95 protein-coding genes and 6 pseudogenes (1 of these 101 running past the window's edge) are annotated in these 114044 nt (G+C 70.7%); 48 read left to right on the top strand and 53 right to left on the bottom strand.

The features are described from left to right. From asnB to AB0946_RS22535, 3 genes are all read left to right on the top strand, one after another. Positions 1-1371: the 3' portion of an asparagine synthase (glutamine-hydrolyzing) gene (gene asnB, locus AB0946_RS22545; RefSeq protein WP_366762419.1), read on the top strand. Its footprint begins 480 nt before the window's first position; only the last 1371 of its 1851 coding nucleotides appear in the window; the start codon falls outside the window, past its left edge; it ends in the stop codon at positions 1369-1371. 170 nt (positions 1372-1541) lie between these two features. Next, the gene (locus AB0946_RS22540) at positions 1542-1742 is read left to right on the top strand and encodes a hypothetical protein (protein ID WP_366762418.1); all 201 of its coding nucleotides are present in this window, start codon (positions 1542-1544) and stop codon (positions 1740-1742) included. Beyond that, complete coding sequence (locus AB0946_RS22535; RefSeq protein WP_366762417.1) at positions 1739-3202, top strand: amidase; 1464 nt, start codon at positions 1739-1741, stop codon at positions 3200-3202. The genes AB0946_RS22540 and AB0946_RS22535 overlap by 4 nt, the downstream gene beginning before the upstream one ends. A 286-nt stretch (positions 3203-3488) precedes the next feature. Here AB0946_RS22535 and AB0946_RS22530 read toward each other — a convergent pair whose 3' ends face one another. The 3 genes from AB0946_RS22530 to AB0946_RS22520 all read right to left on the bottom strand — a co-directional run bounded on the left by AB0946_RS22530 (position 3489) and on the right by AB0946_RS22520 (position 6005). Then, a complete protein-coding gene (locus tag AB0946_RS22530; protein ID WP_366762556.1) occupies positions 3489-4787 on the bottom strand; it encodes a phosphatase PAP2 family protein in 1299 nt (432 codons plus the stop codon). A 361-nt stretch (positions 4788-5148) separates the two neighbouring features. Next, positions 5149-5415, bottom strand: coding sequence for a twin-arginine translocase TatA/TatE family subunit (locus AB0946_RS22525; RefSeq protein ID WP_366762416.1), 267 nt, complete (start codon positions 5413-5415; stop codon positions 5149-5151). Between the two features lie 14 nt (positions 5416-5429). Next, positions 5430-6005 (bottom strand): TerD family protein, encoded by a 576-nt coding sequence (locus AB0946_RS22520; RefSeq protein WP_366762415.1) that lies wholly within the window; start codon positions 6003-6005, stop codon positions 5430-5432. A 367-nt stretch (positions 6006-6372) separates the two neighbouring features. Between AB0946_RS22520 and AB0946_RS22515 the strand changes: the two genes are divergently transcribed. The 4 genes from AB0946_RS22515 (at position 6373) to AB0946_RS22500 (ending at position 10949) form a co-directional block, all read left to right on the top strand. Continuing rightward, entirely contained in the window at positions 6373-7692 is a 1320-nt protein-coding gene (locus AB0946_RS22515) for a GAF domain-containing SpoIIE family protein phosphatase (RefSeq protein WP_366762414.1), read from the top strand. A 411-nt stretch (positions 7693-8103) separates the two neighbouring features. Further along, positions 8104-9018, top strand: a complete 915-nt coding sequence (locus AB0946_RS22510; protein WP_366762413.1) for a YceI family protein — start codon at positions 8104-8106, stop codon at positions 9016-9018. A gap of 227 nt (positions 9019-9245) precedes the next feature. Then, on the top strand, positions 9246-9899 hold the full coding sequence (locus AB0946_RS22505; protein ID WP_366762412.1) for a YceI family protein: 654 nt from the start codon (positions 9246-9248) through the stop codon (positions 9897-9899). 687 nt (positions 9900-10586) lie between these two features. Next, the gene (locus AB0946_RS22500; RefSeq protein ID WP_366762411.1) at positions 10587-10949 is read left to right on the top strand and encodes an STAS domain-containing protein; all 363 of its coding nucleotides are present in this window, start codon (positions 10587-10589) and stop codon (positions 10947-10949) included. A 136-nt stretch (positions 10950-11085) separates the two neighbouring features. Here AB0946_RS22500 and AB0946_RS22495 read toward each other — a convergent pair whose 3' ends face one another. The 3 genes from AB0946_RS22495 to AB0946_RS22485 all read right to left on the bottom strand — a co-directional run bounded on the left by AB0946_RS22495 (position 11086) and on the right by AB0946_RS22485 (position 14104). Further along, positions 11086-12297 carry an MFS transporter gene (locus AB0946_RS22495; RefSeq protein WP_366762410.1) on the bottom strand — a complete coding sequence of 404 codons (1212 nt, stop codon included), beginning with the start codon at positions 12295-12297 and terminating at the stop codon, positions 11086-11088. A gap of 569 nt (positions 12298-12866) precedes the next feature. Then, entirely contained in the window at positions 12867-13652 is a 786-nt protein-coding gene (locus tag AB0946_RS22490; protein WP_366762409.1) for a GNAT family N-acetyltransferase, read from the bottom strand. 74 nt (positions 13653-13726) lie between these two features. Continuing rightward, positions 13727-14104 carry an STAS domain-containing protein gene (locus AB0946_RS22485; RefSeq protein ID WP_366762408.1) on the bottom strand — a complete coding sequence of 126 codons (378 nt, stop codon included), beginning with the start codon at positions 14102-14104 and terminating at the stop codon, positions 13727-13729. A gap of 160 nt (positions 14105-14264) precedes the next feature. Here AB0946_RS22485 and AB0946_RS22480 point away from each other — a divergent pair, with 160 nt between their 5' ends. After that, a complete protein-coding gene (locus AB0946_RS22480; RefSeq protein WP_366762555.1) occupies positions 14265-14744 on the top strand; it encodes an ATP-binding protein in 480 nt (159 codons plus the stop codon). 132 nt (positions 14745-14876) lie between these two features. Here AB0946_RS22480 and AB0946_RS22475 read toward each other — a convergent pair whose 3' ends face one another. The 3 genes from AB0946_RS22475 to gvpJ all read right to left on the bottom strand — a co-directional run bounded on the left by AB0946_RS22475 (position 14877) and on the right by gvpJ (position 16957). Next, a complete protein-coding gene (locus AB0946_RS22475) occupies positions 14877-15125 on the bottom strand; it encodes an XRE family transcriptional regulator (protein WP_366762407.1) in 249 nt (82 codons plus the stop codon). A gap of 244 nt (positions 15126-15369) precedes the next feature. Then, positions 15370-16359, bottom strand: coding sequence for a magnesium and cobalt transport protein CorA (locus AB0946_RS22470; RefSeq protein ID WP_366762406.1), 990 nt, complete (start codon positions 16357-16359; stop codon positions 15370-15372). A 217-nt stretch (positions 16360-16576) separates the two neighbouring features. Next, entirely contained in the window at positions 16577-16957 is a 381-nt protein-coding gene (gene gvpJ, locus AB0946_RS22465; protein ID WP_366762405.1) for a gas vesicle protein GvpJ, read from the bottom strand. 335 nt (positions 16958-17292) lie between these two features. Between gvpJ and AB0946_RS22460 the strand changes: the two genes are divergently transcribed. The 4 genes and pseudogenes from AB0946_RS22460 to AB0946_RS22445 all read left to right on the top strand — a co-directional run bounded on the left by AB0946_RS22460 (position 17293) and on the right by AB0946_RS22445 (position 19196). Beyond that, positions 17293-17664 carry a phage holin family protein gene (locus AB0946_RS22460; RefSeq protein ID WP_366762554.1) on the top strand — a complete coding sequence of 124 codons (372 nt, stop codon included), beginning with the start codon at positions 17293-17295 and terminating at the stop codon, positions 17662-17664. Continuing rightward, a complete protein-coding gene (locus tag AB0946_RS22455; RefSeq protein WP_366762404.1) occupies positions 17661-18173 on the top strand; it encodes a DUF3618 domain-containing protein in 513 nt (170 codons plus the stop codon). Before AB0946_RS22460 ends, AB0946_RS22455 begins: the two co-directional genes overlap by 4 nt. Before the next feature lie 58 nt (positions 18174-18231). Then, positions 18232-18351 (top strand): annotated as a pseudogene (locus AB0946_RS22450) (DUF4235 domain-containing protein); the annotation flags it as partial. 221 nt (positions 18352-18572) lie between these two features. Beyond that, a complete protein-coding gene (locus tag AB0946_RS22445; protein WP_366762403.1) occupies positions 18573-19196 on the top strand; it encodes a LysE family translocator in 624 nt (207 codons plus the stop codon). Positions 19197-19514: 318 nt separating this feature from the next. Here AB0946_RS22445 and AB0946_RS22440 read toward each other — a convergent pair whose 3' ends face one another. Continuing rightward, the gene (locus AB0946_RS22440; RefSeq protein ID WP_366762402.1) at positions 19515-20453 is read right to left on the bottom strand and encodes an AraC family transcriptional regulator; all 939 of its coding nucleotides are present in this window, start codon (positions 20451-20453) and stop codon (positions 19515-19517) included. Positions 20454-20557: 104 nt separating this feature from the next. Here AB0946_RS22440 and AB0946_RS22435 point away from each other — a divergent pair, with 104 nt between their 5' ends. Beyond that, positions 20558-21496: an MBL fold metallo-hydrolase gene (locus tag AB0946_RS22435; protein ID WP_366762553.1), complete on the top strand. Its 939-nt coding sequence runs from the start codon at positions 20558-20560 to the stop codon at positions 21494-21496. A gap of 71 nt (positions 21497-21567) precedes the next feature. Here the strand turns inward: AB0946_RS22435 and AB0946_RS22430 are convergent. The 3 genes and pseudogenes from AB0946_RS22430 to AB0946_RS22420 form a co-directional block, all read right to left on the bottom strand. Further along, positions 21568-21690: pseudogene (locus AB0946_RS22430) on the bottom strand (leucine zipper domain-containing protein); the annotation flags it as partial. Next, the gene (locus AB0946_RS22425) at positions 21687-22865 is read right to left on the bottom strand and encodes a Cmx/CmrA family chloramphenicol efflux MFS transporter (protein WP_366762401.1); all 1179 of its coding nucleotides are present in this window, start codon (positions 22863-22865) and stop codon (positions 21687-21689) included. The pseudogene AB0946_RS22430 and the gene AB0946_RS22425, both read right to left, overlap by 4 nt. Positions 22866-23693: 828 nt before the next feature. Continuing rightward, positions 23694-24110, bottom strand: a complete 417-nt coding sequence (locus tag AB0946_RS22420; protein WP_028424957.1) for a helix-turn-helix domain-containing protein — start codon at positions 24108-24110, stop codon at positions 23694-23696. 57 nt (positions 24111-24167) lie between these two features. Between AB0946_RS22420 and AB0946_RS22415 the strand changes: the two genes are divergently transcribed. From AB0946_RS22415 to AB0946_RS22400, 4 genes are all read left to right on the top strand, one after another. After that, a complete protein-coding gene (locus tag AB0946_RS22415; RefSeq protein ID WP_366762400.1) occupies positions 24168-25037 on the top strand; it encodes an alpha/beta fold hydrolase in 870 nt (289 codons plus the stop codon). A 76-nt stretch (positions 25038-25113) separates the two neighbouring features. Further along, positions 25114-26034, top strand: a complete 921-nt coding sequence (locus AB0946_RS22410) for an alpha/beta hydrolase (RefSeq protein WP_366762399.1) — start codon at positions 25114-25116, stop codon at positions 26032-26034. Positions 26035-26199: 165 nt separating this feature from the next. Beyond that, positions 26200-26388: a hypothetical protein gene (locus AB0946_RS22405; RefSeq protein ID WP_366762568.1), complete on the top strand. Its 189-nt coding sequence runs from the start codon at positions 26200-26202 to the stop codon at positions 26386-26388. Positions 26389-26593: 205 nt separating this feature from the next. Further along, a complete protein-coding gene (locus tag AB0946_RS22400) occupies positions 26594-27682 on the top strand; it encodes a MerR family transcriptional regulator (protein WP_366762398.1) in 1089 nt (362 codons plus the stop codon). A 358-nt stretch (positions 27683-28040) separates the two neighbouring features. On the opposite strand, the gene AB0946_RS22395 is transcribed toward AB0946_RS22400, so the two are convergent. The 6 genes from AB0946_RS22395 to AB0946_RS22370 all read right to left on the bottom strand — a co-directional run bounded on the left by AB0946_RS22395 (position 28041) and on the right by AB0946_RS22370 (position 38115). Next, a complete protein-coding gene (locus tag AB0946_RS22395; protein ID WP_366762397.1) occupies positions 28041-30071 on the bottom strand; it encodes a PQQ-dependent sugar dehydrogenase in 2031 nt (676 codons plus the stop codon). 10 nt (positions 30072-30081) lie between these two features. Continuing rightward, positions 30082-31674 (bottom strand): alpha-galactosidase, encoded by a 1593-nt coding sequence (locus tag AB0946_RS22390; protein WP_366762396.1) that lies wholly within the window; start codon positions 31672-31674, stop codon positions 30082-30084. Then, positions 31671-34907, bottom strand: coding sequence for a glycosyl hydrolase family 28 protein (locus AB0946_RS22385; RefSeq protein ID WP_366762395.1), 3237 nt, complete (start codon positions 34905-34907; stop codon positions 31671-31673). Before AB0946_RS22385 ends, AB0946_RS22390 begins: the two co-directional genes overlap by 4 nt. 11 nt (positions 34908-34918) lie before the next feature. Continuing rightward, positions 34919-35701 (bottom strand): heparin lyase I family protein, encoded by a 783-nt coding sequence (locus AB0946_RS22380; RefSeq protein ID WP_366762394.1) that lies wholly within the window; start codon positions 35699-35701, stop codon positions 34919-34921. 4 nt (positions 35702-35705) lie between these two features. After that, positions 35706-36896: a glycoside hydrolase family 88 protein gene (locus tag AB0946_RS22375; RefSeq protein WP_366762393.1), complete on the bottom strand. Its 1191-nt coding sequence runs from the start codon at positions 36894-36896 to the stop codon at positions 35706-35708. Between the two features lie 613 nt (positions 36897-37509). Further along, entirely contained in the window at positions 37510-38115 is a 606-nt protein-coding gene (locus tag AB0946_RS22370; protein ID WP_366762392.1) for a dihydrofolate reductase family protein, read from the bottom strand. A 142-nt stretch (positions 38116-38257) separates the two neighbouring features. Between AB0946_RS22370 and AB0946_RS22365 the strand changes: the two genes are divergently transcribed. Further along, a complete protein-coding gene (locus tag AB0946_RS22365; RefSeq protein WP_366762391.1) occupies positions 38258-38488 on the top strand; it encodes a helix-turn-helix domain-containing protein in 231 nt (76 codons plus the stop codon). 65 nt (positions 38489-38553) lie between these two features. On the opposite strand, the gene AB0946_RS22360 is transcribed toward AB0946_RS22365, so the two are convergent. Beyond that, positions 38554-39057 (bottom strand): MarR family transcriptional regulator, encoded by a 504-nt coding sequence (locus AB0946_RS22360; protein WP_366762390.1) that lies wholly within the window; start codon positions 39055-39057, stop codon positions 38554-38556. Between the two features lie 333 nt (positions 39058-39390). On the opposite strand from AB0946_RS22360, the gene AB0946_RS22355 reads away from it, so the two are divergent. Both AB0946_RS22355 and AB0946_RS22350 read left to right on the top strand, forming a co-directional pair. Next, a complete protein-coding gene (locus tag AB0946_RS22355; RefSeq protein WP_366762389.1) occupies positions 39391-40326 on the top strand; it encodes an NADP-dependent oxidoreductase in 936 nt (311 codons plus the stop codon). 137 nt (positions 40327-40463) lie between these two features. Continuing rightward, entirely contained in the window at positions 40464-41513 is a 1050-nt protein-coding gene (locus AB0946_RS22350) for a hypothetical protein (protein ID WP_366762388.1), read from the top strand. Here the strand turns inward: AB0946_RS22350 and AB0946_RS22345 are convergent. From AB0946_RS22345 to AB0946_RS22315, 7 genes and pseudogenes are all read right to left on the bottom strand, one after another. After that, positions 41483-42160: a S26 family signal peptidase gene (locus tag AB0946_RS22345; protein WP_366762387.1), complete on the bottom strand. Its 678-nt coding sequence runs from the start codon at positions 42158-42160 to the stop codon at positions 41483-41485. The genes AB0946_RS22350 and AB0946_RS22345 overlap by 31 nt on opposite strands. Positions 42161-42203: 43 nt before the next feature. Next, a complete protein-coding gene (locus tag AB0946_RS22340; protein ID WP_366762552.1) occupies positions 42204-44024 on the bottom strand; it encodes an ABC transporter ATP-binding protein in 1821 nt (606 codons plus the stop codon). A gap of 143 nt (positions 44025-44167) precedes the next feature. After that, positions 44168-44722 (bottom strand): hypothetical protein, encoded by a 555-nt coding sequence (locus AB0946_RS22335; protein ID WP_366762386.1) that lies wholly within the window; start codon positions 44720-44722, stop codon positions 44168-44170. A 54-nt stretch (positions 44723-44776) separates the two neighbouring features. Next, positions 44777-45358 carry a MauE/DoxX family redox-associated membrane protein gene (locus tag AB0946_RS22330; protein WP_366762385.1) on the bottom strand — a complete coding sequence of 194 codons (582 nt, stop codon included), beginning with the start codon at positions 45356-45358 and terminating at the stop codon, positions 44777-44779. Positions 45359-45470: 112 nt separating this feature from the next. After that, positions 45471-45656 carry a hypothetical protein gene (locus tag AB0946_RS22325; RefSeq protein WP_366762384.1) on the bottom strand — a complete coding sequence of 62 codons (186 nt, stop codon included), beginning with the start codon at positions 45654-45656 and terminating at the stop codon, positions 45471-45473. 537 nt (positions 45657-46193) lie between these two features. Further along, positions 46194-46397, bottom strand: a pseudogene (locus AB0946_RS22320) (AraC family transcriptional regulator); the annotation flags it as partial. 51 nt (positions 46398-46448) lie between these two features. Further along, positions 46449-47345, bottom strand: a complete 897-nt coding sequence (locus tag AB0946_RS22315) for a LysR substrate-binding domain-containing protein (RefSeq protein WP_366762383.1) — start codon at positions 47343-47345, stop codon at positions 46449-46451. Between the two features lie 98 nt (positions 47346-47443). Here AB0946_RS22315 and AB0946_RS22310 point away from each other — a divergent pair, with 98 nt between their 5' ends. Next, entirely contained in the window at positions 47444-47809 is a 366-nt protein-coding gene (locus AB0946_RS22310; protein ID WP_366762382.1) for a nuclear transport factor 2 family protein, read from the top strand. Positions 47810-47888: 79 nt separating this feature from the next. On the opposite strand, the gene AB0946_RS22305 is transcribed toward AB0946_RS22310, so the two are convergent. The 3 genes from AB0946_RS22305 to AB0946_RS22295 form a co-directional block, all read right to left on the bottom strand. Then, a complete protein-coding gene (locus AB0946_RS22305) occupies positions 47889-48074 on the bottom strand; it encodes a hypothetical protein (protein ID WP_366762381.1) in 186 nt (61 codons plus the stop codon). A 169-nt stretch (positions 48075-48243) separates the two neighbouring features. Then, positions 48244-52497: a trypsin-like peptidase domain-containing protein gene (locus AB0946_RS22300; protein WP_366762380.1), complete on the bottom strand. Its 4254-nt coding sequence runs from the start codon at positions 52495-52497 to the stop codon at positions 48244-48246. 266 nt (positions 52498-52763) lie between these two features. Continuing rightward, positions 52764-54989, bottom strand: a complete 2226-nt coding sequence (locus AB0946_RS22295) for a peptidoglycan recognition protein (protein WP_366762379.1) — start codon at positions 54987-54989, stop codon at positions 52764-52766. 507 nt (positions 54990-55496) lie between these two features. Between AB0946_RS22295 and AB0946_RS22290 the strand changes: the two genes are divergently transcribed. Then, the gene (locus tag AB0946_RS22290; RefSeq protein ID WP_366762378.1) at positions 55497-59369 is read left to right on the top strand and encodes a hypothetical protein; all 3873 of its coding nucleotides are present in this window, start codon (positions 55497-55499) and stop codon (positions 59367-59369) included. Between the two features lie 116 nt (positions 59370-59485). Here the strand turns inward: AB0946_RS22290 and AB0946_RS22285 are convergent, their stop codons facing one another. From AB0946_RS22285 to AB0946_RS22265, 5 genes are all read right to left on the bottom strand, one after another. Then, positions 59486-60385, bottom strand: a complete 900-nt coding sequence (locus AB0946_RS22285; RefSeq protein ID WP_366762377.1) for a Gfo/Idh/MocA family oxidoreductase — start codon at positions 60383-60385, stop codon at positions 59486-59488. A gap of 85 nt (positions 60386-60470) precedes the next feature. Beyond that, complete coding sequence (locus AB0946_RS22280; RefSeq protein ID WP_366762376.1) at positions 60471-61685, bottom strand: ROK family transcriptional regulator; 1215 nt, start codon at positions 61683-61685, stop codon at positions 60471-60473. A gap of 4 nt (positions 61686-61689) precedes the next feature. Beyond that, complete coding sequence (locus tag AB0946_RS22275; RefSeq protein WP_225814415.1) at positions 61690-62556, bottom strand: carbohydrate ABC transporter permease; 867 nt, start codon at positions 62554-62556, stop codon at positions 61690-61692. Further along, on the bottom strand, positions 62556-63575 hold the full coding sequence (locus tag AB0946_RS22270) for a sugar ABC transporter permease (RefSeq protein WP_225814414.1): 1020 nt from the start codon (positions 63573-63575) through the stop codon (positions 62556-62558). The genes AB0946_RS22275 and AB0946_RS22270 overlap by 1 nt, the downstream gene beginning before the upstream one ends. A 30-nt stretch (positions 63576-63605) precedes the next feature. Next, positions 63606-65009 (bottom strand): extracellular solute-binding protein, encoded by a 1404-nt coding sequence (locus AB0946_RS22265; protein WP_366762375.1) that lies wholly within the window; start codon positions 65007-65009, stop codon positions 63606-63608. Between the two features lie 126 nt (positions 65010-65135). Between AB0946_RS22265 and AB0946_RS22260 the strand changes: the two genes are divergently transcribed. The 4 genes from AB0946_RS22260 to AB0946_RS22245 are packed head-to-tail and all read left to right on the top strand — an operon-like array spanning position 65136 to position 70255. Next, positions 65136-66182, top strand: coding sequence for a zinc-binding alcohol dehydrogenase (locus AB0946_RS22260; RefSeq protein WP_366762374.1), 1047 nt, complete (start codon positions 65136-65138; stop codon positions 66180-66182). A 19-nt stretch (positions 66183-66201) separates the two neighbouring features. After that, complete coding sequence (locus AB0946_RS22255) at positions 66202-67002, top strand: sugar phosphate isomerase/epimerase family protein (RefSeq protein WP_366762373.1); 801 nt, start codon at positions 66202-66204, stop codon at positions 67000-67002. Beyond that, positions 66999-68354: a trehalase family glycosidase gene (locus AB0946_RS22250; protein ID WP_366762372.1), complete on the top strand. Its 1356-nt coding sequence runs from the start codon at positions 66999-67001 to the stop codon at positions 68352-68354. The genes AB0946_RS22255 and AB0946_RS22250 overlap by 4 nt, the downstream gene beginning before the upstream one ends. Then, positions 68351-70255, top strand: coding sequence for a glycogen debranching N-terminal domain-containing protein (locus AB0946_RS22245; RefSeq protein ID WP_366762371.1), 1905 nt, complete (start codon positions 68351-68353; stop codon positions 70253-70255). The genes AB0946_RS22250 and AB0946_RS22245 overlap by 4 nt, the downstream gene beginning before the upstream one ends. Positions 70256-70355: 100 nt before the next feature. On the opposite strand, the gene AB0946_RS22240 is transcribed toward AB0946_RS22245, so the two are convergent. After that, positions 70356-72329 carry a lamin tail domain-containing protein gene (locus AB0946_RS22240; RefSeq protein ID WP_366762370.1) on the bottom strand — a complete coding sequence of 658 codons (1974 nt, stop codon included), beginning with the start codon at positions 72327-72329 and terminating at the stop codon, positions 70356-70358. Positions 72330-72594: 265 nt separating this feature from the next. Here AB0946_RS22240 and AB0946_RS22235 point away from each other — a divergent pair, with 265 nt between their 5' ends. Then, positions 72595-73083, top strand: a complete 489-nt coding sequence (locus AB0946_RS22235) for a hypothetical protein (RefSeq protein WP_366762369.1) — start codon at positions 72595-72597, stop codon at positions 73081-73083. 178 nt (positions 73084-73261) lie between these two features. Here the strand turns inward: AB0946_RS22235 and AB0946_RS22230 are convergent, their stop codons facing one another. After that, positions 73262-73672, bottom strand: a complete 411-nt coding sequence (locus tag AB0946_RS22230) for a cupin domain-containing protein (protein WP_366762368.1) — start codon at positions 73670-73672, stop codon at positions 73262-73264. A 178-nt stretch (positions 73673-73850) separates the two neighbouring features. On the opposite strand from AB0946_RS22230, the gene sigJ reads away from it, so the two are divergent. Continuing rightward, the gene (sigJ, locus tag AB0946_RS22225; RefSeq protein ID WP_366762366.1) at positions 73851-74774 is read left to right on the top strand and encodes an RNA polymerase sigma factor SigJ; all 924 of its coding nucleotides are present in this window, start codon (positions 73851-73853) and stop codon (positions 74772-74774) included. Between the two features lie 15 nt (positions 74775-74789). Here the strand turns inward: sigJ and AB0946_RS22220 are convergent, their stop codons facing one another. After that, positions 74790-75530, bottom strand: a complete 741-nt coding sequence (locus AB0946_RS22220; protein ID WP_366762365.1) for an NAD(P)H-binding protein — start codon at positions 75528-75530, stop codon at positions 74790-74792. Positions 75531-75687: 157 nt separating this feature from the next. Then, positions 75688-77010 carry an epoxide hydrolase gene (locus tag AB0946_RS22215; RefSeq protein ID WP_366762364.1) on the bottom strand — a complete coding sequence of 441 codons (1323 nt, stop codon included), beginning with the start codon at positions 77008-77010 and terminating at the stop codon, positions 75688-75690. Positions 77011-77433: 423 nt separating this feature from the next. Between AB0946_RS22215 and msrB the strand changes: the two genes are divergently transcribed. Both msrB and AB0946_RS22205 read left to right on the top strand, forming a co-directional pair. After that, positions 77434-77835 carry a peptide-methionine (R)-S-oxide reductase MsrB gene (msrB, locus tag AB0946_RS22210; RefSeq protein ID WP_366762363.1) on the top strand — a complete coding sequence of 134 codons (402 nt, stop codon included), beginning with the start codon at positions 77434-77436 and terminating at the stop codon, positions 77833-77835. Positions 77836-78232: 397 nt separating this feature from the next. Further along, positions 78233-78967 (top strand): methyltransferase domain-containing protein, encoded by a 735-nt coding sequence (locus AB0946_RS22205; protein WP_366762362.1) that lies wholly within the window; start codon positions 78233-78235, stop codon positions 78965-78967. Between the two features lie 375 nt (positions 78968-79342). Here the strand turns inward: AB0946_RS22205 and AB0946_RS22200 are convergent, their stop codons facing one another. Next, a complete protein-coding gene (locus tag AB0946_RS22200; RefSeq protein WP_366762361.1) occupies positions 79343-79687 on the bottom strand; it encodes a hypothetical protein in 345 nt (114 codons plus the stop codon). A gap of 370 nt (positions 79688-80057) precedes the next feature. On the opposite strand from AB0946_RS22200, the gene AB0946_RS22195 reads away from it, so the two are divergent. The 4 genes from AB0946_RS22195 to AB0946_RS22180 all read left to right on the top strand — a co-directional run bounded on the left by AB0946_RS22195 (position 80058) and on the right by AB0946_RS22180 (position 83477). Continuing rightward, positions 80058-80735, top strand: coding sequence for a TetR/AcrR family transcriptional regulator (locus AB0946_RS22195; RefSeq protein WP_366762360.1), 678 nt, complete (start codon positions 80058-80060; stop codon positions 80733-80735). Positions 80736-80973: 238 nt separating this feature from the next. Continuing rightward, on the top strand, positions 80974-81852 hold the full coding sequence (locus tag AB0946_RS22190; RefSeq protein WP_366762359.1) for an ABC transporter substrate-binding protein: 879 nt from the start codon (positions 80974-80976) through the stop codon (positions 81850-81852). A gap of 226 nt (positions 81853-82078) precedes the next feature. Beyond that, positions 82079-82372, top strand: a complete 294-nt coding sequence (locus AB0946_RS22185; RefSeq protein ID WP_366762358.1) for a muconolactone Delta-isomerase family protein — start codon at positions 82079-82081, stop codon at positions 82370-82372. 214 nt (positions 82373-82586) lie between these two features. Continuing rightward, positions 82587-83477, top strand: a complete 891-nt coding sequence (locus AB0946_RS22180; protein WP_366762357.1) for an NAD(P)H-binding protein — start codon at positions 82587-82589, stop codon at positions 83475-83477. Between the two features lie 100 nt (positions 83478-83577). Here the strand turns inward: AB0946_RS22180 and AB0946_RS22175 are convergent. Then, a pseudogene (locus AB0946_RS22175) lies at positions 83578-83739 on the bottom strand (IS5/IS1182 family transposase); the annotation flags it as partial. Positions 83740-83837: 98 nt separating this feature from the next. Then, the gene (locus AB0946_RS22170) at positions 83838-84194 is read right to left on the bottom strand and encodes a MerR family transcriptional regulator (RefSeq protein ID WP_366762356.1); all 357 of its coding nucleotides are present in this window, start codon (positions 84192-84194) and stop codon (positions 83838-83840) included. A gap of 90 nt (positions 84195-84284) precedes the next feature. Between AB0946_RS22170 and AB0946_RS22165 the strand changes: the two genes are divergently transcribed. The 3 genes from AB0946_RS22165 (at position 84285) to AB0946_RS22155 (ending at position 87133) form a co-directional block, all read left to right on the top strand. Further along, positions 84285-84752 carry a hypothetical protein gene (locus tag AB0946_RS22165; RefSeq protein ID WP_366762551.1) on the top strand — a complete coding sequence of 156 codons (468 nt, stop codon included), beginning with the start codon at positions 84285-84287 and terminating at the stop codon, positions 84750-84752. A 293-nt stretch (positions 84753-85045) separates the two neighbouring features. Beyond that, complete coding sequence (locus tag AB0946_RS22160) at positions 85046-85594, top strand: DUF1062 domain-containing protein (protein ID WP_366762355.1); 549 nt, start codon at positions 85046-85048, stop codon at positions 85592-85594. Positions 85595-85981: 387 nt separating this feature from the next. Continuing rightward, positions 85982-87133 (top strand): DUF3103 family protein, encoded by a 1152-nt coding sequence (locus tag AB0946_RS22155; RefSeq protein WP_366762354.1) that lies wholly within the window; start codon positions 85982-85984, stop codon positions 87131-87133. Between the two features lie 242 nt (positions 87134-87375). On the opposite strand, the gene AB0946_RS22150 is transcribed toward AB0946_RS22155, so the two are convergent. Continuing rightward, entirely contained in the window at positions 87376-87981 is a 606-nt protein-coding gene (locus AB0946_RS22150; RefSeq protein ID WP_366762550.1) for an NmrA family NAD(P)-binding protein, read from the bottom strand. Between the two features lie 436 nt (positions 87982-88417). Continuing rightward, on the bottom strand, positions 88418-89515 hold the full coding sequence (locus tag AB0946_RS22145) for an NADH:flavin oxidoreductase (protein WP_366762353.1): 1098 nt from the start codon (positions 89513-89515) through the stop codon (positions 88418-88420). Positions 89516-89876: 361 nt separating this feature from the next. Here AB0946_RS22145 and AB0946_RS22140 point away from each other — a divergent pair, with 361 nt between their 5' ends. After that, positions 89877-90443: a helix-turn-helix domain-containing protein gene (locus tag AB0946_RS22140; protein WP_366762352.1), complete on the top strand. Its 567-nt coding sequence runs from the start codon at positions 89877-89879 to the stop codon at positions 90441-90443. Between the two features lie 198 nt (positions 90444-90641). Here the strand turns inward: AB0946_RS22140 and AB0946_RS22135 are convergent, their stop codons facing one another. From AB0946_RS22135 to AB0946_RS22125, 3 genes are all read right to left on the bottom strand, one after another. Next, positions 90642-91910 carry a zinc-binding dehydrogenase gene (locus tag AB0946_RS22135; RefSeq protein ID WP_366762351.1) on the bottom strand — a complete coding sequence of 423 codons (1269 nt, stop codon included), beginning with the start codon at positions 91908-91910 and terminating at the stop codon, positions 90642-90644. A 172-nt stretch (positions 91911-92082) separates the two neighbouring features. After that, positions 92083-93246, bottom strand: coding sequence for an amidohydrolase family protein (locus AB0946_RS22130; protein ID WP_366762350.1), 1164 nt, complete (start codon positions 93244-93246; stop codon positions 92083-92085). Positions 93247-93882: 636 nt separating this feature from the next. After that, positions 93883-94026 (bottom strand): hypothetical protein, encoded by a 144-nt coding sequence (locus AB0946_RS22125; RefSeq protein WP_366762349.1) that lies wholly within the window; start codon positions 94024-94026, stop codon positions 93883-93885. Between the two features lie 213 nt (positions 94027-94239). On the opposite strand from AB0946_RS22125, the pseudogene AB0946_RS22120 reads away from it, so the two are divergent. Further along, positions 94240-94516 (top strand): annotated as a pseudogene (locus AB0946_RS22120) (transposase); the annotation flags it as partial. A 253-nt stretch (positions 94517-94769) separates the two neighbouring features. Here AB0946_RS22120 and AB0946_RS22115 read toward each other — a convergent pair. Continuing rightward, entirely contained in the window at positions 94770-95306 is a 537-nt protein-coding gene (locus AB0946_RS22115; protein WP_366762549.1) for a DoxX family protein, read from the bottom strand. Positions 95307-95742: 436 nt separating this feature from the next. On the opposite strand from AB0946_RS22115, the gene AB0946_RS22110 reads away from it, so the two are divergent. The 3 genes from AB0946_RS22110 (at position 95743) to AB0946_RS22100 (ending at position 98156) form a co-directional block, all read left to right on the top strand. Beyond that, on the top strand, positions 95743-96633 hold the full coding sequence (locus AB0946_RS22110) for an NmrA/HSCARG family protein (protein ID WP_366762348.1): 891 nt from the start codon (positions 95743-95745) through the stop codon (positions 96631-96633). Between the two features lie 81 nt (positions 96634-96714). After that, positions 96715-97490 (top strand): IS5 family transposase gene (locus tag AB0946_RS22105; RefSeq protein ID WP_366762347.1). Its coding sequence is split into 2 segments (ribosomal slippage): positions 96715-97029 and positions 97032-97490, totalling 774 coding nucleotides; the frame shifts between segments, so codons are not numbered across the junction. Positions 97491-97559: 69 nt separating this feature from the next. Continuing rightward, positions 97560-98156: a hypothetical protein gene (locus AB0946_RS22100; RefSeq protein ID WP_366762346.1), complete on the top strand. Its 597-nt coding sequence runs from the start codon at positions 97560-97562 to the stop codon at positions 98154-98156. A gap of 35 nt (positions 98157-98191) precedes the next feature. Here AB0946_RS22100 and AB0946_RS22095 read toward each other — a convergent pair. Further along, positions 98192-98446, bottom strand: a pseudogene (locus AB0946_RS22095) (DUF6233 domain-containing protein); the annotation flags it as partial. Here AB0946_RS22095 and AB0946_RS22090 point away from each other — a divergent pair. Continuing rightward, entirely contained in the window at positions 98430-98600 is a 171-nt protein-coding gene (locus AB0946_RS22090) for a hypothetical protein (protein WP_366762345.1), read from the top strand. The pseudogene AB0946_RS22095 and the gene AB0946_RS22090 sit on opposite strands and share 17 nt — an antisense overlap. A gap of 319 nt (positions 98601-98919) precedes the next feature. On the opposite strand, the gene AB0946_RS22085 is transcribed toward AB0946_RS22090, so the two are convergent. The 3 genes from AB0946_RS22085 to AB0946_RS22075 form a co-directional block, all read right to left on the bottom strand. After that, positions 98920-99810: an alpha/beta hydrolase gene (locus AB0946_RS22085; RefSeq protein WP_366762344.1), complete on the bottom strand. Its 891-nt coding sequence runs from the start codon at positions 99808-99810 to the stop codon at positions 98920-98922. Between the two features lie 15 nt (positions 99811-99825). Continuing rightward, positions 99826-100839 carry a GlxA family transcriptional regulator gene (locus tag AB0946_RS22080; protein ID WP_366762343.1) on the bottom strand — a complete coding sequence of 338 codons (1014 nt, stop codon included), beginning with the start codon at positions 100837-100839 and terminating at the stop codon, positions 99826-99828. Between the two features lie 97 nt (positions 100840-100936). Continuing rightward, a complete protein-coding gene (locus AB0946_RS22075; RefSeq protein WP_366762342.1) occupies positions 100937-101575 on the bottom strand; it encodes an HD domain-containing protein in 639 nt (212 codons plus the stop codon). 652 nt (positions 101576-102227) lie between these two features. On the opposite strand from AB0946_RS22075, the gene AB0946_RS22070 reads away from it, so the two are divergent. Further along, entirely contained in the window at positions 102228-105104 is a 2877-nt protein-coding gene (locus AB0946_RS22070; protein WP_366762341.1) for a BTAD domain-containing putative transcriptional regulator, read from the top strand. Positions 105105-105203: 99 nt separating this feature from the next. After that, positions 105204-105743, top strand: a complete 540-nt coding sequence (locus AB0946_RS22065) for a sigma-70 family RNA polymerase sigma factor (protein WP_366762340.1) — start codon at positions 105204-105206, stop codon at positions 105741-105743. Here AB0946_RS22065 and AB0946_RS22060 read toward each other — a convergent pair. After that, positions 105727-107130 (bottom strand): hypothetical protein, encoded by a 1404-nt coding sequence (locus AB0946_RS22060; RefSeq protein WP_366762339.1) that lies wholly within the window; start codon positions 107128-107130, stop codon positions 105727-105729. The genes AB0946_RS22065 and AB0946_RS22060 overlap by 17 nt on opposite strands. 154 nt (positions 107131-107284) lie before the next feature. Here AB0946_RS22060 and AB0946_RS22055 point away from each other — a divergent pair, with 154 nt between their 5' ends. From AB0946_RS22055 to AB0946_RS22045, 3 genes are all read left to right on the top strand, one after another. Then, a complete protein-coding gene (locus AB0946_RS22055) occupies positions 107285-109087 on the top strand; it encodes a putative T7SS-secreted protein (protein ID WP_366762338.1) in 1803 nt (600 codons plus the stop codon). A 79-nt stretch (positions 109088-109166) separates the two neighbouring features. Further along, positions 109167-109460, top strand: coding sequence for a WXG100 family type VII secretion target (locus tag AB0946_RS22050; RefSeq protein WP_366762337.1), 294 nt, complete (start codon positions 109167-109169; stop codon positions 109458-109460). Positions 109461-109530: 70 nt separating this feature from the next. Next, a complete protein-coding gene (locus tag AB0946_RS22045) occupies positions 109531-113922 on the top strand; it encodes an FtsK/SpoIIIE domain-containing protein (protein ID WP_366762336.1) in 4392 nt (1463 codons plus the stop codon). Positions 113923-114044 lie beyond the last annotated feature (122 nt).

Raw genomic sequence — 114044 nt, 5'->3', positions numbered from 1 at the left:
TTCGGCTCCGAGCCCAAGGCGATCCTGGCCAACCCCGACGTACCCCGCCGCGTCAACGCCGACGGCCTCAGCGAGATACTCGACATGGTCAAGACCCCCGAACACGCCATCTTCACCGGCATGTTCGAGGTCCGTCCCGGACACCTCGTCCGCGTGGGCCGGCAGGGACTGACCAAGCACCGCTACTGGGCGCTGGAAGCCAAGGAGCACACGGACTCCCTGGACCAGACCATCCGCACGGTGCGCGAACTGCTCGAGGACATCGTCTCCCGGCAGCTCATCTCCGACGTTCCGCTGTGCAGCCTGCTGTCCGGGGGCCTGGACTCCTCGGCGGTCACCGCCCTGGCCGCCAAGGCACTCAAGGACCAGGGGGCCGGACCCGTACGGTCCTTCTCCGTCGACTTCGTCGGCGCCGCGGAGAACTTCGTCCCCGACCCGCTGCGCAGCACCCCGGACGCCCCCTTCGTGCGCGACCTGGCCGAACTGGTCAAGGCCGACCACAAGGAGATCCTCCTCGACAGCGACGACCTCAGCGACCCCGCCGTGCGGGCCGCCGTCCTGGCCGCCACCGACCTGCCGCCCGTCTGGTACGGCGACCTGTGGCCCTCCCTCTACCTGCTCTTCCAGGCCGTGCGCCAGCGCTCCACCGTCGCGCTCTCGGGGGAATCGGCGGACGAGCTCTTCGGCGGCTACAGCTGGTTCCACGACCCCGAGGTCCTCACCGCCGAAACCTTCCCCTGGCTCACCAGCACACCCGGACCGTTCTACGACGGCACCCCCCTCTTCGACACCTCCCTCCTCACCCGGCTGGACATCCCGGGCCGCCGCAGCGACAGCTACCACACCGCCATCGCCGAAACCCCCGTACTGCCCGGGGAAAGCGGACTGGAGAAGCGGATGAGGGAGCTGTCCTACCTCAACCTCACACGCTTCGTGAACACGCTCCTGGACCGCAAGGACCGCATGAGCATGGCCGTGGGCCTCGAAGTCCGGGTTCCCTTCTGCGACCACCGGCTCGTCGAATACGTCTTCAACGCCCCCTGGTCGATGAAGAAGTTCGACGGACGCGAGAAGAGCCTGCTGCGCGCCGCCACGCGCGACGTGCTCCCGCAGTCCATCGCCGAACGCGTCAAGGCGCCCTACCCCAGCACTCAGGACTCCGGCTACGAGAAGAAGCTGCGCGACCGGTTCGCCGAAGTCCTCTCCAGCGGCGACGCTCCCATCCTGCCGCTGCTGGACCTGGGCCGGGTCAAGGACCGACTGACCCGGCCGGTCAGCGCCGAGAGCACGCAGATCACCCGGATCGACCTCGAGGTGCCCCTGTCGCTCAACGCCTGGCTCGAGTCGTACGACGTCACCCTCGACGTGTAGCACCCCTGAGCCGGCCGGCGGCACCGCTGCCGGCCGGCGCCTCCGAGACCGCCCGACGTCCCTGTGAGTCCATCCCCCGTCAGCAGGGGCGTCGGGCTTTCCCCAGCCGCCCAGCCGCCCAGCCGCCCGGCAGCGACGCCCGTCGCGCGACGTCCCGAGAGGACCCACCCATGCCGTCGCCCTCGCGCAGCGCCCCAGGAACGTCCTCCGGCGACCAGCCTGAGGCGGACTTCCCGCAGCACCGGGCCGCGGAACTGGCGGCCCGCATCACGGGGATCATCAGGACCCTGGACGCACTGGACCTCACCGGAACCGCACCGGCCCCCGTCTTCACCGTCACCGGCCGCGGTGCCACCGGGGGACTCCGGTGACGCGGCCCTGTGAACTCACCGCCGCCGCCGCGGCCAGGGCCATCGCCGCCAGGGAGCTCTCCCCGGTCGAACTGACCGAGTCCGTCCTGCAACGGGCGGCGGACACCGAAGACACCCTCAACGCCTTCGTGACCCGCACGGCCGAGGTCGCCCGGGCAAGGGCGGCCCAGGCGGAGCGGGACGTGATGGCGGGGCGCTCCCTGGGCCCGCTGCACGGCGTCCCCTTCGCGCTGAAGGACAACATCGACGCGTCCGGCGTCCTGACCACGGCCAGCTCCGCACTGTGGGCCGAGCGGGTCCCCGCCGAGAACAGCGCGGTCATGGACCGGCTGACCGCGGCCGGCGCGATCCTGGTCGGGAAGACCGAGATGCACGAGTTCGCCTACGGCCTCGTCACCCCCCAGACCGCCAATCCCTGGGCGGGCGACAGGATCGCCGGCGGCTCCAGCGGCGGGTCGGCCGCCGCCGTGGCGGTCGGCTCCGCCACCTTCGCCCTGGGCACCGACACCGCCGGCTCCATCCGCGTCCCCGCGTCGTTCAACGGGCTCGTGGGCCTCAAACCCACCTACGGGGTGGTCTCCCGCTTCGGCGTGGCCCCCCTGTCCTGGTCCATGGACCACGTCGGCCCCCTCACCCGGAGCGTCCAGGACGCGGCCCTGGTCCTCCACGCCATCGCCGGTCAGGATCCGCGGGATCCGGCGAGCGTCGTCTCCCCGCATCCGCCCCAGCTCGGCAAGGGCTCCGAAGACCTACGGGGCGTGAGAGTCGGTGTCCCCGCCAACTACTTCTTCGACCACGTGGAGACACACGTGGCGGACGCGGTGCACCGGGCGACGGCCCGGCTCGTCGAACTCGGAGCGACCGCGGTCGACGTGACCGTGCCGCTCACCACGTACATGATCCCCACGCTGTGGGGCCATGTCGCCCCCGAGGCGGCGGCGGCGCACGATGACCACCTGCGTCACCACCCGGAGCTCTTCGGCGACGGTCTGCGGACCCTCCTGGAGGCCGGACGGATGATCACAGCCGACACCTATCTGAGAGCGCAGCGAAGCCGCAGCCTCATCAGGGAGGCATGGCGCGAACTCTTCACCACCATCGACGTTCTCGCCACACCCACCGTCGCCTCCACGGCGCCTCTGCGTTCGCAGACCGTGATGCGATGGAACGACGGATACACGGAGGACATCACCGACAGCCTCCTCCGGCTCACCTCACCGGCCAACATCACCGGCCTCCCCGCCCTGTCCCTGCCGATCGGGGAGGACCACCAGGGCCTGCCCATCGGCATGCAACTCATCGGCAACCACCTGGCCGAACCCGACCTGCTGCACATCGGCCAGGTCTACGAGGCCGCCCGCGGTGACACGGCCCCCCGACGCCGAGCACCTCTGCTGCGCGGCTCCTCCGAGAGCCACCCGCCCGGGCCCCACGCACAGATCGCGGGCGCCGGCGCCTGACGCCCGTCCGACCTCCTGGCAGGCGCCGCCCTCGGCGCCGTGCGCCCGCCGGACGCGGCTTTCCTCCCCGGCCCAGGAGCCGTCCGTCCAGTGGGTGATCCGGCCCCCCACCCGCTCGGCGAACGCGCGCACCGCCTACTCCGCGCTCCTGGAAATGCACATCCATGCGGGCGCCGGCTTGGCAGGCGTCCAGCCCGGCCCGGCAGGCGGCCCGCCGCCTTGTTGCGTGGACGCGGTCGGCGGGGCCACCCGTCTGAATACGACCGGAACCGGTTGGATCGGTATGTCAGACCAGCTCGGGTCGTGGGTCCGGCTGTGGTGCCGGAGCGGCCTTCGGTTCCCAGAGTTCGGTGATGCGTACGTAACGGTGGATCACTGACGCCATCGCCAGAAGGAGAAGCGGTCCGAACAGCCAAGGATGTCCGGCCATCTCCGTCGGCAGATAACGGTAGGACACCAGGAGCACGGCGAAGACCGTCGTCCCGTGAGCGACAAGCTGGACGCCTGACCGTTCCCAGCCACGGTCGAGCGAGCGCAGGGCCACCTCGATCGTGAGCGCGAACACCACACCGGCGATGAGGTCCGAGCCGTAGTGGTAGCCGAAGCCCAGCGTCGCGCCGAGCGTGGCGATCAGCCAGAACGTGCCCCCGTACCGCAGGACCCGAGGACCCTTGCGGGTGTGGATGAAGATCGCGGTGGCCCACGCCGTGTGCAGGCTGGGCATGCAGTTACGAGGGGTGATCTGGTCGTAGGACATCGGGTGCGGGACCGTGACGGGCGGTGGCGTGTGGGGCCACAGGTTGGCCACCGCCCAGTGCACGCCGCCGGTGCCGGAGGCGCCCGGGCCGTAGGCGAAGACGGGTCCGACCACCGGGAAGAGCATGTAGATGCCCGGCCCGAGGAGGCCGATCACCAGGAAGGTGCGCACCAGATGGTGGCGCGGGAAGCGGCCTTCGACCCCGACGTTGCGCAACTGGTACAGCGCGACGACGACCGCGGCCACCGCGAGCTGGGCGTAGACGAGGCCGAGAACGTGCGTGCCGATCGGGTCGGTGGCCTGGAGTATCCGGCCCAGCAGCCACGAGGGGTTGCCCAGCGCCTGATCGGCGGTTGCCACGTACTGATCGAGTACGGCCGGGCGGGTCTTCGCGGTGATGAGCAGCCAGATGTCACCCGTCTTGCGACCGATCGCCAGCAGCAGGCCCAGCCCGGCGCCCTTCAGCAGCAGCACACGCTCCCGGCCGCTGCGGCGCGTGACGGCGATGACCGCGCAGCCCAACATCACCCACAAGGCGCCGTTGCCGAAGAAATGACCGTCGGCCACCTTGGCGTCGACCGCCCGTCGCACCAGTACGAAGACGACGTCGATGCCGATCGCGGCACCGGCCGCGACGAACCGTTGCCGCCAGGTGAGCACCACCATCGTCAGGGCCAGACCGGCGTACAGCGGTCCCGGTTTGGGCGGGAATATCGTCTCTTTCGCCTGTTCGGTCAGCGGCCCCGGTATGCCGGCGCAGCGACGCGCGAAGATCTCCAGGGCGATGAGGAATCCGAGTGCCGCCACACCAGCCGTGGCCCACAGTATCGCGCGTGGTTGACGCCACGCGGCGGGTGTCGTTATCCCGTTTATTCGGGGAAACTTCCGCGATGTTCTAGTTGTCAACTGTCTGGCCGATTTGGTGGGTAGTTAAACAGGGTCACTTTTCGCGCTGGGGCATGGATTCCTGTGTCGTGGGAGGGGCGGTCGGCGCGAGTTCGAACATGCTATCGGAGCGGCGGCCGGATGTTCATGGCGCGTCTGTGTCCTGTTCGGCGCGGTAATGGCATGGAGCGGATCCTCGGCAGGTAACGTGCTTCACCTCATGCCCATGTGCGTATTCCCCCGTGCCGGTGCGCGAGGGTGGGCAGGCGGTCACCCGTCAGGTGCCGACCGCCTGCCCATCGCTTCAGCGCCGCTGCGGCTCCCCGTCGTCCGGGGGCGCGGCCGGCCGGTGGTCCGCGTCGGGAACCGCGGAGGCGTCCGGGCGGGTGATGGTCTCTCCTCGGATCACGCGCGGTTGCGCCGTCGGCTGTCCGTCGTTCATCGCCTTGGCCTCGGCCTTGAGGATGCGCGCCGACTTGCCCGCCGACCGGACCAGTTCGGGCAGCCTCTTGGCGGCCAGGACGGCTATGACGACGATCAGGATGATCGCGAGTTCGCTCAGTCCGAACACGGAGGGCCCGCCCGTCAGACGTTGACGCCGAAATCGGCGGCGATGCCGGCGAGCCCGGAGGCGTATCCCTGCCCGACGGCACGGAACTTCCACTCGGCACCGTTCCGGTACAGCTCGCCGAAGACCATCGCCGTCTCGGTGGAGGCGTCCTCGGAGAGGTCGTAGCGGGCGATCTCCGCGCCGTCGGCCTGGTTGACGACACGGATGAACGCGTTGCGGACCTGGCCGAAGCTCTGGCCGCGGCTCTCGGCATCGTGGATGGACACCGGGAAGATGATCTTGTCGACCTCGGCGGGTACGGCGGCGAGGTTCACCTTGACGGTCTCGTCGTCGCCCTCGCCCTCACCCGTCAGGTTGTCGCCGGTGTGCTCGACGGACCCGTCCGGGCTGGTCAGGTTGTTGTAGAAGACGAAGTGCCGGTCGGAGAGCACCTTGCCGGATGCGTCGAGCAGCAGGGCCGAGGCGTCCAGGTCGTAGTCGGCACCGGTGGTGGTCCGCACGTCCCAGCCCAGTCCGACCAGGACGGCGGTCAGGCCCGGCGCCTCCTTGCTGAGCGAGACGTTGCCACCCTTGGACAGGGAAACTCCCACTGCTCTCCTCCTCGGTGAGACGATGACGTTCCAGGTTGAATCTACAGGACTGTAGAAGCAGCGGAAGCGGTCGGGAGTTCCCGGCGCTGTACGGCTCCTTCCGTCCACGGCAGCGGGACGGAGACAGGTGTGCCGGGGCAGCCCGCTTCGCCGGGTGCCCGGGTGAAGGAGACCCCACCCTCCGCCGCCCCGGCCGGCACCGCGCTCCCCATCGTCTTCCCACCTGCAAACCTGACCCTTTTCCCTCCACCCTGGATGGCCAGGTGCCGAGTTCGCCGGTGCGGAGGCCGGGGTCCGCGATCAGCCGCCGGGCATCGCGGGTACCCGATGCCTGGGCGCAGGGGTCAGGAAAGGAGGTGGGGTGGCCGTGACCAGGGATTCGGGCGATCGTGACGCACACAGCCGCAAACCCCCGCCGGGTGCCGGCGGCGATGATCTGAACCACCTCCAGCAGAGCCTGCGGCAGCTGGCCCATGCGCATGGGCGGATGCGCTCCCTGCTGGACGCCGTGCTGTCGATCAGCAGCGCGCTCGATCTGACAGTGGTGCTGCACACCATCGCGGAGGCGGCCCGGGGCTTGGTCGACGCTCGCTACGCGGCCATCGGGGTCCTCGGGGAGGAGGGGGAGTTCACGGATCTGATCACTTCCGGCTTCGGCGCCGACCAGTTCCGCGGCGAGGGCGGCCCCCCGCTTCCGCACGGCACCGGACTGCTCGGCGAGGTGGTCCGCCACCCCGAGCCCCTGCGTGTGGACGATCTGGCCGGCCACCCGCAGGCAGCCGGCTTCCCCGAGGACCACCCCCTCATGACCACGCTGCTGGCGGTGCCGATCAGGGTGCGCGACACCGTCTACGGCAACCTCTACATCGCCGACAAGGAAGCCGGCGTCTTCACCGGCGAGGACGAGGACCTCGTCACGGCGCTGGCGAGCGCGGCAGGCGTCGCGATCGAGAACGCCCGCCTCTACGAGAGGCTGCGGCAGGCCACCGAGGAGTTCCAGCGCCGTCTGCTGCCCGACCTGCCCACGCTGCCGGGACTCGAACTGGAGGCCCGCTACCAGCCCTCCACCGAGGTCCCCCGCATCGGCGGCGACTGGTACGACCTGATCAACCTGCCCGGCCAGGTGCCCTGCCTCATGGTCGGCGACGTCATGGGCCACGGCCTGGAGGCCGCCACCGTGATGAGCCAGATCAGCAACATGCTCCGCGTGATCGCCTTCGATCAGCAGGAGCCGCCCAGCCGCGTTCTGCACCGCCTCGACGACGCCCTGCACCAGCTGCACGGAGGTCCGCTCGCCACCGTCGTCATCGCCCGTCTGGAACCCGCGCCGGCCGGAGGCCGGATCATGCGCTGGTCCAGCGCCGGCCACCTGCCACCCCTCGTCGCCACTCCGGACCGGTGCCGGCACCTGCCGGAAGAGGTCGGTCTGCCGCTGGGGGTCGAGCCCGGTGCGTCCCGCCCGGACCACGAGTGCCCGCTGTCCGCGGGCGCCACCGTGCTCCTGCACACGGACGGCCTGGTCGAGGAGCGCGGCCACTCGATCGACGACGGCATGCGTCAAGCCGCTGCCGCCGCCGCCCGGCATGCCGCCGACCCGCTGCCCGAGCTGTGCGAGGCCCTCCTCGCCGAGCGTCAGGGCGCCTTCCACGACGACGTCGCTCTCCTCGCCGCCCGCCTCACCGCGTAACCGCACCGCCGGGCCTGCCCCCGCCCCCGGGATGGCCGACCACCCTCAGGGGGAGCACCGAAGGGCCGGTTGCCCATCCCGCCCGTGTGGGGTCCGTGGTGAAACCGCAGACTGCCTGTGAACATACCGGTCCCCTTCTGTGCCCTTCACCACAGCGTTGCCGCAAACAGATGAAGCCGAGCCACCGCGATATGGCCGGTCGGAGAGCTGATAGGTGGCCTGGCACCCACCCGAAGGGCGTTGAGCAGCCTCGATGCCGTGGCCGGAATCCCGTGCACGGACGGCTCTATGATCGCCAAGGAACTGTTCGCTTCGCGTCCATCCCTCTGCCGCAGGTGATTCTTGGCGACCGCGAACGCAAGCAGCTGAGCGGACCGTGTGGCGGTAACGCATGTGAGAAAGGTGAACTCGATGGCTCTCAGGTTGCTCCAGCGCCGGCGTTCCCGCGGCGCCTCCGGTGCCGCGCCGAGCCTCTCGGTCCCGCTGCCGCCCGATGCCGGGGCGTTCGGCTTCGTGGTCGTGGATCCCACGGGGCAGCCCATGGGCGGAGCCGAGGTCACGGTGACCGCGCTCGACACCCACCGGGTGGCCGCGCGGGGCACCACGGACCCCCACGGGTACTTCATGGCGACGCTGTCACCGGGCTCCTACAGCGTGCTGACCGTGGCCGAGGGTCTGTCGCCCGCCCGCGAGGAACTGGACATCGCCGCCGGGGTGGCGCTGCCCCAGAGGCGTGTCGCGCTCGAGCCCGCCCGACAGCTCGAACTCCCGACGGCCGGAACCTGGCTGTTCGACCCTCCGCACACCGCGATCCGGTTCATCGCCAAGCACGTGGGCATGGCCCATGTCCACGGCCGGTTCACCCGTTTCGAGGGCGGCATCCGTATCGCACCGAACATGGCCGACTCGCACGTTTCGGTGCGCATCGACGCCTCCAGCATCTCCACGGGCAACAACACGCGTGACAATCACCTGCGTTCCGCCGACTTCCTGGACGTCGAACGCTTCCCGTACATCGACTTCACCAGCACCCGGTTCGCCTACCGCGGCGGCTCCAAGTGGACCCTGCACGGCACGCTCACCATGCACGGCACCAGCCGTTCGGTCGGACTCGACACGACCTACCTCGGGACGGTCAACGGAGGCTACGAGCAGGAACTGCGCTGCGCGGCTCTGGCAAAGGCGGAGCTCCACCGGGAGGACTTCACGCTCAACTGGCGCTCCATGCTGGCCCGTGGAATCGCCGTCGTCGGTCCGACCGTCCAACTGGAGCTGGACGTACAGGCGATGTACCACACCCACGACACGCCCACGCCGCCGAAGTAGCGCCTCACCGGGACACGCGAGACGCGGACTGCGGCCCGGCAGACGCCTCCGCGTCGTTCGCGGTGGTCCGATGCGGCACCCGTCCGACAGCGCACCGCCACATCATGCGGTTCTTGTAGAGCTTTGCAGTGGACCGCATGGAAACCAGACGAGACCGCCCATCCGGCCGGGTAGTGCCGGCGAAGCCGTGATAGCACGGAGCGGTCTGATGGAAAGGGCTCACGCACATGGGAATCTTCAGTCGCCGCCAGAGCGCTGTCATCGACCCGACGACGCCTGTCGGCACGGGCGCCCCGGACACGGGGGCCGCACCGCGGAGCGTCGCGCTCGACCCGGCGTTTCAGGCGCTGACCGGGCAGTGGGCCATCGACCGGGCCCACAGCCGCATCGGATTCTCCGTCAGGCATGCCATGGTGACCACGGTCCGGGGGGCTTTCACCGACTACGACAGCATGTTGTACTTCGACGGAAGCCGGCCCTCGGAGTCGCGCGCCGACCTCGTCATCCGGGTCGCCAGCGTCGACACGGGCGTGGAGCAGAGGGACGCGCACATCATCGGTCCCGACTTCTTCGACGCGCGTCGCTACCCGGAAATGACCTTCCGCTCCACCTCCGCCAGCCACGAAGGCGATGGGAGCTTCCGCATGACCGGGGACCTGACCATCCGCGACACCACCCGGCCCGTCCACCTGCAACTCGACTACCTCGGATCGGTCCTGGATCCGTTCGGCTACGAGCGAGCCGGCTTCGACGGCACCACCACCATCGACCGCACCGAATGGGGTCTGGCCTACAACCAGCGCCTCAAGACGGGCGGCGCCATGGTGAGCGAGAAGGTCCGACTGCAGTTCGACATCTCCGCGATCCGGTCCGTGCCGTAGAGAAGCGCTGGGGTGCCAGTCGGCCCGTCGACCGCCCGGGTCGGCAGGCGACGGCCCGTGTGGCTGCTCCTCGGGCGTGCTCGTAGGGGTGGCCGGCACCAGCGCCGAGGACGTACGCAAGGCGGCCGGCATCAGTGGGTCGCAGCTCTACCACTACTTCGACCGCGAGCACGCCCTGATCGAGGCGGTCATCACCCGCCAGGCCGAGGCGCCGCTCGTTCCGGGGGAGCCGGTCATGGGTGCCCTGGACAGCTCGACCCCTTGCGGGCCTGGGCCGATGCCGCGATCGGGCACCAGGAGCACAACAGCGGCCGCAGGACTGCACGCCGACCTCCCTGACGGGCGAACCGAGCCCCACCGGCGAGCAGGCTCGGGAAGACCTGCCCAACGCCTTCCAGCGCCGGCAGTCCCCGCTGTACGACGGCCTGCGCGCCATGCGTGAACGAGGCGACCCACGCCCCGAGGCCGATCTCGGCGAGCTGTCAACCGGCCCCGCCCACCGCCCGGCAGAGCGGCAACCTCCTGAGCCAGACCCCGCGAACCGCGGAACCGACGCGGGCATCGACGACCGGAATCGGTGCATCGCAGACGCCACGGACAGATGCCGCTTATCCTCGACGGAAGCCGGTCGATCCTGCCCGGACCAGGCAGTAGCCCCGTCACCCCCGACAGCTCACCGAAGGCACCATGCCATCCCACTCCGGGGCCCGACCCCGTCCCCTTCCCGAACAGACCGCCGCCACCGAGGACATCAGCGTCGTCACGCTGCACGGCGCCATCGACCACCACAACGTGGACGACCTCAGCGACAGCCTCCTCTTCCCCCACGGTGCGGCCACGGCCCGCACCGTGATCAACCTCAGCGCCGTCACCTTCATCGACTCCAGCGGCATCAACGCCTTCATCACCGCCCACCATGCCGCACAGCGCGCCGGAGGCTGGCTGCGTCTGGCCGGTCCCGTCGCATCGGTCCTGCGCATCATCGAGATGGTCGGCCTGGACGAGATCATGGACTGCTACCCCAGCACCCGCCGCGCACTTGCCGCCTGAGGGGGCTCGGGTGCCCTCCCGTTCGGCGGCCTGACCTCGGCCACGTCGATGGGCGGCGTCTGCTCAGCCGGGGGCGCGCCGTGCCGAGGAACACCCGCACGTCCCGCGCGGCCCCATCGGCACATCGAGGCCGGGCTCATTTCCGATGCCTGGCGTGGCGCGGCCGGGGGCGGGTGCCGCGGGTGAAGGCGCAGGCCAGGCCGACGCATTGCAGGACGGCGCAGACGGTGATCGTCGTGTGCAGGGCGGCGGGGTCGATGAGGGCCATGAGGATGCCGGCGACGGGATAGGGCGCGAGCAGGATCAGCACGGTGACGGACAGCGTGCTGCCGAACACCTCGGCGGGGATGAGGTGGGATCGCAGAGTGCGCAGTACGACGGCCAGCACGCTGTCGCCTGCCATGAAGACGGCGATGAGGACCAGGTACGTCAGGTAGGAGCCCGTGTGCGCGATCAGGAAGCACGGCACCACGGTCACGAGAGCGGCGCAGCGGCCCACCACCTGCAGCCCCCACCGGTCGATCGCGACGCGGCTGGTGGCGACCGCGAGCAGCGAGGCCGCGGCCGCGCAGGACCACACCACCCCGACCAGGGCGCTGGACCGGCCGAGTCGCTGCACCACGATCACCGGGGTCGCCGCCTCCAGCAGGCCGAGCGCCAGGTTGGACAGTGCCAGCCCCACCACCAGCCAGGTGAGCGCCGGCAGCGCACGCAGGGTGGCCCAGCCGGTGCGCCATCCCCTGGCGGCCGGTACGGTCGCCTCCCCTGCCTCGGCGGACGGCCGGTGCGTGCCAGGGGTGATGGCGGCCGACACCACCGACAGGCCACTGATCGCCGTGAGCATGCCGCTGAAGCCGGCCCACTGAAGGAGGAGGCCGCCCGCCGCGGGACCGGCGAGGGCCGCCGCCTGGTCGATGCCCAGCAGCACGGACTGGAGGCGGTGCGCGGTGTCGCCGGCGTCCCGGCTGGCGACCGCGCCGACACTCTCGGCCGCGATGAAGCTGAACTGGGTCAGGCAGCCCGCGCACGCCGCCAGGAGCATGACCAGCCCCGGGGTGGTGGTGTCGTCCGCCGTCGCCAGGGCGGGCACCGCGAGAGCGGTGACGAGCGCCCGCGCCGTGGCGGCCAGCCGGAAGACCCGGGTGGGCCCGAAACGGTCGACGGCCAGGCCGGCCAGAGCGAACGTGCACAGCCGCGGCGCCCACGCCATGACGAAGGCGATCCCGGTCAGCGACGAGGATTTGGTCGCGCCCAGTACCAGCAGGGGAATGCCGTAGGTGGCCATGGAGGAGGCGAGGGCATCCGCGAGCCGCGGCAGATAGACACCGCGGACCCGACCGTGGGTCACGGTGCGGGCGTGCCGGGGTCCGGCGGACCGGACGTTCGTGGGTATCAAAAGGACGTGTTGTTTCTGTGAACCGTGGCGGCGGTCAGAGGAGCGACCCGGGCGAGAAGAGGCGCAAGTTCCCACAAGACAGGTAGGTCTGAGTGCACTCCGTTCCTGCGAGAGCTGGGTCGAAGGCGGACGCGGGACGCAGGGGCGGAGTTCGCACTCCGACGAGTGGAAGCAGGCGCCCGTGGCCGGACAGTCCGCAACGGACGAGCGGACCTGTCACCTTCCAACAGCGTGATCACCGCACCGGATGTTACGCCGGGTAAGCCCACGTCGCGCCGGCGAGTCGGGGTGGTCTCGGGTGCGGCACGGTGCGGTGGGGGAGCAAGGCGGCATTCCAGGCGGCCGCGTCAGCCTGGCGGTGCCCGGAGGCGGTCAAGGACGCACGGTGCGGCAGGAGCGGGTCAACAGCACCGCGAGGCGTGCGCGTTCAGTCCTCGTCGCGCATGCGTCGTACGGCCCCCGGTACGTGGCGGTGCATGGGAGATGCCCCTCACGCAGGAGCCGGCGAAGGCCGGCCGAGCTCAGGGTGACCAGACGTACGGTGTCGTCGTGGTGATCGTGTGCAGGCCGAGGCGGGTGAGGATCGGGGCGCTGTCGGCTGAGGCGTCGACGTAGACGTACGGGACACCCCGGGCCGCGGCGAGTTGGGCCCGGTGGGCGACCATGGCCCGGTAGATGCCCTGCCCGCGCCATTCCTTGAGCGTGGAGCCGCCCCAGAGGCCGCCGAAGTCGACGCCGTCGTTGAACACCAGCCAGGCCGCACAGACGACTTCGGTGCGTGCCTCGGCGACGAGGACGACGGTGTTCTCCGGGGCGTTCTCGATCCGGGCGGCCAGGTCGTCGGCGAGCCGACTCCAGTCCTCGCCCCAGACGGTGCTCTCCATTGCGGCGACGCGCCGGAGGTCCGGCCGGGAGGTGACACGGCGGAGGGACACGCCGTCGGGCAGCACGGGACCGGCGGCCAGATCCGCGGACTGCCCGACGAGCACGGTCTCGCTGTCCTCGGCGACGAAGCCGGCCGCCGTGAGCCGGTCGGTGAGGTCGGCGGGGAGATCATGGGCGCGGGTCTTCCATTCGACCGCCTCACCACGGGCAGCGTAGAAGTCACGCTGCCGCGCTATGAGCGCGTCGAGTTCCGCCCCGTACACACCAAGGTCACGTGGGCCCGTGACGAAGCCGCGGTGCCGGCCGACGACCCGGGTCAAGGGGCCGTCCTTCTCGATGCGGGCGCCGCCGCCCGGAGGGGTGACACCACGGAGTTGGGCGTCATACGCGGCGCGGAGTTCGTCGATGACCATGTCCTTCACCCGAACACCGTACGGACCGGGTCAAGTGAGCCGGAACCAGGACGCGGGCGGGGCATGGCCGCACCGGTCGGCGGTCAGGCGGCGAGGGCTTCGCGGAGGGTTTCGCGGCAGTCGATGACGGCGTCGACGCCGAGGATGGTGAGGGTGCGCATCACGGATTCGCCGACGGCGGCCAGGCGCAGCCAGCCGCCGGCCTCGCTGAGGGCTTGGTGGGCGGCGATGAGGATGTTGATGCCGCTGGAGTCCATGAAGGTGACCTGGCGCATGTCGACGACGACACGGGGGCGGGAAGCGTCGGGGGCGTCCAGGGCATGGCGCAGAGTGTCGCCGGTGTGGTGGTCGATCTCTCCCGCCAGGGTCAGCACGCGGATGCCGTCGGTGACGGCGGTCACGACCGACAGCTGCCCGATCTGTCCAGCGTGTTCGGTACCCGTCATCTCTTCCTCAGACATGCCGGTGATCCTGGCACACTCCGACCTCCGGCGCAGCGCCGTCCGGCGTGGTACGAGCGATGTCGACGTGTGGCCGATCCAACAGAAAAGAGGCCGGCGTGATCCCGAGGTGCGCGGGTAGACGCACGGAGACATGAACGGGGAGCGAATGGCAGCCGTGATGGAGACAGACCCGGTGCTGGCAGGCGGTGCGGTGCCGGACAGGCCGGTCATACAGACCAGCGTGGCCCTGGTCGGAGACGGCACGGACATCGCGCACGCCCGTCACCTGGCCGCCGGCTTCCTTGCTCGCGTTCAGACCGGGCACGGCCTGCCCGTCTCGAAGCGTGCCATGGACCTCACCCAGTTGGTGGTGAGCGAACTGGTCACCAACGCCCACAAGTACGCCCCCGGGCCGGTGCTGCTGGACCTGCGCGTCATCGGTGACATGGTCGAGGTCGCCGTGTGGGACTCCGACCCGACCCTTCCGATCGCACGGGCCGCGGACGTCGGCCGGGTCGGCCAGCACGGCATGGAGATCGTCATGGCCGTCGTCCAGGGGTTCGAGGCGCAGCGCGAGCCGGTCGGCAAACGCATCACCGCCCGCATCGCCCTGGCCGACGACCCGGGCGGCACCGTCTCCGGACACCGCCCCGTGTAGAGCAACTCGGTGTGCCGGGAGGCGTTCCGCAGCACCGTGTCTCGTCCCCCATCCCATGGGCGGCCAGCGCCCGTTGACGGCCCCGGCACGGCAACTGCGCGGCTCCGACGCCCGGCTGGTCCGTCAGACGGGTCAGACGGGCTGACCCGCATAGGCGACGGCTCGACGGCCCCGGCTCGCCGCCAGCACGTCGGGAAGCGGCAACGACAGCACCTGGGCCAGTTCCGTGAGCTCTTCCGGTGTCGGGCGGATCGGCCCTGCGGCTCCGTCTTCGACGAACGCTTTGATCCGCGGGACGCGGATTCCGGCCGCATGGGCGAGCGCCTCACAGCTCAGGCACTGCCGGCGCATCGCATCCGCGAGCAGCTCCGCCAGGTCCATCGGAAACCTCCTCTTGCCGGATGGCCGCAGGGACGCACGGGTTCGTGTACCCCGGGTGGCGTCGCGTGAACGGCCAAGGCTCCGGGTTCCAGCGGGGTCTCTTCCGGTCGGGCAGACGTCCAGCGGGGCCGGTTCACCGCAAGCAGGCGAGTGCGGGCCCGCCATGTGGGGCGGTCCTCCGGCCACCGTCCCGTCCGGCGACAGTCTCGTCCAGCCGGTCGACGCCGACGCAGCGGGGCCACGGTCACAACCATCCGTTGCGGCGGAAGGCCCGGTACAGCAGTCCGGCGCCGAGGGCCATCACGGCGAGCGCGCACGGGTAGCCGTAGCGCCAGTCGAGTTCGGGCATGTGGGCGAAGTTCATGCCGTAGATCCCGGCGACCATGGTGGGAACGGCGAAGATGGCCGCCCAGGCGCTGATGCGGCGCATGTCGTCGTTCTGCCAGGTGCCCACCTTCGCGAGATGGGCGTCCAGGACGGAGGCGAGCAGGTCGTCCATCGCCCGGACTTCGGTGTCGGTGCGGGTCAGGTGGTCGGCGACGTCACGGAAGTACGGCACGACCTGCCGTGGCCAGTCGTCCCCCGCCTTGGTGAAGGGCTGCATGACGGGGACGAGCGGCTGGATGGCGTCACGGAACTCCACCACCTCGCGTTTGAGCGAGTAGATCCGTTCCGTGAGGTCGTCCCGTGCGGGGGAGAAGACGCACCGCTCCAGTTCCGACAGGTCTGTGCGTACCTGGGCGGCGGCCTCGGCGTACGCGTCGACGATCACGTCGGTCACCGCGTGCAGGACGGCGACCGGTCCGAGCCGTGCCATGTCCGGCTGCTGTGCGAGGCGGCGCGCGGCCTCCGCGGTGGGATCGTCCGCCCCGTGCCGCACGGTCAGCGCGAAGGACGGTCCGAGGAAGACCATCACTTCGCCGGTTTCCACGTCCGCGGTCCGCTCGACGAACCACAAGGTCTTCACCGCTACGGCCAGCACGTCGCCGTAGCGTTCCTGCTTCGGCCGCTGGTGGGCCTGGACCGCGTCCTCGATGGCCAGCGGATGCAGCTTGAGGTGCTCGCCCAGCCGCTGCAGCTCCTCCTGGCCCGGATCGTGCATGCGGATCCAGGCGAACTCATCCGGCTTCAAGTCCGCCAGACGGTCCAGGGTGACCTCGCACCCGGCGTCCGCCTGCCGGCAGTCGATCTGCTCGCACTCGCCCGTCCGCTCCTGGTAAATCAAGCACTCCATGCCTCTTCGGATGCTTCGGCCGGCCCGATCCATGCTCTGGAAGTGCGAGACCCGCACCCGCGAGCCATCCGCACACCAGACCTTCACACGGGTCGGCTGGTGATCGGGCACCGGTGGCAACCCGCCCAGGTGTCGCCGGCCGGAGGGACCGGAGGGACCGGAGGGACCTGTTGCCGGGATGGTCGCTGTGCTGCCGCCTGTGGCGGGCCAGTCGCTGTCATTCCCCCTTGCCGCGCGCGACCCGGTCGCGCTGACGCTCCCGGCCCTCGTCGCGGGCCCCCTGGAAGGCGCCGGACTCCCGGGCACCGGGCAGGGCCCGCTCGGTCTTGCCGCGGCCGCCGGACTGCGTGAGCTCCGCGAGCCCGGCTGGTTTGCCCGGCCCCGCTTCCAGGTCGAGGCGGTTGCACGCCTCGGCGAAGCGGAGGTAGGTGTCGACGCTGGCGACGACGACCCGCACCTCGATCTTGAGTATCTCGATCCCGAGCAGGGAGACCCGCACGTACGCGTCGATCACCAGCCCGCGGTCGAGAATGAGTTCCAGTACGTCGTAGAGGCCGCTGGAACCGCCTCCGCCGCCCTGCTGTGCCGCGACGGTCATCGCGACCAACCCCTTGTCCGTCTCTTCGCGGTCCCGTCGACGCCGTCCCTCGCTGCGACGCAGGCTTACCCGCTCGAGTAGCCGCCACCACCTGCGAGCAAACACACGCACGAGCGGTGCGGGCCCCGCGGCACGGCGACCGTCTCGGGATGCGATCACTTCACACAGCCTGCCCTGAACTCGCCGGCTCGGGGTACTCCCGGGCCCAGAGGACGGGCGGACCCATGCGGTCCGCCCGCAGGAACGCAGAGGAACGGGAGGTGACCGCCGTGTCGAGCACGCAGCCGCACCACGCCGGGTCCGGCCGGAGCGTGGACCGCCTGGACCAGGAGCCGGTGGGCGAGCTGGTGCAGCGGGCCTCGCAGCAGCTGACCGAGCTGGTGCGCGGCGAACTGCGCCTGGCGCAGGCGGAGATGAAACAGAAGGGCAAGCGCTACGGCAAGGGTGGCGGGCTGTTCGGCGGGGCCGGCGTGGTCGGCTTCCTGATGGCGCAGGCGCTGGTCGCCACCGTGATCGCCGCGCTGGCCGTGGCGCTGCCGGTGTGGGCAGCCGGGCTGATCGTCACAGCGGTGCTGGGTGTGATCGCCGCGGTGCTGGCCATGAGTGGAAAGAAACAGGTCGACCAGGCCGCGCCGCCCACGCCCGAGCAGACGGTCGAGAACGTGAAGGCCGACGTGGCCGAGATCAAGGAGAGTGCGCACCGATGACCCAGCCGCCGCACGACGAGCCCACCGCCACCAGCCCCGAGGAACTGCGCGAGCAGGTCGAACAGACCCGACACGAGCTCGGGGACACGGTCGAGGCGCTCGCAGCGAAGACCGACGTGAAGGCACGCGCCCAGGAGAAGGCCGCCGAGGTCAAGGAGCAGGCTGCCGCGAAGGCCGCCGAGGTCAAGGAGCAGGCTGCCGCGAAGGCCGACGAGCTGAAGGAGCAGGCCGCCCTCAAGGCCGTGGAACTGAAGGCGAAGGCCGCCGACCTGGCCCACCAGGCACAGGACCGCCTGCCCGACCCGGTCAAGGACAAGGCCGCCCAGGCCGCCGAGCAGGCCCGGGCCAAGGCCGCCCAGGCCGGTCAGCTGTGGGAGGAGAAGGCGCCCGAGCCGGTGCGGGAGAAGACCGCCCGGGGGGCCCAGCTGGCGCGGGACAACCGCAAGGTGCTGCTGGCGGCAGCGGGTGCGGTCGTGGTGTGGCTGGCCTGCCGCCGCCGGAAGGGCTGAGCCGGTGAAGGCGTCGAAGACCGCCATGCTCGGCCGCCACGGGGACCCCACGGGCCCCACCGACGAGGACCGCTCCTGACGCGAGGCGCACCTCGCCGCCACGCTCCAGGGCGCGATCTTCGCCGGTGCCGAAGCGGCCGTCGGCCGCGCCGGCGCCACAGCCGTCCGCCGCCTCACGGAACCTGACCCGGCTGACGCGCACGGGGACGTGGGAGGGCTGGTAGGAGAACGAACACCGGCCCTCCCATCGCCTCGGCCGGTTCCCGTACGAAGGACCGCAGCAGTCATCGCCACGATCTCCGTCGCCCGGGCGGTCACCCTCCAGGGGGAGGGACAGGCCGGGCGCGATGCCGGCGATGGGCTCCTGGCACGCCACGCCGATGCCGGAGGTAGTTGACCATGGTGGACTTAGCGGTACTGCCGAGCTATGTCGCGGTGATCCTGCTCTTTCTCGCTCCACCCGGGCCCGATATGGCCTACATGCTCGCAGTGGGCCTCGAAGGGGGCCGCCTGTCCGCGCTGAGGGCCATCCTCGGCATAGGGACAGGCATGAGTGTCTATGCCGCCGCCGTCGTGGCCGGGATGGGGGAGATCGCCGAATCGCACCCATCGGTGCTTGATACGGTGAGAATTCTGGGTGCAGCGTATCTGCTGTGGTTGGCGTACGTGACGATGCGAAGTGCACGTCGTGCGATCAACGGACACGGCGATATCACGACAGGTAGGTGGTATCTGCGAGGAATGCTGGTCAGCCTGACGAACCCGAAAATAATACTCTTCTACCTCGCAGTGCTCCCGCAGTTCACAGGAAATGCGGAGAACGCAGAGTTACAGATGCTGGTTCTCGGTGCAGTCAACGTCCTGATGGAGGTGATTCTTTACGGGTCCATTGGTGTGCTGTCAGGATTCTTTCACGCCCGCCTCACCGGCTCAACGAAAGCGACGGCTGTGCTGAATTATGCCGCGTGTGTCGTGTACGTTGTGCTGGCGGTGGTGATCGTATTCGAGGTTCTCCTGGCCTGAGAGGATCTGCCTGCGCGATCAGGGACTTCCAGTTGTCGGTCCTGGATCCAGGACCAGTGATCTTCCACAACGCCCTGGACATCGCGGAGATTGTCCGGCAACTGCTGGAAGAGGGCTGGGAGATCGACCCGGAGGACCTGGCCCACATCTCCCCTACCTGACCGAGCACATCAACCGGTTCGGCGAGTATCCAACGCACGAACCCGGTATCCAGCCCGAGGCGTACGGCCCGAAACTCGACGTCGGCCTCGCCCCGCTACGCGAGCGGGACCCGGCCGCCGTCGGCTCCAGTCAAGCCGCCTGACCAGGTTCCCGCTGTCAGTTTCTTTCGGCGTCAGCGGATCGTCCCGCGGCCTGGGCTCGATACCGGCCCGGTGTGGTGCCGAACTCCCTTTGGAAGGCGTGTGACAGCGCGTACGGGCTGCCATAGCCGACTCGGCCGGCGATGGTGGCCAGGGTGTCCGAGGTGTCGCGGAGCAGGTTGGCGGCGCGGATCACGCGCCACCAGGTGAGGTACGCCATCGGCGGGCGGCCGACCAGGGCGGTGAACCGGCGCGCCAGGGTGGGACGAGAGACGCCCGCCTCCGCCGCCAGACGGTCATTGCTCCACGGTGCGGCCGGGTCCGAATGCAGCGCCCGCAGGGCGGCGGCCACCACCGGGTCGCCCAGTACGCGGGGCCAGGCTCCGCTGGGGGCCTCGGTCATCCAGGCACGGATCATGTAGACGAGGAGGAGGTCGAGCAGGCTCGGGAGCGCCACGCAGGAGCCGGGTCGCATCTCATCCAGCTCACCGGCGAGCAGATCGATGGCGGCACGAAGTTCGAGGTGGCTGCCCACTCGGCTGGGAAGGTGGACGACCTCAGGCAGCTCTGCCATGAGCGGATGCATGCGGCTGCAGTCGAGCCAGTACTTGCCGCAGAGCACCTCTGTCCCGCAGCTGTCGGGCTGGGTTCGCGACTCTGTCTCCACAAGCCATTGTTCGAACGGCACCGCCTTCTTCTTCGCTGCCGCCGCATCGACCGGGAAATCGGCGATGACATGGCCTGTGCCATGGGGAAGCAACACCGCGTCCCCCACACCGAGAGGTAGGGGGGCGCTGCTGTCGGTCAGGAGCCAGCAGTGGCCTTTGAGGACGACGTAGAAGCCCGCGCCGTCGTACGGGTCCAGTCGCGCGCACCAGCTCCCGCTTGTCCGCAACCGGTGGGACCAGGGGTGCCCGAGGCGCACGGCGGAGATCGCATCGCTCACCACATCCATCCGTCCAGGATACGTGCCGTATGAAGGATGAGACGCGTTCGTATTTTTTCGAGCCGGATGCATATCGAAACGGTCGTTCGGCCTTTCTTAAGGTGGATCACGTGATGAACGAGAACGAGAGTGCGCAAAGCATGGTGCTGGGAGACGTCGAGGTCGTCCGGGTCGTCGAGTGGCACCAGCCGTTCCTGCCTACCTCCGGCATGTTCCCGGGAGCTGCCGCCGATGTGTGGAAGGACAACGAGGACTGGCTGGCACCGGACCACTGGGAGCCGGACAGCGACTTGGCGGTGCTTGCTCTGCAGAGCTGGGTGCTGCGCAGCGCGGGCCGGACCGTCCTGGTCGACACCGGAGCGGGAAACGGGCGCGAGCGACCGGGCATGGGACCGTTCCACCGCGCCCAGAGCGATTTCCTCGGCCTCCTGGCGAGGGCCGGTGTCCGCCCGCAGGATGTCGACGTCGTCGTCAACACCCACCTCCACGTCGACCACGTCGGCTGGAACACCGTCGACGCGGACGGGCAGTGGGTACCGGCGTTCCCCAACGCGCAATACCTCATTCCGGCCGCCGACGACTTCCACTACGGTCCGGACAACGCGTACGGAAACGGCGCGCGGCAGGTCGACCGCCTGATCTACGAAGACAGCATCGCGCCCATCCACCAGGCCGGACAGGCCGTGCTGTGGGACGGCCTCCACCGCATCGACGAACACCTCACCCTGGAGTCCGCGCCCGGTCACACTCCCGGCTCATCCGTGCTGCGACTCGCATCCGGCAGCGACCGGGCAGTCTTCGTCGGAGATCTGCTGCACAGCCCGGTGCAGATCCTGCACCCCTGCTGCAACAGCAACGCCTGCCTGGCCCCGGAACAAGCGGTGGCCAGCCGCCGTCGGGTTCTCGGGCGGGCGGCTGACGAACGGGAGCTGCTCGTTCCCGCGCACTTCGGCGGCGCAGGAGCCCTGGAAGTACGACGGGACAGTGACAGGTTCGCCCTCGGCCCATGGGCGACAGCCAGCCGGAAGAAGAGTTCGCCCGCCTTCGAATGAGCCATGACCCCACCCGCCCGCCGCCGCGCAGTCCTCCAAAACCCTTGACGCCTCGGCGGACGGCGCGAGCGTCGCCACAGACAGGCGCGGCAGACGCCGGCCTCGGCGGCGACGTGCGCGATCGGACGGGTGCGGCAGCGCTCCACAAGCCGTCGACGTCCCTCGATGTTCAAGGGCGCGTTCGCATGTGTCACCGCAGCACCTCCGTGTTCCGGCCGGCCGTGATGACGGTGAGGAGGGGGAATGCGATGAGCAGCGCAACTGCGACGAGAAGCCCGCTTGTCCAGAGCGGTCCGAGGGCCCCGGCTTCGGTGCCGAGCGTGGCTGCAGCGACGACGGGGCCGACGGCGGCGCCCACGTTCAGCGCCGCCGTCGCATACGAGCCGGCCATCGTGGGGGCTCCCGCAGCCTCGTAGAGGACCCGTGTGATCAGCGTGCTGCCCAGCGCGAACGACAGCGCGCCCTGCACGAACACGAGGGTGAACAGGGCGGCCGGCTCGTTGGCCAGCACCGCCAGAGTGGGCCAGCCGATGAGCAGCAGCGGACCGGCGACCGCGATGACCGGGCCGGGACTTCGGTCGGACAGCCGTCCGGCGACGGTGACGCCCACGAAGGAACCGGCACCGAAGAGCATCAGAGCGACAGAGATCCACAACTCGCCCAGCCCGGCGCTGTCGGTCACCACGGGGGCAAGGAAGGTGAGGCTGCCGAAGGTTGCCGCGTTCACCAGCGCGCCGAGCAGCATCACCAGGATCAACCGCGGCCGGGCGAGCTGGGCGAGCTCCGCTCGCAACGCCGGCCTGCCGGTCGCCCCGTCCTCGTCACGTCCTGCGGGGATGCCTTTCAGGATGCCGAGAGCGGCAGGCAGGCAGAGAGCGGCGACTACCCAGAAGGTGGCCCGCCAGCCGAGTGCCGTGCCGAGCACTGACCCACCGGGGACACCGGCGATCGTGGCCACCGTCGTGCCCGACAGCAGGACGGCCAGTGCGCGTCCCTTCCTGTCGGGTGAGACCAGAGTGGCCGCAGCCGTCAGAGCGACGGCGAGGAACCCCGCGTTCGCGACTGCGGCGACGACTCGGGTAGCGAACAGGATGGGGAAGCTCGTGGTGACGGCGCCCAAGGCGTGAGTTGCCGCGAAAACGAGGACGAACCCCAGAAGGGCCGGGCGCCTGGGCCAGTTACGGGCAAGCGCGGCCACCAGGGGTGCGCCGACGATCATGCCGATCGCGAAGGCCGAGGTGAGCACGCCTGCTGTCCCGACGGTGACGTCGAAATCCGAGGCGATGTCCGGCAAGAGGCCGGCGAGCATGAACTCCGAGGTGCCCATGGCGAAGACCGCCAGGGCAAGCAGGTACAGCGGGAGGGGCATCGAGTGGCTCCGAGGTGAGGAGAGGCACGAGAAGGTCATCTCGTCACCGCGGCCAGCCCCGAGCGCAAACTCGTCCCACCACAGAAAGCGGCGCGACGACAGGGCTACGAACTCAGTGGTTCAGGGGGCTGACGGCGTGACCGAAAGCCCCCACCTTGTCTGACTCAGGACTCGACATGGCCCGCACGCTACCCGACCGACGCCCGCCTAAGCATCCTGCTTTCCCAGACATCGGCCTGCGTCACCAAGCTCCTGTCCCGCAACACCTAGTTGACTGGCTCGACTCCACGAAGTCTCATCAGGGGCGGCAGTCGCGTGCCCGACGGCGAAGGCGGCTACCGGCCCTGCGTGGCCCCTCGCCACGAGCGCGTAAGCCCGAGGAGCCGGTGTGTCCATGCACCTTCGCGAACCAGCGGGCTACGCGCCGCGTCCTCCTGATGCGCGCCCCGTACCGGGCGGGCGCTGTGCGAGGGAGAACAGGGGACGGATGACGGGTGAAACGACCGACCGGCAGGGCCGACCCGTCCGGTTCCGACCTGCCACGACGGGACGGGGCTGGCCCTTGGAACCCGTGTACCGGTCGCCTACCTGCCCGAAGGACCGAAAGGCGCAAGGGTATCCACCCGGAAGTACCGCCTATATCGTCGGCCTGTTCTTCGGAGCCATGCTCCGGCCCGGCGTCGCGGCTGGGTGCGTGCTCACACGCTGAGCTTGTTCTCCCACCTCGCTCTCACTCACGGATCCACCGCCACCCGTCACGGGACCCATCAGACACTCCCGACGACCTTGCTCATCGCCGACCTGGTCGGCCGTGGACCAGCCCTGCGCTCAGAGTGAACGGTCGAATGCGTCCTGATCGAGCTGAATCTGTGGCATGTGCATCTCCGCCCACTCTCGCAACTGTGACAGGGGTTGTGCCAACGACTTTCCACGCGCGGTGAGCCCGTAGAACACCCGTGGCGGAACGGAAGGCTCGACCCGGCGGGTGACGAGGCCATCCCGCTCGAGCGACCTCAGGGTCTGCGTCAGCATCTTCTGGGAGATCCCGGTCAGGGCTCGCTTGAGTTCGGTGAAACGAAGTTCGCCATCGGTCTGGTCAAGGGTCAGGACGAGCATTGTCGTCCATTTCGTGCCGACCCGGTCGAGCAGCTGCCTGGTGGGGCAGGCTGCATCGAAGAGGTCGCCGCGGTGAGGGGTCACCCCGAGGTGACCAGGGTTCCGGGAAGTGCCTCCTTGAACGTCCACGGTCGGTCTCCTATGTTCGCCTGGTATCCGATAGTAACCGACTGGATGAGATGAACGATGTTGACTGCCTACCTGGCGGACGCCCAAGCGCGGTACATCTCGGTGAACGACGTCCGCCTCGCGGTCGAGGTGGCGGGTGAGGGCCCCGCGGTCCTGCTGCTGCACGGTTTTCCGCACACGCGGGCGATCTGGTCCGAAGTCGCGCCGCTGCTGACGGCGGCCGGGCTTCGTGTCGTCGCGCCGGATCTACGCGGTCTGGGCGACAGCGACCGAGCGGCCGGCGGTTACCTGGCGACCGAGCTCGCCGGGGACCTGGTCGGGCTCCTCGACGCGCTTGACATCGGCCGGGCGCACGTCGTCGGCATCGACCTCGGCACCGCACCGGCGTTCGCGCTGGCGGCGACCCACGCGCACCGTGTGTCCAGCCTGACGCTGAGTGAGGCGGTGATCGGCACACTGCCCGGAGCCGAATCCTTCACGGCGAGCGGCGCCCCCTGGTGGTTCGGGCTCCACTCGGCTCCGGGCGGGTTCGCCGAAGACCTGCTGGAGGGACGGGAAGACCACTACATCCGGTTCTTCCTCGACGGCGGGAGCCGCCGCGGCCTCTCGGAGGCGCTGACCGCCCGGATCGTCGAGGCGTACCGTGGGCGGGAGTCCTTGCGGGCCGCTTTCGAGCATTACCGAGCGATGCCCGCGAACGCGGGCTGGATCTCCTCGTGGGTGGCGCACAACGTGTTCACACTTCCGGTGCTCACGATCGGCGGAGGCGCGGTCGGCGAGGGCACCGCGCGTCAACTCGCCCCTTTTAGCGAGAAGTTGACGGCCAGCCTGCTGCCCAACGCCGGCCACATCGTTCCGATCGACGAGCCCGAAGAGTTTTCGGCACTGGTAGCGCAGCACGTCAAGTCGGCGGAGGCGCGATCATGACGAACAAGCGCACCGTCGTCCTCAGCCCGGTCGAACGTCCACACCGCACCGGCCTCGAAACCAGGCAGGTGACAGCATGACTCGTGAGCAACGCGAGCAGGTCCGCGAACTCCGGCGGAACTCGCCGCTCGACCTCGGTGGCGATCTCGACGTCCAACGGCCGCAGTTCGAACAGATCCTCAGCTCGCAGCCGGTGCCCACCGACGCCATCGTCGAGAAGCTCGACCTGGCGGGTGTCGCCGCGCTGTCGGTCACGATCAACGGTGCGCCGCAACCGGTCGGCACCGCGCTCTACTTCCACGGCGGCGCGTTCGCGATGGGTTCGGCGAACAGCTCCTTGGGCTTGGTGACCCAGATCGCCCGGCGATCGGGACTGCGGGTCGTCACCGTGGATTACCGGCTTGCGCCGGAGCACCCGGCACCGGCCGCGGCGACCGATGCCGCGACGTGTTATGAAGCGCTGCTGGACTCGGGTATCGGCGCCGACGAACTGATCGTGATCGGGGAGTCCGCCGGAGGCGCGGTGGCACTGAGACTACTCACGTCACTGGTGGCGGGAAACAGGCCCGTACCGGCGGGCGCGGTGTTGCTGTCGCCGTGGATCGACTTGACATTGGCCGGCGACTCGATGACAACGCGGGCGTCCGTGGACGTCGCGGTGAATCGGGAAGCGCTCGCCCGGCGCGTGCTCGACTACGCCGGCGAAGGTGCTACCGCGGCGCGGGAGCACAGCCCGCTGTTCGACGACCTGCACGGGTTGCCGCCCACTCTCGTGCAGGTCGGAACGCACGAAACACTGCTCGACGACTCCATCCGGCTCGCCTCCCGCCTGGCAGCCGCCGACGTCTCGGTCATCCTCGACATCACCGCGGGAGTGCCACACGTCTTCCAGGGCTTCGCGCCGATCCTGGACGAGGGCGCATTGGCGCTCGACCGCGCGGGCCAGTTCGTCCGAACCGCGCTGAAACAACCGGCACGCGATCTTCCGCCCGGCTGATCCCCGTCATGAGAACTTCCGCCGGCCACATACCAAGGTGATCTTCGCTGCGAGGGAGTGTTCTTGCTCGTGTCGCTGTCGGATCTCCAGCGGGAGCGCACGTCGTCGGCCAGGTCCTCGTCGACGCGCCGAAGGACGTCGTGCCGGCTCTGCGTGCACTGCGCGATGAGCAGGTGGAGTCCCGCGCGGTGGTGGACACCGTGGTGGCTCTGCACCGGTGACCGCACCACCGGTGCGGGCGGAGCGAACGGCTGGGGCACGACCGCCCTGATGGGCGCGCTGTTCAGTTACTGGCTGCTCGCCCTGGGCATCACCGCCTACCGCAGCGCGGCCGCAGGCACACCCGCCGGGTGACCGGCCCCGCGCCGCCCACCCTGGTCGTCCTTCTGTTCCTCCAGCGCCGGATCCGCGAGGGGTCCGCGCAGGGAGCGGGCAAGCAGCGGCTCCCTGAGGCCGGCGGGGCCGCGTGCCCCGTGCCGCTCGGCCTGTCCGGCGGCCCGTCGGGGGGTTCCGGCCGCGGGTTGACCCTCGACCTGGTCGAGGGCTCACAGTTGCGGGTGTGGAGAACGAGATGCGCAGCATCGGGGAGATGGCCCGGGACTGCGGACTGAGTGTGAGCGCGCTTCGGTTCTACGACCGTGCCGGTGTACTGGTTCCGGCCCGGGTGGACCCGGTCAGTGCCTACCGCTGGTACGGGCCGGAGCAGGTGGCGGAGGCCCGGCTGCTGGCCTGTCTGCGCCGGACCGGCCTGCCCCTGGCGGACATCCGGATGGTCCTGGCCGGATGGTCCGGCGCCGACACGGATCTGGTGCGGGGGCTGCTCCAGGCCCATCTGCGCCGTCTCGAACGGGAGTTGGCCGTTGCCCGCAGGGAGTTCTCCGCGCTCCGAGCCCTACTCGACGCCAGGGAGAACCCCTTGACCTCGCTCAGCACCGCCGCCGTACGGCTGTCCGTCCCCGCGCCGGAGTTCGCCGCCGCGCTGGACGCGGTCCGTTTCGCCGCCGCCACGGACCCGGATCTGCCGATGCTCGGCGGAATCCTGTTCGACGTGGAGGGCGGCAGCCTGAACCTGGTGGCCACCGACCGCCACCGGATGGCCGTCGCGCGGGCAGCTGCCCACGGGTACGACGGGCCGCCGGTGCAGGCCGTGGTGCCGCTGCCCGTCGCCGACGCGATGCGTGCCCTGTCGGGAGGGGAGGAGCCGGTGTGGCTCACGCTGGACGGTGACCGGGTGTCGCTGGACTCCGCTGACCGGCAGGCCGCGGGCCACTGCCTGGAGCACGGCTTCCCGGACTACCGCCGGCTGGTCCGTCCCCCGGCCGGGCGGCGGATCACCGTCGATGTGGCGGCCTTCCGGGAGGCGCTGCGGACCGGTCCGGTCCGCGGGGTCCGCGGGCGGGACGGTGAGTCCGGTGGCGTCAGCGTGCTCCGGGTGGGCGGGGACGGCACGCTCACCCTCTGCGAGGACGGTGAGGAGGAGCCGGACGACATCGGCGTCAACCGGGAGTTCCTGCTGGACGCCCTGGCCGCCGGGGCCCGGGAGCGGCTGATCCTGGAACTGGGCGCTCCCGTGGCACCCCTGGCCATCCGCCGCCCGGACGACGACGGGGCGTTCTCGCTGCTGATGCCGGTCCGTCTGGAGGACTGACTCCGGCGGCGGGCCGGACAAGGGAAGGCCGCGCCGCGCAAGGCGACTGCCCGGTCGTCGGCGGGCGCGTCGGTGAGGACGTCGGCGCGGAAGGCTCCGCCGCGGCAGGCCCGGCACCGCGGGCCCGCGCCCGCGGTGCCGGCATCGTCCTCGGCGGCGACCGGCTCCACGCCGCCGAGGCGTGTGCCGGGCGTGACCTGGGCCTCTCGTTCGGATCATGCCGGGTTCGCGGGGTCTGGTGCCGCGCCTCGCCGCGTTGTCGTCGGTTGCCATGGCTCCGCCATGGCGCCCTCCTCCGCCTTGCGACACACGGCACCGGACCCCGCTCCCTGATCCGGCCCGATCCAAACGAAAGACCCTAGCCGATGCTCACCCGGAAGATCTTGTCCGATCCGTCGGGCTGGTTGCCGTTGTTGTCGCAGTTGGTGGTCGACAGCCACAGCTGGTCGGCCCCGGGGACCTTGGTGACGGTCCGCAGCCGGCCGTAGGTGCCCACGTAGTACGCGGTCGGCGTGCCCACGCTCTCGCTGTCGCCGTTGATCGGGATCCGCCACAGCCGTTCACCGCGCAGGGACGCCATGTAGACGACGTTGCGGACGACGGCGATACCGCTCGGGGACGCCTCGGAGACGTTCCAGGTGGCCTTGGGGTTGGTCATCCCGGCGACGCCGCACGTGCCCTCGCAGGTCGGCCAGCCGTAGTTGGCGCCCGGCTTGATCAGGTTCAGCTCGTCCTTGGAGCTGTTGCCGAACTCCGCTTCCCACAGACGCCCGTTGCGGTCGAAGGCGAGGCCCTGCGGGTTGCGGTGGCCGAGGCTGTAGACGTAGGTGCCGAACGGGTTGCCGGGGGCCGGCTTGCCGTCGGTCGTCATGCGCAGGATCTTGCCGTTGAGGGAGTTCCTGTCCTGCGCCAGGTCGGGCGTCTGGGCCTCTCCGGTGGACACGTACAGGTAGCCGTCGGGGCCGAACAGGAGCCGGCCGCCGTTGTGGTAGCGGTTCTTCTTGATGCCCTGGAGCAGGACCTTGTAGTCGCTGAGCCTGGTGCCGTCGTACGTCATGCGCACCACCCGGTTGCCCTCGGAGGCGGTGTGCATGAAGTAGACGTAGTGGTCGGTGCTCCACTCGGGGTCGACGGCGACGCCGAGCAGCCCGCCCTCGCCGTTGGTGGTGACGGCGTTCGGGACGGTGCCGACCTGGGTCCGCGTGCCGTCCTTGGCGACCTTCCAGACCCGGAAGTCGTCCCGCTCGGTGACCAGCGCGCTCTTGCCGTCGGGCATCCAGTAGACGCCCCAGGGGATGGTCCAGCCGGTGGAGAGCGTCGCGATCGAGGAGGGGACGCCGCCGTCGGTCGCGCACGCCTTCGTGGTGAAGGTGACGGTGTTGCCGGGGTCGGAGACGTTGCCGGCCGCGTCGCGGGCGACGACGTTCAGGCTGTACGGGCTGTTGCAGGCGAGCCCGGTGAGTGTGGTCGACGTGCCGCTGGTGACCGTGTCGTAGACGGTGGCGCCGCTGCGCACGTCGTAGGCGACGACCGCCTTGTCGTCGGTCGAGGCGCCCCACTTGAGGTCGGCGCTGTTCGCGGTGACGTTGCTCGCGGACAGCGTGCCGGGCTTGCTCGGCGGGGTGGTGTCGGAGCCGGGTCTGGTGATGCAGTCGACGACCGGGCTGGCGAGCGAGGTGTTGCCGGCCGCGTCGCGGGCGATCACCGTGAGGTTGTAGTCGGTGTTCGGGGTGAGCCCGGTCAGCGCCTTGGAGGTCGAACTCCCGGGCGCCTCACCGATCTTGTTTCCGTGCTCGTAGATGTCGTACGCGCTCACGCCCACGTTGTCCGTGGCCGCGCCCCAGGCCAGGGTGAGCGCGTCCTCGCCGATGTCCGAGCAGCTGGGCTGTCCGGGGCGGGTCGGGGCCTGGGTGTCGGCGGCCGCGTCGAGGCTGACGCGGTCGAGGTTGGGGCCGCCGTCGGCGGTGGTGGCGGTGGCCCGGATCTTGTCGGTGCCCGCGGTCAGCGGCACGTTGACGGTCTTGGCGGCCCAGGTGTTCCAGTCAGCGGTGGCCGGAAAGGACACCCCGGAGGCGACGACCGTGCCGTTCACGGAGATGTCCATCGGCCGGTCGGTGGAGGTCCCGTTGGCATAGCGCAGGGTGAGGGCGGAGCTGCCGGCGGAGGCCGCGCTCACCGTGAACTCCACGTAGGAGCCCCTGACGTTGGTGTAGTCGACGAAGCCGGTGCCGGTGTACCCGGTGTGGTTGGTGGCCACGGTGCCCTGCGAGATCAGGGCGTCCTCGGCCTGGTAGTCGGTCGCGGCCAGCGCGGTGCCCTGGCCGAGACCGGCGAGCGGCAGCGCCAGGGCCGCCGCGACGCCGTACGGCAGAACTCTTCTGATGTTCACGGATGCCCCCTCAGCCCGTGTACCGGGTGAAGACCTCGAGGTGGTCGTACGGCTGCTGCGTCACGCCGCCGCAGGAGCCGCCGTCGGTGCCCGAGCCGCAGGCCCGGTCGCGGTCGACCGCGTCGGCCACCCGGACCCGCTCACCGGAGTCGTCGGTCGTGCCGTTCGTCGACGACGGCCCGATGTGCGGGTGGGCGGTGGCGTTGCCGTAGCCGTACGCCGACTTCACCTGGGCGTTCTTGGCGGCCGTCGCCTCCGGGGGGTCGACGGGCTTGACCCGGACGAGCCGGGTCTCGCCCGGGCGCAGGGTCGCGCTGTAGGAGTCCGCGATCACGCCCTTGTGGGAACCGGACCAGAGGTCGGTCACGTCGCCGGAGCCGCTGAAGCCGACCTGGGACCAGTTCACGGCGACGGTGGCCTTGCCCGAGGTCCCGGTGTTGAACAGCGCCACGACGTACTGTCCGTCGCTCTCCTTCTTGCTCCAGACCTGCTGGACACCGCTGCTCACGATCCGCTTGGCGGCGACGCCGTCCTGGTCGACGCCGATCAGCCGGTCGTTGGTCAGCATCGCCTCGTCGACGGCGTCGAGTCGGGTGAGGTCGGTCCCGAGGAGCAGCGGCGCCGCCGCCATCGACCACAGCGTGAAGTGCGAGCGGCGCTGGTCGGCCGTCAGGCCCACCTGGTCGCCGTTGCCGATCTCCAGCGAGTCCAGGTCGTTCCAGCCGCCGGGACCTGCGTAGGGCTGCCAGGAGGCGGCCGAGTCGAACCGCTTGGAGACGTGGGACCAGTCGGTCAGCGGATAGCCGCTGCCGTTGCTCCCCGGCCCGCAGTAGCACTCGACGTCGCCCTGGGTGCGCCAGCTGTTCGCCAGTCTCCGCCAGGTGGGGGCGTCGGCGATCGGCAGGTTGTTGGACAGCGCGAAGGTGATGGGCCGTCCGCTGGCCCGCAGCGCCTTGTCCCAGGCCCGGACGTCGGCGATGTCCGCGCTGCCCACTCCGTCGATCTTCAGGTAGTCGACTCCCCAGGACGCGAACTGCTTGGCCCAGGAGTCGACGAACTCCTGCGCTCCCGGCTTGGAGTAGTCGATGTAGTACATGTTCTTGCAGTTGTAGTTCTTCTCGGTCTTCGAGGTGTCCGCGATGTCCTTCGCGTGGTACGAGGTCCCCTCGATCGGTGTGTTCTTGGTGACGGCGTTCTTCGCGATGCCGGGGGTGACGTAGAAGCCGAACTTCAGGCCCTTGGAGTGGACGTAGTCGGCCACCCCTTTGATGCCGTCCGGGAACTTGCCGGTGTCGACGGCCCAGCGGCCGTAGCCGTCGACGGTGAAGCCGTTGGAATCGCACTTCTGCCAGAAGTCGTCGAGGTTGACGTAGACGAAGCCGTGGTCCTTCAGGCCGCTGGAGACCAGCGCGTCGGCCTGCGCCTCGATCTTCGCCGCGGTGGGCCAGCGACGCACGAAGCTCCAGCTGGACCAGCCCATGGCGGGCCGTACGGACTGGCCGTTGTCGGAGGCGGCCGCCGGGTGGGCGGTGCCCATGAGCGGCACCGCCGTGGCGAGCAGCAGGCCGGCCGTCGCGGCCGTGAGCGATCCCAGCCGGATCATGACTGTCCCCCGTTCGCGGGTGTGGCGTACGACGTGCCGATCCACGCCTCGTCGACCCGCAGTCGCTTGTAGCGGGTGGTGTCGGTGGAGGCGGCCCAGGTGGTGTCGACCTCGAGCCGGACGTAGCGGGCGTTGGCGGCGGTCAGGTCGATGCCCTGGATGCCCCGGCGACTGGGCAGCCGGCCGGTCTTGACCGCGCTCCCCCAGGTCGAGCCGTCGTTGCTCAGGAACACCTGGTAGTCCTTGATCCGGGCCGACTGCTCCGTGTCCGAGCGCGCGTAGGCCACGGAGTCCTCGCGCTGGTTGAGCCCGATGTACTGCACCTTCTTGGCCGAGCCGAGGTCGAAGGTGAGGTTCACCGGCAGCGTCTTGTCGTTGTCCCAGTAGGTGAGGTAGTCGCCGTCACCCGCCGCCGACGCGGCGTGCCCGCTCGCGGAGGCGCTCGCGCCGACCTTGACGCCGGTGAGGATGCCCTGGCGGCCGGCCGTCGTGACCTTGAAGACCGTGTCGTACGGGTCCCAGTTCCCGAGCCCGGTCAGGCTGAGCACGCCGCCGGACTGCGACCACGAGACCGCAGCCCCTGTGCGGAGGTTGGTGACGGAGGCGACGCGGTAGCCGTTGTCCCGCACGCGCAGGGTGCCGGTGCTGGGCGGGGTCAGGACGTGGAGGTACTGCCGGTTCGCGTCGTCCTTGGCGATGGTCGTCACGCCGTACGCGCCGTCGTTCCAGGCGCCGGGCTTGAGGCCGCCGTACATGTAGCCGCCGCCCTCGGTGCCGTGCAGGGACTCCCAGATGGGGTCGAGGTAGGAGTCGGCGAAGGTGTTGAAGGAGGCCTGGTTCGACGGGAACTTGCCGTTGACCTGGGCCGTCTCGGCCATCAGTGCCTTCACCGAGGAGCCGGCGTTGGTGACGAGGCGGCCGAGGGTGAGCGCCCGGTCGACGGAGGGGTCGGAGCCGTCGTACCACCACGCACCGGTCGACGGCAGCTTGAAGTCGGCCTCGGTCAGGCGGGGTTGGGCGGTGTAGACGGCCTGCGGGTAGTCGTAGGCCGGGGTCATGCCCGTCTTCTGCTCATTGCTGATCATGTCCATGATCGGCGTGTCCTCGTTGTTGTTGCTGAGCGTGTAGTCCGGGCGCTTGTCGTAGATCTGCTGGTAGAGGTTGTGGCTCTCCCAGTAGGAGTTGTCGTTGTCGATCCAGAAGCCGCCGAGGTCGGGGTAGCGGTCCATGACCTCGAAGAAGTTGTCGTAACTGAACTGCCCGAAGCCGTCGTTGGTGGTCAGGTCGACGTTCTTGCCCTTGTAGGCGGAGTACGCGGCCGAGTCGAGCCACTCGTGACCGCCCTCGTCGTGCCACTGGGGGTCGTTGGTCATGTAGAGGATGACCTTCATGCCCTTGGCCTTGGCGGCCGTGATCAGTTCGCCGAGGAAGTCCCGCTTGGTCGAGCAGGATCCGGGGATCTTCGACGGCCAGGGGCGGGCGTAGCCGAGGCGGCTGTGGAAGGTGGCGAGGACCAGGTACTGCGTGTGCAGTTTCCGGGCCTCCTTCACCCAGTAGTCAGGCGTCCAGCCGCCGTCGGTGACGTCCTTCTCCCAGGCGGTGCAGCTGGTGTGGGCCGGTGCGGTGCGCAGGCCCCAGTGCAGGAAGAGGCCGCCGACGGAGGCGCGGAGGAAGTCCTGGCGGGGGTTCTCCAGGTCGAACGGCTTCGCCGCCGTACTGCCGCAGTCCTGGCTTCCCGAGACCCGCAGGGCACCCCCGGAGGTGGTGTGGCTGTCCGTCAGGCAGCCGCCGGTGACGTTCTGGAAACCCACGTCGAAGGGCGAGTCGCCGCCCTTCCGCGCGGTGAACCGGGTGAGCCGGATGCCGCTGGCCGCGTTGGCGATGAACGCGGGCCGGCCGTCGTCCGAGGCGAACTTCACCGAGCTGTCGGTGAACCGGACGTTGTCGGCGTTGTGCAGGTACCAGCCGTAGGCGGGCCGGGTGCCGATGCTCTTGGGGTTGTAGTCGGTCGAGTCGTTGCTCGGCACGGCCGTGGACATGGTGCCGTTGCCGCCGGGGACCGTGATGTCGACGTCCGTGAAGGTCACGCCGTTGATGCGGTGACCGGACTCGCCCCACAGGGTCGGGCTGAAGGAGGGGCTGTTGCCGGTCGCCGTGATGTTGTCGTACGTCACGTCGCTGATCGATCCGACGCCGGGACTGTTGCCGCAGCGTTTGCGGGTGCCGATCTTCTGCATGATCGGCGAGTGGACGTCGGTCATCGTGATGTCGCGGTAGTGGACGTCGGAGATCTTCGAGCCGTCCATCGAGACCATGCCGAGGCCGGACTTGTCCGCGCCGTCGATGCGGATGTTCTCGAACTGGTAGTCCGAGAAGTCGCCGCAGGTCTCCGAGCCGAACATCAGGGCGTTGCAGCACTTGGCACCGAGCAGCGAATCACTCACCCGCACATGCCCGTTGGGCAGCTTGGCGCCGAGCGCGTAGTCGCTCTTGAAGACCAGGGCGTCGTCGTTGGCGTGGATGGTGGCGTTGGTGATCGTGGCGTTGGTGGTGGAGATGACGTTCCAGCCGTCCCGGTCGCTCGCGGTGTCGATGGTCAGGTGATCGGAGGTCACGTCGGTGCAGCCGTTGACGAGGGCCGCGAAGTGGCCGCCCCGGCGCAGCGTGAGACCGTCGCCGATCCTGAGCCCGTCGCACCGGGTCAGCGAGATGATCTTGTCGGCCTCACCCGACTTCGGGTTCCCGGTGATCAGGTTGCCGGCGCCGTCGATGACGCCCTGGCCCACGAAGCCGATGTCGGTCAGCTTGTCGCCGTAGATCATCGCGTCGTGGAAGTGGCTGTGGCCGTAGTCCTGGTAGGCGTCGTACGGGTTGGACTCGGCCTTGTCGTAGGTGTCGGCGCTGGAGCCCTGGAGTGTGGCGCCCTTGTCGAGCCGGAGCGTCACATGGCTCTTCATGTGGAGGGTGTTCTTGGACTTGTAGGTCCCGGAGGGGAAACGGACGGTGCCGCCGCCCGCCGCGTTCGCGGCCGTGATCGCCTTGTCGATGGCGGGGCTGTCGTTGGTGGAGCCGTCGCCCTTGGCGCCGTAGTCGCGCACGTCGTACTCGGCGGCGGCGCGCGGGGTGGTGTGCGGGGCGGCGAGGGCCGCTGGGTGGGTGAGGCCGAGGACCACGGCCACCACGAACAGGACGACGACCGCCGCTCGGCGGCCCGGACCGGTGGGGGGTTTCATGTGATGGCTCCTCACACGAGTTGGTAGCCACGCAGGTTGGTGAGCAGGAGGTAGGTGTCCTGCAAGGTCCCGGAGGTGTCGCCCAGGGAGCGATAGATGCCCCACTTCGGGCGCACCCGGTCGGCCAGGAAGGTGTCGACACCGGTCTTCGCGGCGTCGACGAGGGTCCGGCCGCCCGACCTGAGGATCCAGCGGACGGAGCCCGCCGAGCCGTTGCCGACCTTGATCTGGAAGTCGACGTCGGTCCATGTGTCGTGCAGCGGGTCGAGATCCGTGCGGCCGATGAGGGTGCCGGAGACGGGCAGGGTGAGCTCGATGGTCTGCTTGCCGCTCACCCGGCGCAGCGACTGGGTGACGATCGGGGAGGAACCGGCACCGGGCTGCTTCATCTGCATGATGTGGGTGAAGGTGGTGGTCGCCTTCAGCGAGCTCGGGATGTACATCGAGTAGGTGACCCGCCAGGTCTGGCCCTCGTTCCACTTGAGGTAGCTGCCGGAGCTCGTGCGCAGACCCGTGACCTCCTGGCGCTGACGGTCCGTCGAGGTGTCCCGGTCCACCATGTGCATGTTGAAGCGCCAGTTGTCGCCGGTGGCGAGGATGTGCGGATGCCCCGCGGGGTGGGAGTCGGCGCGGTCGTCCTCGATCGTCTCGAAGGCGCCGAGGCCGTCCCTGCTCGCGGAGGGAGCCCACTTCTGCTGCCAGGAGGCGGCGTGGGCGGTGGCGGGCAGACCCAGCGCCGCCCCGGCCGCGCCCGCGACCGCCGCGCCCAGCAGCGCCCTTCTGGACGTGTTCATGACACTAATCACCTCGCAGTTGTTCGTTCATGATCAGGAAGGCGCCCAGACCGTGGAAGTCGTTGGTGGCCCGGTCACGTGCGACGTAGTACGCGTAGTCGCCGACGTTGGTGCCGATGGAGATGTCGGCGAGGTTGGTGCGGCCGTCGGAGCCGACCGAGAGCTTCGCCAGCACGCCCTGGTAGCCGCGCTGCGCGACGGCGGCGTAGTGCGGGTCGAGGTAGCCGTGCCGGGCGCCCCGGGAGAGGGCGTAGGTGAACATGCTGGAGCAGGAAGTCTCGGTCCAGTTGCCGGACCGGTTGCCCTTGTCCATCACCTGGAACCACCGCCCGGTGGCCGGGTCCTGGTACTTCTCCAGACCGGCGGCCAGCTTGCGGAAGATGGTGAGCAACCGGGGTCGCCGTGCCTGGTTCGCCGGAAGGGCGTCCAGGACGTCGACGAGCGCCATGGAGTACCAGCCGACGGCCCGGCACCAGTGCTCGGGGGCGAGCCCGGTCTGCGGATCGGCCCAACCGGCGCTCCTGGACTCGTCGTAGGCGTGCTTGAGCAGCCCGTTCGCGACCTGAAGATGGCTGCCGTAGACGGAGAGCTGCCTGGCCGCCTCGTCGTCGGTGTACGCACTGTCGCCGAACTCCTCGCCGTACTCGACGAGGAACGGGTTCACCATGTAGACGCCGTCCGCCCAGAGCTGGTGGGCGCGGCTGGAGGTGTCCGCGTGCCAGAAGCCTCCGTCGGCGGTGCGCGGGTAGGTGTCGAGGCGGTCGCGGATCTTCCTGGCGGCCTCGCGGTAGCGGTCCAGCCCGGTCTCGTGGTGCAGGATCACCAGCAGCCGGCCGGCCTGCATGCTGTCCAGGCTGTTGAAGGACTGGCCGATGGAGCCGTCGCTCTTCACGAACCGGTCGACATAGCTCCTGATGTAGGCCAGGTAGCGGGCGTCGTGGGTGCGCCGGTAGGTGAGGTACTGGCCGTAGAGGTAGAGGCCGACGGGGTAGGACCAGCCGCCGATGGTGCTCGGCGTGTAGCGGGCCATGGTGGAGTCGACGACCGCCGTGGACCAGTCGGTGGCGGCGGCCGGACGGGCCGCGGCGGGGCCGACGGGGGCCGGCGGCGCGGGTGCGGCCGCCGGCAGGGTGGTGAGGGCCGCGCTGGCGAGCACCAGCCCGGTCAGTGCCGTTCGAAGGCGACGGCGTCTCATGTTCCTCCCTCTCGATAGACGGGGGAAGCCCTGAAACATCGGAGGAGTGGCGAAGCAATTGTTCACATGCATGGACTGGGTTCAGGACTTCGTTCGCCTGGCGCGATCCAGCGTTGCGGTCGGAGGTTCGCCGGTCAATGGTCCGGACCGCAGACGTCGGATCACTTCCAGCCAATCTTCGCTTCGCGCACTGACTCATCGGTCAGTGCGGAGTCCCTCGGCACCTGCGTGGCCAGGGCGAGGTGAAGGGCTTGATGGTGGTCCTGCCGGGGTGCGGCCGTCCCGCGGGGTCCGCACCCTTCCGGCGAGTGACCCGGCGGGGGCTGGAAGCTCGGATCGCCCGCCCGTTTCGCGAGGGCCGGACGGTGCGCGGTGACGTACGACGCAAGAACCGGGCGTAGAGCCGGGTCAGCGGAGATCCGCAGGTCGGCAAGGAGCGCCGGGCGTCGGCCCGGTCCGCGTCCGGATGACCCGGCTGTGCGGCGAGCGATGCACCGAGGGTGACTGCGAGGAGGCCGAGAACCTCGTCGCCACCGCCCTCGGCGGGCCGTCGGCCGCTCTGTGACGGCTCGCGGTGATCGTGATCCCCCCGGGTGATCCTGGAGGACGGACCCTAATAGCTGTCGTGGCCGGGCCTGCCGTTCGGCCGGTAGACGCCGATGACGGTGCCGCCCTTCGTCGTCGAGACGCTGACCGGCCGCAGCGCGGTGGGGATCGCTCCGTCGGCGAACAGCCGCTTGCCGGTGCCGAGGATCACCGGGTGGACGGTGAGCCGGTACTCGTCGACGAGGTCGTGCCGCATGAGGGTCTGGGCGAGGTCACCGCTGCCCACGACGTTGATGTCGCCGCCGTCCGATGCTTTCAGCTTGCGCACGGCGTCGACGGTGTCGCCCTCCAGCAGCGTGGAGTTCTGCCACTGAAGGGACGTCAGGGTCCGGGAGGCCACGTACTTGTGCATGCCGTTCATCCGGTCGGTGAACGGGTTGTCGGGGCCGGCGGTCGGCCAGTACGACGCGAAGATCTCGTACGTCTTGCGGCCGAGCAGCATCGCGTCGGAGCCCTCGTACCAGCCGGCGACGGCCGTGCCGACCTCGTCGTCGGACACCGGCTTCTGCCAGCCGCCGTGCTCGAAGCCGCTCTGGGTGTCCTCGTCCGGACCGCCCGGTGCCTGCATGACGCCGTCCAGCGTCAGGAACGTGCAAACGATGATCTTGCGCACGGTGCGCTCCCTTCGTCGACGGGTAGACCGCGGGCCGGCCGGAAACTCATCGGCACTGCCCGCGGCGCGGCACCGGGGCCGTCGTCGGCCCGTGCGCGGAGGCGGCCGTGGTCGTCGGTGAGGGCCTCGTGCGGCTCCCGGTGTGCGGCGGCCGGCGCCTCACGCGGGCCGGACCTGGCCGACGCCCGCCTCGCCGACGCCGACCTGTCTGCGGCTGGGGGAAGCGGCCACGGCGCTCACCGCCCCCGGATCACACCTCACCGTGTCCGAGGCCGCCGCGCGCCGGCACTTCACCGACAGCAGCCACTTCATCCGTGCCTTCAAGAAGCAGTACCGGGCGACACCGGCGCAGTTCGCACGCCGGCCGACCTGACGACCCGGCGTCCTGCCGTGTCCTGACGCGCTGCGGTCGCCGGGGCCGCGACGCCTGCCGAGTCCTTACGCTCCGCCCTTGCGGCGGCGAGGTGCGGCCGAGCGGGGCGGCGTCGAGCGCATGTGGTCGCGCACCGGCGCCAGCAGAGCGGCGAGAGTCTGCACGTCGTCACGCGAAAGCGGCTCGAACAACAGGCCGCTGACCACCTCGACGTGACCCGGCAGCACCTTCGCGAGCAGCTCACGTCCGGCATCGGTGAGGGTGACGGTGATGCTCCGCTCGTCGTCCGGCGAGGGAGCGCGGACGACCAGGCCCTCCTTCTCGAGCAGACCCACCTGGTACGTCAGGCCGCTGCGGCTGTAGACGACGCCGTCGGCCAGGTCGGTCATGCGGTGGCTGCCCGTCGGCGAGTCACCGAGGCGGGCCAACAGCTGGAACTGTACGTAGCTGAGATCACCGCTCTCGCGCAGTTGCTGCTCGACCGCGTGCCGGAGCAGGCTGGTCACCTCGATGAGGTCGAAGTAGGCGCCGAGCTGCACGGGATCGAGTGACGGCGATGGATCGGGCATGACCGGAGTCTACTGCGGGCGGACCGGGGCATAGGGGGACGGCGCCTCCGCCCGCGGATTCCGAGGACCGCCATGAGCGGCGGGAGCGTCTTCGCTGACGGCCGGCCTCGCCCAGCAGGGGGCCCAGAGCCGCCTCGGCCTCGACCTGCGTGAGGCGATCGCGGCGGTCGTGGCGGCCGGCGGGCTGGTGGTGGCGACCGTTCGACTCGTTCCTCACCGTCGACCGGCAACACTTGCTTCGAATTTGAAGTAGATGTAGTGTCGTCCTCGACAGTTGCTTCGAATTCGAAGCAACTCGGAGCAACTTCGATCGCAGTGAAGGTGAGAACCGAGATGAAGGCAGTGCGTTTCCACGAGTACGGCGAGCCCGGCGTCCTGCGTCACGAGGACGTGGAGCTGCCCGTCCCCGGAGCCGGTGAGGTCCGGATCCGCGTCGCCGCGACGTCGTTCAACCCCGTGGACGGCAACATCCGCGGCGGCTTCATGCGCGGCCCCATCCCGGTGGCGCTGCCGCACACTCCCGGCATCGACGTCGCCGGCACGGTCGACGCGCTGGGCGAGGGCGTCGACGGCACAGCGGTCGGTGACGACGTCGTCGGCTTCCTGCCGATGGACGGCGACGGAGCCGCGGCGGAGTACGTCCTCGCCCCGGCCGAGATCCTGGTCCCGGCCCCCAGGAGCGTCCCCCTGGCCGACGCCGCCGCGTTCCCGCTGGTGGCCCTGACCGCGTACCAGGCCCTGTTCGACCACGGCGGTCTGACGGCCGGGCAACGCGTGCTGATCAACGGCGCCGGCGGCGCGGTCGGCGGCTACGCCGTGCAGCTCGCCAAGAACGCCGGTGCCCACGTCATCGCCACGGCCGGCCCGCGCAGCGGCGAGGCGGTCAGGTCCGCCGGCGCCGACGAGGTCATCGACCACACCACGACCGCAGTGACCGCGGCGGTGACCGAACCGGTCGACGTCGCACTCAACCTCGCACCGGTCGATCCGGCCGAGCTGGCCGCGCTGGTCGGCCTGGTCCGTTCGGGCGGGGTCGTCGTGAACACCACGGTGTGGATGCCCGCCCCCGCCGACGAGGAGCGCGGCGTACGCGGCATCGACCTGTTCGTCCGCAGCGACGCCGACCAGCTGGCGCGGTTGGTGTCCCTGATCGACCGCGGCGAACTGCGCGTCGACGTCGCCGAGCGGGTGCCGCTGGCCGAGCTGCCGGCCCTGCACGCACGTGCCGCGGAGGGCGCGGTGCACGGCAAGGTCATCGTCGTACCGTAGTGAGGACGTCGCGTCGGTTCGCGTCCCGGTGGTGTGGTGTCCGGCGGTGGCCCCGTACCGGCCCCCTTTGCGTCGAAGTCGACAATGGCGGGCATGGTCGTTGTGGGCGATCAGCGGCCACCGTGACGATTTCTCCCATGGGACGGAACAACGCCGGTGAACTCGACGATGTCCAGGATGTAGCCCACTTCATGACGTTGCTGCGGGAACTCAAGGCCCGCTCCGGGCTGTCGTACCGGCGGCTCGAGGAGCGGGCCGCCGCCATGGGGGACGTACTCCCGCGCAGCAGCCTCTGCACCATGCTGAGCCGTGACCGACCGCCCGGGCCGGAACTGCTCGCGGCCTTCGTCCGGGCCTGCGGGGACGGCGAGCGCCTCGCGCGGTGGTGCGCGGCCCGGGACCGCGTCGCACGACCCCCCGCGCCGGCGGAGGAGGCGTCGTGGCTGTCGGCGGAGGAGCCGGCTGCGTCGTCCAGCGCGGTGGACGACGCTCCTCGGCCGCCGGCGGATCAGGGCACGCCGGACAGCGGAAGCGGTGGCGCCGAGCCTCCCGGACCGGAAACCGGCGGGCGGGGCACGCGCCTCGGCCGGCACCGGCACGGTCTGACGGTCGCCGCCGTCGCTGTGCTGACGATCGCCCTCGCGGTCGTCGTGGCCTTCCGCCAGGATCAGGTGCCGCGGCGGCAGTCCCGTGCCGCCGCCCCGCCGTCCGGCGTACCGGCCGCAGGCCGGCCGACACCGCCCGGCGGCTGGGTGACCATCAGGATCGCGGAGGACCCGGAGCTGTGTCTGACCGACGGCCGGGTCCGCGACTGGCGGTACACACCGCTCGTCGCGGTGCAGCGCCCCTGTGCCGAGGCGGCGCCGCAGAGCACCCTGCTGGAACCGGCCGGCGAGGGGAGGTACCGCATCGTGTGGTACCACCCCGACTACGGCAGGGGCTGTCTGAAAGCGCTCACCGACGGGGACGGCGCGGGGCTGCTGGAGCCGATGGACGTCTGCTCGGACGGCAGCCTGTTCACCATCGAGCCGTCGGGCGAGCTGAGGCAGGGCGCGTTCGTGCTCCGGGTGGAGGGAAGCGGCTGTGTGGGCATCGTCGGTTCCAGTTCCGCCCACGGTGCGGAGGCGGTGATGCAGCGCTGCGAGGGCAAGGGCCGTCAGGTGTTCCTCATCCGGCGTGCGGGCTGATCGGAGCCGGCCACCTCGCCCAGCACGCGTTCCGCGGGGAAGTAGCCGACGTGGCGCGAGTCGTAGCTCTGCTCGCTGTTGTCCCCGAGCAGGATCAGCATGCCCTCGGGGACGGTCCGGTCCGGGGTGTCCCGGAGCGCGGGAGTTGCGGACCGGGGCACGGGATCGCCCGGGACGGCCGCGACCCGTTTGATGAACCACTGCCGCGCGTAGATCCGGTGCGCGGGCGCGGTCCGCGGCACGGGCGGGTCCGGCCACGGCGCCTGGTACGGCGGACGCTCCACCACCACGGCCGCCCCGCGCCCGGGGGTACGGCCGCGGCGGACCAGCACGCCGTCCCCGTCGTGGTAGGCCGGTTCCATGCTCCGGCCCGAGACGACGACCGCCACCAGCCGCAGCTCCGCGGCCCGCGCGAGGGCGAGCCCGGCGGTGAGGAGGAGGGCGGCCGCCCCGCACCCGGCTCCCCAGCCGGGGCTGTGCACGGGCCACAGGAGCGCGGCGGCGCCCGCCCAGAGGGCCACGTCCGACATGAGCAGAGCGGCCCGGGTGCGGCGTGCGCGCCGGGCGCGGACACGGGCCCGGTCGGGGGCGGTCTCCGCCCGGGACGCCTGAGTTCGCGAGAGGCGGGGGCCGCTGCCGGGACTCATCGTGGTTTCTCCTCTGCGGGGTGCGTCGGGGACGGAGACCGCTTCAGGCGATGTGCGGCGAGGCGTCAGGGGCGGTGGCCGGATCCGGGTCCGCCTCGTGGCGGTAACCCGCCGCCTGGAGGGCGTACAGCTCCGCGTACCGCCCTGCCGCACGCAGGAGTTGGCTGTGGCTGCCGCGCTCGGTGACCCGTCCCCCGTCGAGCACGACGATGATGTCGGCCTCCCGTACGGCGCCCAGGCGGTGCGAGATCAGGACGCTGGTGAGCCCCTGCCTGTGGGTGCGCAGCGAGGTGTGGATCTCGTGCTCGGCCGCCGCGTCGAGCCCGGCGGACGGCTCGTCGAGGATCATCAGATCGCGGCGGTCGCGTACGAACGCCCGGGCCAGGGCGAGCCGTTGGTTCTGCCCTCCGGACAGCATGACCCCGGTGTCCGGGTTCCGCTTGTCCGCCTCGGCGAAGAACATCCGGGAGAGCAGGGTGTCGTACCCGCGCGGCAGCGCCGCCACCACCTCGTGGATCCCGGCCCGGCGCGCCGCCCTTCGCAGGCGCTCCGGTTCACGGAGGGCGTCGAGGTCGCCCTGCGCGATGCTCTCGGCAGCCGTCATGTCGTAGTCCATGTAGTCCTGGAACACCGCGCTGATGCGCCGGCGCAGCTCGGCGACGTCGGCGTCGCGCAGGTCGACGCCGTCCCACCGGATGCTCCCGCGGACCGGGTCGTAGAACCGGCACAACAGCTTGACCAGCGTGGACTTGCCCGAACCGTTGAGGCCGACGAGGGCGAGCGACGATCCCGCGGGGATCCACAGGTCGATACCGCGCAGCACCCAGGGATGGTCGGGCGCGTAACGGAACCACACGTCGCGCAGCTCGATGCCGCGCCGCAGCTCCGGCAGCGGGCGGGGGTCGGCGGGCGCGGAGAGTTCGGGCCCGGCGCGCACCACGGCCAGGTAGTGGCCGAACAGCAGCAGGGCGTGGTGGGTGGTGGCGGTCTCGCCCGCGAGCGCCGTCAGGGCCGTCTGGACCCCGGCCACGGCGGCAAGGAAGACCGCCACGTCGCCGGGGGTGAGTCCGCCTCCCCGGGCGCCGGCGACCGTCCACAGCAGCCCCGCGCCCGCCACCGACGCGGACAGCAGGCCGAGTCCGGCGCGCATCCGCACCTCCCGCCGGTCGACCGACCGGCGGGAGGCGTCCGCGCTCCGCCGGCCGGCGAGCATCCGGCCGCGCAGGAAGGCGCCGGTGCCGAAGAGGCGGATCTCCTTGGCCGCCTCGACGTTGGCGAGCAGGCCCATGTAGAAGAACTGGCGCCGCTCGTCGGGCCCGATCTCCCAGACGGCGGCGGCACGCCTGCGTGACAGCAGGAGTTCGGCCGCCAGCACGGGCAGCGCGGCGAGCAGGACGAGCGCCATCGTCGGCGGGCTGATCACGAACAGGGAGCCGAGGAAGCCGACCACGGTGAGGACGGACCGGACGACGCCCAGGGCTCCTTCGACGGCCTGGCCGGCGACCGGTTTGGCCACCACCGTCTGCTGGGCGAGGCGCAGACGGTCCAGGAAGACCGGGTCCTCGAAACGGGCGAGCCCGGGGAACCGGTCGACGGCCAGGAACAGCCGGTCCTGGGCGTACACCCCGACCCGGCGGTCCATCTCGGTGCGCAGGTAGTGCGCCAGGTGCGGCAGCGCCCCGGTCGCCACCCCGGTCGCCGTCAACACGGCCACGGGGAACAGCAGGGCGCCCACGCCGGCACCGGCGGCGAGGCGGTCGACGACGAGTTTCAGCGACCAGGCGGCCGCCACCGGGAAGAACCCCAGGGCCAGCGCGGGCCCCGTGTACAGCGCGAGGACGCCGGGAGCCGCCCGCGCCACCATCCGCGCCGCGTCCAGGACATGGGACGGCCGGATGCGGGGCGAGCGGTGGTCGGCGGGGGACTCGGCGGCGGTGGCCCGGGCGGGGCGCGGGTGTGTCGGGGCGGGGCGTTCGCGTGTCATGGCGCGGTGGACGGTGACGCCGCTCAGCGGGCGGCGACGGCGGGACGGTCCACGTCGACCTGGTCGGACATGACCAGCAGACGGCCGTCCGTACTCCGGTTGACCTTGAGGACGACGGGAAAGCCCTGCACCTTGCACGCCTCGGCGACGGCGTCGGCGTCCCGGCCGGTCAGCACGCGCGCCACCGGGCGCAGCGCGGTCAGCATCGGGGCCGCCGCCTCCGCCTCCTCCGGGCTGTCCGCGATCACCACGGCGATGACCTGTTCGCGTCCGCGCGGCACGCTCCTGGCGTACTCGGCGAACTTCGGGAGCTTCTCCTTGCACGGGCCGCAGGTCGGGGAGAAGAAGGCGACGACGGTCTCACTGTGGATCATGCCGTCGTGCACCCGCTCCCCGTCCACGGTGACGGCGGAGAACTCCCCGACCTCGTCCCCGGTGGCGAGGGAGAGCCGGCCGCCGCCCCGGGTGGCGAGCAGTTCGGTGTGTTCCCGCAGCCGCTTGATGACACCGACGGTGAGCACCAGATCGAGGAGACACAGCAGCCCCACGAGGGCGAGAACGGCGATGACGATGGGCACGGTGGTTCTCCGTTTCCTGTGCGGAGGTGGGTGAGGGGTGGCGCGGGGCCCGGCTCACCGTCCCGGGCGGACGGGGCGCCGGGACCCGGTGGTACGTACGGGGCCCAGGGGCCGGAACAGGCCCGCGATGGTGTCGAGCGCGACGACGCAGCCGCCCACGAGCAGCCCGCCGAGCGCCGCCACGAGCAGCCCGGCCGGCTGCGCGGAACCGATGTCCGGGCGCGGCATGGTTCCGGCCGCGGCCAGGGCGAGCCCGGCGAGCAGGACGTTGCGTACGATGTGGCGCACGCCGAGCGGGCCGGTGGACGCTCCTCCGAAGCACCGGCACACCGCACGGGTGCCGCGGGCCACGGCACAGGCGATGGCCGTCGCGAAGGCCAGGAGCAGGACCGCCGCCCCAGTCAGACCGAGCGCCGGCAGACCCGCCCACGGCGCGGCGAGCAGCAGGCAGACCAGCGCCTCGCCCGCGACGACGGCCACCGCCACCGGGCGGACGGCCCGGGGCGGCACCAGCCCGAGGTCGTCCAGGGACGAGGTGAACGCGGCGAACGAACGTCCGCTCGCCGCCTTGCCGACGGCGGCGGCCAGGAGCACCGTGCCGATCAGGCAGCGGATGCCGAATTCCAGGTACTGCACGGGAACCTCCTGCGGAGCTGGAGCCCGGAACCGGGAGCCGGGGGCACCGGTGGGAGACGGCACGGCGTTCCGCCCGGTGCCGCACGCCGGTGCCCCCGGTCACGTCACCGGATCAGCAGGCCGGACAGGACCGCCAGCAGTTGATGGAGCCGCAGTAGGTGTTGACGCAGCACGCGCTGCGCGCGCACTGCCAGCACTCGTTGAAGCACTGACACGCCTGGGCGGAAGCGGCGGCCTCCACCTTGGGCACGAACAGGCCGAGCAGCCTGCCGCCCACGGTTTCCAGCACCTTGGACATGGTTCTCCTCCTCAGGGGATCGGGTGTGTCGGGAGTACGTCGCGCGAGCCGCTCCACGGGACCGGCGAGCAGCCGGCGGCCGTTGCCTCTGCCGTGTCGGGCGGCGACGTCTCCGGATCCTAGGGAGGCCCGGACCGCTCCCTCCAGCGTCCCGCCGTCCGGGACACGTCCCGGACAGTCCGGGACAGTCTCCGCTCGTCCCGTACCGCGCACCGCCCGTGTGCCGGCGGGTAGGGATCGCACGAGGGGGTGTGCGCGCACCTGCGCTCCCCTGGGCGCGAGGGACACGTATGCCCGGCGCTTCCCCGCCGCGCGGGACGGGGCGGCGCGGCAGGGTCCGCCCGCCGCGGCCCGGCGCTGGGCTCTCCCACGGGGGGAGAGTCCGCCCGGTGCCTCGACCAGGCAGGTTCGACCCTCGGCGACATCGCCCGGATCGGACGCGAGGCCATGCGTGCGCTGCACCGCCTGGGCAGTGAGCCCCCGGCGTGAGCCGGCCCTCCGGCAGGCGACCTGGAGGTCCTTCCTGCCGGTACCTCCTCACTCGGCGGCCACCGCCGCCTGCCACGCGCCCGGGCGTGTGCCCGTGGCCCTCCGGAAGAGCACCGAGAAGTCGGACGCGTCGGGAAAGCCGAGCACGTCGGCGCAGTGGGCGGCGGTGAGACGGTCGTGTGCGAGGAGCCGTTCGGCTTCCAGGGTGATCCGTTCGACGATGTACGCCTTCGCGGTGCGGCCGGTGGCCTGCGGCCCGCGAGTTCGCGAAAACTGAAGGCCGTTCGGCGGGAACCCGGGGGTCTACCGGTGCGGTCCCGGAAAGTCCGTGAAGGCTTGTCGGCAGTGCACGAGCAGCTCGCGTACCGAGGGGTTGTGTGCGCTCTTCCAGATCAGGGCGAGCAATGCTGGTGTTTCGACATCATCGATGGTGCGGGCGGTGAGCCGGTCGCGGTAGCTCGCGGCCATCGAGTTGCTGAGGATGGCGACGCCGAGCCCGCGGGCGGCGAGGTCTGCAAGGGAATCCGCGGCGCTGGCTTGCAGCGCGATCGAGGGTCGGAGGCTCTGTGCGGCGCAAGCCTGGTCGAATACGGCGCGCAGGCCGGTGCCGGGTGGCATGCACACGATCGGGTAGGCAATCAGGTCGCGTAGGGTGACCCGTCGCTGTTTCGCCAAGGGGTGCCCGCCCGGGACTGCCGCGATGAGCCGTTCGCTGAGGATTGTCAGCATGTCCAGCCCGTCGGGGGTGGCCGTTGCGGTCCCGATGAGTGCCACGTCGACGGCGCCGGCACGTACCCCTTCGGCAAGCCGGTCGGAGCTGTCCTCCAGCAGCGAGATCTCCACACCGGGATGCGCCTCGTGAAATACGGCGAGGGCTTCGAAGAGCGGGGTGAGGGTGCAGCCGATGACCATCCCAACGGTGAGCCGGCCCCGGAGCAGGTCGGTCACCTCGCCCACTGCCTGGCCGACTGCCCCAGCTGCGGCGAGTGCGGCGCGGGCGTGTTCGAGTGCGGCCTTCCCCGCGACGGTGAGGGTGACGGTTCGGGCCGACCGGTCGAACAGTTCGGCACCGAGTTCCCGTTCGAGCTGGCGGATCTGGGCGCTGACGCCGGACTGACTGATGTGCACCCGCTCGGCCGCACGGGTGAAGTTCTGCTCTTCGGCGACTGCGACGAAGTATTCCAGCTGCCTTAGTTCCATGCCTGCGAATTCTAGCTTGTAGAAGATCCATCTGTTGGACTTCTGGTTGGCGGGCGATCACGCTGAGAAGTGCCAGAGCCCGACGTCAGGAGGAACCCATGCCGGAGTACGAGAAGGCGATGCGGCCCGAGGACATCACCCGCTTGTTCGTCGAGCGATCCAATGCCGGTGACGCGGCCGGGGTCGCCTTGCTGTACGAGGAGGACGCAGTGATGGCCTACCCGCCCGGCGAGCTGACGGTGGGGCGGGAGGCGATCCGTGCGCTATGGGAGAAGGCGCTGGCCAACGGTCCCCGCTTCGAGCCGGAACAGCCGCTGCCGACGTTGATCAGCGGCGACATCGCCCTCACCTCGACCCCGCCCAGGGACGGGGCCGGCGCGCGGGCGCAGGTCGTCAGGCGTCAGTCCGACGGAAGCTGGCTGCGCCTGCTCGACCAGCCCGAGTTCGTCCCGCCCACCCGCTGATCCCGTCGCCTCCGAAAGTCCGCAAGGGCGGGAGCTGTTGAGTGGGATCTCGAGGGGCCATCGCTGAGGCGTCGGCCCCTCAAGACCCTGGTGATTCCAGGGGCCGCTCCAGCAGGGCCCGCGCGGAGTCCGCATAGCGCGTCGCGGTCTTCTCGTCGAGCCCGAAGACCTCCGCCAGATGGAGTGGGACGGGGCCCTTGACCATGGCCTCTTCGAGGTGGCGGCCGACGCGGAGTTTCTCCAGGGTCGCGTCCTGGCCGCGCATCGCAGCGCTGATCCAGTGGTTGCTGGCCCGGCCGGAGCATGGTCCGCCGTGCGTGGTGATCGTGCAGAGAAGCGCCGGACTCCTCCGACGAACCTGGCTCGGAACTGCGAAGTGCTCGATCCCGCGCTCGCAGGCTCCGTTCTCGATGGTGTCGTGCCTGAGGGGCCTGTCAGGCGCAGGGCGGTTTCGACGGGGTTCCCTTCGGGAGCAACTCACGTTCAGCCGAGGTGTAGTCGCGCCCCGCGGCAGCGCACAGAGTGCGGAACTGGGTTTCGGGGCGCAGGTCGAAGGTCTGGCGCAGCTCTCCGGTGTCGATGATCAGGCGGTTGCCGTCCACGAGGCCCGCCGTCCATTCGTCTCCCGAGACCGCCAGCGTGGCGGACGTACCGTCGCCGGCCAGGTCATGGATCTGCACCTGGTGCTTCGCGTCCACGTAGGTGATGACGCTGCCATCGGGGCCGAAGCCGACCAGGGCGTCAAGAGAGGAGACGAGCGCGCCACCGCTCAGCTGCCTTCCACGGTCCACGTCCCACACCCGCACCTGTCCGTCGGCGTTCTGCACGGCAAGGTGCGAGCCGTCCGCGTCGAAGGCGAGCGGGCCGGTGACGGACGAAGAAGAGGCGGACGACGTGCTGATGACCGGCCCTCCCGACAGCGTCGTGATGCGCCGCGGTGCACGGACGTCCCACACGAGGATCTCTCCGCGTCGGGCTCCCCTCCGGGTGACCGCGGCGACCTGTCCGGGGTGCCCGGGACGGGCGATCAGCCGACCACTCGTGGAGATCTCGTTGATGGATCCGACGGAGGTCGGTGCGGGGTGGACCCGGAACGGCCGGCCGCGTACCCCGTGGGCGGCGTCGACGCGGGTGAGCGTACCGTCCTTGGCCAGCAGGACGATCTCGCTGCCTTCCAGCGGCACGACACTGTCCACTTCGCTCGCTTTCGCGACGATGCCGTCGAGCGACGCGCTGTTGCCGAGGTCGCGTACGGAGTACGACCGGTAGAGGCTGTGATTCTCGCCCCACACCACGATCCGCTGCGAGTCGGCTGTCCACACGGGTATCCAGTCGAGCGCATCGGCCGGGGGCGGCAGCGGCACCGAGCGCAGACGCCTGCGGGAGGCGTCCAGGACCTCAAGGCGCCGGTCGGTGGCCCGGGCGATGAAACGCCCATCGGGAGACGCTGCGTACGTCTCGTAAGCGGTGCTGATGTCAGGGAAACGCGCGTCGCCCGTCGGCTCGGCCCGAACCGCCATCAGCGCTGTGCCGACGGGCACGAGGACAGTGAGCCCGCCGTCGGCGCGGGGCGCCGCCGCGACACCCGCGTAATCGGTGGGGGTCCTGCCCGAAGTCGGAACGCGGGTGCGATATGTGCGCCCGGTACGCAGGTCCGTCAGCGTCAGTTCGGCGTAGCCCGCGTCCGGGAGCCCGGCGTCGTACGCGCCTGCCGCGCCGTCGACTTCGTACCAGGAGGTTGCGTCCGGCTGGCCTACGCCATCGGGCAGCCGGCACGTGCGGCCGGGTGTGCGTCCGAGAACCTGCGCGTATGTGGGGTCCGTCCTGACGAGGACCTCGCCGCCGGCTCGAAGCTCCGCGTGATCGTCTCCACCAGTGGCGAAGGAATATCGCAGCCGGCCAGTGGCGAAGTCCCTGACTTCGACGCGCTTGCGCAGTTCCCCGAAGGTGCTGATGGTCACGACGCTGTCCGCGTCGGATGTGAACGCGGCCTCCTTCAACCCCTTCTCGGGCACGAGCCGGCCGGGGACGCCGATGCGAGTACCGGAGGGCACCTGCCACACCTCGGCGAAGGCGGGGACGCACCGCCGGGTGTCCTGGTAACAACCCGCGGAGCGGTCGCTCATCGTCAGCAGCAGCCGACTGCCGTGGCCGTCGAAGTCCAGATTCGCCGCGTATCTGTCGGGGACGTCACGACCGCCGAGGGCGAGGGTGGCAGGGTGCTTCGGGTCGCTCAGCCGCCACAGCCGCACCTGCCTGCCTGCTACCGCGGCGAAGAAGCGGCCATCCCGGCTGATGGCGGTGGCCGGGATCTCTCCTTCCGGTACGCCGCCCAGCTCCCGTGCCCGGGGTTCACCCCGCACGGCGCCGGAGACCACGGTGATCCTCGAACGGTCGCCGCCTCCGGGCTGTGACCGTACGACGAGGGTGCGAGCGTCCGGAGTGGCGTTCATACCGGTGACCCGCCCCACCCACACCGACGGGTAGCTGCCCACCAGGTACTGCCCTCGCACGTACTGATGCAGCAGGGCCTGGCGGGTCCGGTCGGTCCGCTTGGTCTTCCACGCGGCCAGGGCCAGCTGCAACGCGGTGGCAGGATCGCTGCCCGGGCGGTCCTCGGCCGCCTGGGCCAGCAGGTCCGCGGCCTGCGTGCGTAACTGATCCCGGGTCTGCTCGAGGCTCTGGTACGTGGACACTGCCAGAACGACGGCGAGCACCGTGAGAACGGCCAGAGCCCCGACGGCGGCCTGCTTCAGGCGGGCGCCCCGCCGGGAGTGGCGTCGGCTGAGCTGGATGAAGGCGCGCTCGTCGGCGGAGATGTCCTCTGGACGCTCGGCCAGCATACGGCCGGCCTCGGCCAGGTCCGTTCCGGCCAGCAGGCGAGCAGACTCTCGGTGTTGTGCCTGCCACCGCCGCAGGTCGGCCCGCAACTGCTCCTGCCAGACGCGGAAGTCCCGGGAGGCGACGAGCCATTGACTCAAGCGGGGCCAGAGCTTGGTGAGCGCCTCGTGCGCCAGGTCGACGATCTCCTCGTGCTCGCCACCACCCGGGGCACGGGAAAGGACGACGAGCTTGCCGGGGGACAGCTTCCGCGCCAGCGCGAGGAGTTCGGGGGCGAGGTCGGCGGTGCGGGTGGGTCTGCGCGAGAAGGTGCCACCGTCGCCCGGCCGGGCCAGCTGCACGAACAGCCGCCGAGCGCGGTCCTGTTCCGCCTGGCCGAGTTCCGCGAGGGCGTTGTCCGCGTAGGTGACCAGGGCGCCCGCGACGCCGCCCAGGCTGTCGTAGGCCGCGTGAGTGAGCATCGAACGGGTGCGCCGCTTCCACAGCTCGGTCAAGGCGAACTGGACCAGCGGCATCCGACCGGGTTCCTCACCCGCGTCCGCGACGATCCGCTCCGGCAGCCCTGGCTCGAACCACACCCCCGGCACGACGTCGACGGGCGCGGTCACCGCCCGCTTCAGATCGTCGGCGGCCAACGGCGCGACGAACTGCACGGCGTCGCTGACGAGGTCGGACGTACCGGCCGTCACCAGCACGCCGAGGGAGTCGGGTCGCGTGGTGGCGACGACCCGCAACACGGCCGCGCCGTCCTTGCCCGCCAGGGCGGCCAGCAGCCCGAACAGTTCACGCGCGGCATCCGGCTCGGCACCCGCGTACTCCTCGAGCTGGTCGACGAAGAGGACGTGCCCGGCGCTGCCGCCGCAGGCGAGGATCCTGGCCCGTAACCCGGCGGGCACGTCGTCGCCGGTTTCCAGGAGCCCCGCCAGCTCCTCGGCCTTGACAAGCCTGTCGACCTCGCCGAGCCCCGGCTCCAGCACACCGGTCAGCGCCCGGGCCAGTACGGCTGCCGGTCGCACGCCGGGGACGGGCCGCAGCTCGGACACGCTCACGCCCTCGGCCCGCAGCCGAGGCAGCACGCCGGCCCGTACGACGGACGACTTTCCGCACCCGGAGGGCCCCGCCACCAGTGTCACCGCCCTTCTGCGCACGGCCGTATGCAGGCGGGCGGTGTCGCTGTCGCGGCCGTGGAAGAACTCCGCATCGTCCTCCGTGAACGCCGCGAGCCCTTGAAACGGGCAGCGCGGCCGCAGAATCCGTTCGTCGACCAGCTCGGCCGACGGCAACAGATACGCGGTGCGCTCGCCCCAATGCGCAGCGACCGTCACTCCCACGACGCCGTCCTGCGCGTCGTCCCAGACCGGCGCCCCGCTGAACCCTTCCGAGATGCTCGGCCCCGGCCCGTGCGCCTCCATCTGCACCCAGCCCGAGCCCTGCCCGGCGCGCAGGGTGCCCGAGGCCCATATCCCATGGTCCGCGTCGACCGGGTAGCCGAGCACCCGGAACGTGTGCCCCCATACGCCGGTCCCGTCGACAAGCGGCACCGGCCGGGCCTCCTCGACCGTCGCGTCGAGCCGCAGGAGCGCGACGTCCGCCCCGCCGCGCCGCCAGGACACCACCCTCGCCCGGGCCCGAGGGCGGCCGTCGAGCAACGGAAAGTCAAGGAGCACCGGCTCGCCGGGCGCCTGCTCCGTGTCGTCCGGCACGCCGAGTGCCCGGGTGACGACATGGGCGCAGGTGCACACCACATCGGCACCGACGAGGAACCCGGCACCGATCACCTCACCGGCGACCGAGTGGACGCGCACCTGCGATGCTTCGAGGACGTCATCCGCCCGTACAGCAGCCATGGGTCCCCCGGTTCTCCGGCCTGTCGCGTCACACGCCACAGGCCAGCATTCCCGGTGCTGCCGCCTCGGACAACTCATCGCGTTCAACGGCCCGGTGATGCCGGCGGCTCGCCACCCAGGGCCGCACACGAGCGCATCGACGAAGCCCTGGCCGGGCCGCTGCGTACTCATTGCCGGCTCCGACAACCGCTATGTCGCAGCGACCGGCGCATGCGTTCCCGCATGCGCCGGTCGCTACGGCTGCCTCAACCCCCGTGGGTGACGTGTTACTTGATGTAGACGAGGCCGTCGGTGGTGATGGTGGGACGGCCGCTGGTGCCGACCACGACGATCTTGATCGTGTGCTTGGCGCTGCCGGACCAGGTCTTGGTCCAGACCGCCTGCCGGTACGACGTGGTGGAGGACTTCAGGTCGACGGTGGAGACCTTGGTGCCGTCGACGTAGACGTAGGCCTGGCCGGAGCTGGAGGCCCGGGAGACCACCCAGGCCACCGAGCGGCCGGTGAACGTCCAGGTGAGGGCGGCTCCCTTGGAGGCGCTGGAGTAGGACTTGCCGCCGAGGTAGCTGGTGGAGGAGCGGGTGCTCCAGGTGCCGGACCTGGTGGCGGAGCTCTCCTGGAGGATCATCGGGGTGTACGCGGGAGAGGACGTGCGGTAGTTGCCGGCGTAGTCGTAGGCACGCATCGACCAGGTGGTGGCGGTGCCGGACTTGGCGGTTGTGTTGTAGGCGGTCGTGGCGGGGGCGAAGGTGCCGGTGGTGGGGGACAGCAGCTTCACGTACCGCAGGGCCTTGTCGTCGGTGGCCTTCCAGCCGAGCGCGACCGGGACGGCGGTGGTGTTGACGGTTCCGGTCCGCAGGGACAGCTTCGGCGTGGTGGTGAACGTCGGAGCTGTCGTCTCGGCGACGACGGTCAGTGCGGCGCTGGTCGCTGTCTTGCCCGACTGGTGCACGGCCCGGACGGCGACGCTGTGGCTGCCCACGGCCAGGGTGGTGCCGGCGGAGGTGGCGCTGCCGGACGTCGTGGCGACGGTCTTGCCGTCGACCAGCAGCTCGAACTTCGAGATCAGCGAAGCCGGTGTGGTGGCCGTCCACTTCACGGTGAGGGCGCCCTTGGTGTAGTACGTCGAGCCGGAAGGGGTGGCGCCGCTCACCGAGGTGACCTTCAGGCCCTGGACCGGGCCGGCCGCCCAGGTGCGGATCGTCGGCAGCTGGTCGTAGAGCAGGCCGCCGGGGCACTCGGTGTTGTAGCCGTCGCGGTGGCCGGAGATCCGCTGGAACGTGTACGTGCCGCCGGCGGTGAAGCTGGTGCCGAAGAGGTTCTTCTGGGTGGCACCGGCGGTCAGCTGGGTCGTGCCGGTGGGCTGGGCGCCGTACTGGCCGAGCTTCCAGGCCGCGAGGCGGGCGATCGAGGCCAGTGCGGCGTCGGAGGCGCTGGTGGTGGTGTAGTCACCGAGCACCGCGACCGCGGTGGACTCCCGGTTCCAGCCGTAGGTGTGGGCGCCGAACACCGGCAGGTCGACCCCGCCCTTGCGCCCCTCGAAGAGGGTGCCGCACTTGTCGACGAGGAAGTTGTAGCCGATGTCCTTCCAGCCGCTCACCTGCACGTGGTACGCGTAGATGCTCCGCACGATCGACGCCGAGTCGGCGCAGGAGTAGTCGTTCGCCCCGTCGGTGTGGTGGACGAACACGGCCTTGACGTCGTCGTTGTACTCGGGTGCTTCCGGGCTGATCGACTCGTCCGCGCCCCAGCCGGCACGTGCGACGATCGGCGGCCGCGGCACGGTCGAAGGCGGAGCGGACGGCGTGGTGGCCGACGGGCTCGCGGACGTGCTCGTCGACGGCGACACGGAGACCGAGCCGGTGGGGCCGGGCTCGGACGTCGTGTCGGTCGGCGAGGGAGACGTGGTGGTCTGCCCGTCCGTGGGCGTGACATCGGCGCTGTCGCCCGGCGTGGGCGATTCGGTGGGCGTCCCGGGGTCGGCCGGCGCGCTGCCGCTGGGGTCCGCGGTGTCCGCGGGGACGGCGAATCCGGCCGGCTCCGCCGCAGCGCCGCTCGCCTTCGTCTCGCCGGTGGACACCACACCCGGGTCGACCAGGTTGACCTCCAGTCCACCGGGCAGCCTGCCGGCGTGGCCGTTCTCGCGGACCACCTGCACCTGCACACCGTTCGAGGGGCCCACCCACAACGGCTCCGAGGCGCCACGCACGCGCGGGCCCGGCTTCTCCAGCGGGTCGGCGTTCACTTCCAGGTTCCGCCAGGCACTCCACTCGCCGGTCTCAAGGCTGTGGGCGCGCACCCGCACCGTGCCCCCCAGCCGCTTGGCGGCACCCGTCCACGAGACGCCGAGCAGGGAGAACTCCTCGGTGTCCTCGCGCGTGAGCTCCCGTCTGTCCTGCGAACTCCCGGCCAGCGACAGGTCGTAGACCTTCGCCGGCCGCTTGGCACGCTCGGCGCCCGGACCCCCGGACGGGCTGGCGACCGCATAGGTCACGATCCCTCCCCCGCCCAGCACCACAGCACCGAGCGTCAACCACGCCCGTCGCTTGAAACTCAGCGGTCTGTACGCATGCGACGTACGACGGCTCACGACGTATCCACCCCACAGAAGGCCGGCAACGGCCACAGAAGAAAGACAGATCGGCACACCCGTCACACGGATGACCCGTTCTCCCAGCGGACGCAGGCCGACGAACGTCACAGACAAACGAGTGACAGCGACGCAGATCACAGTGATCGGTGACATGCAGGGGCGTCGGCGCCTCGGACAGTGCGGTCACCGAAGGACGTGGACGTTCCGGTCGTCGTCGGGTCATGTCGCGGCGCTGAGCGGCGTCGACGCCGGCACGGCTCACCCGTCCGGCTCGTTCGCCGGGGCTTCGGGACGGGCGCTGACCGAAGACCGTGTCCGTGGTTTGCCCCCGTGCCGGCGGTGCGCGTAGCTTCTCGGGCCACGGTGCCGAGTCCACGAGGGCGGCGGGACGGGGGAGGGGAGCTGTCGATGGCGGGGCGTCGCGAGAACCCGGTCGACCCGGCTGCGGGGCCGGTGGCGCGGTTCGCCGCCGAGTTACGCAAGCTGCGGTCGGAGGCCGGAAGTCCCACCTACCGTGTGATGGCGCAGCGCACGGGGCAGGGGGCCAGCACCCTGTCGCAGGCGGCCGCAGGGGACCGGCTGCCGACGCTGCCCGTGGTGCTGGCCTATGTCCGGGCGTGCGGCGGCGATCCGGAGCAGTGGGAGACGCGGTGGCGCGAGACGGCCGCGGAAGTGGCTGCCGAGCCGCGCGCCGATGAGGACGCCGAGGCGCCCTACCGGGGACTGGCCCGCTTCGAACCCGGCGACGCCGACTTGTTCTTCGGCCGTGACCAGCTCACCGACCGCCTGCTCCAACTCACCGCCTCCCGCCGGTTCACCGCGGTGTTCGGGCCGTCGGGCAGCGGTAAGTCCTCCCTGCTGCGGGCCGGCCTCATTCCCCGTCTGCGAACCCCGGCAGCAGGCCGTGCGGTACCGGCGGCGCTGCGGGTCCTCACTCCCGGCGAGCACCCGCTGCGCACCCACGCGCAGCGTCTGACACCCAAGGACGGCGACGGGGACACCTGGCTGATCGTCGACCAGTTCGAAGAGCTCTACACCCTGTGCCGTGACCCCGAGGAACGTGATCGATTCATCGGCCGGCTGCTCGACGCCGCCGATCCCGCCAGCCGGCTGCGTGTCGTCATCGCCGTGCGCGCCGACTTCCTCGGCCGCTGCGCCGAACACGCGGAGCTGACCGCCCTGCTGCAGGACGGCAGCGTCCTGGTGGGCCCCATGAGCCGCGACGAGCTGCGCGAGGCGGTGATCAGACCTGCCCAGGCCGGTGGGCTGATCGTGGAGCGCTCTCTGACCGCCCGAATTCTCGATGAGGTCGAGGGGGAACCCGGCGCCCTGCCGCTGATGTCGCACGCCCTCCTCGAGACCTGGCACCGTCGCAAGGGCCGCGCGCTCACCGAGACCGCGTACGAGGCAGCCGGCGGCCTGCGAGGTGCGATCGCCCGTACGGCCGAGAGCGTCTACGCGGGCATGAGCCCCGTCCAGGCCGAACTCACGCGGGCCGTCCTGCTTCGCCTCGTCACACCAGGTGACGGGACTCCGGACACCCGCCGCCCCGTCCGTCGCGAGGAGCTGGACTTCGCCCCCGTGGCGGAGATCGCCGCGGTTCTCGACAGCCTGGCCCGCGCCCGCCTGCTGACCTTGGACGATGACACCGTCGACCTCGCTCACGAGGCGCTCATCACGGCGTGGCCGAGGCTGCACGGCTGGATCGACGGCGAACGGTCCAGGCTCCGCCTGCACCGCCGCCTGACCGAGGACGCACAGGTATGGAACGACCTGGACCGCGACCCGGGCGCGTTGTACCGGGGTACGCGACTGGCCGCCGCGGAGGAAGCCTTCACGGTGCCCGGCGGGCGAGCCGACTTCACCGCCTTGGAGAGGTCCTTTCTGTCCGCCGGGCTGGAAGCGCGCGACCGTGAACAGCGTGCCGTGTTCCGTTCGGCTCGGCGGCTGCGCCGGCTGCTGGCTTCCGTCTCCGTCCTGGCCGTCCTGGCCGTCCTGGCCGGGCTGGTCGGCTGGCAGCAGAGCAGGGTGGCGGACGCCGAGCGGGTACGGACCGAGGCCCGGCGTCTTGCCGCCGTGGCCGACACCTTGCGGCTGTCCGACCCGGCCACCGCGATGAAACTCAGCGTGGCCGCCTGGAAGATCGCCGATCTCCCGGAGACCCGCTCGGCGCTGCTGGCGGTCGCAACCCAGCTTCCGCGGGACGCCTTCCGGGTTCCCGGCTCCGGCTCGGCACCGGTCGACCTCAGCGAGGACGGGCGCACGCTGGTGACGCTGCGGGACGGCCGGGTCGAACGGTGGGACGTGCGCACCCACCACCGGCTCAGCCGCTTCACGGTCCGCACTCAGGAGAACCCGGGGTTCGCGCTGTCACCGGACGGAACCAGGCTGGCGGTATCGACCACCTCGGGTGTCCGGCTGTACAGCACCTCGACGGGACTGCCGGACGGCCCGGTGCTGCGCACCCCCGGACCGGTCGAGGAGGTCGCCTTCGGGGCGAGCGGCAGGACGCTGCTGGCCACTGCCAGGTCGGAGTGCAGGAAGACCGGGACACCCGAATTCGACGCGCCGCTCCGCCCGGCCCAACTGTGGGACCCGTACCGGCGGACGGTGCTGTTCGAGACCTGCCCGGGCGCCGCGTGGACCGACGACCCGGGGCTCGCGGAAGTATTCCAGGGCACCGGCGACTCCCGCACCTTCGTCCAGGTCAACTCCCGCAGCGTCCTGGCGATCAGCCCCGACGACCGCTTGGCGGCGGTCTGCCGCCCCGACGGCACAGTCCAGGTCTGGCGGGTCGCCGGCCGACGACGGATGCCCGGACGATGGGAGAAGGCGTCCTCCGGCCACGGATGCCCCACCGCCGCCTTCAGCCCGGGCGGCCATGCCCTGCTGCTCACCACCGATGACGGACTGGCGATGTGGAACACGGCCTCCGGCCGGGCCATGGGCACCTTCGCCCACGAGGGGGTGCGGCAGATCGGCTTCAGCACCGACGGCCGGCTCTTCGCCACCACCGACGACCGCGATGTCCTGCTGTGGCGGGTGGACCACCCGACAGCGCCGGTGCTGGGTTCCACGCTGCCGCACCAGTCGTCACCGGGTATGGTGCGGTTCGACCGGGCCGACGGAGTCATGCGCTACACCAGCGGTTCCTCCGACACCACCGTCTGGTCGGTGTCCCTGGCCCACACCGACGACGACGGCTGGCACGCTGACCCCACGACGGCCGCTGCCTTCAGCCCCGACGGCACATGGCTGGCCACAGCGCGACAGGCCGGCGGCACGCACCGCCTGACACTGCTGGACGTACCCACGCGCCACAGCAGGGCCGTCCCTGTGCCGACCGCCCCCTGCTCCCCGGACCCGGATGTCGCTGTCGTCCAGGCCGGCGACAGCGGGGCGAACTGCGGGGACGTTCTCGCCTTTGGTCCGGACAACCGGACCTTCGCGTATTCGAGCGGAGGCGGAGACACCGAGACGCCCACGACGCTGGCCGTACTGGACAGCCGGGACCTGACCCGGCACCGAGTCCTGCGCCTCCCTGGCACCGGCGAGGACACCGACACGGTCGACGGCCTCGCGATCACCCCGGACGGGCACACCGTGCTCGCCTCCCTGTCCTACGACCGCACGGAGTTGTGGGACTGGCGCCGCGCGGCCAGGATCGACAGGCTTCCAGGCGTCGCCGGAAGCCTGTCCCTGAGTCCCGACGGCCGACTGCTGGCCACCTCCGAGGGCGATGTGGAGCAGTTGCCGTTCAAACGCCACAGAAGCCACACACTCACCTCGGACCGCACCACCGTCGTGGCCCAGGACCCGACCGGGGGCCACCTGGCGGCCGGGGACGAGGCGGGAGGAGTGACACTGTGGGACCGGACCGCTGCCCACCGCCTGGGAGACCTGACCGCCGCCCCCGATCCCACCGAGCCCGCCGACGCGAACGGAAAGGGATCGACGGCAGGGGTGTCCGCTCTCGTCTTCTCACACGACGGCACGATCCTGGCCGTGGGCGCGGAAGACGGAACCGTCCGGCTATGGGACGTGACCTCCCGCAAACCCATCGGAGGCCCCCTGTACGTGAACGCCGGGACCATCAAGGCCCTCACCTTCACCGCGGACGACCGGACCCTGCGCGTGGCGGGTGGTCACGTGCCGTCGATCTCCTACGCCCTGACACCCAGCCGAACCATCGCCTCCCTGTGCAGGCGGGTGGGAACCGGACTGTCCCGGACGGAGTGGTCGGTCTACGTCAACGACATCGCGTACCACCGCAGTTGCTGACCACATGTCTCTGCCGGCTGGACATGGATGATGACGCGCGGGCCCCTGCCCGTCCGGACACAGCCCGTCCACGCTCACCCGCAGAGCACGCGCGGCGAACGTTCGCCGGACCGGGGTCACGGCGTCGTCCGGATCGCCCGGTCCATGAGACGTTGCAGATACAGGCCGCGCGCCGCGTCGAGTTCCGTCGGCCGGTTCGTGCGTACGGCGGTGGCGAAGCTGCGACGCAGGATCGGCCAGCACTCCTCGTGGTCGATCCCGGCCGTGTCGTAGGTCAACGTGGTTTCGGGGCCGAAGAGGTCGACCCGGGTGAGCGCGCGGTCGACGGCCACGGAACCGGACAGGGACGCCTGACTGACGGCCCCGTTCTCGTGCTCGCAGGTCAGCTCGACCCACCGGCGGGGGTCGCCGGAGCCGCGTATCGCGGTGATGGGCGAGACGGCGGTGTCCAGGAGGTCGAGCAGGTGCGGGCCGAGATCGAGCAGCGCCCCGTGCTGGAGGCGCCATCCCGTCGCGAAGTCCCCGCCCAGGAACGCTCCGTGGAGATAGCAGGAGCGGGCGCCGGTGATCTCGCGACCCCGCGCGGCGTCGAGGAAGGCGTCGGTGACCGGGTGGTACCGCTTGGTGAGGACGAGTTGCGAGACCACGCCCGCGTCGAGCACCGCATCGGCGACACGTCGCGCCGCCGGCAGATCCGGGCCGAGCGGCTTCTCCAGCAGCAGCGCCTTTCCCCGCCGCGCCGCCGACGGCGCCAGCTCGGCCTGCACGGCGGGGGGAACGGCGAACGCCACGGCCTCGCACCGGTCGAGGAGGTCGTCGAAGGAGGCGGCGACGTGTGCGCCGTAGGGCGCGGCGGTCTGCCGCGCGGCGTCGGGGCGGCGGGCCCACACCGCGGCGAGCCGGGTCTCCGGCCCGGCGGCGAGCATACGGGCGTGCATGGCCCGGGCCCAGGGGCCCGCGCCCACGAGGCCGACCTCGACGGGGCGGTCCGTCCAAGGGGCAGAGGTGACGGTCACGGTCTTCCTGTCTGTACGAGTGTGCTGCGCGCGTGGGGGCCGGCAGCCCCCGGCTCGCCGTGGCGGATCCGCGTGGGCGGCCCGTTCAGGCGGTGAGTGAGCCGAGCCGGGCGTCGGCCCGGTCGGGGGAGTAGAGGATCTCGACGACCATGGCGGCCGCCCCTATGACGCCCGCGTGAGCGCCCAGGCGTGAGGTGACGACCTGGAGGTTGGCGGTGGCTCGGGGGAACGCGCGCTGGTAGAGCAGCTCCCGGACACCGGTCATGAACGGGACCCCGGAGAGCTCGCCGGCGATCATGAGGACGCCGGGGTTGAGCAGGCTGACCACGGTCACCAGGACCTCGCCCGCCCTCCGTCCGGCCTCGCGGGCCAGCCGGACGGCGTCGGGGTGCCCTTCGGCGAGCAGGCGCCTGACATCGGCGGCCGACGCGGCCTCGATGCCGAGGGCGCTCAGGTCCCTCGCCAGCGCCCGGCCGCTGGCGACGGCGCCCAGGCAGCCGTGGGAGCCGCACATGCACAAGACGTCGATCCGGTCGTGCAGGCGGATGTGCCCGATGTCGCCGGCGCCGCCGTCGATCCCGCGGTACACCTTGCCGTCCACCACGACACCGGCGCCGATGCCGGTGGAGACCTTCACGAGGACGAACGCCGTGCAGTCCCGGTGATTGGCCTGTTGTTCTGCCAGTGCCATGAGGTTGGCGTCGTTGTCCACGAACACGGGGACGGGGCCGCCCTCCAGGCTCCCGCCGACGTGCTCGGCGTAGGCCTCCTGAAGACGCTCCGGGATGGGGTACCGGTCCCAGCCGGGCATGATCGGCGGTTCGATGACCCGGCCCGTCTCCCACTCCACGGGACCGGGGACGGACAGTCCGATCCCGCAGACGTGCCCGGCGTCGACACCGGCGGCGGCGAGGAGGTCCGGGAACCACCCGGCCAGTCGGTCCAGCACCACCTCCGGCCCCTCGGTGATGTCCAGCGGCCCGGTGTTCTCGGCGAGGATGGTGCCGCTGAGGTCGAGGACCGCGGCCCGGGCGTATCTGGTCTCCAGGTCCACGGCGATGACCGAGGCGTGCCTCGGGTCGAACACGATCCGCTGGGACGGACGGCCTCCGGTGGAGGAACCCGTGACGTGCCTGAGCCATCCCGCCCGGTTGAGCAGGTCCAGTCGCTGACCGACGGTCGAACGGGAGAGCCCGGTGATCCGCTGGAGATCGGCGCGGGTGTTCGCGTGGCCGCCGCGGATGAGCTGCAACAGCTCGCCCGCGCTGATCTGGCTCGGTGTCAGCATCGGTTCCCTCATGGTGTCAGCTCTTGTCGGCACCGCTGGTCAAACCCTCGGTGAGCAGCCGCTCGGCGGCGAAGAACAGGAGTACCACGGGGATCGTCAGGACCACCGATCCGGCCATCAGTACGGTCTTCGGCACCTCGACGCCGTTGGAGAGCTGGGCCAGGCCCAGCGGCACCGTCCACTTGCCCGGGTCCGCGGCGAGGAAGAGCAGGGCGAACAGGAACTCGTTCCACGCGATCATGAAGACGTACAGTCCGGTCGCCATGAGGGAGGGCAGGGCCAGGGGCAGGACCACCTTGCGGACGGTCTGCAGCCGGCTGCACCCGTCGAGCGCCGCAGCCTCCTCGATCGAGGAGGGGATGGTGACGAGGTAGTTCTTCAGCATGTAGATGGCCACCGGCACGGTCTGGGCGACGTAGACGACGGCGAGGCCGAACAGGCTGGAGGACAGGTGCAGTTTGGCGAAGACGACGAACAGCGGGACGGCCAGCAGGGTCGCCGGGAACAGGTAGACGGCGAGGAAGAGGGCGCTGACCTGGCGGTGCCCGAAGAACTTCAGCCGGCTGATCGCGTAGGCGCCGGGCACCGCGGCCAGCATGGTCAGGGCGACGGTGCCGAGCGAGACCAGCGCGGAGTTGAGCAGGAACTTCAGGAAGCCCTGGCCGCCGTCGTCGGTGGAGCGCAGCACGTCGCGGTAGGTGGAGAGGGTGAGGTCCTTCGCCGAGACCCACAGGGAGCCCGGGTCGAGCAGCAGTGCGTCGATGGGCTTCAGCGACAGCAGCAGCATGTAGTAGAAGGGCACGACCGTGATCACGGCGAGGAACGCGATGACCACCCAGCGCGCGACGCCGAAGAATCTCTCCTCGAACTGAGCCCGGCTCATCACGACTCCTCCTGGACCTTGTTGCCGAAGAACTTGAAGTAGAGGCCCATCAGGACCATGAGCGAGACGGCCAGGACCAGGGCCTGGGCGGCCGCGGCACCCACGTCGTAACGGGCGGTGAGGAAGTCGTAGACCCGCACGGCGGCGACGTCGGTACCGGCGCCGCCGCCGGTCAGCAGGTAGACGTCGTCGAACTTGTTGAAGGTCAGGATGAAGCGCAGCACGCACAGCAGCGCGATGACGGGCATCAGCTGGGGCAGCAGGATGTGGCGGAAGCGCTGGGTGGTGGTCGCGCCGTCCACGAGGGCGGCCTCCTCCAGCCCGCCGGGCACCGCCTGGAGCCGGGCCAGGATGAACAGGAACGCGAAGGGGAAGTACCGCCAGGTCTCGAAGGCGATGACGGTCAGCAGCGCCAGCGGGACGTCGAAGTGCAGGCCGAGCAGGTGGACTTCGTACGAACGGGTGGACAGGAAGGCGATGGGGTCGTCCCATCCGAACAGGCGGTGGCCCCAGTTGTTGACCACGCCGTACTGCGGGCTGAGCGCCACCTCCCAGACGAAGGAGACCGCGACGACGGGAGCGACGTACGGCAGCAGCATCGCCGCGCGCAGCAGACCGCGGCCGCGGAACGGCTTGCGCAGGGCGAGCGCGGCGACCAGGCCGAGGGCGACGGAGCCGAACGTGGCGCCGGCGGTGTACAGCAGGGTGGTGGTCAGACTGGACCAGAAACCGGCCGAGCCGAAGACCTGGTGGAAGTTGTCCAGGGTCCAGTTGCCGAACAGGCCCATGCCCTGGATGTCGACCAGCTTGGCGTGCTGGAACGCCAGCAGGACGGTCCACAGGATGGGGAGGATCACCACCACCAGGACCACCACGAAGGTGGGGGAGACGAACGCGAGGCCGGCGCGGTTGGCGCGGCGGCTCGCCGTCATGGGGCGGCGGACGCGTCCGGCGGGCCGGTCCGTGGACCTGCCGCCGGTGTGCCGGCGCTGGGGTGTGCCGGCGGGAGCTGTTGTCATGAGGGGACCTTCGTGACGTGCAGGGGGCGGCTACTGGAGGGACTTCTGCAGGGCGGTGACCTCGTCGTCGGCCTCGCCGGCCGCCTCGGAGGGCGAGATCTGACCGCTGGTCATGGCGCCGATGGCCTTCGGTACGGGCAGCTCGCCGTTGGTGGCGCCGACGAGCGCGCCCTCGCCCTGGGTGATGCCCCAGCGCCGCATGTCGCTGACGCCGGCGGCCAGCTGGTTGAGCAGGCTCGCGGGGTAGACCTTGTCGAAGGGCTGCTTGGTGTCGACGCCGATGCTGCTGTGGCGCCAGGCCTCCAGGTAGCGCCCGGGCTGCGCGGCGGTGCCGGTCCGGACGGGGATCTTGCCCTCGGGAGCCATGCCGAACCAGGACTCGTAGCCGGTTTCCATCATGTACTCGATGAACTCCCGGGAGGCGGCCGTCTCGGCGGTCTTGGTGGTCACCCATGAGGTGATCTCGCCGAACTGGGCGGGCTCGGTGGCGTCGGGGCCCTTCATCGCGGTGACGATGCCGCTGTTGCGCGCCAGGTATCGCGGGTCGCCCTTGCACTGCGGGCAGCTGGGCAGGGCGTCCTTGCGCAGGCCGGCGAGTTCGTCCAGGAGGAACGAGGACCAGATGATCGCGGAGGACTGGCCGGCGAAGTAGGTGGCGCGGGTGGAGTCCACGGTCTGGGTGCCCGGGGCGCCGTAGGTGCGGGCCAGCTCGTCGTAGGTCTTGAACGCGGTCCGGCACTGCGGCGACTCGAGGGCCACCCGGTGCCGGCCGTCGACGAGCTGGCAGTCGTCGGCGAGCGCGACGCTCTCGAAGCTCTGCGAGGTGAAGGCGTCTCCCGGGTCGGTGGCCACGGAGATGCCGTAGCGCCCCTTGGTGGTCAGCGCCTTGGCGCCGGCGAGCGCCCGGGCGTAGGTGTCCGGAGCCGTGAGGTGTTTCTCGTCGAACTGGTCCTTGCGGTAGACCAGCAGCTGCAGCCAGGCGTCGGAGGGCACGCCGAGGCTCCGGCCGCCGTCCGAGGTGAGCCTCAGCGCGTTGGCGTTGAAGGTGCCGCGGCCCAGCTTGTCGATGATCTGCCGGGGTATGCCGGTGTTGAGCAGGCCGTTGCTGTACATCTGCCAGACCTGGCCCATGGGCGCGGCGCCGATGACGTCGGGCAGCGAGCCCGAGGCGGCGGCCGACATGATCAGCTGGGGCATCTGGCCCTCGTCGACCCCGACGAGGTGGACCTTGATGCCGGTCTTCTCCTCGAAGCCCTTGACGATCTTCTGCGTCACGGCGACGCGGTCCGGGAGGTTCTCCTGTGACCAGACCGTGATCTCCCGGTCCGGTCTGCCCGGTCCTGTGCTGCTGGCGCAGCCGGTGAGCAGCCCCAGGCCCAAGGCCGCCGTGATGCCCACCGCGATCGTCTTCGATCGCCGGCTCATGGTGTGCATTGCATGTCCTTGCTACGACTTCCGTCTGTTGAAGACGCATCACAGCATCACTTTTGCTGGTTGACAAGACATAAGCTCGGGATATTGTCGACGCAACCGCACTCGCAACCCCTTCCGGAGTCATCCGTGGAACGCGTCGTCCAATTCACCGGCCCCCGCCAGGTGGAGGTAACCGAGCAGGCCGGAGCTGATCTGCCCCCCGGGCACCTGAGGGTCCGCACCCGTTACTCGGGCATCTCGGCCGGTACCGAACTCACCGCCTACCGCGGGACCAACCCGTATCTGACGCGGACCTGGGACCCCGAGGCCCGGCTGTTCCGTGACGGCGCGGCCGGCATCCAGTACCCCGTGGCGGGCTGGGGCTACTCCGAGGTGGGGGAGGTCGTCGAGGTCGCCCCCGACCTGGCCGGGACCCCGGGCCTGCCCGCCGTCGGCGCCCTGGTGTGGGGCATCTGGGGCCACCGCAGCGAGGGCATCGTCCCCGCCGAGCGCATGATCGGCCACACCCTGCCCGCCGGCCTGGAGCCGCTGGCCGGCGCCTTCGCCCGGGTCGGCGCCATCGCCTACAACGCCGTCCTGGCCGGCGACATCCACCTCGGCGAGGACGTCGCCGTCTTCGGCCAGGGCGTCATCGGACTGCTCACCACCCGCCTCGCCCAGCTCAACGGCGCCCGCGTCACCGCCGTCGACGCCCTCGACGGCCGCCTCAAGACGGCCGAGCGCTACGGAGCCCGGCACACCCTCAACGCCCGCACCGACGAGGTGGCCGAACGCATCAGGGAGGCCACCGGCGGCCTCGGCGCCGACCTCGCCATCGAGATCAGCGGCGCCTACCCCGCCCTGCACACCGCGCTGCGGTCGGTCGCCGTCGGCGGGCGGGTGGTGGCCTCCGGCTTCTACCAGGGTGACGGCATCGGCCTGCGCCTCGGCGACGAGTTCCACCACAACCGCGTGCAGCTCATCTGCTCCCAGATCGGCGGCGTCCCGCCGCAGCTGTCCCACCGCTGGACCGTGGAGCGCCTCCAGCAGACCTTCCTGCGGCTGGTCGCCGAGGGCCAGGTGGACGTGACCTCCCTGGTCAGCCACGTCGTCCCGGTCGCCGACGCCGCCGACGCCTACGTGCTGCTCGACGAGCGCCCCGCCGAGGCGCTGCAGGTCGTGCTGGAATTCTGAACGTCTCGAAAGGCCCCTCATGCTCAAGACCGCGGCGCAGGAACAACTCCTGCCCGGAGACACCCTGCAGGCCAAGTGGGAGTTCGCCCAGGAGGCGGGCTACGACGCCATCGAACTGCGCGGCAAGGGCGACTTCCACTTCGCCTCCCGCCTCGACGAACTCAAGAAGGCCCGCAAGGACGGCGTGGTCATGCCCACCGTGTGCGTCGACATGCTGCACTTCCTCGGTGCCTTCGACGCGGACCTGCGCCGCGACGCCGTCGACCAGATGAAGTCCCAGCTCACCGTGATCGCGGAGATCGGCGGCCGGGGCGCCCAGACCCCGGCCTCCTACGGCATGTTCTCCCGCCGTCTGCCGCCCTTCGAACCCCCGCGCACCGAGGAGGAGGACCGCGAGGTCCTGCTGAGCGGCCTGACCGAACTCGGCGAACACGCCCGCAAGGAGGGCGTGACCCTCTTCCTGGAGCCGCTGAACCGATACGAGGACCACATGGTCAACCGGCTGGAGCAGGCCGCCGACCTGATCCGCGCCATCGGCCTGGACTCGATCAGGATCGGCATCGACAGCTACCACATGAACATCGAGGAGAGCGACCCCGCGGCCGCGATCCTCGCGCACGCCGACGTCATCGGCCACGCCCAGGTCTCCGACTCCAACCGTTTCCAGCCCGGAGCCGGCCACCTCGACTGGTCCGCATGGCTCGGCGCCCTGCACACCATCGGCTACGACGGGCACCTCGCCCTCGAATGCCGGCTGACCGGCGACCCCGTCGAAGCCGTCCGGTCCGTCCCCGCGTTCCTCAAGAGGTCCGGCGCGTGAAGTCCCTCCTGGACCGGCCCGCGCCCACCGCCGCCGCGGACCTGACACTGCGGCGCGGTGCGGCGCGGGTCCTCATCGACAACTGGACCGGCGCCTCGACCGTTCCGTCCCGTACCCTCTACCCCCACCAGTGGAGCTGGGACTCCGCCTTCATCGCCATCGGCCTGCGCCACCTCTCGGTCCGCCGCGCCCAGCAGGAGCTGGAGTCGCTGCTGTCCGCCCAGTGGGCCGACGGACGCATACCCCACATCGTCTTCAACCCCGCCGTACCGGACGACGCCTACTTCCCGAGCCCCGACTTCTGGCGTTCCTCCACCGCCGGCCGGGCGGCGGGCGCGCCGGCGTCACCCGAGACGTCCGGCATCGTCCAGCCACCGGTGCACGCCCTGGCGGCCTGGCTCGTGCACCGCGCCGATCCCGCGGAGTCCCGCCGGCGCGGCTTCCTCACCCGGGTCCACCCCCGCCTCGCCGCCTGGCACGACTACCTCCTGGGCCACCGTGACCTCGGCGGTGGCGGACTGGCCGCCGTGGTCCACCCCTGGGAACCGGGCATGGACAACAGCCCCTGCTGGGACCAGGCGCTGCGACGCGTGGAACCGGCCGCTCCGGACGCCTTCCGTCGTGCCGACCTCAACCACGGCCATCCCGCAGACAGACCCACCGACCTGGACTACGGCCGCTACGTCCGCCTGGTCACCGACTACCGCGACGCCGGCTACGACGACCGCGCCGCCCGGCACACCTTCGCGGTGGAAGACCCCTGCTTCAACGCACTGCTGATCGTCAGCGAACGGGCCCTGGCGGCCATGGCACGGGAGACCGGAGCGGACGCTACGGCGCACTCCGCCCGCGCCGACGCGCTCACCCGGCACCTGGTGACCCGTCTGTGGGACGACAGCGCGGGCGTGTTCCGCGTCCGCGACCTGGCCACCGACACCCTGGTCGGGGAGGACTCCGTCACCGGCCTGGTACCGCTCCTCGCCCCTCACCTGCCGCCGCACGTCGTCAGCCGCCTCGTCGACACCCTCACCGGCCCGCGCTTCGACGCACCGGCCACCCGACTGGTCCCGAGCTACGCCCTGACCGGCCACGCCTTCGACGCCCAGCGCTACTGGCGCGGCCCCGCCTGGTTCAACACCGCCTGGCTGATCCACCGCGGTCTGCGCACGCACGGCCGGGAACAGGACGCCGAACGGCTGCGGCGGGGATTCCTCGCAGAGGCGGGACGGTCCGACTTCGCCGAGTACGTCGACCCGACCACCGGTGCGGCCCGGGGCGCCCGGCACTTCTCCTGGACCGCCGCCCTCACGCTCGACCTGCTGTGCGCCGACCCCAAGGAGCCCACCCCATGACCCCGGCCGACACCCTCGTCCAGCTCGTGCGGGACGCCACCTTCGCCCGTGTCGACGCCACCGGGGGCATGCACGGCACCCACGGCACCGCACCCGACGGACTGTTCCTGCGCGACGGCCGCCATCTCAGCCGCTGGCACCTGACCGTCGACGGCACCGAACCCGTCGCCCTGGTGCCCGCCGACGCCACGACGGACGACACCGCCGTCTGCGTCCTCACCCCGAGAGGCACCCGGGACAACCCGCCCGCCTACACCGTCTTCCGCGAACAGACCGTCAGCGCCGGTGAGCTCACCGAACACCTGCGCCTGGTGAGCAACCGTCCCGAGCCGGTCACCGCCCTGGTGGAGATCACCGCCGACGTCGACTTCGCCGACCTGTTCGAACTGCGCGCGGACGACCGGCACTACGCCAAGCCCGGCGCCCGCCGCGAGAGTCGGCACACCGACGACGGACTGGTCTTCGACTACCACCGCGACGACTGGCACTCCCGGACCACCGTCGTCGGCAACCCGGCGCCCACCGGTCATGACACCGTCGAGGACCTGCCCACCGCCCGCACGCTGCGCTGGCAGCTGCCGCTCGCCGCGCACGGCGAGGCCGAACTCCGTCTCACCGTCCGCGCCGTGCCGCACGGACTGCCGGCCGGGGCTCCCGCCCTGCCACGGCCGCGCCGGCGGATCACGGCGCCGGCCGACGACCTGGCCCGCACCTGCGAACGCGGCCTGGCCGACGTGGACCTGCTGACCGTCGCGGTCACCGGCCTGGACGGCGAGGAGGTCGCCGTCCCCGCCGCCGGCATCCCGTGGTTCCTCACCCTCTTCGGCCGCGATTCACTGCTGACGTCGTACTTCCTGCTGCCCGAGCGCCCCGGGACGGCAGCCGCCACACTGAGCGCCCTCGCGGCGACCCAGGGCCGCCACCACGACCCCGTGAGCGGCGAACAACCGGGACGTATCGTCCACGAGACGCGCCACGGCGAACTCGCGCACTTCCGGCAGATCCCCTACGGCCGCTACTACGGCGCCGTCGACGCCACACCGCTCTTCCTCGTGCTCCTCCACGCCCACCACGAGACGACCGGCGATCCCGCCCTGGCCGTACGGCTGGAACAGCACGCCCGGCGAGCGGTCGACTGGATGTTCACCGACGGCGGCCTGGACGAACACGGCTACCTCGTCTACCAGCCCGACCCGAACGGCCTCGTCAACCAGAACTGGAAGGACTCGGCGGGCGCCGTCTGCTTCACCGACGGCACACAGGCCCAGGGCCCCGTCGCCGTCTCGGAAGCACAGGGCTACGCCTACGACGCCCTGATCCGCACCGCGGAACTGGCCGCCGCGGTCTGGCGGGACCCGTCCTACGCCAGCCGCCTGCGCGAAGCCGCCGAAGGCCTGCGCACCCGTTTCGTCACCGACTTCTGGATGCCGGACACCGACTTCCCCGCCCTGGCTCTGGACGGCCGGGGACGCCAGGTCGACGCCCTCGCCTCCGACGCCGGCCACCTGCTGTGGTCGGGAATCCTCGACCCGGCACGGGCCCGCCGGGTCGGACAGCGGCTGCTGGAGCCGGACTTCTTCTCCGGCTGGGCGATCCGGACGCTCGCCGCGGGCCAGAAGCCCTACCACCCGCTCTCCTACCATCGCGGCAGCGCCTGGCCGCACGACAACGCGGTCATCGCGCTCGGCCTGGCCCGGTACGGACTGGCCGACCAGGTCCACGCGGTCGTGGACGGCCTGGTGGCGGCAGCCGCCCCCTACGGCTACCGGCTGCCCGAGGTGCTGGCCGGCTACGACCGTACGGCTACGGTCCGTCCGGTGCCCTACCCCCACTCGTGTTCCCCGCAGGCCTGGGCCGCGGCGACCCCGCTCGCCCTGCGAACGGCGCTGCGAAGGGTGTGAAGCCGGCAACGGCGGAGCCGGATCGATACCCTCTCGGTCCGGACTCCGCCTCACCCTGAGGCGGTCCCCGTGCGTGAGCCGTCTCCCGCGGCCAGGGCGATCAGCAGGGGAAGGCGCCGCTGTAGAGGGCGTGTCCGGAGGAGGAGCTTCCGGAGCCGAAGCCGTAGATGCCGTCGTCGCTCCAGACCGCCTCGCGGGACCCGTTGACACAGGCCGACGCGGGCGCGAGCGCGAAGCCCTCCAGGTTGTCGATCGGCATGACGGCCGGGTTCGTGTAGGTCACGTCCGGCACGATCGTGCCGGACGCGTCGACCTTCATGAAGGTGTGCGTCTCCCCGCAGGTGTTGTCGCAGGTCCCGATGATGCGCTGGGTCCCGGCGTCGAACATCACGTCCATCACGGACGCCTTGCCGGTCGCGATCGTGCCGAACGTGGTGAACGTGCCGTCGGAGTTCAGACCGTAGACGTGCAGCGTGCCGTCCCACTCCAGGCCGGCGAAGTACAGGCCCGAACCGTGCAGCGGGTAGTTCGCCGGGTTGTACGCGGCACCGGTCAGCGGGTCGACCCAGCCGTTCGCGGTCAGCCAGCTGTCAGGCACGTAACCGACGCCCTCGAAGCCCAGGTTGGCGTCGTCCTTGCTGCCGGTGTCGAGCTGGGGGAACTGCGACGTCATGTCCCACTGGTGGACCGGCGTCAGGGTCGATCCGGTCGCGGCCGGGTCGAACTCCATGATCGTGTCCTTGGGAACCGTGTTGTTGGCGTTGTCACGCTCGGACGTCACGTAGACGTGGCCGTTGCTGCCGACCGTCAGTCCCTCGGAGTCCGGCTGGCCCGAGCCGCCCGCGAAGCGGATCTGCTTGCCGGTCGCGCTCCACGACGGGTCCGGGACCCACTTGCCGTTGCTCTTGACCAGCTTGTACAGCCAGTTCTTGTTCTTCGCGGCCCACAGCACCGACGGGTTCGCAGGATCGAACGCCAGCCCGCTCAGGTCGCGGCCCTCCGGGCCCGTGGACGTGGTGAACGCGCAGACGTTGTCGGTGATCGTGACGTCCGGGCCGCCCGGCCACGCAGACGTACCCGACGGAGCCGAGCCCGAGCCGGAGGGCGCCTCAGGGGTGCAGCCGCTGGTCAGCGAGCCCCCGCCGCCCAGCAGATGACCGGTCTGCCCGCCATTCCCGCCACCACCCGCGCCGGAGCACGAGTTGGCGCCGCCGAGCGTCGCGGTCGTGGAGGTCTGGAACCAGCCGGTGCCATTGGTGCAGCGCTCGTAAGAGGGCTTGGCGCCGTCAGCGGCCCAGGTCACCGAGTCGACCGAGGTGCCGTTGCCGTCGAGAAGGAAGAGCGAGTCGTCGTCGCCCAGACCGAGAGCGGAGTCGAACGTGACGTAGCCGCGCGCAGGGATGCTCGTCGCGCTCGGAGAGGAGGACGAGATCGAGACCGGGGAGTGACTGGTGTCGTTGTCGACGTACTTCCACGACCCGATGCTGACCGTGCTCGTTCCGCCGTTGTACAGCTCCACGGTGTCCGAGCCGTCGGAGGTGATCTCGTTGATGCGCACCTGGCTCGCCGACGGGATCGACGACGGGCAGCCCGGGGCGTTCGCGGCGCCGAACGTGGCGGTGGTCGTGGTCACCCACGCGCCGGTGCCGTCTCTGCCGCAGCGTGCCATCGCCGGTTTCGCCTTGCCGCCGGCCCACTCGACGCGGTCGGCCACCGCGCCGCCGGCCGTGTAGATCACCAGTTTGTCCGAGTCACCGAGCCCCTTGGGCGAGTCGAAGGTGACGAAGCCGCCGGCGGCGATCGTGGTGGCGGACGGGGTGAACGACTGCGGCGAGAAACCGTCGTCGGACATCTTCCAGCCGCTGAGGCTCACCGCGGTGGGGCCGGAGTTGTACAGCTCCACGGTGTCAGTGTCGGAGGAGGTGACCTCGTTGACGCGAACGTTCTGGTAACCGGCGGGGTCGGCGGCAGCCGCGGGCTGAGCCGCGAGCAGCCCGGTGACGACCAGCCCTGAGAGCGTCAGAGCCGCGGCACATACCGAGGCGACGCCGGCGCGTGAGTGTGAAGTAGGCACGAGGCGGAACTCTGGTGAAACGACGTTGAAACGGCGTGTACTTCGACTGAATGCCACCTGCTGACCACCAGAACGTCAGGCGCGCACCGCCGCCACACGGTGGCGACGGCTCGGTCGAGGAGGGCCCCGTGACCCCGGCGCTGCGGCGGGCGCCGGCCATCGGGTCACCGCCCGGGCGGGCAGGGCGTCGCGGGAGGCTGAGGCGTGGCGGTCACGGCTTCGTAAAGGATCACCGTGGGAGCTGTGCGGCTTCCGTGGGGGGTGGGTGAGGAGCCGATGTCTGATCAGCGGGACGCCGGCCCTGTCGGCGAGGACGACCGACCCGGACGGGGCCACCACCAAGGGACAGTTCGAGGTGACCGCGGACCCGGCGTACGCGGACACCACCTACTCCTACGGTCGGGACCGAGGAGGCCGCCTTCGTGAACACCGTGGTGTCGGCGTCCGTGTCGCGAGAGAGACAGCCGTGCTGATCGTCGAAATACTGCAAGTCGTGCTGGTCATCGCCGTCCTGGTCCTGGCGACAGGCACACGGACGTCGAACCCCCTCCTGCTCTGGACCGCCCTGGGCTTCGGAACGGGCCAGGTCATCGCCGCGCTGGACGGGAAACTGGCCGACACCTTCTTCCGGCTCTTCGTAGCCGTGTTCGCCACGCTCGTGCTGGACACATGGCGAACCGAGCGCGCGGTCACCGTGTGGCTGGCGGGCCCCGCCGCTCTGCTCTCAGGGCTGCTGATCGGCTGGGCGGTCTGAGCCGCTGCCGCGTGCGGGAAACGATCGCCGCGCGCGGGTGCCGTCGAGGACGGCGCGCGCGCTCGCGGGGACCCGGGGGCGACGCACAGGCACGGCCACGACGTGTGAGTCCGGCCCTCGCTTCGAGGTGAGCTTCACGAAGCCGCGCGGCTTCCCCGCGTCGCCGGGCCTCCGGGAATCAGGGCCGAGGAATCCGCAGGTGTCGTCGTTCGCCCAGCTCCTCCGCGCCGACCAGGGTCAGAACCGGGGTGCCCGGCGGCGCGAACATGGTCACCACCAGCTGCGACTGCGCGTCCGGAAGGTTGTTGGCGCCCTGGTAGTGGATCACGTCGCCCCCGGGCTCGAACAGGGCGTCCCCGGCCTTGAGCACCCGGGGCGGCTGCCCCTCCAGCTCGAAGAGGATCTCGCCCTGGGTCACGTAACCGAAGACCGGCCCGGGGTGCCGGTGCGGCGGCGCACCGGGGTCGCCGGGTGGCAGGGTGACCCGGATGGTCCTGGCCTCGGCGCCGGCCGGGATCCGGGCCGCCGCTTCCGGCAGGGCCGCGATCACCTCGACGCCCGGGGGCAGGTGTGCGTGCTCAGCGCTCATGTTCTCCTCCACACAGGAACTGTCCAGAGGAAGGACAAGACGGCCTCCCCTTCTGTGACAGCCCACGTGGCGAAAGCGCAGACGCAACCGCCGTAGGATCGCAGCGGGCGGGCCGTCCTCGCGCCGGAGGCACGCCCGCCTGGGGGCACGACGGTCGAACTGCGGAGGCACCGGCACCATGGACGAGCGACAGCCGCTCACCGAAGGCTCCCTCGACGAAGCGGCAAACACCTTCGAGCGACTACGTCCGCGGTTGTTCGGTATCGCCTACCGCATCCTGGGCAGCGTGTCCGAGGCCGAGGACGTGGTGCAGGACGTGTGGCCGCGCTGGCAGGGCGCCGATCGCGGCGCGGTGCGCGATCCCGGGGCGTTCCTGGCGAAGATCACCACGCGTCTGGCGATCAACGTGGCTCAGTCGGCGCGGGTCCGTCGTGAGGCATACGTCGGGCCGTGGCTGCCGGAGCCCGTGGACACCAGTGTGGATCCGCAGGTCGGCGCGGAGCGCGGCGAGGCGCTGGAGTTCGCCGTGCTGCTGATCCTTCAGAAGCTGAACCCCGTGGAACGGGCGGCCTACGTGCTGCGGGAGGCGTTCGGCTACGCGTATGACGAGATCGCGGGCATGCTCCAGCTGAGCCAGGCCAATACGCGGCAGATCCTCAGCCGGGCCCGCAAGCGCCTGTCCGCCGAGCGCCGGGAACCCGTCGAGGCGGCCCGGCACCGACGGCTGGTCGAGGCCTTCGTCGCCGCCGCGCGGCACGGGGACGTCGCCGCGCTCGAGAGCGTGCTGTCGGAGGACGTCGTCGCCTACGCGGACGGCAACGGCATGCGCGGCGTGGCACGGGTGGAGATCGTGGGAGCCGGGCGCGTGGCCAGGGTCAGCGCCTTCACCCACAGGTTCTTCCCCGGGGCCGAGTACGGCGTGGCCGAGGCGAACGGTCTGCCCGGCCTGCTGCTCGTCCAGGACGGGGTGACGGTCGCCGTGGTGAGCGTCACCGTGGGGCCGGACGGTATCGACGGGCTGTACTGGGTCCTGGCGCCCGACAAGCTGAGGGCCTACGAGCGGTCGGCTCGCAGGCCCACGGGACGCCCGTCGTCGCTCTGACGACGCCGGGACCGGTCAGCTCTGCTTCTTCAGCCAGTCCTCGTAGCGGGTGGACGCGAGGTGGGCCGTGTCGTCGCCGACGAGGACGTCGGGCATGCCCGCGAACGGACTCGCGGTCTCGTCCGTGACGATGGAGCGGCCGTCCGGCTTCGCCGCCAGGGTGATCTCACCGAGCCGGTCGAGCCGCTCGATCTCGGGGCCCGCGATGTCGCGGACGCCGTACGACGGCTCGCCCAGCGCCGCATCGGCGACGGCGGCGGCGACGTCGGCGGAGGCCATCGGGCGCAGCCGCAGGGACGGCAGGTGCACCTCCGTGCCCTCGGTGGTCATGTCCATCACCGGGGCGATGAACTCGAAGAACTGGGTGGCGCGCACGATGCTGTACGGAACGCCACTGTTCCGCACGGCTTCCTCCTGGGCCACCTTGGCCCGGTAGTAGCCGTAGTCGGGCACCTGGTCGACGCCGACGATGGAGAGCACCACGTGGTGGCGGACCCCCGCCTCCTTCTCGGCCTCGGTCAGGTTCCGCTCCGAGCGGGTGAAGAACTCCAGCGCCGGCTGCGGATCGAAGGAGGGGGAGTTCGGCACGTCCACGACCACGTCCGCGCCCGCGAGTGCCTGTGCCAGACCCTCACCGGTGAGGGTGTTCACGCCCGTGGAGGGAGCGGCCGCCAGGGCCTCGTGACCACTGTCGCGCAGCAGCGCGACCACCTGCGAGCCGATGAGCCCCGTACCGCCGACGACCACGATCTTCATCACTGTCTCCGTTCGTTGATTCGGCTTCCCTGCGGACACCGGCGACATCTCGCCGGACCCGGTGCGCCGAAGCGCACGTCAGCAGGACAGGGCAGCAGCGAGGTCTGTGACAGCCCCCGGCCCGGACCAGCGTGATGCACGGGGACGCGGAGGCGCTCTACTTCCCCGCGCCCTGTGCGCGGCGCAGCGTACCGAAGGCCGCGCGGAGTTCCTTCGTGAAGATGTCCGGGACTTCCCAGGCCGCGAAGTGGCCGCCGCTGCGGACCCGGTTGTAGTAGAAGAGATCGTGGTACGCGCGCGACGCCCAGCTTCTCGGTGCCTGGTAGATCTCGCCGGGGAACACAGTGATGGCGGCGGGGACCGACACCGAAACGGCGTTGAAGTTGTTGGCGTTGTTCTCCCAGTAGAGCCGCGAGGAGGAGGTCGCGGTGTTCGTCACCCAGTAGAGCGTGATGTCGTCGAGCATCTCGTCCTTGGTGAGCACGCGCTCCGGGTGGCCGCCGCTGTACGTCCAGGCGGCGAACTTGTCGTACATCCAGGCGGCCAGGCCGACGGGGGAGTCCGTCAGCCCGTATCCCTCGGTCTGCGGGCGGGTGACCATCATCGCCGAGTAACCCGACCCGGTTTTGTAGAAGGTGGCCAGCTTGTCGTACGCCGCCTTCTCGTCCGGGCTCAGCCCGGCGGGTACGGGGTCGCCGCACGCCAGTTTCCTGGCGATGTCCGGCGGGACGGTCGCGGGGAAGTTGACGTGGATCCCGAGCAGTCCTGCCGGCCGCTGGACCGCCATCTTGTCCGAGATGACGGCACCCCAGTCGCCGCCCTGGGACACGTAGTGCTTGTACCCCAGCCGCTCCATCAGCACGGCCCAGGCGCGGGCGATGCGGTCGGGATTCCACCCGGTGGTCGCCGGCCGTTCCGAGAAGCCGTAGCCGGGCATGGACGGTATGACGAGATGGAAGGCGTCCTCGGCGCGGCCGCCGTGGGCCGTGGGGTTGCTGAGCGGACCGATGACCTTCAGGAACTCCAGGACGGATCCGGGCCAGCCATGGGTCAGGATCATCGGGAGCGCGTCCGAGTGACGGGAGCGAACGTGGATGAAGTGTATGTCGAGCCCGTCGATCTCCGTCTTGTACTGGGGCAGCGAGTTGAGTCTCTCCTCGATCTTTCGCCAGTTGTAGGTGGTTTCCCAGTAGCGGGCGAGTTCCTTCATGGTGGCCAGTCGGACACCCTGGGACTGATCGCGGACCGTTTCCCGGTCGGGCCACCGTGTCGCCGCGATACGGCGCCGCAGCTCGGTGAGTTCTCGCTCCGGGATGTCCACCCGGAACGGCCGGACGGCTTGCCGCTCGCTCGCCGCGACCGGCTTCCCGGACAGGTCCCAGGGGCGCAGGCCGGCAACGCCTGTCGCCGACGCGGCCACGGCGGCGGCCGAAGTGGAGAGGAACTTCCTGCGGGAGGGCGCACGGAGAGCCTCGGGCATGATGTCTCCTCGGATGGTCTCAATCGCTGAGGGGGGCATCCGCGGCACGCGGAAGGCAGTGCGGCGCGCCCGTGATTGCTGCACGTACGAGTATTCGGGACGGTTCTGAAGTCGCCTGGCCTCGTGAATACTCAGGTGAGTATGTTACTGAAAGTAATAATATATAACTGTTCGTGTGCGTGCAACTCGACGGCCACTGAGGAGGCACGGCGATCTTGCCGGCCCTCTTCACACGTGCCCCCGCGGGTGCTTAACCGACTGGTTTCCGGGGTGAGCCGGTACCATCGAGTGTTGTCCCGTGGAACTCATGACGCCGCGCGGCCGCGGCGCGGGACTGCCGCATGTGAAGGTCGATGAGGCAACGACCCCTCCAGCGCTGCTCACCTTCTTGAGCAGCGCTTCCGAATTCTGAAGGATGAAGTCATGGCGTACGAAATCGAGAAGTCGGACGACGAGTGGCGCGCGGAACTGACCCCGGAGGAATTCAGGGTGCTGCGTGGCACCGCGGACGAAACGGCGTTCACTGGCGAGTACACCGACACCAAGGAAGAGGGCGTGTATTCCTGCCGGGCCTGCGGTGCCGATCTCTTCACCTCCGAGGAGAAATTCGACTCCCGCTGTGGCTGGCCCGCGTTCTACGACCCCAAGGATCTCGACTCGGTCGAAGTGCAGCAGGACGGGTCCTCCTATCCAGTGGTGCGGTGCGCTCGCTGCGGGTCCTATCTCGGAGAGCTGTTCGAGGGCGAGGGATTTGCCACGCCGACGGACAGGCGGTACTGCATCAACAGCCTCGCCCTACGGCTGAAGCCTGCCGAATCCGAATGACCTGATCCACCTCGTCGATCCGGGCGGCGCCGGTCCGGGGCGCCGCACGGTACAGAGGTCGTAGGCACACGACGAACAGTGCACCTGGGCGCCGGGCCGGACCTTCCGCGCGCGCCCCGTGCCCACGGCCGACGGTGACGCAGGACGCGGCACAGGTGCCGCGGCGTTCCACCTGCCCTCCAGTCGGCCGACGTGACGGTGCTGGGCGCATGTTCCGATTACTTCACGCGGCAAGTACTATGTCCATCAATTATTCCTCCTCTCGAAGCAGGAAACGACTATGGACACGGCGTCCCCTCTTGCGCCCACCGCTGGTTCCCGCGGAACCGGGAATCCCCAGACGCCCAGCAATCCGTTCGCACACCTGGACGGTGCTCCGGACGAAGCACAGCGTCGCGTGATCCGCTATCTCGATGCCGCGGCGGCTCATCCCGAGATGCTGCGCATGCGGTCCGCGGCCCATGAGATGTTCGCGCCCGCACCGGGTGAGCGGCTGCTCGACGTCGGGTGCGGTGCAGGAGAGGTGGCCCGCCAACTGGGGGCGCGAGTAGGCGCCGCGGGCTCCGTGACCGCCGTCGACCGGTCCGCCCTGGCCGTCTCGGTCGCCGAATCCAGGCATGACGGCACCCCGGTCGACTACTCGGTCGGTGACATCACCGCTCTCGACTTTCCCAGCGGCCACTTCGACGGAGTGCGGTGCGAGCGGGTGCTGCAGCACCTGTCCGATCCCGATCACGCGATGAAGGAACTGGTCCGGGTGACCCGCCCCGGAGGCCGCGTGTGCGTGATCGACACCGACTGGACGTCCTTCACCTGGGACGGCTTCGACCACATGACCGAAGTCGCGGAGCAATTCCCGTTCCCGCACCCTGCGGCAGGCCGCACCGCCCGCGCCCGCATGGTGAAGGCAGGCCTCGAGGCGACCACCACGCTCCCCGTGACGCTTCGGTTCACGGTGCCGGAGGACGCAGCCGTCGTCGTCCCCTTCTTCGATGACGAGGCGCTGCGGATCTGCGTCCAGCCGGACCTGACGGAGCGATTTCTCACCTCTGCCCGTCAATCGGCCGAGCGGGGTGACTTCCTGTTCGCATTCACCATGTGGATCACCATGGGGCGCGTGGCAGCCGCATGAGAGCGGACTGGAATGCGGTTCCGACGGCAGTAGTTCTGGATCAGACAGGGCGGTGATGCGCCGCGACGCCGGCTCGGTGAGCCCCGCCTGCCGAGGCGGGCGCCGCCGCCGGCACGGCAGCGCCCTCGCTTTCGCCGGCACCTGCTGCGTACGACGGCTGCTGCCCTGATCCGCTGTGGGCTCGCCCGTTCAGGACTCCTGGCAACATGAACCGCTTGCGCCTTGTGGTGACAGGCTGTCAGTTGATGGGGACAAACGTGCCGACATCTGCCATGGCACCGCGACGATGGCTTCGATCAGCCTCTGGCTACGGTCGTGATCAGCTGCCATCCACCGGACTGACTCCGCTGTCGTCCCCGGCTACCCGATGGGCGCTCAGCAACGGGACCACGCTTCTCGGGGTAGGAAGTGAGGAAGGTCGTCCAGCGCCTCACGGGGCACGACCACCGGCCGCGTGAGCAGGTGATCACCCGCGCGCTGCACATCCAGAACGATGCCCAGCGATTCCGGCACAGGAACTACAGCGTCCAGGTAGCAGAGGTCCGAATCCGGCTCGCGGTCCTCGGTACGGCCGATCATCCACTGCTCCAGAACGGAGGGAACCCGGCCGACCAGGGCTTCCCCCTCCACGACGACTTGGGGTCCTCGCAGCGCATCGACCACGACGCCAGCCAGCCGTTCCTCCCGGTAGTAGAGCTTCGCACCGAACTCTCGGTACACGCCCTCCTCGACGGCGTCGACGCTCTCGCTCGCGCGACGGCGAAGCCTGTGCCGCTGAGCTTCCCCGGTGATACCACTCAGTGCCTCCGACGTCTCGTCGGGACCCCTACCGAACGCCAGCGACCCCGCACTCACGGACGGATCCGGAGTGCATGCGTAGATCACTGTGCATGGCGCTCTGACCTGCGGCGGAGTCCGTTGAAGGAGGCTGGTCTGACGTAGTCCCCTCGTGACCGTCAGTGAATGGTCGGCCTGCGTGTTCCAAATGATCAGGAACCACAGCGGGTTGTCGGTTGCCGAGGCAGGGCTCCGGACCTCACAGGCCGGCGCGCCTTGACAGACCAAGGGTGGGTGGCAACGATGGGAAACTATGGAAACTGATTCCGGCTCCACAGTTTCCGAGCGTCGAGGGCAGCGTGTTGATGTGATCATCGAGGCGGCCGCCCAACGATTCCTAGCGCCAGGCTTCGCGCAAGTGAGCATGGACGATCTCGCTCGGGAGCTCGGGATGAGCAAGAAGACCATCTACCGCTACTTCCCGGACAAGCGCAGCCTGCTGACCGCGGTGCTGGACCGGCAGTTCGAGGCGGTAGAGCGCACCCTGGTGACAGCGGCCGAGGACACGGAAGGGCGGCCGTTCGGTGTGAGAGTCCAGCGGTTCCTAATCGCGGCGGGCGGTGAGCTTGGGCGGATCGGCGCGGCTCAACTCGCGACCGGGCGGGGCGGCGATGCGATGCTGCGCCGGTACGTGGAGCAGCGCACGGACGCGGTGGTCTATCGGCGGCTCGACGAGCTGTTCCGGGACGGCCACCGGCAGGGACTGCTGCTTACGCCGCCCGAGTTGCTCAGCGAGATCACCCGCGGCGCTCTGGAGCGGCTGTCTGCCTCGCAGTTGCCGCACGAACTGGACTGGACGGCGGCAAATCTGCTGCGGGCGACCGTCGACACCGTGCTCTACGGGGCGATCCGTTCGGCACCCGGCGTCGACGACGACCAGGCAGGGGCGGTCGTTCCGCCGGCCCGTGATGAGGAGGAGGTGGGGTCATGACCGGGTCAGCCGTCATCGTGGCATTGCCTACCCGGCCGACGTCGCCCAAGCGATCGTCTTCTACGCCGGCGAGGACCACCTTCATGACCGGCACCACGGCCGTGGTCAACGGCGGGATGTTCATGTACTGACGCGTCACGGTCCCCGCACACGGGGCCAATCGTCGTCCCCGCACAGGGGGCCAATCGCCCGGATCCGGGCCGCATCTGGCACACCGCCCTCTCAAAGGAAGACGTTCATGCACACAATCGATCTTGCCTACGTCGGGCGGGGCCCGCACGAGGAGCTGGTCAATTACATCGCCGACCAGGAGGACTTCTACGCTGACGAGGGCGTCCACGTCGCCGTGCGCGACGGCTGCACCTGGGATGCGCAGCGGCTGCGTCATGGTGCAGTCATCGGACTCGGCCGGACAGTGCTGTCGCGACTGAGGGATGGCATCCCCTGGGTCGCGCTTAACATCAACACCTACCGCCCGCTGTTCTGGATTCTCGCCCGCTCCGGTATTACCTCGGTGGCCGACCTGGCAGGCCGGCGGGTGACGGTACACCCTCCTCACACCGGACCGGGGTGCTTCACTCGGATCGTGCTGCGCCAGGCTGGCCTCGACCCGGACCGCGACGTCCAGACCATCGTCCGTTGGCCCGGCGACTTCGGCATGGACCTGCGCCAGCTGGAGGAGGGCAGTATCGACGCCGCCGTGGTCGGCGACACCCTGGCACCGGAGGCGGTCGCCGCCGAGCACGGTTGGCAGGTGCTGGCCTTCTTTGGTGACCACTTTCAGATCCCCACGGTGGGCGTGGCCGTCGACCCCACCTACACCGATCCGGACGACCCCGCGGTTCAGGCCGTCGTACGAGCCCATCTGCGCGCCCTGAAGGTGATCCACGACGACCCCGACACCACGGTGCGGCACCTACAGACGTTCCTCGGGCGACACACCGAGGATGAAGTCCGAGCCCACTACGACGCCTACGTCGCATCGCAGTTCACCACCGACGGCCGAGTCGACCTCGCCGTCGGCGTTGACGCGATCAGCGCGGTCGCCGCCGAACTCGGTGTCCCTGCCACGTTCACTGCGGCCGAGTTCTACCGCACCGCAACCATCACGCCCTAGACAAGTCTGAGCGTTCTTGAGCATCGGCCCGCCGGGCCACCTCACCTCCCGCTCGCGGGAGGGCCGCAGTAGCTATGCCCTGCGCGCGGGCGTCCGCTCGAACGGTGTCGGTGACCAGGAGGAAGCCCGGGCGTTCGCCAAGGGGGCTCGCAGACGGTCGTGAAGCCCCGCGTTCCCCGTAGAAGCAAGGCAAGAAGCAGTCGAATATACGACGGAGGAATAGGCCATGAAGGAGTTCCTGGTCGAGATGACCATCAGCGTGCCAGAGGGGACCAACCAAGCAGAGGTCGACCGGCGCCGCGCCGCCGAAGCTGTACGGGCCAAGGAGCTCGCCGCCGAAGGCCGCTTGTCCCGGCTGTGGCGTACCGTCGGGGAGCCTCGCGTCATCGCCGTGTGGCGCGCCGCCGACGAGGCGGAATTGCGTGAGAAGGTCCTCGGAAGCCTGCCCCTGTGGTCTTGGGCGACCGCGGTGATCACCGCTTTGCAGCCGCACCCCAACGATCCGGGCTCGGCCGGCTGAGCCTTCGGGTGCGGCACGCCACTGCCGCGGCTCGCTGCGTGGATCGCGACCGCTGCACTGAGGCGGGGAGTCCGACCCAGGGGCGTGCGCGCGTGGTGGTGAACTACCGCGTCATCACACATCCGGAAGACGCAGCCGAAGGCGTTGTTTCTCGCCGGACGTAATCGGAAGCAGGAGTGCCGCGATCGACAGCGGCCGCACATGGAGGGAAGGCATGACGGAAAAGAACCCGGCCACGGTGGCGGTCACGGGGGGGACCGGGGCGCTGGGCAGCCGGATCGCGACCCGACTCGCCGACCATGGCGTCCCCCAACTCCTCGTCGGACGCCACCCTGACCGCCTGCCTGAACTGCCAGGCGCCCAGCGACGCGGTCCGGCCGCGTACGCCGACGCCTCGGACATGCGCAAGGCATTGGAGGGCGCGGCGACTCTCATTCTGGTCTCCGGCCACCGCACGGGGCGCCGGCTGGAAGAACACGCCACTGCGGTCGAGGCCGCGATCGCGGTTGGCGTGGACCGGGTCCTGTACGTGTCCCTCGTCAGCGCGGCGCCCACCGCGACCTACCTCAACGCCCGCGACCAGTGGATGACCGAACAGTTCCTGGCAGGGGCCGGGATCCGTCACACGGTGCTTCGGGCGGGTTTCTACACGTCGACGCCGGCTGCCCTCGCCGACGAGGACTTCGTCGTGAGCGGCCCCGCGAGCACCGGCCGGGCCGCCTTCGTCACCCACGAGGACATCGCCGAGGTGATCACTGCCGTCGCTCTCGACGAGGGTCCACGCTCCCAGTACGACGGCGCGACGCTTGAGATCACCGGGCCTGAGGCCCTGACCCTCGACGAAGCGGTCACCCGGATCGCCGCGGCCACCGGTCGGCCCTACCGCTACGAATCCGAGACCGTTGAGGAAGCCTTCGCACGGCGATGGCGGCAGGGCATGAGCGGGGAACAGATCGAGACCTGGATCTCCTGGTACCAAGCGATCGAGAGGGGCGAGGTTTCCGTGGTCACCGACGTCGTCCCCCGGCTCACCGGCTCACCGGCGACTGCGATCTCAGACGCAGCCTGGTGGCCCGCACCAAACACCGCGCGCGGTACCCGCTGAGCACCAGCAGATGATGGCGCAACCGAGGATGAGGAAGGCTTCGTGGAGATCGTCACGGATCTCCCAGCGGGTGCGCAGGCGGCGGAACCAGTGCAGGAGCCGGAGACGGCCCACTCTTCGCGCCGCCCTTCATCGCCCGCAGGTGCGAGCCATCCACCGCGGCCCGGGAGAAGTCCAGCATGCCGGCCGGCCGTAACTCGGCGAGCAGCAGCTCGTGCAAGGCCTGCCACACCCCGGCCTCATGCCAGTCACGCAGCCTGCGCTGTCCCATACCCACCCCGATCCGATGGATGTAGGCACAGCACCGGCTGACGGGGGTGGCGACGGCCTGTTCGACCAGCGTGCCGATGCTCACCCGGCTCAGCCGGCCGCCCGTAGCGGGCATCCGGTGTCCACACGTGCGTCGAGCTCGGCCCGCAGGGCGGCAAGCTGCGCCATACGCGCATCGATGACCTTGATCTTCTCCTTGAACAGCGCGGACAACGCCTCGGCGGTGTCGGGCGCGTTCCGCAGTTCCTCGCCGGTCTGTGCGATCTCGGCCAGCGAGAAGCCGAGCGTCTGCGCGGTGCGGACGTACTGCAGCCAGGGCACTGCCTCCGGCGGGAAGTCGCGATAACCGTTGGCCAGACGCCGCCCCGTGACGAGACCGATCTTCTCGTAGAAACGGATGGTGTCCCTGGTCAGTCCCGCTTGCGCGGCCAGCTCCCCGATACGCACGGCTCCCCCTGAACTGCGGACTTGACCTTGGACAGTACTCCACTGTTTACCGTCGTGGCGTCCGTGCAGGAGACCAGCAGGAGCCTCGCCGTGTTCCGTCTTTTCGCCCCTTCCCACCCCGCCTATCTTCGCGTCGTACGCACGAGTGCCTGGTACGACCTCGTGGTCACGGCCGGTTTCGCCACGCCGTGGACCTACGCCCTGGTGCACGACGCGCTGTCGAAGATCGGTGACGCGCTCGGGCTGGGCGCCCTGCCTGCCCTCGACCCGATAGAGATCCTTTACGCGAATCTGATGGGTTCCGTGGTGGTCGTCTGGGCGCTGCTCCGGATCATCAACCCGCTGCCGGCGCACGGACTGTTCGACGGCATCGCGCGCACGCTGTTCGCCGCGTGGCAGGCGTATGCGCTGGCACACGGTGCCCCGCGCTGGCTGTGGCTGTTCTTCGTCGCCGAGGTGGCGTTCGGCGTCGTCCAGCTCGTGCCGTGGTGGCGGGCTCGACGCACCGACCGCATGGGCCCCTCTGCCGGACAACCGCTCGGCGACGCGGGCCGGTAACACCCAGACGAGTCTCCTGGCCGAAAACCCGTTCGCCAGTGGCCTCGTCACTCGGCTGGGGGCGGCCTCGTGAGCAACGTCGGGATCGTGGCTCCGGGGACGTTCACCCGGCGGCCAAAAACAGTGGCACGCGTCCTCGGACGCCACTAACGTACCGCCGGTTCAAGTCGTCCGGCGAAGGAGTGCCGTTGTACACCCTGTGAGACCTCCCGAGCGCTGATTGGTCGCGCGTCGCGCCCTGCGCGCCGTGCTGCTTCCTGCTGCGGACTTCTCACTGAAACCGGTGTACTTCTGTGCTCACCACCTGGGCGGTCATGCCCACCTGCCTGCCGCTCGTTCTACGCCGTTGCCACACGTGTGCGGCCGACCGCTTCCGGCCGGACGGCAAATTCCGCGTCAACGCCCACCACAAGCTCATCGACGCCTGGCTCCTCGTGCTGTGCACGGGATGCGGGGACACGGCCAGACTGAGCATCCTGGAGCGAGTGAACGTGCGCTCCGTGCAGCCCGCCCTGCTGGAGCGGCTGCACGCCAACTGCCCTCGCCTGGCCGCCGAGTTGCTCCAAGACCCGGTCGTGCGGCGCCGCAACCGCATCGCCCTCGACTGGGACGGCGCCTGGCGCCTCGACACCGGCGGACCGGACCACCTGGACCGCGCGGTGATCGACATATCGGTCCGCTTCGCGGCGCGGATTCCTGTCCGGCCGGTGCGGCTCATCGCTGAGGGGTGCGGGTTTTCCCGCGCCGAGGTCGAGAGGCTGATCGCGGACGGGAAGGTGGCCTCGGCGGTCCGGCTGAGCGGCAAGCTCTCCGGCGACTTCACGTTCGTGCTCAAGCGTTGAGCCGTCCCACGGAGACATCGTGGCTCGTTCGGCGAGGCGCGCGTTCTCGGGCGCCGCCGAGCGGGGTGACGCCGTCGCCCGTATCGCCGCCGAGTGCCCGCTCGTCCAGGGCCACCGAGGCGCTGCGCCTGGCGGGGTCCGCGACCGTCATCAGTACGGTCGGTCGTGGCCCCCGTCAGGCGTCGCCGTCCGCTGCCACTGTCGCGGTCCTGCTGAACTCCGGGCGCCGGCAGGAGAGTTCATGCCTGTCCCACCGGAAGCCCTCTTGTCTAAGTGTCATGTCACCGTCACTCTGTAGCTGCACGCGTCCGTCTACCCGCATAGACGCGTGCACGGGCCCCACCTGACAGTGCGACATCGACCACTCGCCCAGGAGGATCGATCCACGTGAGACCCAGCCACCCCCGGCGACGCTGCCTCGGCGCCGTCGCGGCTTCCCTGGTCGCCCTGTGCGCCGGCCAGACCCTGACCGCCCTTCCGGCCACGGCGGCCGTCGAGGCCCCCGCCCCCAGGTCCGCCGTCACGGCCGCGGAGGACCACGCCGCACGGGCGATAGCCGGCACGCTCACCGACTCCGCCTGGCGTGCCCGCGTCCGGACGGCCGCGCTCACCTCCGACGAGGTGAAGGTAACCGCCCTGGCCCGACAGGCCGGCGGCACCCTGCGGTCCACCCTGACCGCGGCCGACCACCGGATCGCCACCGCCAAGGGCCTGGGCAGCGGGGTCGGCCCGCTGCTGCGGCTGCGACTCGGCGACGCGTCCATGCGCCCCGCGCTCGTCGCCGGGACCACGCCCTGGGTGGCCGCGGCCACCCAGGACGAGAACGCCACCACCGTCACCGCCTACGACAGCCGCGGCCGGGCCCACACGCTCGACGCCCGCAGGGCGCCCGCGCACCCGGTGTACGTCGTCGACATCGACAGCTCCACGGCACTGGCCGCCGGTCTGGACGTGCTGACCGAGGAACTCTCGCGGTACGGCGTCCACTCCGCCGCGCCCACCGCCGAGCGAACCCCTGCCGACCGTCCGCAGGCGCCCGCGGCCACCGGCGGCTTCTGGACCACGCGCATCACCGCCGTCGAGCTCTCCGACGACGAGGAACCCTGGATCAAGGGGGACGCCGAGATCTACACCCTGGTCACCGGCTTCGGCCAGGACGGCAAGGTCCGCGTCGACCCCGTCGACATGCCGTACCTCGACAACGACGGCACGGTCTACCGGCCCAACCAGATCCTGGTCAACTGGTCCTCCTACAAGTACGACCTGGCCGACGCCGTGATGATGGAGGAGGACGGCAGCACCAACTACCACGACCTCGCTCAGGCCATCGCCACCGCGCTGCTCACCATCACCGACCAGGGCACCTACATCCCGCTGGTGAACGCGGTCCTGGACGCCATCCCGGACGACTGGTGGACGGACGACCCGGACTACGTCGACTCCTGGTACACCCTGGCCCGCAGCGACAACGGCACCCGCTACGGCGCCCGCGGCAACGGCTGGATGACGGTGCAGCCGTACTACGTGTCGGAGCTCTGACCCGGCGCCGGCCCCCGGCGCAGGGAACCCCGGCGCGCCAAGGAGTCAGGTGATCTCCGGCTGTGCAGGGGCCTGTGCCGCCGGAGATGTGCCGCTCTTCGGCGGCGCGAGCACATTCGTCGTTCGCCGGAGGGGGCGCGGGAGGCGGTCGCGTCGGCTTCGCCGGCGTGCGAGCCGCCGTGGACGGCCGGGCAGGAATGCCGCGGGGCACTCGACTCGGGACCGCTGATCGTCCTGGATCGTCAGCCGCCGCGTGGCGTCTCCCTCTCGAGGAAGGCGCGGAAGGTGCGCGGGGGGCGCCCGGTGAGGCGGTGGACGGTGTCGGTGACGCGGTCCTCCGCCCCTGCGGCGATGGCGCGGTCCAGGCCCGCCAGGATGGCCGCGAACTCCGTCGGCATCCGCGCCGCGAAGCGATCGCGCAACTGCTCGTAGGACAGGTTGCGGTGGACCACGGGCCGACCGGTGACCTCGGTGATGATCGCGGCGATGTCGTCGTAGCCGAGCGCCTGCGGTCCGGTGAGGACGAGATCGGTGTTGGGTGCCTGCTCGTCGGTCAGGGCGTGGACGGCGACGGCCGCGATGTCCTCGGCGTCCACGAAAGCGACCCGGCCGCTCCCGGTAGCGGTCCGGACGACGCCCTCCTCACGGATGCTGTGGGCGTGGACGTGCGGGCCGGTGAAGTTCTGCATGAACCACGAGGGCCGCAGAACCGCCCACTGGTCGAACAGACCGGGCAGGGCCCGGTGCACCGCCCCCACCGCCGGGCCGCCTTCGGGGATGGCCGAGGAACTGAGCAGCACCGTGCGGCGCACACCGGCGGCGCGGGCCCGACGGAGGAACGGCAGCATCGTCGCCGCGGGGTCGGAGTCGCCCACGGGCGTGACGGCGGTGACCACCGCGGTGGACACCGCGACTGACCTCGCGCGGCGGTAGCTGATGCCGGGGTGGGTCGCCTCGTGCGGGGGCGGCCCACCCTCCCTACGCGCGTGGCTGAATCAGCCGGGGGGCGGTAGCCGTCCCCCTTTGCGCGGGCGGGCAGGCGTTCCGGGGCCGGCGCCCGTAAGTGTGCGACCGGACTCGGGGACCGGCCGCGACACCCTGCCCGGAGGGCATGCACAACGCACACAGCGGGGTGCCCCCTTGCTGGCCCACGCACACAAAGCCCAACGTGGGGCTCGATCACAAGGTCGGCTGCAAACGCCACCCAGGGCCGGGGCGCGGCTGTACGGACACAGGCCGACCCTTCGGTGAACGGGGAAACCCATGGGCAGAGGAAAGCGAGGGTCAGAAGAGCGTCTTCTCGGCCTCGCGCGTGAACGGCACGAAGTCGTCGACTTGGCCGGCCAGTACCTTCCTGGCCCACTCGGGGTCCGCCAGCAGCGCCCGGCCCACCGCGACCAGGTCGAACTCGTCGCGGGCCATGCGTTCGACCAGCGGTTCCAGCCCCGCGGCCGTGGCACTGCCCGCGAGGAGGTCGGCGTTGAGGCCGACCGAGCCGACGGCGACGGTCGCCTTGCCGGTAAGTTTTTTCGCCCACGCCGCGAGGCTGAGGCCGGACCCTTCGAACGCCGGCTCCCAGTAGCGTCGCGTCGAGGCGTGGAAGGCGCTGACTCCGGCGTCGGCCAGCGGAGCGAGCACGGCAAGCAACTGGTCCGGGGAGGAGGCGAGTCGGGCCTCGAAGTCGGTGGCCTTCCACTGGGAGAAACGGAAGATGACCGGGAAGTCCGCCGACACCACCTCACGGACGGCCTCCACGACCTCGGCGGCGAACCGCGTCCTTTGTATGGCGTCGCCTCCGTACTCGTCCGTACGGCGGTTGGTGTGCGCCCACAGGAACTGGTCGATCAGGTACCCGTGCGCCCCGTGGATCTCTATCCCGTCGAAACCGATCCGTTCGGCATCCGAGGCCGCTTGCGTGAACGCGCCGATGACGTCGTCGATGTCCCGGCGGGTCATGATGTGTCCGCGTCCCTCCTCTCCGGTCAGGGTCAGACCGGACGGGCCCATCGCGGGCGCGTCGGGGAAGGGCGGCTGCCCCGGTTCGCGCACCATGCCGGTGTGCCACAGCTGCGGCACGATGTATCCGCCCGCGGCGTGCACAGCGTCGGCCACCCTGCTCCAGCCGGCGAGCTGCTCCTCCCCGTGGAAGCGGGGCACGGCGGCGTCCAGGCCGGCCGAGGGGTGGTCGACGTAGGTTCCTTCCGTGATGATCAGCCCCACGCCTGCCGCCGCACGACGGGCGTAGTAGGCGGCGACGTCCTCGCCGGGGATTCCGCCAGGTGAGAATGAACGGGTCATGGGGGACATGACGATCCGGTTGGGCACGGTCAGTCGTCCCAGGGTGAAGGGGCGGGACAGGACTTGGGCTGCCGGAGAAGTCATGAGGTGCTCCTTGGGGGGAAAGGCGGGGCAGTGGTGGAGGTGCCACCGGTGTGATGGGTTTCTCGTCCCTTCCGTGTGGGCTCCCGGGCTGGATGTTCCCGTGGCGCGACGCATCGGAGGCGAGGAGGGGGCTGGCGGATGGCCCGGCACGGGGTCGAGGGGGCAATGGAAGCGGCGGAGGCGTCCCCGTCGGTGGCGGAGGGCGACCGGCCTGCGCGCAGTGCGGACCGGCGTCCGGTCAGGCACCTGCCGAGGCTCTGTGTAGGCCATTCGGAGCGCCGCTCCGGTAAAATGGGCGAGTCCGAACATACGGAGCGCCGCTCCGAAAATCAACCAGTCCTAAACGTGTGAGGTGCTGATCGTGACTCAGGCATTCCGGGCAGACGCGCGGCGAAATCGCGACCTGCTGCTCACCGCCGCGCGGGAGTCTGTCGCCGAGCACGGCACGGATGCGTCGCTCCGTGACATCGCCCGGCGCGCGGGCGTGGGCATCGGGACGCTTTACCGGCATTTCCCGACCCGTGAGGCACTGCTCGAAGCCCTACTCAACTCCAACTTCGACGCACTGCGTGCCCGGGCCGACGTCCTGCTCGCCGCACCCGACTCCGGCGAGGCACTCCTGACCTGGTTGGGGGAACTGGCCGCTGGATCGGCCACCTACCAAGGACTGCCAGAGTCGATCATGAATGCCCTGGCGGACGAGACCTCGGGGCTGCACGCCTCCTGTGCCGGTATGCGCTCCGCGGGAGGACAGTTGCTGAAGCGTGCGCAGCAGGACGGATCGGTTCGCTCCGACGTGACCGTCAGTGAGGTCATCGCGCTCGTCCTTGGGCTCGCCTGGGCAGCCGAACGGTCGGTCGAATCCTCCGACCTGATCGCCCGCCTGCTCACCACGGCGATGTTCGGACTGGCCGACCGCGGTCGATGACCGTGACCGGTGCCGAGTGCGGCGCGGTGACCGCCGTACAGCGGTACGCGGCGGCTGTCGCTCGTACGGCCATGGCCCCTCTGAGCATGCCGGTGCTCGGAGGAGGGTCACAGCCTCGCTGAAGCAGACCCGTCGCACGCGTATTGCGATATCGATGCCCAGCCACCCATGGTGATCGCCGATGGCCGGCCCCATGGGTCAGTGCGCGGCGTCGGTGTCCGAGCGCAGGATGACACCGCCCACGCTTCCCGGCTTCTCGAGCAACTCGACTGCCGCCGCGAGATCGGCGAGGTCGAACTCGCCCGCGACCGGGAACGTTCCCGGGGCGGTCCGCAGCAGTTCCCAGACATCGGCGACGTCGGTGAGGCTCTGTTCCCGTGTCGTGTCCGCCAGCCACCGGGCGGAGGAGACTCCTCGCAAGGTGATACCGCGGAAGACGACGTGCAGCGACGGCACGCTGATCGGCTCCTCGGCGAGGCCGCCGTAGAGCACGAGCGTGCCGCCGTCGGCGAGGAGGCCGAGCAGATCGGTCACCAACGCGCCGCCTACGGGATCGACGATGACCTCGCAAGGCTCGCCGTCCGACAATGTCCGTGCCTCTTCCCGCCAGCCAGCGTCCTCGGTGGTGACGATGGGCAGGCCCGGGAACCGCTCGGACAGCGCGTCGGCGCCCGTGCGGCTGCGGACCGCACCGATCAGTCGCAGTTGGCGCCGCAGGGCCAGCGTGATCAGTGCCCTGGCGAACGAGGAGCCCGCGGCCGTCAGCAGAATGGGCGTCGTGACACCGGCACGCCCCGGCGCCGCTTTCTCGATGGCCCTGAGCATGAGGAGCGCCGCGACGGTGTTCGCCAGAGAGACGCAGGCGAGGTCGTCCGGGATGTCGTCCGGGATCGGGAAGACACAGTTTGCCGGGACGGCCGCGACCTCGTTCCAGGCGCCCGTGCCGGGGAAGAAGGCCACGCGTGTGCCGGGGGTCAGTCCGGCCGAGGCGTCGACGCCCTCGCCGGTCGCGGTGACGGTGCCGACCCCGTCCACGCCGAGCGACATGCCGCCGGGTGGCATCGGGACCGGGTAGGTGCCGCGGATCAGGGCCACGTTGCCCGGGTGCAGCAACCGCTTGGTGATACGTATCGACACCTCGCCTGCGGCGGGCTCCGGTACGTGGGCGTTGGTCACCAGCCGGAGAACCTCAGCGGGCTCCCCGAACCGGTCGAAAATGAACTGCCTCACTGCGTCATCTCCTGGGGGAAGTGGAAATGGAAAGGCCAGGGACCGCGGGGTCGAGGACATCGGGGCGGGGCAGGGATGCGGGTTCACATTGGATGAAGTCCGGATGATGAGCGGGCCGTTGCGAGGAGCGTGCATCTTCGCGCCTTCGACCAGTCCGCCGACGTCGATTCCCGCGTAGCCGAGCCGTGTGACGAGTGCGCCGACTGCCTCCTTGGCCGACTCGTCGTCCTGACTCACACGTGCATGCTGGGGGCTTCCTTCGGTCTTGCTCGGTCGCGACGCCAGCGGGGCGCCGACCGCCGTGCGGGGACTCACCGGGTCCGCGACCGGCAGGTGCCCGCGCACTCGCGAGGGGAAGTGCGGCGCCGTACGCCGGACGCAGCCGGCCGTGACTCGGCTGCCGGGTGGCTCACTGCCCGCGAACCCGGACGCCGGCCCGGAAGACCGCTTCGACGTCGAGCAGGGCCTTGGGGTCTTCGGCCGGGTTCCCCCGAACCGCGAGCAGGTCCGCGTCGGCGCCTGCCGTGATGTGGCCTTTGCGGCCCTCCATCCGGCAGAGCTGGGCGGCCAGGCTCGTGACGGACTTCAGGGCGTCCAGCGGGGAGATGCCCAGGCCGGTCAGATCGATCACGGCGTACGGCAGGACGTCGTGCGGCTTGAACGGCGCGATGCCGGCGTCCGAGCCCAGGACTACCCGGGCGCCCCGCTGGTGCAGTTCGCGGTTGGTTGCCTGGAGCTTGTCCCTGTGCAGGGCGAGCTCCTTGGGCGGGTTCACCAGGGCCTTGGGGCTCAGGCCGAGCGACAGACTGGCGAACGTGTCGCTCGCCGCGATGGCGTCGATGATGCCGGGAACCGGGTCGACGCCAGTGGGGCTGAGGAAGGTGACATGCTCCAGGCTGTCGACGCCGGCTTCGAGAGCGTCCTCGATGGCCTGGGCGCCGTGCGCGTGGGCGGCCACGGGCAGGCCGAGCCGGTGCGCCTCGTCGACCACGGTACGCAGGTCCTCGCGGCTGTACTGCGACGCGTGCGGCGGTACGCTGTCGGGCGTCATGGTGCCGCCGCTGGCCATGACCTTGACGACGGCGCAACCCCGGGCGTGCCGCTCGCGCACGGCCTCACGCAGGGCCTCGGTGCCCTCCACCTCGCCGCCGAAGAAGTGGCAGTGGCCGCCCGGAGTGGTCAGGGGGGGTCCCGCGGCGAGGATCTCCGGGCCGGACTCCGGTCGGTCCGCCTGTTCCCGCACGAGTTGGAGGGACAGGTAGTTGCGGTCGCCGAGGTCGCGCACGGTGGTGATGCCTGCTTGCAGGGCGGACTGCGCGGCAGCACGCATGTGCGTCAGCAGGTCCTCGTCGTCCATCGCGATGAGTGAGGCCACGGGATGGGGGCCGGCGTCGAAGGCCAGGTGGACGTGGCTGTCGATGAGGCCCGGCATGAGGGTGGTATCCGGACCGAGGTCGATGACGCTGGTGTCACCGTCGGTCGGCGGTGCTTCGGTGCGGTCCACCCGCACGATGCGGTCGCCGCGGACGTGTACGGTCGCGGGCCCGGACACCGTGTATCCGTCGAACAACATACCTGCGCGAAGCGCAAAAGAATTCAACTGTGGTCCTTGAGTGAGGTCGAGACAGCCCGGGCGCGTCAGGGAGGGCGTGTCCGGGCAGCGGCTCGATGGTCGCCGTCACGCACGGGAGCGCGATAGCGCGGGCGATGCCTGGCCGGGCGGAGAGCGATCCAACATTTCCGGAGCGCTGCTCCGAATATACGGAGTGGCGCTCCGGAACGCAACAGGCTCCGGAAGACGACTGATTCTGAGGACGCAACCGGTTTCGGGAACGAAAGGGCTTGGGCTGGACGGGCCTGGGCCGGGTCGGCCCAGGCCCGCGGGCCGGTACTCACTATCAGGGGGGACCCCGCAATGGGTTCAGTGGCGCGGTGACCCCGCTCACGAGTTCAGCGCTGCCTGACGCGGCGGACAGACGCGGGTGCCTGCCGCCGGGTCTGACTCGCGGCCGGCCGCTGGGTGCGGGCGGCCGCTTCGCTGGTCATAGGTGCTGAGGTAGCGGATCGCCGGTCTACGGGGACGGCTTTGGGTGCCGGGCGAAGTTCAGCCGACGCAGTAGGCCCTCCGCTGTCCCCAGCATCTGCGCCCAGTCCTCCACCGTCAGGCCGAACGTCCCGAAGGAGGCGAATGCTTCGGCCAGAGCATCGGCTACGACTTCTTCCGCGCGCCCCAGCCGAACGCCGCCACCAGATGCACCATGCCCTTGCAGTCCGGCCCTTCCGGCAGATCCTCATCGGCTTCGAGCGCCGCGCGCACCAGAGCGGGGTTCGCCGCCCCGCGGTACGGCTTCATCAACCGTCAGGCAGCCTGATACAGCGTCTCCAGCCCTTGCTCGCTCGTTCCGGCAGCGTGGCGGGCGAAATTCCACCAGGCGCCGCGAAGTCGACCGTTGCAGCGCCCACGCCGGCGCCTGGTGAATGGCCTGCATCGGAGGCTCCGGCACCTAACTGATCGTTCCAGGATGGGCTGAGCTGCGGGTCTTGTGCTCGACGATCTTGGTCGGCGGTGTGTCCAGGGGCGCGTGCTGATCTTGTTCCTGACGACCTGTGGGAGCGGGTTGCTCCGCTGTTGCCGCCTGCTCCCGAACGGCGCCACCGCTATCCCGGGCGGCTGCGCGTTCCGGACCGCGTGGCACTCGCCGGCGTCATGTACGTGCTGCGGACCGGTGTGCCTGGCGCGACGTCCCGCGGAGACCGTGGGCTGCTCCGGTGTGACGGCTTGGCGCCGGCTGCGAGACTGGACCGAGGCCGGCGTCTGGCCCCGCCTGCCTGCCGTCTTGCTGGCTGGCGGCCGCGGTGGGCGAGCCGACGTTCGCGATCGCCTTCGCCGGACGGTTCGGCCGTGGCGCCGCGGAGGAGGATCAGGTGGCGGCGGCTGACGAAGTCGCTCATGCAGCCCATTCTGGTGCCGGGCAATTCCTGGGGCGTGGCGAACCCAGCTGGGCGGGCAGCCGGTGGGGCAAGAACTCGCTGGCGTCTGCGCGGGGCGCCCCACCCGTCGGACAGGACCCCACTTCGCAGAAATCCAGTCGATAATCAGTTGCGAACCAGCAAGGTGATCGCGGCCGCAAGTGCGCCGACGGCCAGAGCGGCGATGCCGTAGCCGAGCCGATGCGAGCGCACGCCTGGCAGGTAGCGGTCGATTGCGAAGGAGCCCGGCCCGCTAAGGGCCAGGGCGGCTGCTCCCGCAGCAAGGACGAGTTCGTACTCCACACCCTTCGGGGCGAAGAAAGCACCACCCCACTTCACGGATATCGCATTGGCCATGGTGCCGACGACTGCCGCTCCGGCAAGCGGGGTCAGGAGCCCCAGCGCGAGACCCAGGCCACCGAGCAACTCGCTCAATCCAGCCACGACCGCCATGGTCCTACCGGACGGATAGCCCACGGACGCGAAGAACTGCCCCCAGAATTTCACGCCCCCACCGGAGAACCAGCCGAACAGCTTCTGAGCCCCGTGGGCCGCCATTGTCAGGCCGACGGCCAGACGGAAGAGCAGCACCCCGGTGTCGTGGGCGGGTGAGGGAACACTCCGTTCATCGGTACCTGCGGCACGGGAGCCGAAATGCTTCATCGTGCCTGTGGGCGAAGTGGACATGCGCAAAGTCCTTTCTGAGGATGACTTGTGTCCGCGAGCCGGCTATGGCAAGGGACGTCCGAAGCCGCGGTGCGGATGAGGTGCCCACAGTTTCCGCGGGCTCTGTGCGGAGCCGTCGCTGAGGGGCCGATTCGGTCGATGGCGCCGCCGTGAGAGGCGCACTCGTCGGACATCCGGTGGCACGCCACCAGTACGTACCGGAGCGATGCTTCGGTAGTGAGCAGGCTACGGAGCGGCGCTCCGGTACGTCAACTGGCGGGCGGATGGGGCGTGCTGGTGCGGGTTGGTGCTCCTTGACTACCGGAGCGGTGCTCCGTAAGGTTCACAATGCGGAGCAGTGCTCCGTTACTCTGCCAGTTCGAGTGGATACCACTCCCAGCTGCGCTTCGACCATCGGAGGCCTTTTATGTCCATGGCAAACAACACCGTGCTCGTCACTGGAGCTACCGGGCAGCAGGGTGGTGCCACTGCATGGCATCTGCTGGATGCCGGATGGCATGTGAGAGCGCTAGTTCGCGATCCGGAGAGTCGCGCCGCGCGGGACCTCGCGCGGCGCGGAGCGGAGCTTGTTCGAGGTGACATGGACGACCGCGCGTCCCTGCATGCCGCCGTCGAGGGGGCTTACGGGGTCTTCAGCGTCCAGCCAGCTCTCATTCCGCCTGACTTCTCCGAAAACGAGCTGCAGCGAGGGGTGAACGTGGCAGAAGCCGCACAAGCGGCAGGCGTGCAGCACCTCGTGTATGCGTCTGTCGGCAGCGCCGATCGGGGCACCGGAATCCCGCATTGGGAGATCAAGTGGCAGGTTGAGCAGCACATTCGTGCGCTGGGTATCCCTGCCACGATTCTCCGGCCGGTCATGTTCATGGAAAATCACGCCGACCCGACATACGGCGTGAATGGTGAGCACGCACTCCTCAGGACCATTCCTTTCAATGCCACCGTCCAGCTTATTGCCCTGGAGGACATCGGTGCCTTCGCGGCTCTCGCTTTCGGCAACCCTCAGCAGTACCTGGGCAAGGCGATCGAACTGGCCGGTGATGAACTGACCCTCGACCAGATCGTCGCCGCGATCAGCCGGGCCGTCAGCCGACCCCTTCCGCTTCCAGCGGCCCATACAGAGCTCATCGAGGGGGACTCCGGGGGTGAGCTGACAGGCAGCACGTTTTCCTTCTGCGGCTGGCAGGCTGACATCCCGGTGCTGCGGGCGCAGCACCCGGCTCTGATGGACTTCCCAACGTGGCTGGCACGGGGAGGAGCGTCAAAGATCGAGGCACTGCTCGACCCCACAGGGACCCATTCTTAGACGTCGTTTCTTATGGCGTGATGGTTCGTTGAACCGTGCATGACGTATCTGGTTGAGCGGTTGGTGCCGGACGAGTTATAGGTGCTGTTTCGGCAGGTGGTGCCGGCAACGGAGGTGAGACGCCCGCAGGGTGGTGGTCGGCGACGGGCCGGGGATCGCGAGACTTTGGTGGCGATCATTTTCGTGGCCATGTCGGGCTGCGCGTGGCGGCAGCTGCCGCCGGTGTTCGGCCCTGCCAGGCCCACCGTCTACCGGCGCTTCGCCCAGTGGAGCCGGGAGCGGGTCCGGCGGGTCCGGGCCAGGCTGCACCGGGTCGTCCTGGACGAGCTCGGTGCCAGAGGCGAGCTGGACTGGTCGCGGTGCGCGATCGACTCCGTCAGCGTGCGGGCGGCAAAAGGGGGCCGCTGACCGGACCGAATCCGCCCGACCGCGGCAAGCCGGAATCGAAAATCCGCCTGATCACAGACCGGAACGGACTGCCTCTGTCGCTGGGCGTCTCCGGTGCCAACATGCACGACAGCCTCGGTCTGAAGCCGCTGGTCCGCGGGATCCCGCCCATCCGTTCCCGTCGCGGTCCGCGTCGCCGGCGTCCCGCCAAGCTCCCTGCCGACAAGGGATACGACTACGACCACCTGCGGCGCTGGCTGCGCAAGAGGGGCATCCGCCACCGGATCGCTCGCAAAGGCATCGAGTCCTCGACACGCCTGGGCCGTCATCGCTGGGTCGTCGAGAGAACCGTGTCCTGGCTCGCCGGATGCCGATGCCTGCACCGCCGCTACGAGCGCAAGGCCGAGCACCTCCTCGCTTTCGTCGACATGGCTGCCGCCCTCATCGGCTACCGCCGACTCAGCAGCTGAGCGGGCCCAGGCCTGCTGTGTCGGTGGCAGCCCGTAAGGTGCGCGCAACGTCTCCAAGGAGGAGGGTCCGTGGGATTCTCGGGTCACCTGGTCTTTGCCCGTAGCAAGCGTCCGCTGCTGGAAGCACCCGTGTTCAACAGCATCAGCCACGAGCTGAAGGACACCGTGCATGCGTGGTGGCCGCGACCGGGTGGTTGGCAGACCCTCCAGTTCGATCACGGACTATGGGAGGACGCCTACCTGTCCGCCCTGGTCGGATGGACCGGCGCACCGGCCTGCGTCGCAGACGTCTTCGACAGCGATATTGCCCTCGTGACCGGGCTGGGAACCAACGGGCAGCGTTGGCAGGCGTGGCTCAATCTGGACAACGCTGCGGCACTCCTCACCGAGGAACCAGAGGACCTGGACGACGCGAGCCTGTGGGTGGGTACACCCGAGTTCAACGAGGCTGTGAGGCGCAAGCGCGCGGAGCTCGAGGTGGATGTTCCAGCCGGCGCTGAAGGCGCCCTCGTTTGGGCTGCAGCGGCTGGCATCCCGGCCACAGTGCAGCAGTCCGGGATCGAAGAGCTACTGCGCTCGCGGGACACCTTTGCGGAGGACCTCTTCAGCGTGCTGCTGGACCAGTTGGGCTTTCCCCAGGCCGCCCAGCCCTCACCAGAGCCATAAGAAACGGCGTTTAAGCCGGCGATGCCGAGGGCGGTGTCGGGGCGGCAGTGGCTGCACGCGCTGGTGCCGTCGGCCAGCAGCCGGCGGGACTCGTCCGGGCCGACGGGATGGTGTCGTTTGCCTGCCATGGAGCAGGTGCCCCGGTGGACCTGCACGGGCGGCTTGCCGACTCCGATACCGAGTTCGATGATCCAGTCCGGCGGTGCCGGCTTCGCCCCCCGGCCGCGTTCCTGTTCGGTTTGCCGCTGTACCAGCTGCGCGATCCTGCGGTCGATGCGTGCCAGCCACATCGTGTGCCATTTCCATGATCACGCTCGCTACAGTCGCGTGTGCGACCTCGTCGAGCACCTGGCCGGAGAGGAGCGTGTGCCGAAGGAAGAGCTGCGGGCACAACTGGCGAACTACGCCGGCAGATCGCTGGTTGCCGGCCCACCGCAGGGGTGATCCGGTGCGGGTACGCGGTGCACGACCCGGACCTGCGGGGCCTCAACGGCACGGTCCGCCCTGTGGTGCTGCGGGCTGTCCCGCCGCCTCGCCGGCCGGCCACCCTCCGGCGCCGACTCGGCGGAGCGTCTTGTTCCGCCGGCGGTAGTCGCGCGCCTGGCGTGGACGCCCCGTTTCGTCATCGCCCTCGGCCGGCCGCTGCCCCGTAGCCACCACGGCGTCCCTACCGACAGCATCGTCGCCGCCGCGCCCGACCCTCGTCGACCCCTCGACCGAAGGGAGAGTGACCGGCTCGTCGACCGGACGGCCCGGCCGTGCGTCAGGTCACCCCGCGGCCGGTGCGGCTCAACAGCGAAGCGAGGATCTCGTCCGGGTGTGTCCACACGAGCGCCGTTCCCGCATCCTCCAGGGTGTGGAGCCGTGCGGTGGGGATACGGGCGGCGAGGGAGGCCCCGTGGTCGGGCGAGTGGAACGGATTCGTGTCGCGTCGGCTGTACCACAGGTCGATCGGGACCGAGACGGCGCCGGGATCGAACGGCCAACGCGTCATGGCCAGCACGGTCTCGCGTGCGTACCCCGCGGCGCCCTGTACGAATCCCTCCGCCAGGGCACGACGGTACGCCCGCCGGAGAGCGGGATCTCCGTACACGTTCCCGTCGCCGTCCCCGGCGGCATCCGTCACCACCTCGAACAGCGCCTCCGCCCCGGCAGCGCCGCACAGCATCCGCTCGGTGGCCCGTGGATCGTCCGCCACACGACGCACCAGCACGTGGGCCTCTGGTTCGAGTGCGCCCGCGAACCCAGGATGGGCCAGTTCGTCCGTCCCGGAGACCAGGGACGCACCCATCACCGCCCCGGCCGCGGCGCAGGCGAGCGCGAAGGGTGCGCCCACCGAATAGCCGATGGCCGCCAGGCCGTCCAGCCCTCGGGCAAGAGCGAACTCGCGGACGTCGCGGGCCCAGTCCGCCAGGGTCCACCCGGGCGTCGCGTCGGACACACCCAGTCCCGGCCGGTCGACGGCCAGGAGGCGCACGCCGGCCCTTGCCACGGCCTCGCCGCTCATTCCCAGCCATCGGCCGGTTGCCGAACCACCGCAGAACAGCACCGGCACCCCCGATGCCGGGCCCCACTCGGCCCACCCCATCGTGCGTCCGTCGGCCAGCCGCACCTGCCCCAGACGCTCGGGCGCCGTCACGCCGGTCGTCCTCACCACTCTCGGAGCTCCTTACGGCGGGTCCGCGAGGCCGGTGCTCCGGCCGGCGGCCGGTGTCCGGGCTCGGCGGGGGTCTGAGTGCGTCGTGGCGAACCGGGCTCGGTAGTGGCCCGGTGAGACACCGAGCCGGGCCACGAAGGTGCGCCGCAGCGTCTCGGGGCTGCCGAATCCGGCCGCTCGGGCGCTCGCGGCCACGCTGTGACCGGCCTCCAGCAGCGCCTTCGCGTGGTCGAGCCGTACGCGTTCGACGAACCTGGCCGGTGTCGTGCCGAGCTCGGCGTTGAACAGCCGGGTCAGATGCCTGGGACTGACACCGACGAGGACGGCCAGCGAGTCCGTACTGTGGTCGAGTGCGGGCTGCGCGGAGACCAGGTCGGTGACCGCTCTCAGCGCAGGCGTGCGGGGCGCGCTCACCTCGAGCGGTGCGGAGAACTGGGACTGCCCTCCCGGGCGCTGCATGAACACCACCAGACCGCGCGCGACCTCGCGGGCCAGATCCGCACCGTGGTCCCGCTCGACCAGACAGAGCGCGAGGTCGATACCGGCGGTGACACCGGCCGAGGTGAAGATGCCACGATCCTCGACGAAGAGGGAGTCGGGCTCGACGTGCACGTCCGGGTAGGCGCGCGCGAGCAGCCGGGCGTGGCGCCAGTGCGTGGTCGCGCGGTGCCCCGGGAGCAGGCCCGCTGCGGCGAGGACGAACGAGCCGGTGCAAATGGACACGAGCCTGCGGGCGCGGGCGCGCAGGTGCCGCACGGCCTCGGTCAGATCGGCCGGGATCGGATCGGTGACGAGGAGATCCCCGCCCGAGACGACGAGTGTGTCGACGTCGAGGTCCGCCGCGGCCGAGTCCACGGGCAGACGCGTGCCGATCGAGGTGCGTACCGGCTTGCCGGACGGCGACGCATAGCACAGCGAGTAGCCGGCACCGAAGGTGTTGGCCTCGGCGAACACCTCCGCGGGGCCCGACACGTCGAGCATCTTCACACCGTCGAACACGAGGAAGGCAACACGGTGGACCGCCATGCGGTTGACGGCTCCTTTCCTTGGTCGGCACGTCCGCGGGAAGTTCCCTGATCGGGTGTGCCGGCTGCGGTCCAGGTCACTCGGGCCGAGGGCCGGATCACTCGGGCCATGCGTTCGTCCGGATGATCTGGACGAAGTCCTTGCGCTGGAAGCCGGGGTCGAAGTGTGCGAGGACGTCGTCGTTCATGGTCCCGAAGGTCGTGTCGGGCCGGTCGGCCATGCCATGGTGGAAGGCCTTCAGGATGCGGTTCTTGAAATCCGGCCGCGGGTGGGCGGCCACGACCTCGGCACGCTGCTCCGGGGTGATCTGCTCCAGTTCCAGGCCCAGGACGTCGGTCTCGACGCCGAGCGTCACCACGGAGACCTCGGGAGCGAGGTGGAGGGGAATCTCCGGTGTGGTGTGCAGCGCGATCGCCAACCAGACGTTCCGCGCCTCCTCCTCGCTTCGGCCGTGGTCGCGCAGGAAGGTGTACGCCGCCTCGGCGCCGTCGAGCTCGAAGCGACGGTCCTTCGTGCGGTAGTCGTCCGTCAGCCCGAGGTCGTGGAAGAGGCCGCCGACGTAGGCGAGCTCGGGGTCCACCCGGAGTCCCCGTGCGGCGCTCTTGAGCATCCCCCAGAGGAACACCCGGCGGGAGTGGTGGAACAGCGTGTCGTCGGCGGACTGGCGCACCAGCTCGGTGGCCTCGCGGACCAGGGCGGTGTCCGGGACCGTGATCCCGGCGATCGTTTCGGGCATCGTGCCTCCAAAAGGGAAAGGTTCACAGCGTCTGTCGCTTCCGGCCCAGCTCCACGCTCCCTGATCGACGTTGCGGCGAGAAGCGTCCGAACGGACGCATGTCCCACGGATCCGGACACACGGCGTGCGGCGACGCCGGCCGGCCCCGGTCGGCGTCACACGGGCTGCTGGAGCGGGTCGCCCCCTTCGCACCGGCCTCGGGCCGGTCCGCTGGGCAGCGCCGGGCGCCTTGGCCCTCGGCCCCTCACGTGCCGTGCCGCGATCCGCCGCGGTCTCACCCGCCACACCGCGCGCACCGTCTTCGGCATCGCGTGCTGGACGGGGGCCGGACGAGGTCCGCCGCAGCGGTTCCTGTCATCAACCGGGAAACGGAATCGGGCGCCGCCTCCCTCAGCGCACCGGTCTCCGGCGGCAGAGGGCGATCCGGTCACCGTCCTCGGAGGAGCGGATACCGGAGCGGGCGGGCCCCACGCGTTCGAAGACGATCCCGGCCTGCGACCGAAGCCGGGCGAGGTCGTCATCGACGTCGCGGCCCGGGATCCCCATGCGTCGCCGGGCAGCCGCGAACTCTATGCTCGTCCGCGTCGGCACGCCCCTCCGACGGTCGGGCGGGCCGGTCGTCCATGTCGTCACAGTCGGTTCAGGGGATTCGGTGCGTACACGATTCGCCGTGCTCGGGCCCGTCAGGGCCTGGCGCGACGAGACGGAACTGGTGCTGGGACCGCCCAAGCAGCGCGCTCTGCTCGCGTTGCTGCTGACCGCGGCGGGACATCCGGTCGCCGTCCACGAGATCGTCGACGCGCTGTGGGGGCAGAACCCGCCGGACACCGCCGTCAACGTGGTTCAGCGGCACGTCGGAGCACTGCGCCGGCTGCTCGAACCGGATCTCCCGGCCCGGGGGACGTCACGGTGGCTGGTGCGCGGCTCGGGCGGCTACCGCCTCGACGTGGACCCCGACTCGCTCGACCTGCTCCGCTTCCGCGAGCTGCGGCAGCGGGCGGAGCAGGCGGCCGGAGACGGGGACGCGACCGGCGCCACCGAGCTGTTGATCGAGGCGCTGGCCTTGTGGCGCGGGCCCGCGGCCACCGGGATCACGGCCGAGGTGCGCTCCCATCCGGCCTTCACCGGCCTCGACGCCGAGCATCTGGCCGCCGTCAAGGAGGCGGCCGAACTCGCTCTGGAGGCCGGTGGCGGGCTGGGCGCCCGGGTGCTGGTCACGCTTCGGCAGGCCGCCGCACAGCACCCGTTGGACGAAGGACTCCAGGCCAGACTGATCCTGGTGCTCGCGGCCACCGGTCATCAGGCCGAGGCGCTGGACGTCCACCGGAGCGTGCGCGCCCGGCTGGCGGACGAGTTGGGCGTCCAGCCGGGCCCCGAACTGCAGGCGGCCCTGCAGCGAGTCCTGGGGCGTACCCCCACCGCCTCCGCCGAGGCAGCGGCAGCGGCAGCGGCGCTCGACTCCCCGCCGGCGCAACCGGGTGCCCTCGCCACCGTGCGGCCCGCTCAGCTCCCCGCGGACCTGGCCTCCTTCACCGGCCGGCACAGTGAACTCGCCCGCTTCCGCAAACTCCTGCCCGAGGCCGGAGAAGTGCCGCCGACCGTGGTGATCAACGCCGTCGGCGGCATGGCCGGAGTCGGCAAGACGACCCTGGCGGTGCACTGGGCGCACAGCGTCGCCGACCGCTTCCCCGACGGGCAGCTCTACGTCAACCTGCGCGGTTTCCACCCCAGCGGTTCGATCATGAGCGTGTCCGAGGCGATCCGCTCGTTCCTCGACGCGTTCGGCGTGCCCGCGCACCGCGTCCCCGCCGGGCTCGACGCCCAGGCCGCCCTGTACCGCAGCCTTCTCGCCGACCGGCGCGTCCTCATCGTCCTCGACAACGCGCGCGACACCGAGCACGTGCGCCCCCTGCTGCCCGGCGCGCCCGGCTGCCTGGTCGTCGTCACCAGCCGCAGTCAGCTCTACGGGCTGGTGGCCGGTGAAGGCGCGCACTCCCTGACGCTGGACGTGCTCACCCCCGCGGACGCCCACGAGTTCCTGGCCCGCCGCCTCGGAGCCGAACGCGTGGCGGGTGAACCCGAGGCGGTCGCGGAGATCATCGAGCTGTGCGGGCGTCTCCCGCTGGCGCTGGCCGTCGTCAGCGCCCGCGCCGTCGTGAACCCGACCTTTCCGCTGGCGTCCGTCGCCGCCGAGCTGCGCGAGAGCGAGGACAGCCTCGACGCGTTCTCCGGAGAGGCCCCGATCGCCGACGCCCGCAGTGCGTTCTCCTGGTCGTACCAACTCCTCACTCCCGGGGCGGCCCGCGTCTTCCGGCTGCTGGCCCTGCACCCGGGCCCCGACTGCTCGCTGGCCGCCGTCGCCAGCCTGGCCGGGCTGCGAACGAGCCAGGTACGACCGCTGCTGGCCGAGCTGGTGCGCGCGCACCTGCTCTCCGAGACGCTGCCGGGCCGCTACGGCTGCCACGAACTGCTGCGCGCCTACGCCGGCGAGCTGGGCCGGGCCGAGGACGGCGTACCGGATCTGGAAACGGCCCGGCGCCGGCTGCTCGACCATTACCTGCGCGGCGCGCACGCGGCCGACTGTGCCCTCGCGCCCAGCCGCGAGCGCATCGCGCTGCGCCCCCACCTGCCCGGTGTGACCGTCCCGCGCCTGCCCGACCAGGCGGCGGCGGCCGACTGGCTGGAGACCAACGGGTCCGTCCTGCTCGCCGCGATCGAACAGGACGCGCGGCACGGCAGCGGTGAGTACAGCTGGCAGCTGGCCGCGACCCTGGACATGCACCTGGACCGCACAGGCCGCCGGCAGGAACAACTCGCGGCCCAGACATTCGCCTTGGGAGCGGCCCAGCGGCTGGGCGACATCCGCGGCCAGGCGCACGGGCACAAGGCCCTCGGCTTCGCCTGCGGTCGCATGGAACGGTGGGACGAGGCCGACGCCCATCTCGCGCGCTCGCGGGAGCTGTTCGCCGAGATCGGTGACCGGGCCGGTCAGGCCAGGGCCCATCGCCACTCCGCCTTCCTGGCCAACCGGTGCGGACGGCACGAGGACGCCCTCGCCCATTACGCCGATGCCAGTGCCCTCTACCGCGCGGCCGGATGGCGCAACGGCGAGGCGAACGTCGCCAACGAGGTGGGGTGGACGTACGTCCTGATGGGCAGGTACGCAGACGCCCTGCGGGAATGCGGCTGGGCGCTGTCGGTCCACCGGGAGGCCGGTGACCGCAACGGCGAGGCCGCCGCCTGGGACAGTCTCGGGTACGCCCACCACCACCTGCACGAACACGACCGGGCGCTGGAGTGCTACGAGCACGCGCTGGAGCTGTACCGGGCGATCCGCGACCGCTATCTGCAGGCCGACACGCTGGTGCACATCGGCGACACCCACCGCGCGGCCCGCCACGGCACCCGGGCCGCGCTCGCCTGGCGCGAAGCACTCGGCATCCTCGAGGACATCGATCACCCGGAGGCCGCGCACGTCCGCGACCGGCTGACGGACCTCGCCGTACCCGGGCGGTCCGGGCGTCAGTAAACCGTCAGCGTTCCGGAAGCGGGCCCTGCCTACGCTCCCCGCGCTCCGCTCCATCAGGTGCGGCAGCCGCGTACGGCATTCCCCTTCAGGAACTGGATCATGACCACGACCACTGACGTGGCCGCCACGTCGGCCGAGCAGCGCGACGAACTGCTGCACACCCTGGTGTCCGACCACGCGAAGGCGTTGCTCGCCTACGCGGAGAAGCTGCTGAGAGACCGCCACCTGGCGGAGGACATCGTCCAGGAGACCCTCATCCGCGCCTGGCCGCACACGGAACGGCTCTACAGCACCGAGGGATCGGTACGCGGCTGGCTGCTCACCGTGACCCGCAACCTCGTCGTCGACCGCATGCGCAGCGCGGCCGCCCGGCACGAGACCATCGGCGCCGACGACCGGGACGTGCCCCTGCCCGACCACTCCGGCGCCGTGCTGACCTCGGTCGAGGCGGCCGACCTGCTGCGGCAGCTGTCCCACGAGCACCGGGAGGTCCTGCTGCACACCTGCATGTACGGCAGGACGGCCCAGGAGACGGCCCGCATCCTGGGGATACCCGCGGGCACCGTCAAGTCCCGCCGGCACTACGCCCTGAACACCCTGCGCGCCAAGGCCGGACACGGGCTCAGGCCGGAACGGTGAGCCGCATGTCCAGCACCGGGATCTCCACACGGCCGCCGGCGTCGGTGTGCCAGCGCCAGTGCGCGCCGTCGGCCTCGCCGCAGACCAGTCCGGTCCATCCGGCACCGCCCGGCCCGCACAGGGCGGCCAGCTCGGCGGCCTCCCGCTCGCCGGGCGTCCCGGTCACCACCACCAGGCCCCGCACCGGTCGACGCGCCCCGCCGGCGCGCAGTGTGCCCCGCCCCGTGGCGGGCGCCGTCGCGGCGGGTGCCTCGACCCGGGGAAGCTGCCGCAGACCCGCCGGCACGGTGAGCGGCGGGGCGCCGTCCACCCCGCGCAGCACGGTCACCGGCGTGTCGGGCCTGGTGCGTGCGATCTCCGCCAGCAGGTTCTGCACGACGTCCCGGGCCACGCCCTGGTCACCGCTGACGCTGAGGACGCCGTCCAGCCGGCTGAGGTCCACGAACACGGGTTCGTCCGCGTCGTCCGTGCCCGCGCGGACGAGGCAGGCCGCGCCGGTCGACGCCTGCGTCGTCGTGCCGGTGTCCTCCCTGCCGGTCGGCCGGCCCACGGCGCTCGCGGGGCGGCGCCAGCGCGTGCCGTCGATGTTCGTCCACGGAGCGTCGGCCGTGTCCGGGGCCGCCAGCCACACCGTCACGCCCGTGCCGTCGACGCGCAGCGCGTGCACCGGCTTCTCGGGTCGCTGTCGGGTAGGCCCGAACTCCGCCAGGGTGCCGTAGGCGCGTCGTACCGATTCCACGTCCGCGGCGAACCGGCGTCCGGTCGCCCGGCGTTGCATGAGCCGCCTCTTGCGCCGCATCGGCTCTCCCAGCCTGTGGACCCCGCGCACCACGGCGCGGTACCAGGTGCGCACCTTCCGCCTGCCCACGATGCCCGCCGTGATCAAGGCGAGCAGGATCGCACCGAGTACCGCGACGGCCGCGGCCAGCGGAATGGTGAACATCGTGGACGCCTGCCGTCCGGCGGCCGGGGGAGCGGCGGCGGCCCGGGCCCCGGTGTCGCGGGCCAGCCGGACGTCGGGGCCCGCGGCGTCCTGCGGCAGGCGCAGGATCCAGCCGGGGTGCAGCGGGGCGTCGGGGGCGTTGAGCGCCCCGCCGTCCTTCTGCGCCAGACCGCGGTTGAGGTCGAAGATCTCGCCGGAGCGGGCTGTGTCGCCCAGGGTGGCCGCGGCGATCGACTGGAGCGTGGCGAGCTGCCCACCGGTCTGTGCGGGGTCCGGTACCAGGAACACCTTGACCAGGTCGTCCCCGGGCGCGGCGTGCGCGGGAGCGGTCGCGCCCAGTGCCACCAGGCAGGCCGCCAGCAGCGCCGCCAGGACCTGCAGAAGCGTTCGTGCCTCAGCGGTCGCCGGCCTGTGCCCGGACCCGCGGTCCGCGCCGTTGCTCATCGTGTCCACCCATGTCCTCCGGGGTCGCGTTGCACCGACTACACGGAGCCGCGCGGTGAAAACGTTCGACGCGAACTCCGGTTCGAACCCTTCGGCAGGCCCGGCCCGTGTATCTGGCGACCACAGCTCACACGCACCGCAGCGGGGGATCGCAATGGCACGTAGGCACTCGAGTCCCGAGGACTTCCGGCTCGTCGGCATGGACTCGGACCCGACGCCCGGCAACCCCGACCTGATCCAGGGCGTGATGCAGCGGTACCGGGACATCGGGGACGCTGCCGAGAAGGCGCTCAACGTCCTGAAGAAGGACGGCACGATCTCGCGGGGCCGCGGTTCGGCGATGGACCAGCTGAAGCAGAAGATCGGCGACGATCTCCCGGTCAAACTGACCAAGACCATGACCTCCTACCACGACGCGGCCCAGGCCTACAGCGACTACATGCCGCGGCTGCGCGAGGCCCAGGACACCTTCGACCGGGCGGTGGACCAGGCCCGGGCCGCCGCACCGCAGGCCAATCAGGCGCCCAAGGAGCTCGGCGCGAACCCGACGGACCAGGAGAAGTCCGAGGCGCGTCGGACCCAGGACGCCATCGACGCCGGCAAGGCCGAGCTGAGCGCGGCCAGGAGCCTGGCCGAACAGGCGAAGTCGATGCGGGAGAGCGCGCAGCGGCAGTGCGCGGACGTGCTGGACCGGGCGGCCGGGGAGGCGATCCCGGAGCGGAACATCTTCCAGAAGATCGCCGACTTCTTCAAGGACTTCCCGTTCGTCCAGATCCTGCTGGCCGCCCTCATCGCCGTCGTGGCCGTGTTCTTCCCGGTGGTCGGCGCGCTGCTGGGCGGGGCGCTCTTCCTCTTCAACCAAGTCGTCGCCAGTCAGACCGGCGGCCTCAAGGCCGGTGACTTCGTCGTGGGCCTGCTGGGGATCATCCCCGGCGGCTCGCTGCTGAAGCTGGGCGGCCGGGCCGTCGAGGCGATCGCTCCGGCCGCCGTGGCCGCCGTGAAGAACTCGGGGTTCATCACCAAGAGCACCGCGTCGATCACCGGGATCCGTGAGTCCTTGGCCAACAGCAAGGTCGTCGGCGGCATTCTCGCCAACCCGGTCGGCAAGGTCACCACGGAGGTCACCGGTAAGTTCCTCGCCAACTCGGCGCTGGAGGCGGGAGCCAAGGCGGCCAACCACGACAAGATCACGGCCGCCGGTGTGTTCGCCGGGGCCGCGGCCGGAGCCGCGGCCGGGGCCGCCTTCAAGGGGGGCGTCGGCAGGATCGGCAAGGGCCGCGGGAACCCTGCGGTGGAGGAAGGCAAGGGCGGCCGGTTCGGCGACACGACGGCACCCGCGGCCGGTGACACGGTGGGCAAGCGGGCCGCCGACCAGGTCGGCGGCTTCGTCGAGGAGGGAGCCACCCTCGGCACCAAGATCGGCGTGGGCGTCGCGCAGGGCGGTGATCCCCACGAGGTCGCGGCCGGCGAGATCGCCAACTCCGCGCCGAAACTGGGCGCGGGGCCGGTCGGGAAGGCAGGCCTCGGCCGCACGATCGACGGCCTCGCCGGCAAGATCCCCGTCAAGGGCAGCCCGAGGCCGTCGGCCGGCCCGGCCGTTCCTCCCGCCGCGCACCCCTCGGCGCCGGATCCGGCGCAGGTGCCTCTCCCGCCGTCGCCTACCGGTTCGCGGCCGTCGACTCCGGCCGCGGTGGATCCGGCGCAGGTGCCTCTTCCGCCGTCGCCCACCGGTTCGCGGCCGTCGACTCCGGCACCCGTGAATCCGGCGGACGTCCCGCTGCCGCCCTCCCCGGCCACCGACTCCCCGGGGCGGCCCGCGGTCCCGCCTGTCAGCACGTCCGACGCGCAGTCGAACGCCGGCAGTGAGTCGCCGTCGCCGTCGCCGTCCCCGTCCGGCGACGGATTCGTCACGGCGCCCACGAGCCCCTCGGACAGCCCGGAGTCCGGCAGCCGCTGACACACCGCCGGACGTCCGCGCACCCAGCCGTCCGTCCCGACCGGGACGGTTCGCACCGCAACCAGCAAGGAGCACCTCCATGCCCAACTACAGCGTCAACTCCGACACGACGTCCTCCACCTCGCAGGCCCTCCTCAACGACTTCTCCCAGTTGCAGGACAAGCTCAACGAGGTCAAGGGCAAGATCTCCAACCTGCTCGCCGACGGCTACAGCACCCCGGCCGCCCAGCAGAAGTTCTCGCCGTTCTTCGACGAGTTCGCCAAGGGCTTCGAGCAGGTCAACCAGGGCCTGCAGGGCATCGGCCAGTACGTGAGGTCCGTCGGCGAGGCCTTCGACCAGACCGACAGCCAGCTCGGGTCCAACCTCTCCTGACCCACCGGCTCGGCTCGCCGCCACGGCGGTCGGTGCCGCACCCACCTCCACACGAGAAGGACGATGAGCAGTGCGATTGACCGTCAGCGTGCGTGACCCGCAGGTCGAGGGGGTGTCCACCACCATCGCAGTGGAAACCGAACCGTCCGCGCGATCGGGCAGGTTCGCGGCCGAGCTGGCCCGCGCCGTCGGATACGCCGGGGCGACGGCGGGGGAGCCGCCCCTGTACCTCGGCCCGACCCCCGTCGATCCGCACACGACGCTCCGGGACGCCGGTGTGCGAGACGGCATGGACCTCGGGCTCGGCGCTCCCCTGCCCAGGGAGCCCGAACCCGAGGGCCGCACCGAGGTCCGGCTGGTCTCCGGCCCCGGCGCGGGGACCGTCTTCCGGCTCGTCCCCGGCGACTACGACATCGGCAGCGGCACGAACTGCCGGGTCCGCCTCGCCGAGGGCGCCCCGCCGCTCGCGGCCCAGGTGCGGGTCCGCCTCGACGGCAGCGCCGAACTGCTCATGACCGACGGCGCGTTGCTCGACGGCAAGCCCGCGCGCAGCCCCGCGCCATGGCGGGAGGGCAGCCAGCTGGCCGTCGGTGACATCCTGCTGGAGCTGACCTCACGCCCGACCGCCCGCGCCCCCCTGACCCCCGCCCAGGACGGGCTCGGCCTGGAGTTCAACCGGCCGCCGAGGTTCCTGCCACCGGCCGCGGGCGCGAAGTTCCGGCTACCCGCCCCGCCGGTCAGACCCGACAAGCGCCCCATACCGCTGCTGCCGATCCTGCTGCTGCCCGCCGGCAGCGCCGCGATCGCCATCTTCGTCACCCACCGCTGGTCCTTCGTCTTCATCGCCCTGCTCTCGCCGATCGCCGCCCTGGTGACCCAGTTCGGGGGACGCAAGCAGGCGATGCTCAAGTACCTGGAGCAGAAGGAGGAGTACGAGCGGACCCTGGCCAGGGTCCGCGCGGACATCGACGCCGCCGTGCTGGAGGAACAGCACCAGCTGCGCCAGGCCCTGCCCGATCCGGCCGCCCTGATGCAGATGGCGGCCCGGCCCTCCGAGCGGCTGTGGGAACGCCGCTGGCAGGACCCCGACTTCCTGTCCCTGCGCGTCGGCACCACCGACCTGCCCTCGGCGACCAGCGTCGACGACCCCCAGCAGGACGAGCACCGGCGCAACACCGTGCCATGGCTGAACCAGGTCCCCGTCGCCGTGCCGCTGCGCCGGGCCGGGGTCGTGGGCGTCGCCGGGCCGGGAGCGACCCGGCTGGCCGGCTGGCTGGCCGCCCAGGCCGCCGCCCTGCACGGCCCCACCGACCTGCGGATCGTCGTCCTCGCGGGCCCGGACGGGGAGGGCGACTGGTCCTGGACCCGCTGGCTGCCCCACACCCAGGCCCAGGGCGAGGACGCCTACGCCCTGATCGGCACCACCGCGGACTCCCTGGCCCGGCGCATCGGCGAACTCGGCCAGCTCGTCGCCTCCCGCCTCGCCGCCGGCCCCGACGTCACCCGAGGCGGAGCGAACGGCTACCCCGACGTCCTCGTCGTCCTGGAGCAGGCGCGCCGGGCCCGCTCGCTGCCAGGAGTGATCGCGCTGCTGCGCGACGGCCCGTCCGTCGGCGTCCACACCATCTGCATCGACCGCGAGGAGCGGCTGCTGCCCGAGGAGTGCGGTGCCGTCGTCGTCACGGGCGCGGACGCCACCACCGTCAGGGTGCGCACCGGTTCCGGCGCGGCGCTGGACAACGTACGCGGCGACTCGCCCGAGCCCGACTGGTACGAGCACTTCGCCCGTGCGCTGGCCCCGTTGCGCGGGGTCGGCGACAGCGACGAGAGCGCTCTGCCCGGCTCCGTACGCCTGCTGGACCTGCTGACCCTCGAACCGCCCACCGCCGAGGCGGTGGTGGCGGGCTGGTCGCTCGGCGGCCGCAGCACCAGAGCGGTGCTCGGCGTCGGTTACGACGGTGAGTTCGCCGTCGACCTGGTGCGCGACGGCCCGCACGCGCTTGTCGCCGGTACCACCGGTTCCGGCAAGTCCGAGCTGCTGCAGACGCTCGTCGCCACGCTCGCGGTGGTCAACCGGCCCGACGAGATGACATTCGTGCTGGTCGACTACAAGGGCGGCAGTGCCTTCGCCGAGTGTGCCGACCTGCCGCACACCGTCGGCCTGGTCACCGACCTCGACACCCGGCTGGTGGAGCGCGCGCTGGTCTCCCTCGGCGCCGAGCTGCGCCGTCGCGAGACCCAGTTGGCCCAGGCCGGTGCGAAGGACATCGAGGACTACCTCGACAAGCGCTCGCGCAGCGGAGACGTGCTACCTCCGCTGCCCCGACTCCTGCTGGTCATCGACGAGTTCGCCTCCATGGTGCGCGAACTGCCCGAATTCATCTCGGGGTTGGTGAACATCGCGCAGCGGGGCCGTTCACTCGGCATCCACCTGGTGCTGGCGACCCAGCGGCCCGGCGGCGCGGTGACCCCCGACATCCGTGCCAACACCAACCTGCGCATCGCCCTGCGCACCACCGACACCAGCGAGAGCCGCGACATCATCGACGCCCCCGACTCCGGGGACATCTCCCCGGCCAACCCCGGCCGGGCCTTCGCCCGGCTCGGTCCCTCGGCCCTCCTGCCGTTCCAGTCGGGCCGCGTCGGCGGCCGCCGCCCGGGCGGACAGACCCCCGACGGGACCCGGACGGCCGTCCGCGCGGAGCCCGTGACCTGGCAGAACCTCGGCGGTCCGCTGCCCAGTGCCCGGTCCCGGGGCGGCTCGGCAGCGGCGCGGACCGAGGCCGTCACCGACCTCGCCGTCCTCGCGGGCGCCGTGGCGCAGGCGGCCCGGATCGCCGGCGTACCGCGCCAGCCCAGCCCCTGGCTGCCGCCGCTGCCCGGCATGCTGCCGTGGACGCCGCCGCCCGCGCCCAAGCCCACCGCCGAACGCGAGGCGGCCCTGCCGGCCGTGGAGTACGGCATGGTCGACCTGCCCTCCCAGCAGACCCGCGCCCCACTGGTCCTCGACCTGGACCGGGCCGGGCATCTGCACATCGTCGGCTCGCCCCGCAGCGGACGCTCCCAGACCCTGCGTACGCTGGCCGCGGCACTCGGGCAGGCGCACGGCGCCGACGACGTCCACCTGTACGGCATCGACTGCGGCAACGGCGCACTCAACGCCCTGACCGCGCTGCCGCACTGCGGGGCGGTCGTCGACCGCAACCAGACCGAGCGCCTCGGCCGGCTGCTGGACCGGCTCGGCGCGGAACTCACCGCGCGCCAGAGCATCCTGGGCGCCCGGGGCACGGCCGACCTGACGGAACTGCGCGGGACCCAGGCCCCGGAGGAACGGCTCGCCCACATCGTGCTGATGGTCGACCGGTTCGAGGTCTTCGAGCGGGAGTTCACCTCGTACGACAACGGCAGCTACCTGGAGCGCCTGAACCGGCTGCTGCGCGACGGAGCCGGTGTCGGCATCCACGTCGTCCTGGCCGGTGACCGGGTGCTCGGCAGCAGCCGCTTCTCCGGCACCACCGAGGACAAGATCGTCCTCCGGCTCAACGACCGCCAGGACTACTCCAGCGTCGGCATCCCCGCCAAGTCCGCGCCGTCCGACCCCGCACCCGGACGCGGCATCCGCACCCAGGACCTGAGCGAGGCGCAGATCGCGGTGCTCGACGAGGACCTGTCCGGCAGCGCCCAGGCCGAGATGCTGGTCAGGCTCGGCAGGGAGCTGACCGAACGCGAGGCCCGGGTACCGGCCGCCCGTCGCCCGATCCGCCTCGACGTGCTCCCCGACCGGATCGCCTACGCCGACGCCCTTTCGCTGCACACCGACGGCGGGCCGATGCGGCCCCTGGTGGCCGTCGGCGGCGACACCCTCACGTCACTCGGCCCCGACCTGGCGGACGTGCCGACCTTCGTGTTCGCCGGACCGCCGCGCACCGGCCGCAGCACCGCCCTGCTCACCGCGGCGGAGTCGCTGCTGGCCGCCGGGACCGGCCTCATCGTGCTGGCGCCGCGGCGCTCACCGCTGCGGCGACTGGAGGGCCGGCCCGGCGTCGCCGTCGTCATCACCGACGCCGAGGTGACGGCGGAGGAGTTCCGGCGTGCGCTGGGCAACGTGCCGCAGGAGCACGGCGTGATCGTCGTGGACGACGCCGAACTGTTCATGGGCGCCGAGATCGACCCCGACCTCGCACTGCTCGCCCGCGGCGGCGCCGGCACCGGCTGGGGTGTCCTCGTGGCCGGCAACGCCGAGTCCCTGTCGCTGAGCCTGGCCGGCTGGATGGGGCAGGTGAAGCGCAACCGCACCGGCATGCTGCTGTCCCCGCAAGGGCTGAGCGACGGCGAGGTCATCGGGGTGAAGCTCACCCGGGGCGTCGTCGGTCTGGCCCCGCAGCCGGGCCGGGGCCTGCTGCACCTGGGCGACGGAACCCTGCGGACGGTCCAGGTGCCCCTCCTCGAAGGGGAACGCTGAGGCCACAAGCCCGACAGGAGGGGGGGGGGGGGCCCCCCGGGGGGGGCGCCCCCCCGGTTGGGCCCCGCGGCCCGGGCGAGGGGGGCGGCCCCGGCGAGCCGGGGCCCCCGGCGCCGCCGGGG

Source organism: Streptomyces sp. NPDC046870 (genome assembly GCF_040704595.1).
GTDB lineage: Bacteria > Actinomycetota > Actinomycetes > Streptomycetales > Streptomycetaceae > Streptomyces > Streptomyces argyrophylli.
This window is presented reverse-complemented; position numbering and strand designations above follow the sequence as displayed.

What these genes read in the sequence shown, in the direction of transcription:
- AB0946_RS22115 (WP_366762549.1), bottom strand. Translation starts at nt 95,306, where the DNA reads ATGAAGCATTTCGGCTCCCGTGCCGCAGGTACCGATGAACGGAGTGTT.
- AB0946_RS22130 (WP_366762350.1), bottom strand. Translation starts at nt 93,246, where the DNA reads ATGTTGTTCGACGGATACACGGTGTCCGGGCCCGCGACCGTACACGTC.
- AB0946_RS22305 (WP_366762381.1), bottom strand. Translation starts at nt 48,074, where the DNA reads ATGCGCGGCCAGGACGCGACCCTGGAGAAACTCCGCGTCGGCCGCCAC.
- AB0946_RS22480 (WP_366762555.1), top strand. Translation starts at nt 14,265, where the DNA reads ATGGAGACAGACCCGGTGCTGGCAGGCGGTGCGGTGCCGGACAGGCCG.
- AB0946_RS22485 (WP_366762408.1), bottom strand. Translation starts at nt 14,104, where the DNA reads ATGTCTGAGGAAGAGATGACGGGTACCGAACACGCTGGACAGATCGGG.
- msrB (WP_366762363.1), top strand. Translation starts at nt 77,434, where the DNA reads ATGGCGTACGAAATCGAGAAGTCGGACGACGAGTGGCGCGCGGAACTG.
- AB0946_RS22255 (WP_366762373.1), top strand. Translation starts at nt 66,202, where the DNA reads ATGCTCAAGACCGCGGCGCAGGAACAACTCCTGCCCGGAGACACCCTG.
- AB0946_RS22050 (WP_366762337.1), top strand. Translation starts at nt 109,167, where the DNA reads ATGCCCAACTACAGCGTCAACTCCGACACGACGTCCTCCACCTCGCAG.
- AB0946_RS22500 (WP_366762411.1), top strand. Translation starts at nt 10,587, where the DNA reads ATGCCATCCCACTCCGGGGCCCGACCCCGTCCCCTTCCCGAACAGACC.
- AB0946_RS22405 (WP_366762568.1), top strand. Translation starts at nt 26,200, where the DNA reads ATGAGCAGGTGGAGTCCCGCGCGGTGGTGGACACCGTGGTGGCTCTGC.
- AB0946_RS22475 (WP_366762407.1), bottom strand. Translation starts at nt 15,125, where the DNA reads ATGGACCTGGCGGAGCTGCTCGCGGATGCGATGCGCCGGCAGTGCCTG.
- AB0946_RS22385 (WP_366762395.1), bottom strand. Translation starts at nt 34,907, where the DNA reads ATGAAACCCCCCACCGGTCCGGGCCGCCGAGCGGCGGTCGTCGTCCTG.
- AB0946_RS22310 (WP_366762382.1), top strand. Translation starts at nt 47,444, where the DNA reads ATGCCGGAGTACGAGAAGGCGATGCGGCCCGAGGACATCACCCGCTTG.
- AB0946_RS22325 (WP_366762384.1), bottom strand. Translation starts at nt 45,656, where the DNA reads ATGTCCAAGGTGCTGGAAACCGTGGGCGGCAGGCTGCTCGGCCTGTTC.
- AB0946_RS22505 (WP_366762412.1), top strand. Translation starts at nt 9,246, where the DNA reads ATGGGAATCTTCAGTCGCCGCCAGAGCGCTGTCATCGACCCGACGACG.
- AB0946_RS22540 (WP_366762418.1), top strand. Translation starts at nt 1,542, where the DNA reads ATGCCGTCGCCCTCGCGCAGCGCCCCAGGAACGTCCTCCGGCGACCAG.
- AB0946_RS22150 (WP_366762550.1), bottom strand. Translation starts at nt 87,981, where the DNA reads ATGCTGCCGTTCCTCCGTCGGGCCCGCGCCGCCGGTGTGCGCCGCACG.
- AB0946_RS22435 (WP_366762553.1), top strand. Translation starts at nt 20,558, where the DNA reads ATGAACGAGAACGAGAGTGCGCAAAGCATGGTGCTGGGAGACGTCGAG.
- AB0946_RS22300 (WP_366762380.1), bottom strand. Translation starts at nt 52,497, where the DNA reads ATGGCTGCTGTACGGGCGGATGACGTCCTCGAAGCATCGCAGGTGCGC.
- sigJ (WP_366762366.1), top strand. Translation starts at nt 73,851, where the DNA reads ATGGACGAGCGACAGCCGCTCACCGAAGGCTCCCTCGACGAAGCGGCA.
- AB0946_RS22510 (WP_366762413.1), top strand. Translation starts at nt 8,104, where the DNA reads ATGGCTCTCAGGTTGCTCCAGCGCCGGCGTTCCCGCGGCGCCTCCGGT.
- gvpJ (WP_366762405.1), bottom strand. Translation starts at nt 16,957, where the DNA reads ATGACCGTCGCGGCACAGCAGGGCGGCGGAGGCGGTTCCAGCGGCCTC.
- AB0946_RS22355 (WP_366762389.1), top strand. Translation starts at nt 39,391, where the DNA reads ATGAAGGCAGTGCGTTTCCACGAGTACGGCGAGCCCGGCGTCCTGCGT.
- AB0946_RS22345 (WP_366762387.1), bottom strand. Translation starts at nt 42,160, where the DNA reads ATGAGTCCCGGCAGCGGCCCCCGCCTCTCGCGAACTCAGGCGTCCCGG.
- AB0946_RS22145 (WP_366762353.1), bottom strand. Translation starts at nt 89,515, where the DNA reads ATGACTTCTCCGGCAGCCCAAGTCCTGTCCCGCCCCTTCACCCTGGGA.
- AB0946_RS22375 (WP_366762393.1), bottom strand. Translation starts at nt 36,896, where the DNA reads ATGAGACGCCGTCGCCTTCGAACGGCACTGACCGGGCTGGTGCTCGCC.
- AB0946_RS22445 (WP_366762403.1), top strand. Translation starts at nt 18,573, where the DNA reads ATGGTGGACTTAGCGGTACTGCCGAGCTATGTCGCGGTGATCCTGCTC.
- AB0946_RS22110 (WP_366762348.1), top strand. Translation starts at nt 95,743, where the DNA reads ATGGCAAACAACACCGTGCTCGTCACTGGAGCTACCGGGCAGCAGGGT.
- AB0946_RS22280 (WP_366762376.1), bottom strand. Translation starts at nt 61,685, where the DNA reads ATGAGGGAACCGATGCTGACACCGAGCCAGATCAGCGCGGGCGAGCTG.
- AB0946_RS22195 (WP_366762360.1), top strand. Translation starts at nt 80,058, where the DNA reads ATGGAAACTGATTCCGGCTCCACAGTTTCCGAGCGTCGAGGGCAGCGT.
- AB0946_RS22425 (WP_366762401.1), bottom strand. Translation starts at nt 22,865, where the DNA reads ATGCCCCTCCCGCTGTACCTGCTTGCCCTGGCGGTCTTCGCCATGGGC.
- AB0946_RS22065 (WP_366762340.1), top strand. Translation starts at nt 105,204, where the DNA reads ATGACCACGACCACTGACGTGGCCGCCACGTCGGCCGAGCAGCGCGAC.
- AB0946_RS22055 (WP_366762338.1), top strand. Translation starts at nt 107,285, where the DNA reads ATGGCACGTAGGCACTCGAGTCCCGAGGACTTCCGGCTCGTCGGCATG.
- AB0946_RS22390 (WP_366762396.1), bottom strand. Translation starts at nt 31,674, where the DNA reads ATGATCCGGCTGGGATCGCTCACGGCCGCGACGGCCGGCCTGCTGCTC.
- AB0946_RS22190 (WP_366762359.1), top strand. Translation starts at nt 80,974, where the DNA reads ATGCACACAATCGATCTTGCCTACGTCGGGCGGGGCCCGCACGAGGAG.
- AB0946_RS22410 (WP_366762399.1), top strand. Translation starts at nt 25,114, where the DNA reads ATGACTCGTGAGCAACGCGAGCAGGTCCGCGAACTCCGGCGGAACTCG.
- AB0946_RS22315 (WP_366762383.1), bottom strand. Translation starts at nt 47,345, where the DNA reads ATGGAACTAAGGCAGCTGGAATACTTCGTCGCAGTCGCCGAAGAGCAG.
- AB0946_RS22265 (WP_366762375.1), bottom strand. Translation starts at nt 65,009, where the DNA reads ATGCACACCATGAGCCGGCGATCGAAGACGATCGCGGTGGGCATCACG.
- AB0946_RS22415 (WP_366762400.1), top strand. Translation starts at nt 24,168, where the DNA reads ATGTTGACTGCCTACCTGGCGGACGCCCAAGCGCGGTACATCTCGGTG.
- AB0946_RS22075 (WP_366762342.1), bottom strand. Translation starts at nt 101,575, where the DNA reads ATGCCCGAAACGATCGCCGGGATCACGGTCCCGGACACCGCCCTGGTC.
- AB0946_RS22360 (WP_366762390.1), bottom strand. Translation starts at nt 39,057, where the DNA reads ATGCCCGATCCATCGCCGTCACTCGATCCCGTGCAGCTCGGCGCCTAC.
- AB0946_RS22340 (WP_366762552.1), bottom strand. Translation starts at nt 44,024, where the DNA reads ATGGTGGCGCGGGCGGCTCCCGGCGTCCTCGCGCTGTACACGGGGCCC.
- AB0946_RS22275 (WP_225814415.1), bottom strand. Translation starts at nt 62,556, where the DNA reads ATGAGCCGGGCTCAGTTCGAGGAGAGATTCTTCGGCGTCGCGCGCTGG.
- AB0946_RS22220 (WP_366762365.1), bottom strand. Translation starts at nt 75,530, where the DNA reads ATGAAGATCGTGGTCGTCGGCGGTACGGGGCTCATCGGCTCGCAGGTG.
- AB0946_RS22060 (WP_366762339.1), bottom strand. Translation starts at nt 107,130, where the DNA reads ATGAGCAACGGCGCGGACCGCGGGTCCGGGCACAGGCCGGCGACCGCT.
- AB0946_RS22270 (WP_225814414.1), bottom strand. Translation starts at nt 63,575, where the DNA reads ATGACAACAGCTCCCGCCGGCACACCCCAGCGCCGGCACACCGGCGGC.
- AB0946_RS22180 (WP_366762357.1), top strand. Translation starts at nt 82,587, where the DNA reads ATGACGGAAAAGAACCCGGCCACGGTGGCGGTCACGGGGGGGACCGGG.
- AB0946_RS22470 (WP_366762406.1), bottom strand. Translation starts at nt 16,359, where the DNA reads ATGGAGTGCTTGATTTACCAGGAGCGGACGGGCGAGTGCGAGCAGATC.
- AB0946_RS22230 (WP_366762368.1), bottom strand. Translation starts at nt 73,672, where the DNA reads ATGAGCGCTGAGCACGCACACCTGCCCCCGGGCGTCGAGGTGATCGCG.
- AB0946_RS22215 (WP_366762364.1), bottom strand. Translation starts at nt 77,010, where the DNA reads ATGCCCGAGGCTCTCCGTGCGCCCTCCCGCAGGAAGTTCCTCTCCACT.
- AB0946_RS22185 (WP_366762358.1), top strand. Translation starts at nt 82,079, where the DNA reads ATGAAGGAGTTCCTGGTCGAGATGACCATCAGCGTGCCAGAGGGGACC.
- AB0946_RS22350 (WP_366762388.1), top strand. Translation starts at nt 40,464, where the DNA reads ATGGGACGGAACAACGCCGGTGAACTCGACGATGTCCAGGATGTAGCC.
- AB0946_RS22440 (WP_366762402.1), bottom strand. Translation starts at nt 20,453, where the DNA reads ATGGATGTGGTGAGCGATGCGATCTCCGCCGTGCGCCTCGGGCACCCC.
- AB0946_RS22380 (WP_366762394.1), bottom strand. Translation starts at nt 35,701, where the DNA reads ATGAACACGTCCAGAAGGGCGCTGCTGGGCGCGGCGGTCGCGGGCGCG.
- AB0946_RS22080 (WP_366762343.1), bottom strand. Translation starts at nt 100,839, where the DNA reads ATGGCGGTCCACCGTGTTGCCTTCCTCGTGTTCGACGGTGTGAAGATG.
- AB0946_RS22455 (WP_366762404.1), top strand. Translation starts at nt 17,661, where the DNA reads ATGACCCAGCCGCCGCACGACGAGCCCACCGCCACCAGCCCCGAGGAA.
- AB0946_RS22290 (WP_366762378.1), top strand. Translation starts at nt 55,497, where the DNA reads ATGGCGGGGCGTCGCGAGAACCCGGTCGACCCGGCTGCGGGGCCGGTG.
- AB0946_RS22090 (WP_366762345.1), top strand. Translation starts at nt 98,430, where the DNA reads ATGCGTGCCAGCCACATCGTGTGCCATTTCCATGATCACGCTCGCTAC.
- AB0946_RS22125 (WP_366762349.1), bottom strand. Translation starts at nt 94,026, where the DNA reads ATGAAGCCGTACCGCGGGGCGGCGAACCCCGCTCTGGTGCGCGCGGCG.
- AB0946_RS22245 (WP_366762371.1), top strand. Translation starts at nt 68,351, where the DNA reads ATGACCCCGGCCGACACCCTCGTCCAGCTCGTGCGGGACGCCACCTTC.